Genomic DNA, 115,343 nt, shown 5'->3' on the forward strand with positions numbered 1-115,343 from the left:
CGGTCGACGACCACGAGTTCCCGCCCGTACCACGCGGTTTTGTACCCCAACATCGTTCGCATGTCGCTCCACGCCGCGTCGGAGACGGAGCGGGCGAGCTTGTGGTTCTTGACCATGTTACGGACGGTCAGGTCCTCGATCACGACCGTTTGGTTCTCACGGACGAGCCGAGTGGTCAGCTTGTGGAGGAAGTCCCGGCGCCGGTCGGCGATCCGCGCGTGGACACGGGCGGCCTTCCGGCGGGCCCTGGCCCGGTTGCTCCCCTCTCCCTTTGCCTCGCGGGACAGTTCCCGCTGGGCCCTGGCGAGCCGGGCCCGGTCCTTGCGCTCATGTTTCGGGTTGGGGATCTTCTCTCCGGTGGAGAGCGTAGCCAGGGACGTGATCCCCAGGTCGATACCGACGGCACTCGTGGTGGGCGGGGCCGGGGTGATGGTGTCCTCGCAGAGCATCGACACGAACCAGCGTCCGGCCGCGTCCTGGGACACGGTCACCGCGGACGGCCGCGTGCCCTCGGGGAGCGGCCGGGACCACACGATGTGCAGCGGCTCGGCCATCTTGGCGAGGGTCAGCCTGCCCTCGCGGAAGCGGAAACCGCTGGTGGTGTACTCGGCACTCCTGTGGGACTTCTTCCGCGACTTGAAGTGCGGGTACTTCGCGCGCTTGGCGAAGAAGTTCGTGAACGCGACCTGCAAGTGCCGCAGCGTCTGCTGGAGCGGAACCGAGGACACCTCGCCCAGGTAAGCCAGTTCTTCGGTCTTTTTCCAGGCGGTCAGCAGCGCGGAGGTCTGGTTGTAGTTGACCCGCTCCTGCCGCGTTCACGCCTGCGTACGGGCCTCGAGCGCCATGTTGTAGACCTTCCGCACGCATCCGAAGGTACGCGACAGCTCAGCCGCCTGCGCGTCCGTCGGATAGAAGGTGTACTTGAACGCCCGCTTCACATGGTTCGGGGCCATGCTCACAAACTGGCGCCACTACTGGTCAGACCCAAGCCTGCTGGTCAGAGCACTCCGATCCGCCCTCGCGGCGAAACCCAACTCCTTGCCCTGCTCCACAGGAGCCCGATTCCTCCCTGGCCTGAAGGACTCTGTCCTCAGCAGAGTCCTTCAGGCCGGGGTTTCCTCGGAGGTATCCGATGACGCAGAAGGACGCGACCGAGGGCGGCACGGTCGAGCGGATACCTCCGCACGCCAAGCCGAGCGAGGTCATCTACGGCTCCCCCTCCAAGATCGACGACCTGGTCATCAAGCTCCTTGCCTACGCGGGTGCGTTCAAGGACGGCAACGCCAAGCTCGATGACCTCTCCCTGCTGGACTGGACGGGCGCCGGCTCGGAAGGCTTCATGGACGCCACCAAGAAGCTGCCCCGTGAGCTGGACTCGGCCCACAGCTACTTCACCTCCGCCGCCAACGCCCTGGACGCCTACGCCGACAAGCTGCGCTCGGTCCACAGACGGCTCAAGCCGATCATCGAGGACGCGGACGCCGCCCGGGCGGCGTCCAAGACGTACTGGGAGGACTACACCGCCTACAGCAAGGCCGTGGACGCCAAGGCGGACCCGCTGCCCAAGCGCCCCCCGGACGACGACCCGGGCATCGCCGCACTGGAATCCTGCTACGCGCGGCTCGACAAGCTGGAGAGCGAACTCGACGGCGTCATCGAAACCTCGAAGCGCAAGCTGGAGAAGGCCGCGGAGAAGGCTCCGGACAAGCCCAAGGGCTGGAAGGGCTGGAAGCAGCACGGCAAGGACTACCTCAGCGGCGCGGGCGAGAGCCTACTGGGCATGTACGAGGGGTTCGATGACCTGGTCAACGGCGGCCCCGGCGGTGCCGGCCTCCAACTGGCGGGAACGGCCGACGGCGCCGCCTACGCCGCCGCGCACCCCAAGGAGTTCGCCAAAGCGGTCACCAACTGGGAGGAATGGCAGCGCAACCCCTCCCGCGCGGCCGGGCAGCTCACCCCCGAACTTCTCCTCGCCCTGGCCTCCGGCGGCGCCGGCGCCCTGCGCAAAGGCGCCTCCGCCGCGAAGAACGCCGCCCAGCGCCTCGCCGGACGAGAAAGGGCCCTGCGTCGCGACGGCAGCGCCCGCGACCGCGTCGACGACGGCCCGGCGAATCCCGACACCTGCAAGGGCGACAAGTGCGAGGCCGGCGACCCGGTAGACGTCACCACCGGCGAGATGCTCATGTCCGCCACCGATGCCGACCTCCCGGGCGCCCTGCCCCTCACGCTGACCCGGGACTTCGTCTCCGGCCACACCTGCGGCGGCTGGTTCGGGCCCACGTGGGCGGGCACTCTCGACCAGCGCCTCGAACTCGACGACCAGGGCGTCGTCTACGTCGCCGACGACGGCATGCTCCTCACCTACCCCGTCCCGCGGCGGGAGGAGCCCACTCTCCCGCGCTCCGGCCCGCGTTGGCCGCTGTGCTGGGACGGCAAGCCCGACGGCACGATGACGATCACCCAGCCGGAGCGGAATCGTACCCTCCACTTCGCGCCGCTGCCGATGGCCGGCCGGGAGCTTCCTCTCCGGGCGATCACCGACCGCACGGGCGAAGGCGACCGCGTCACCTTCACCTACGACGAGCAGGGCACGCCCACCCGGGTCACCCACTCCGGCGGCTACCGCATCGCCGTCGACACCGACCCCGCCCTGCACCGCGTCACCGCCCTGCGCCTCCTGCACGGCGACCAGCAGCAGCACAGCACCAAGCTCATCTCCTACGGCTACGACCAGGCTGGCGACCTCACCGAGGTCATCAACTCCACCGGCCTGCCCCTGCGCTACCGCTACGACGACCAGCACCGCATCACCTCCTGGACCGACCGCAACAACACCTCCTTCGCCTACGTCTACGACCACAGGGGCCGCGTCCTGCGCACCGTCGGCCCGGACGGGATGATGTCCGGCCGCTTCCACTACGACCAGGCAGCCCGCACCACGCGTTACACCAACTCCCTCGGCCGCACGACGGCATACGTCTACAACGAGGCCCGCAAGGTCACCGCCGAGACGGACCCCCTCGGCAACACCACTCACACGGAGTGGGACGAAACAAACCGTCTCCGAACGGCCGTCACCGACCCCCTGGGCCACACCACCCGCTACACCTACGACGACGAGGGTCGGCTCACCGCGGTGGAGGGGCCCGACGGCAGGGTGACCGAGGCCGTCTACGACGACTGGGGCCTCCCCGTGGAGGTCCACGAGGCGAACGGCGCGGTGTGGCGCCACACCTACGACGAGCGCGGGGCGCGGACCTCCACGACCGACCCGTACGAGGCCACGACGCGCTACACCTACGACGCACACGGCCACCTCGCGACGATCTGTGACCCGCTCGGTCACACCACCCAGGTCACCACGGACGCGGCGGGCCTCCCCGCCACCGTCACCGACCCGCTGGGCCACACCACGACCGTCCGCCGCGGACCGCACGGCCACGTGAGCGCCCTCACCGACGCCCTCGGCCGCACCACCCGTCACGGCTGGACCATCGAAGGCAGACCCGCCTGGCGCGAGACCCCGGACGGCGCCCGCGAGGAATGGAAGTGGGACGCCGAAGGCAACCTCGCCCAACACACCGATCAATCCGGCCACACCACCACCTACACCCACTCTCACTTCGACCTGCCCGTCACCCGCACCGACCCCGACGGCGCGAACTACGCCTTCACCTACGACACCGAGCTGCACCTCACCCGGGTCACCAACGCACAGGGCCTTGAATGGCGCTATGAGTACGACGCGGCCGGCCGTCTGACCTCGGAAACGGACTTCAACGGCGCGACCTTCGCGTATGAACGCGACGCGGTCGGCGGGCTGCTCGCCCGGACGAACGCACTGGGCGAAACGCTGCGCTACACGCGGGATGCGGCAGGCCGCATGGTCACTCAGTGTGATGAGTCGACCGGCGAAGAGACGACGTTCACCTACGACGCGGGCGGCGCCCTCGCCCACGCGGCGAACGCGACAGCTCAGTTGACGTGTGAGTACGACCTGTTGGGCCGCTTGCTGGTCGAGACGGTCAACGGCCGCACGACCACGTACGGCTACGACGCGACCGGCAACCGCACCCACCGCACCACCCCCTCCGGCCTGACCTCCACCTGGGCCTACGACCCGGCCGGTCTCCCCGCAACCCTGACCACGGCCGGCCACACCCTCACCTTCGGCCACGACGCGGCAGGCCGCGAGACCCGGCGCGCCCTCGCCGACCTCACTCTCTCCCAGCGCTGGGACGCCGCCGACCGCCTCACCGCCCAGACCCTCACCTCATCGGCCCCCGACCCCCTCCAGCACCGCACCTACACCTACCGCCCCGACGGCCACGTCACCGAGATCCGCGAACTCACCGCCGGCACCCGCCACTACGCCCTCGACCCCGTCGGCCGCGTCACCAAAGTCCAGGCCCACGGCTGGACCGAGACCTACGCCTACGACACCGCCGGCAACCAGTCCCACGCCGAAGCACCGGGCCACCCGTCGCCCGGCGAACGCGAACACCAGGGCACCCTCATCCGCCGCGCCGGCCGCACCACCTACGAACACGACACCGCCGGCCGCCTGACCCGCAAGACCCGCACCCTCCTCAACGGCCGGCTCCGCACCTGGACCTACGCCTGGAACGCCCAGGACCGCCTGACCTCCGTCACCACCCCCACCGGCCAGGCGTGGTATTACACCTACGACCCCCTGGGACGCCGCCTCACCAAGTCCGGCCCCGACGGACCCGCCCTCACCTTCGCGTGGGACGGGACACGCCTCGCCGAGCAGAGCACTCGCGACGGCACGGCGACAACGTGGGACCACGCCCCGGGAACCCACCGCCCCCTGGCCCAGACCGACCGCGAACCGGGCAGCACACGCTTCCACGCGATCCTCACCGACCTCACCGGCACCCCCACCGAACTGGTGGCGCCCTCCGGCGAGGTGGTCCGGCAGCACCGGACCACGCTCTGGGGCACCCCCCTCCCCTCCCCCTCGGGCGCCCTCGACTGCCCCCTCCGCTTCCCCGGCCAGTACGCCGACCCCGAAACCGGCCTGCACTACAACTACTTCCGCTACTACGACCCGGAAACCGCCCGGTTCCTCACCCCGGACCCCCTGGGCCTCGCACCCGCGCCGGACCACCATGCGTACGTGGCGAATCCGCACGCGGAAATCGATCCGCTCGGACTTGCCGGATGCAAGGAAAAACCCAAGCTGAGCGACCGCAATCCCATTCCCAACAAAAAGCTCCGCCACGAATATGAAGAGGTCCTCGCGGGACGGGGCACACAACGCCCCGGCGACGCACCCGACGGGCTGGACTACTATTCGGCGGACAAACTGCCGCCCAAACAGCAGGCGCAGTGGAAGGATTCGGCTATCTACGACGTACCCGGCACACCGCACCGCGTGCTGAAACGCCCGGACGGGTTGATCGGATACGTCTGGAACCACGATTATTCCAAGCCCCGGCTGTTCCCCGCGCCCTGGTACAAAGACGGAGGAGACGTACCCAAGCTTCCCAAGGAGCAGCGTTGAGCACCCAGCACGCCGCGTACGTCCTGCACTCCGAGGATCTGGAAAGCGACCTGTACGCGATCCAGGCGGTGGCGGGTTTCTTCGGGAGCGAGGACGAGCATTCCACCTTCCGCGCAACGCGCTGCGCGCGCTTGACGGAACCTCCGGTCCCCTCCGCCCACGAAGCGCTGGAACTGCGCGTCCTCGACCGGACCGGTCAGCCCGTCGCCGCTTATACCATCGGTGGCGCGGAAATCGCCGAAGAGGCGGAACACGACGGTCTGGTCGACCTCCGCGTCACGGGATATCTGTGGGACACCCCCCGCGCCGGGACGGATGAGATCTGGGCCCTGTGGCGGCAGTCCGGCGGCCTCGGGCGCGGTGCTTGGTCCGGTTTCTCCGAAGAGGGGAGAGAAGCCTGGATCGATGCGGCCAGGCTCTGCTCCGTCTGGCGATTCCCGCACCCCGTGGCGGCGGATTCAACCGGTGAGTTCGAGCTCGACGGCAGCCATGTCACCGACCCCGCGGGCCTCTACTGCGCCCTGGGCGAAGCGTTGAACGGCCCCGGAGGCTACTACGGCGCCTCGTTGGACGCCCTCAAGGACTGCCTGCGCGGTGACTTCGGCCCGGTGGCCCCCTTCACCCTCACCTGGCACCATTCCGCCACGGCCCGTACCCACGTCCCCGAGACCCTGGACAGAGTCCTGCGCGCCCTGCACGCGGCCGGGGTGACGACGCTTCTGCGCTGACCCCCGGGCTTTCCGTACGCGGGTGCCGGCCCGGGGCAAGGCTCAGGGGCGGGAGGATCCGGTTCTCCCGCCCGTGCGGCAGGTTATCGAGGACTGACGGCGTTGCCGATGCGGTCCAGGATCAGGGGGGTCGCCGTGAAGGATTCCGACGGGCCGGTCTCGATGCCGCCCTCCAGCGCCGCCTCCGCGTAGGCGAACGCCTCCGGGGTGTCCGTGTGCAGGGTCAGCAGCGGCGCCCCCGCCGTCACCTGGTCGCCGGGGCGGGCGTGGAGTTCGATGCCCGCGCCCGCCTGGACCGGGTCCTCCTTGCGGGCGCGGCCCGCGCCCAGGCGCCAGGCGGACAGGCCGACGGCGTAGGCGTCCAGGCGGGTCAGGACGCCTGTCGACGGCGCCGGGATCACGTGGCGCTCCCGCGCCCTGGGCAGCTCCGCGTCGGCGTCACCCCCTTGGGCGGTGACCATTTTGCGCCAGGCGTCCATCGCGGAGCCGTCCGCGAGGGCCTTCGCCGGGTCGGCGTCCGGCAGGCCCGCCGCGTCCAGCATTTCGCGGGCGAGGGCGACGGTCAGCTCGACGACGTCCGCCGGGCCGCCGCCCGCCAGGACCTCCACCGACTCGCGGACTTCGAGGGCGTTGCCCGCCGTCAGGCCCAGCGGGGTGTTCATGTCCGTCAGCAGGGCGACGGTCCGTACGCCGTGGTCGGTGCCCAGCTCGACCATCGTCGCCGCCAGTTCCCTGGCATCGGCCACGTTCTTCATGAACGCGCCGGAGCCCGCCTTGACGTCCAGTACGAGCGCGCCCGTGCCCTCGGCGATCTTCTTCGACATGATCGAGGAGGCGATGAGGGGGAGGGATTCCACCGTGCCCGTCACGTCGCGCAGCGCGTACAGCCGCTTGTCGGCGGGGGCCAGGCCGTCGCCCGCCGCGCAGATGACGGAGCCCACGTCGCGCAGGACGCCCATCATCTCCGCGTTGGTCAGCGAGGCGCGCCAGCCGGGGATGGACTCCAGCTTGTCGAGGGTGCCGCCGGTGTGGCCGAGGCCGCGGCCGGAGAGCTGGGGGACGGCCGCGCCGCAGGCGGCCACCAGCGGGGCCAGCGGCAGGGTGATCTTGTCGCCGACGCCGCCGGTGGAGTGCTTGTCGGCGGTGGGGCGCGGCAGCGCGGAGAAGTCCATGCGCTCACCGGAGGCGATCATCGCGGCTGTCCAGCGGGCGATCTCGGTGCGGTTCATGCCGTTGAGGTAGATCGCCATGGCCAGCGCCGACATCTGTTCGTCGGCCACCGCGCCGCGCGTGTAGGCGTCGATGATCCAGTCGATCTGCTCGCCGGTCAGCTCGCTGCGGTCCCGCTTGGCGCGGATGACGGAGATGGCGTCCATGGTGTCTTCCTTTCAGCGGTAGCGCGGGTGCCGCCCAGTGGGGCGGACGTGCGCGCCCGGCGCGACGCCGCGTCGCGTTCAGCGCGGCAGTTGTTCGGGGCCGAACGCCTCGGTGAGCAGTTCGGCCAGCGGGCGTACCCCGGAGGGCGCCTCGATGAGCAGTTCCGGCCCGCCGTGTTCCCACAGCAGCTGGCGGCAGCGCCCGCAGGGGGCGACGACCCGGCCGTCGCCGCCGACGCAGGTGAAGGCCGTCAGCCGGCCGCCGCCGGTGGCGAACAGGGCGGAGACCAGGCCGCATTCGGCGCACAGGCCGAGCCCGTAGGAGGCGTTCTCCACGTTGCAGCCGGTGACGGTGCGCCCGTCGTCGACCAGCGCGGCGGCACCGACCGGGAAGCCCGAGTAGGGCGCGTAGGCCAGGGTGAGGGCCTCTTGTGCCTGGGCCCGCAGGGCCTCCCAGTCGGGCTCGGCCATGTTCACGTTCACCTGATTTCTTCGAGGATGCCCCGTCCTTTAGTGCGGGGAGGAATCGGACTCCTGCCGAGCAGCGTAGGGGAAGCCCGGTCGCCGTCAGGGCAATCCGGCGTGTGTCCCGAGCGGTGGCGAGGCAGCCCATAACGATCGCGAGCTCTCAACTGTCAGTCCTCCCGGCTAGGTTGGTGTTCATGGCGACGCGAGCACAAATGGGCGAGGGTGCCGGGCATGCCCGGTGGACCTTCCGTCTGCGTGTGTCGTCGACCGCGCTTGCCGCGCTGATGGGCGAGTGGGACCGGTGCCGGTGGATCTGGAACGAGTGCTGCGCCAAGTCCAGGCAGACGCATCTGTGGAACAGGCAGCGGCCGGAGGGCGTCGATAAGCAGACGTGCGGCCCGGCGCAGCTGGACAGGATGCTGAGCGAGGCTCGCGCCGCGAACACCTGGCTGCGTGAGGGCAGTTCGGTTGTGCAGCAGCAGTTGATCCGCGACTTCGCCAGGTCCCGCGCCAAGGCCCAGAAGGACATCACCGACCGGCTGCCGGTGCGGCAGCGCGCCGGAATGCCGAAGTACAAGAAGAAGCGCGAAGCGCGGCCGTCCCTGAACTACACCAGGCGCGGCTTCCGTCTCAAGGGCGGCCGTCTGCACCTGGCGGGCGGCATCGTCTTGACGCCTGTGTGGTCGCGGGAGCTTCCGGCTGCCCCGTCCAGCGTGCGTGTCTATCAGGACAGCATCGGTCATTGGTACTGCTCGTTCGTCGTCCCTGCCGAGACTCAGCCGCTCCCTGAGACGGGTGCGGTGATCGGTATCGACTGGGGCGTGAAGGAGACTGCGACCACCACCAGCGAGGACCACGACCTTCCCCACACCCAGCACGGAAAGAAGGCGGCGGCGGGGCTCGCCCGCTACCAGCGGATGATGAAGCGCCGTGAGCCGAAGCGGGGGAAGCCCGGATCGAAGGGATACCGCCGGGCGAGGAAGCTGACGGCGAAGCTGTACAAGAAGACCGCCCGGCAACGCCAGGATATCGGGCGCAAGTGGGCCAAGTCCGTGGTCCGCGACCATGATGCCCTGGCTGTCGAGGACTTCAGGCCGAAATTCCTCGCGAAGTCCACCATGGCCAGGAAGACCGCTGACGCTGCCATCAGCGCGACGAAGACGGCCCTGGTCGAGATGGGCCGCAAGCACGGCAGGGCCGTGCATCTGGTCCACCCCGCGCACACCACGATGGACTGTGCGCAGTGCGGAGCGAGAACCAAGCACGCACTACCACTTTCCGAGAGAACGTATGCCTGCACCGCGTGCGGAGCCGTATCCCCCAGGGACAAGAACTCCGCCCGCGTGATGCTGGTCCGGGCTGGTCTCAACCCGGCTGGTGCTGATCGTGGAAGTCCAGGCGGGGCGCAGCCCCCTCTGGCAGCGTGAGCCAGAAATCCCCACATCAGCCCTGAAGAGTGAGGAACCCCCTCCCTTCAGGGAGGGGAGGATTCAAGTTCCTTCGCCTCTGCGGTAGGTCTTGCCGACCGCACGTGGCGTCCGCAGCCGCTGGGCCGCGAGCGAGAGGACGAGCAGCGTGGTGACGTACGGCGTCATCTCGACGAACTCCAGCGCCACGGTGTCGGTCAGCGCGTACCAGATCACCAGCACCACGGCGATCATGACACTGACGGCGGCCTGGATACGGGCGCCGCGCAGACCGCTGCGCAGCTTCCAGACGGCGAGGGCGACCAGCAACGCGGCCACCAGCAGCAGCATCGCGTGGACGGTGGTGCCGCCGCCGACGACGCGCAGCGCGTCCATGAAGCCGAACAGGCCGGCGCCCATGGCGACCCCGCCGGGCCGCCAGTTGCCGAAGATCATGGTGGCGAGGCCGATGTAGCCCCGGCCGCCGGTCTGGTTCTCCTGGTAGATGTGCACGCCGATGGCGAGGAACGCGCCGCCGAGCCCGGCCAGCGCGCCGGAGACGGTCAAGGCCGCGTACTTGTACTTGTAGACGTTCACACCCAGCGACTCGGCGGCCGTCGGGTTCTCGCCGCACGAGCGCAGCCGCAGCCCGAAGGAAGAGCGCCACAGCACGAAGAAGCTGGCGACGAAGAGGACCACGGTCAGCAGCGTCACCCAGGAGACCTCGTGCACCAGGGCGCGCAGAATGCCCGCCAGGTCGGAGACGAGGAACCAGTGGTGCTTCTCGATGGAGCCGAGCCCGTCGGCGAGCCCGGGGACGGTGAAGGTGGGCATGTCCTCCATGGGCGGGGACTGTTTGTCGTTGCCGCCCGACTGCGCCGCCTCGCTGCCGTCGGCGCCGAACCAGAGCTTGGCGAGGTAGCGGACGAGGCCCAGGGCCAGGATGTTGATGGCGACACCGGAGACGATGTGGTCGACGCCGAAGGTGACGGTGGCCAGCGCGTGCAGCAGCCCGCCGAGGGCGCCGCCCGCGATGCCGGCCAGCACGGCGGCCCACGGTCCGTGCTGCCAGCCGATCCACCCGGCGGCGAAGGTGCCGAGCATCATCATGCCTTCGAGGCCGATGTTGATGACACCGGCCCGCTCGGCCCACAGCCCGCCGAGTCCGGCCAGCCCGATGGGCACGGCGGCGCCGAGCGCGGAGGAGAACTGGTCGCTGTTGCTGAGCTGTTCGTCGCCGGTGACCAGGCGTACGAGGGAGAGCAGCAGCAGCCCGCCGGCGATCAGCAGCAGCACCACGGGGTAGGAGAGCTTGCCCTTGCGTGCGGGGCCGGGCGCGTCGCTCTTGTCGCGCGGGGACGTGGCGGACTCGGTGTCGGTGCTCATGCGGTGGCCCCCGCCTTCTCCTCGGTGCCGGGGCCGCCGGACGCCCGTGCGCTCAGTTCCTCGCCGACCTCACGCTGCTGTCTGCGCAGCACCTGGCGGCGGACGATCTCGTAGGCGATGACGACGCACAGGACGATGATCCCCTGCATGACGCCGATGATCTCCTGCGCGTACTCCTCGAATTCCAGCTGGATGCCGGTGCGCTCCAGGAAGCCCCACAACAGCGCGGCCAGGGCCATGCCGATGGGGTGGTTGCGGCCGAGGAGGGCGATGGCGATGCCGGTGAAGCCGACGCCGGTGGGGAAGTCGGTGCCGTAGCTGAAGGACTTGTTCAGCAGCGTCGGCATGCCGACCAGCCCGGCGACGGCGCCGGAGAGCAGCATGCTGGTGACGACCATCCGCCGGACGCTGACGCCGCTGGCGGCGGCTGCCGACTCGCTGCGGCCCACCGCGCGCAGGTCGAAGCCGAAGCGGGTACGGCCCAGCACGAACCAGTAGGCCAGCCCGATGACGACGGCGATGACGACGGTGCCGTAGATCGGGTCGGGGTTGGTGGGAAGGGTGAAGAAGTGGCTTCCGGCGGGGATGTTGGGCGTGTGGAAGAGGTTGCCGTCCTTGACGGCGAGCCGGTCCTCGGAGAGGAAGTAGCCGATCAGCGAGCCCGCGATGGAGTTCAGCATGATCGTGGTGATGACCTCGCTGACCCCCCGGGTCGTCTTCAGCACGCCCGCGATGCCCGCCCACAGGGCGCCGACCGCCATCGCGGTCAGGATGATCACGGGTATCTGGAGGACGCCGGGCAGCGAGAGCGCCCCGCCGACGACGGCTGCGAAGAACGCGGCGACCCGGTATTGCCCGTCCACGCCGATGTTGAACAGGTTCATGCGGAAGCCGATGGCCACGGCCGCCGCCGACAGGTAGTAGGGGATCGCCTTGTTGATGATCCAGACCTGGCTGTCGCTCTTCGAGCCGAAGTCGATCATGACGTAGAAGGCGTGGAACGGGTCCTTGCCCGTCGCCGCGATCACCGCGGACGACAGCACGAACGCCGCGACCAGTGCCAGCGCCGGCGCCGCGAGCGCCGACAGGACGGTCTGTACGCTGAACTTCCGCTTCAGGCCGCTCACTCGGCGTCCCCCCTCTCGTGGTGCTCCAGGTGACCGCTGGCCCCGCCGGTCATGGCGGTGCCCAGCTCCTCGGGGGTGACCGTCGCCGGATCCGCGTCCGCGACGAGCCGGCCCCGGTACATCACCCGCAGGGTGTCGGACAGCCCGATCAGCTCGTCCAGGTCAGCCGAGATCAGCAGCACGGCGAGGCCCTCGCGGCGCGCCTGGCGTATCTGGTCCCAGATCTGCGCCTGCGCGCCGACGTCCACGCCCCGGGTGGGATGGGCGGCGATCAGGAGCTTGGGACGGTGGCTCATCTCCCGGCCGACGATGAACTTCTGCTGGTTGCCGCCCGACAGGCTGGCGGCGGTCACCTCGATGCCGGGGGTGCGCACGTCGTACTCGTCGACGATGCGCCCGGCGTCGCGCCGGGCGCCCTTGAGGTTGAGCAGCTGCGGCAGACCGGGGATGCCCAGGACGCGGCCCTTGGCATTGGGCTCTTCCGTGGCGTGGCCGAGGATGCGGTTCTCCCACAGCGGGGCCTCCAGCAGCAGCCCGTGCCGGTGGCGGTCCTCGGGGATGTAGCCGATGCCGCTCTCGCGCCGGGTGCGGGTGGGGGCGTGCGAGATGTCCTGGCCGTCGAGGGTGACGGTGCCCCCGGTGGGGTCGCTCATGCCCATGACGGCCTCGACGAGCTCCGCCTGGCCGTTGCCCTCCACCCCGGCGATGCCCAGGACCTCGCCCTTGTGGATGGTGAAGGAGATCCCGTCCAGGACGGCGCGCAGGGCGCCGTCGGTGTCGGTGGCCGACAGGTGCAGCTCGTCCACGCGGAGCATCGGGGTGTCGGTGACGGTCGACTCGCGGGTCTCGGCCGAGGGCAGCTCGCTGCCGACCATCAGCTCGGCCAGCTGCTGTGAAGTCGTCTCCTCCGGCAGGACGGAGGCGACGGTGGTGCCGCGCCGGATGACGGTGATGGCGTCCGCGACGGACAGCACCTCGCCCAGCTTGTGCGAGATGAACAAGACCGTCAGGCCCTCGGCCTTCAGCTCGCGCAGGTTGTCGAAGAGCGCGTCGACCTCCTGCGGCACCAGCACCGCGGTCGGCTCGTCCAGGATCAGCGTGCGGGCGCCCCGGTAGAGGGCCTTGAGGATCTCCACCCGCTGCCGGTCGGCGACGCCCAGCTCCTCGACCAGCACATCGGGGCGTATCCCGAGCTGGTAGGCGTCCGACAGCTCCTTGACGCGCCCGCGGGCGCGGGAGCCGATGCCGTGCAGCTTCTCCGCGCCCAGCACCGTGTTCTCCAACACGGTCAGGTTGTCGGCCAGCATGAAGTGCTGGTGGACCATGCCGATGCCGCGCGCGATGGCGTCGGCCGGGCTGTGCAGGGTGACCTGCTCGCCGTTGATGCTGATGGTGCCCTCGTCCGGCCGCTGCATGCCGTAGAGGATCTTCATCAGCGTCGACTTGCCCGCGCCGTTCTCGCCGACGAGGGCGTGCACGGTCCCGCGCCCCACCGAGATGTCGATGTCGCGGTTGGCGACCACGCCGGGAAACCGTTTGGTGATGCCGCGCAGCTCGACCGCCGTACCGGAACCTTCACCCGGTCCCGGCGGCGCGCTGCCGCTGTCGCTGGACTCGCTGGACACGTGACTGACGTACTCCCTCGTTGAGCACAGATTCATCCCGCCGCCGGGGCGCCTCCCGCCGGCTCGGCCGGGGAGGGCCGCTGGATCGCGGGGTATGCGGAATCCGCCGGCGGCACCCACGGGGCACCGTACGTACCGCGGCGGTACGCCTCGGTACGTACGGTGCGGGCGCCGACAGGCTTACGGCTTGGCGGGAACCTTGATCTTGCCGGAGGTGATGCCCTCCGTGGCCTTGTCGACGTCGCCCTTGACGTCGTCGATGAAGCCGCCGGAGGTCGCGACCGAGACGCCCTTCTCCTTGAGCGAGAAGGTCTGGTTGCCGCTGAGCGGCTTGTCGTCCTTGACGCTCTTGATCAGCTCGTAGACCGCGACGTCGACGTTCTTGACGGCAGAGGTCAAGATCGCGTTCTTGTACTTCTCCAGGCCCTTTTGGCGGTACTGGTCCGAGTCCACGCCGATCGCCCAGGCGCCCTTGGACTTGCTGACCGCCTCGATCGAGCCGGCGCCCGACTGCCCGGCCGACGTGTAGACCACGTCGTTGCCGCGCGCGAGCATGCCCTTGGCCATGTCCTTGGCGCGCGCCGGGTCGTTGAAGCCCTTGTCCGACTCCTTGTACAGGTAGTCGGTCTCGACCTTGATCTTGGGGTTGGTGTCCTTGACGCCCTTGACGTAGCCGGCCTCGAACTTCTGGATGAGGGCGTTGTCCACACCCCCGATGAAGGAGACCTTGTTCTTCTTGGTCTTCTTGGCCGCCGCGACGCCGACGAGGTATGAGGCCTCGTTCTCGGCGAAGGTCATACCGACGACGTTCTTGCCGTGCGACGCCTCGTCCACCACGCCGAAGGTGGTGTCGGGGAACTTCTTGGCCACCTTGTTGATGGACTTGCCGTAGTTGAAGCCGACGCCTATGACGGGGTTGTAGCCGGCCTCGGCGAGCGAGGTGAGCCGCTGTTCGCGGGTCTCCTCGGTCTCGTTGTTGCCGGCGGTCATCTCCTTGGTCTTGACGCCGAGTTCCTTCTCGGCCTTGTCGGTGCCGCGCGCCGCCGCCTCGTTGAAGGAGTGGTCATCCCGGCCGCCGACGTCGAAGGCCAGCCCGACGCCCTTGTTCTTCTTCTTTCCACCGGACTCAGTTGAACTCTCACCGCACGCGGTGGCAGTCACTGCGAGTGCCGCGGTTGCGGTGACCGCGGCAACGAGCTTGGATACCCGACGCAAGAGGACGTTCCCTCCGAGTGTTGGAAGCGCCTCTTCCGGGCGCTGGCTTCGGGCACACATTAACGCGCGTAGATTTCCCGCAGAAGACGGTTCGCATGCCGTTATCGGATCGTCGCGATCGGGGGCACGCAGGCGGCGAGGGCCCGCCCGTGCGGACCGGCCCTCGCCCACGTGAACCGGCCCGTGCGACGGAAACGCCCGCCGCACGGGGACCGGCCGGACTCAGCGCCCCAGCAGGGCCATCGCGGTGAAGAGCTCGACACCCGTCGTGATCGCCGACTCGTCCGCGTCGAAGTCGCCCTGGTGCAGGTCGCGGCTGCGCCGCTCGCCCGGCGGGCGCACCCCCAGGCGGGCCATGGCGCCGGGCACGTGCTCCAGATACCAGGAGAAGTCCTCGCCGCCCAGGCTCTGTTCGGTGCTCTCCACGGCGGCGGCGCCCGCGCGGGCCGCCATCGCCTCCCGCAGCAGCGCCGTCACCGCCGGCTCGTTGACCACAGGCGGCACACCCCGCACATAGTTCAGCTCGCACTTGGCGCGGTGGAGCGCCGCCACCTCGTCGATCGCCGCGTGCACCAGGTCCGGCGCCTCCCGCCACGTCGGCAGGTCCAGGCAGCGCAGCGTCCCCGACAGCTCGGCGCGCTGCGGGATGACGTTGCAGGCGTGCCCCGACTCGATACGGCCCCACGTCAGCGCCAGCCCCGAGCGGGCGTCCACCCGCCGGGCCAGGAGCGCGGGCACCTCCGTGACCAGCTTGGCGGCGGCCGTGACCAGGTCCGTCGTCAGATGGGGGCGTGCGGTGTGCCCGCCGGCGCCCGAGAGCGCCACCTCCAGCCGGTCGCAGGCCGAGGTGATCGGCCCGGCCCGCAGCCCGATGCGGCCCGCGTCCACCTTCGGGTCGCAGTGCAGCCCGACGATCGAGCCGACGCCATCCAGCCCCCCGCAGTCCACCACGTCGGCGGCACCGCCCGGCAGCACCTCCTCGGCCGGCTGGAAGAGCAGCCGCACCGGACGCGGCAGCGCCCCGGCCCGCGCCAGCTCGGCCAGCACCAGCCCGGCGCCCAGGACGACGGTGGTGTGCACGTCGTGCCCGCACGCGTGTGCGCGGTCGGGGACCGTGGAGCGGTAGGGCACGTCCTTGGTGTCCGGGATGGGCAGCGCGTCGATGTCGGCGCGGAGTGCCAGCATGGGCGCCGTCGGTGTGGTGGGGGGTGCCGTGGTGGGCGTGCCCGGCCCTGCGGCGGCTCCGGGACCGGCGAGATCCGGGTGGATGTCGCAGATCAGCCCCGTGCCCAGGGGCAGCACCCGCGGGCGCAGCCCGGCGCGCTCCAGTCTGGCCTTGAGCGCCTTGGTCGTGCGGAACTCCTGATTGCCCAGCTCTGGGTGCATATGGAGGTCACGTCGGAAGGCGATCAGCTCGCGCCGGAGGGGCTCGGTGACACGGCCGGGCAGCTCGGGGAGTACGCCTGCGGTTCCGCGTGCGTCTACCTCCGGTGCAGGGGACAGGAGTTCGTTCATGGTCCGAAGGGTAGGCGCACAACCTCTGCAACTCACTAGAGATCGACCAAAGTTCAGCCCCCCAGGGGAAGAAAAACTAGGCTGGGCGGCGGTTATGTCCGCATGAGGCTGGGTATAAATGCGCGTCTTTCCGCGCCTCGGCTACGCCCTTCCAGGCCCCCGGGTGCCCCTGGGCCGGCACTCGAATCCGGCCCTCTCCCCCGTCTCCCCCCTCCCCCGCTGGTTGGTCAGGGCGTGATGAGGCGGCTGGTGAAGCCTGCGGTGAGGAGATCCTCGTAGGCGGCACGCACGTCCTCCGGGACGTCCTGCTCGATGGCGAATCCGAGCTTCGGATACTCGATCACCCGCTGGAGGTCACCGACGAGCATGTCCAGGACGAGTCTCTCGTCGCCGATGCTCTTGACGTAGTCGTCCAGCTCCAAGGGCTCCGAAGCACAGCGCACGTCGACCTCGGGCCACAGCTTGCGGGCGGTGGCGTAGGAACGACGTTCCATGTAGGGCTTGGAGACCAGCAACACCGAAGCCGGGGAGATCCCGGCGTCGGCGAGGACCTGACGGGAGTACGTGATGTTGTGCCCGGTGTTGCCGGCGCGAGGCTCCAAGAGGATCGCCTTGTCAGGCACGCTGAGGGTGAGAGCGTGCTCCCTGTAGTGGACGGCCTCACCACGCGGAAAGCGGGCCGCGGTGGTGGGGCTGTTGCCACCCGTGAAGACGAGGGCGGGGAAGAGCCCGGCTCGGTACAGCTCGGCGGTCGTGGTTGCCACGCCGAGGTCGTGACTGCCGAGCCCGATCGCCACGTCCGCCGGCCGAAGTTCGTGACGCATCTGGTGGTAGTCCCAGATCAGCCGGGCGTTCGCCCACTGCCCGTCCGTCACGGCCTGCCGAATGTCCGTCGGTCCCGTCACTGGCGTCTCTCCCTGGTCAGTGTCGCCCGAGGCTCGTCGCCCCACCGCTCGTGGCGTGCCTGCTCCTGATGTTCTCGATGCTGCGACGCTGGTGGCTGAGGCCGTGCTCAACGGCCGCCTTCGCTGCCTTGTCGAGAGCGTCAAGCCCATCATCCAGGGTGTCCGGGTCGGACAGCAGGATGTGACCGTGGGCGGTGTCCAGACGAACACGTTGCATGGGTGAGTCCGCGGTACCGGTCGTGCGGGCGATGTCGATGTAGTGCAAGGCGGCGGTCAGGTCACCTGCCCCTCGGTGGGCAAGGGCGAGCTTCTGATGGGCCACGGACCAGTCCTCCGGCTCGGCGAGGTCCTCGAACTCGCGCACGGCCGCCAGCATGACGCGTGCTGCGTAGTCATGGTTGCCCTCCTTGCTCAGCGCCGTACCCACCCACAGCCGAGCCCGCGCACGGTCGCGTCGGGAGAGCCGGTCGTCAACGGCGAGGGACTCGTACTGCTGTGCGGCGAAGTCCAACTGGTCGGACATCTCCGTGACGACGGCCAGGGAGAGGTCCAGTTGAGCTACGCGTCGGGGGACATCGAGCTGGGCGAAGACGGCCCGGGCGTCGTGGTAGGAACGTCGCGCCGACAGAGGGCCCAGGACGGCACCTTGGTCCCTTTGCACGTCTCCCAGCAGGGCGGTCGCACGCGCGTAGAGGTAAAGGCCCTTGTCATCCAGCCCAGCCGGCGGGTAGCGGGCCAGCCAGCGGCGCAGCAGATCCTCAGCAAAGGCAAAGTTCTGCCGGGACAAGGCGACGCCGGATCGGTCGAGATCGTCGGTCCAGGATTCGTACTCCCACGCACGGGGCCCGCTGATGGTGGCCCGCGGGACGGAGCCGGCACCAGACCTTCCCGTCTCGGAGAGGTTGGTCTCGAAGCGAAGGTGGACAGCCGCGTCCGCCCGGGCGAGCGCGGTGTCGAGGATGGCCTGGGTGTCCTGCCTCGGCTCGGTGGAGGAGAGGAGCTTCTCCCACTTCGAGATCGTCCGGACACCTACGCCGAGATGAGCCGCGAAGGTCCGGACGCTCATCCGCAGGGCGAGCCGCAGCGCCCTGGCTTCCAGGCCGGTCCAGTGGTGCACGGTCGCCACGGAGCCCTCCCTTCCTGCCGTCATGCAAGCACGCCAACCGGGGCAGGGGGACGAAAGTGCCACGGAAGTGCAACAAGCGGTCATTGGAACGGCCCGCTTCCCGCGACAAGCTCGACGGACCAACTACCGCTCCCCGGATGGTCCGCGATGGAACCCATAACCGAACTCCGCCCGGTCAACGGACCGGTCGTCTACGGCTACCTACGCCTTCCCCGTGCCTCCGGCGCCCGACGCGAGGCACTGGCCACGGCACTGGCCGAGTACTGCCGACAGCACGAACTCTCCCTCTCCGGTCTGTTCACCGAGCGCGGTGACTGGGGGAGGGCGACTCCGGCGTTCGCGGGCCTGCTTGATGTTCTCGGACTGCCGGACGTTTACGGCGTGGTCCTGCCGGCCGCCTCTCACCTCGGGCCTCGCGGCACCGCGACGGACCGCCGACGACGGATCGAGGGGGCCGGTGCGCGTCTGCTGCTGGTCCGACGTAACCGCAGCTGCCGGACGCCGATTCCCGGCTCGCAGAAGTGAGGTGTGCCATGACGGACGAGTTGCAAAAGTACTTCGCCGCCGAGCGACGTGCGGTCGGCCGGGCCCGTGAGTTCGTGATCACCTCGCTGGAGAGGTGGGGGATCACTGGTGAGCCGGCCGAGGACATCCGGCTCTGCGCCTCGGAACTGGCCTCCAACGCCCTGGTCCACGGCACTCGCGGCGGCCACGGCTTTCTGGTGCGCCTCTGCGCCGACGAGGACTCCGTGCGCCTTGAGGTCCACGACAGCCGCGACGTCTCGCCCGATCGGCTCCCCCACGTGCGGGAAGCCACCGACACGGACACCGCCGGGCGCGGGTTGAGCCTCGTCGACACGCTCGCCGACGACTGGGGCCTTGATGAGCGTTCCCCGTACGGGAAGGTCGTGTGGTCCCGCTTCAAGGCTGTGCCGACTCCCCAGCCTGCCTGCCCCCTCGAAATCGCCTGAGAAGGAGAAAGGAGGGCCGGAGCACCAGCACGTCGACTTCCGCTTCCTCTTCCGCACGGAGACCGCCGACATCGGCGCGCTCCGGACCGAGGAGGTCACGGACGCGGCGTGGCTGCGGGTCGATGCCCTCGCGTCGCGAGAGCTGGGTCGAAGGGTGTCGAGCGCGCTGCGCCGAATCGGGCACCGCGCCGTTGGGCCATGGCGGTCATGTGCCTGGCCGGGGCTCCGGAGTTCCGGGGCTCCCCGGCTCAGGCCTGGGCCTCGCGGCCCGGCGTGGACGGCAGCGCCGACGGGAGCCTGCGCACCCCCCGGGCCGACCCCGTGACCCCCGCGAGGAAACCCTCGGCGCGAGGCGACGCGGTGTGCGTCAGCCACGCCGGATCGACATCGCACACGGCCACCGTCACGGCGGTGCCGGCCAGCGCCAGCGGAAGGGTGTGGACCACGGTGGAGGGGAAGCTGAGGATCGTACGGCCGACCGGGCCGCGCCGGGCGACCAGCTCCAGCGGCAGGTCCGGGCGGACGATCTCCAGGCCGGTGGCGGCGCTCACCTGCTGGAGCTTCTCGCTGCTCTCGCGCCGGTGGGCGAAGTAGCGGGTGGCGCCGTAGGCACGGGCCAGCGAGGCGACAGCCTCCAGATAGCGCTCCGTGTCCACGACCCCGGTCTCCACGAGGGACGTGCCGACCAGGTCGGCGCCCTTGGTCAGCCGGGGCGGGCCGAACCGGGCCCGGGTCCAGGCGAACTCGTTCGCGGTCACCGTCACGTTCTCGGGGGCCTCCACCGGCATCGAGCTGAAGACCTCCATCGGACGCGAACCGTCCGGCCTGGGCGTCAGCCGGCGCCGGGCGCGGCGCGAGACCGGCGCGAAGAGCAGCCCCCGCGCCCCACCGCGCGCACCACGCCGGTGCCAGCGCACGAAGCGCTCGCCCCGGGCCAGCTGGGAGACGAACTCCATGGTGGCGGTGCCGTCGTCCACCACAGTGATACGCCGCTCCGCGCGGGCGGGCGTGAGAGCGAGCAGAAGCTGCACGTAGCGCGAGAACGGGTCACCGATCACGAGCGTGCCGGCCCGTCTGAGCCTGCGGCTGAGGGACAGCAGCCCGCCGAGCACCCCCACCATCCCGTCCCGCGCCTCCTGCCAGCGCACGGTGACGCCCTCGTCGCGGGCCAGCTCGGCCATGCGGCGCAGCTGGCCGCGGGTCATGGGGTCGGTCGGCGGCAGGACGACGAGGGTGAGGGGGGTGGCGGTGCTGGGCGCGGGGTGGTTGTGCGCCCATTCGAGGACGTTGAGGAGCTGGACGGGGCTCTCGACGAACGCGAGGGCCCCGTCCAGTGCGCTGCCGCCCTGGACGGGCGGGGCTCCGTCGGGGGCCGGTTCGGGTGAACCGGTCTCGGGAACCGGCTGCCGGGGGACTCCGTGGGCAGCCGGTCCGGCCGGTCGGCCGCCCCCGGAATCCCGGCGGCCGTCCTCGAAGTCGGGGCGGCCGTCCTCGAAGTCGGGGCGGCCGTCCTCGAAGTCGGGGAGGGGCGGGGCCCCTCCGGAGGCCGGCCCGATCATGGAATCGGGCCGGAGGGCTCCGGAGGCTCCTCGAGGGGAGCGTCTACGGGACATCGGCGCACACGCTCCGTTTCGTTCCGCTGTCCTTGCGCTGCCGTCGCCTCAGACCGCGACCGGCTCGCGGGTCTCGGCCTCCTCGGCGACAACTCCCTTGACCCGGCGCAGCTTGCGCATGGGCTGGAGCTCGCTGTCGTAGACCTTCTTCACACCGTCGCCGAGGGACTCCTCGATGGTGCGGATGTCGCGCACCAGCCGCTGGAGGCCCTGCGGCTCCACGGAGGCGGCCTGGTCGGAGCCCCACATGGCGCGGTCGAGGGTGATGTGCCGCTCGACGAAGACCGCGCCGAGGGCGACGGCGGCGAGGGTCGTCTGGAGGCCGGTCTCGTGGCCGCTGTAGCCGATCGGGACGTTGGGGAACTCCTCCTGGAGGGTGTGGATGACCCGCAGGTTCAGCTCCTCGGCCTTGGCCGGGTAGGTGGAGGTGGCGTGGCAGAGCAGGATGTTCTCGCTGCCCAGGACCTCCACCGCGTGCCGGATCTGCTTCGGGGTGGACATACCGGTGGACAGGATGACGGTGCGGCCGGTCCCGCGGAGGGCGCGCAGGAGTTCGTCGTCCGTGAGGGAGGCGGAGGCCACCTTGTGCGCGGGGACGTCGAACTTCTCCAGGAAGGCGATGGACTCCACGTCCCACGGGGAGGCGAACCAGTCGATGCCGCGCAGGGCGCAGTGGTCGCTGATGGCGCGGTAGTCGTCCTCGTCGAACTCGACGCGGTGGCGGTAGTCGATGTACGTCATCCGGCCCCAGGGAGTGTCGCGCTCCAGGTCCCACTGGTCGCGGGGGGTGCAGATCTCGGGGGTGCGCTTTTGGAACTTGACGGCGTCGCAGCCCGCTTCGGCGGCGGCGTCGATGAGCGCGAAGGCGTTGTCGAGGTCGCCGTTGTGGTTGATGCCGATCTCGCCGGTGACGTAGACGGGCTGGCCGGGGCCGGCGGTCTTGGAGCCGAGGGCGCGGAGGCGGGCGGTGCTGTTCTTCATCATTTCTGAGGGTTTCTTTCTTGAGTCGTTGCTAAGGGCGTTGCGGGTTGGGGGGGAAGGGGTCGGGTGTGTGGTGGGGGTAGGTTCTTTGCAGGTCAGGAGGCGGCGGGGGTGGGCGCCGGGCTCCGGGCGGGGGCCTCGCGGGGCGGGGCTCGGGGGCGGGCTCGCGTCTTCTTCAGAGGGTGGGCCCCACGAGCCAGCCCGCGATCTCCCGCACCGCCCCCGCCCCACCCCCCCGGGTCGTGACGGCCCGGGCCGCGGCCCGCACCACGTCGTGCGCGTCGGCGACCGCCACGGGCCAGCCCGCGAGCGCGAAGCACGGCAGGTCGTTGGCGTCGTTCCCCGCGTAGAGCACGCGTTCGGGCGCGATGCCCTGTTCCTCGCACCACTGCTTGAGTGCGAGGTCCTTCCGGTCGATGCCGTGCAGCACGGGCAGCTTCAGCTTCGCCGCGCGCTGCGCCACGACCGGGTTCCGCTCCGTGGACAGGATCAGCACCTCCAGCCCGGCGCGGCGCAGCGCCGCGATGCCGAGCCCGTCGCCGCGGTGCACGGCGACCGTCTCCCGTCCGTCGGAGTCGACGTACACCCTGTCGTCGGTCTGGGTGCCGTCGAAGTCCAGTACGACCGCGTCCACGTCCTCCCGCGTCGGCAGGGCCGAGAGGCCCTCGCGCCCCGCGTCCAGCACCGGCGCCAGCGCGCGTGCGCGCGCCAGGTCGTGCGGGTCGTCGACCTCCAGCACGCGCGAGGGGTCGGTGCGCACCAGCGCGGTACGGCCGAAGAACCGGTGACCCGCCTCACGGAATCCCATGGCGTCCATGGCGTAGGCGGCTCCGGTCTCCAGCAGGTCCTGGGGCCGGTCCTGGCGCCGGGGCCTTACGGAACGGTCGTGGTTGATGCCGTACGCGCTCCCCTTGGCGCCCCCGCTCCCGTCACGGCCGCCGGCCGCCTCGTCACGGCCCGCGCCCCCGGCACGGCCCGCGCTCTCTTCACCACCGGCGGCCAGGTCACCGCCGGCGGCCAGGCCACCGCCACTGGCCAGGCCACCACCGGCAGCGCCCTCCCCGCCCAGGGCACCACCGGCAGCGGCGTCCCCCTCCCGCCAGACGAAGCCGTGGAACGGGGCCACCGTCAGCGCGCTGTCCGCGCCGTCCTCGACGACGGCCGCCGTGACGGCTTCCACGTCCTCGCGGACGAGGAACGGGCTGGTGCACTGCACCAGCAACACCGTGTGCAGCGGCCTGCGGTGGCGTGCCTCGTACGTGTCCATGGCGTGCAGGACGGCGGCCTCGCTGGTGGCCAGGTCGCCCGCGATCTCGGCGGGCCGCTCGACCACCTCGGCGCCGGCCGAGCGGGCGGCCTCGGCGATGGCGGAGTCGTCCGTGGAGACGACGACGTCGGTCACGTTCCGCGCGGCCAGGCACTCGCGCGCCGCGCGGGCGACGAGCGGGACCCCGGCGACGGGCGCGAGGTTCTTGGCGGCCACGCCCTTCGACCCGCCCCGGGCGGGGATCACCGCGAGGACACGGGGAGTAGGGGACATGCTGACTCCTGAGTGTGGCTGTGGCTCGGGGTGGGACTCGGACTGGGAACCGGACCGGGCATCGGACCGGTGGACGAGCCGGATATCGGCCCGGGAAGCGGACCGGCGACCCGGCAGGGCATCGGGCCGGGACGCGTGGCGGGAGTCGGGCATCACAGCTCGCCCGCCTTCCGGATGAGGGGCGCGACGCGCTGTACGCCGTGCCGGTAGGCGCCCCTGGCGGCCTCGCGCACGACGCGGCGCACGACGCCGGGCTCGCTCCCCCCGCCCTCCCCCGGACCGGCGTCGGCGCCTCCCGCCGGAGAGCCGTCAGGGGTGAGGCCGTAGCGGCGCAGGATCGCCGGGAGGTAGCCGGGTGCGGTCCGCTCCGTGTAGTAGGGGGTGAGCGGCGGCAGCCCGGTCCCGGCGGAGCGCGCCGTCAGTTCCGCGACCCGCTCGCGCGCCGCGGCGAACGGCTTCCGGGCGCGCGCCCCCTGGTGGAGCACCCATTTCTCGTCGGCCTGCGGGAGCAGACCGTCGTCGAGCTGGTCCCAGGAGACGAGGCATCCGGAGCCGGTGAAGTAGTGGTTGCCGAGCGTCTCGCGGACGCCGAGGTCGGTGAGGACGGCGGTGGGCACGCCTCGGTGCAGGGACTCCAGCGCCGCGGTCGAGCTGACGGTGACGAGCAGCCCGCCGGTGAGTGCGGCGCGGTCGAGGATCTGCCCCATGTGCCCGTAGACGAGGCGGCAGTTGGCGGGCAGTCCGCCGTGCGCGCCGTCGCTGCCGGGGAGCTTGCGGACGAGCTTTTGGTAGGGCTGCTCCTCGATGTGGGTGGTGTGTTCGCCCGGCTTGCTGCGGAGCTTGATCAGCACCTCGCGCTCGGGGTGCCGCAGCGCGTGGGCCACGGCCCGGCCCAGCAGGTACGCGCGGTCCTCGCGGCTCGCGGGCACGGAGGGCTGGACGGCGAAGACGACGGTGAACCGCCCCTCGGCGCCACTCCCCCCAGCCGCCACCCCAGCAGGACCCGCCACCTCAGCACGGCCCGCCACCTCAGCGGGACCCGCCTCCTCAGCGGGACCCGACTCGTCAGCCCCTTCGGCCCCTTCAACACCGCGCGCCGGCCCGGCCCCTTCGCCGCCGTCCGCGTCCTCCAGGAACGGCAGCGCGCAGCGCACCACTCCCCCGCTCTCCGCGCCGACCCCCTCGTAGACCGCGCGGAAGCGCTCCGCGTCATGAGGGGAGTTGGCGAGGACGAGGTCGGCGCCGTGGCGCAGCAGGAGGCCGTCGGTGAGCTTCTCGTAGACGACGCCCACATATCCGGTGACGACGACGGGCCTGCGGCCGGCAGCGGGCCCTCCGCCGGGCCGGCCTTCGTCGCGGCCTTCGTCGGTCCGGCCTTCGTCGGTCCGGCCTTCGTCGAGGGCTCCGTCGGGGTGTCCCTCGTCGCGCTCGGCGACCGCCCGGTTCAGGCCGTGCAGCACGGCCTGGACGGCGCCGCCGACGCAGGCGAGGACGACCACGTCGTAGGCGTCGGGCGCGGTGGCCGCGCGGAGGAACTCGGCGGTCGTCACCTCGCGCAGGGTCTCGACGGTGACGCCGACCTCGGCGAGCTGGCGCGGGGTGGGCGTGGCCCGCCCGCGCAGCAGGAGGCCGTCGATCCGGGCCTCGGGGGCGAGCCTGCGTGCGGTGAGCGCTCCCCATTTCCACCGGGTGTCGGAATCGGCGAGCACCGCGACCCGGGCCGGGCCGGCCGGGGTGGGGGCCGCCGTGGAAGGCGGAGAAGTGTTTTCTCGTGAGGGCACGTCGCCGACGTTAGGAAGGGATGTGGGAAGACGGCCCAACGTGAATACAACAGACGGTTAACAGCACACCGACGAATGGCCAACCGGTTCGTTCCGGTGCCGCGTTCACCGTCCCGCCATGTGTCGTTCACTCCAGGGTCCGCCGCAGGTCAAGACGGGGGTTGGGCGCGGCACCTAGGGTCCCTCGGGTGGTCAAGCTCTCCGTCATCGTGCCGTTTTACAACGTGCAGTCCTATGCCCCGGAAACGCTACGGAGTCTCCGTGCGAACGCGCGAGAGGATTTCGAATTCATTCTGGTAGACGACGCCTCCTCCGACGAGACGCCGGAGATTCTGGAGCGTGCCGAACGCGAATTTCAGGGTGCCGCGCGGGTGATCCGTGTGCGGCACGCGCGCAACGGCGGTCTCGCCACGGCGCGGAACACCGGCCTGGACCGGGCGAGCGGTGAATTCGTCACCTTCCTGGACGGTGACGACTGGCTGGCGCCCGGCTACTACGAGGAGCTGGTCGCCTGTATCGAGCGGCTGGGCTGCGAGTTCGTCCGCACCGACCATGTGCAGTGCACGGCTCGCGCCCGCACCCTCGCGCGGGTGCCGCACGGCAGGCGGGGCATCGTGACCGATCCCCGGGACGCGATCTTGCCGGTGGGGCGGACCACGTCCGTGGACTACGCGTACGCGTGGGCGGGGATCTACCACCGCAGGCTGCTGGACGACGGGCTGCTGCACTTCCGGCACGGGCTGCGCACGGCCGAGGACAGGCCCTGGATCTGGCAGCTGCACCGGGAGGCGCGCTCGTTCGCGGCCGTGGGGCTGCTGGGCGTCTTCTACCGGCGCGGGGTGGCCTCGTCGCTGACGCAGATCGGGGATGTGCGGCAGCTCGACTTCATCCGCGCCTTCGACCAGGTGATCGAGGAGACCTCGCGCGACAAGGACGCCGAGGTGCTGTTGCCGAAGGCGGTGCGCACGTACTGCGCGATCATCTCGCACCATCTCACCAGCGGCAGGTTCGAGCCACAGGTGGCGCGGAAGCTGCGGTCGATGAGCTCGGCGGCACTCAAGCGGCTGCCCTCCGGTCTGCTGTCGGAGGCGCTGGACTCCATGGACGCCGAGCGCGCCTCGCGGCTGCGGCGGCTGCGCAGGCGGCCCTTCCAGGACAGCGAGACCCCGTCCGACGGGGGCGAGGGCACGCCCGGCACGGAGAACGACACGGACGGCCCCGACACCGGCACCGGCCCCGGCAGCCCCGACACCGGCGGCCCGGACACGGACACAGGACCAGACACGGACACAGCCACGGACACGGGCACGGACAGTGACCGCGGCGCAGCCGCCGCAGCGGGCAGTGACCGTCCGGGCACGGGGGTGCGGGTCTGATGCGTACGCAGATCTTCTTCGCCTCCACCCTCTACGGTGCCGCCACGCTGGCCGCGGCGCTGGACGCGGACCGGTTCGCCCCGGCGGACCGGCGCCTGCTGCTGGTCAGCAACAACTCCGCCAACCCGGAGACGGCGCCCCCGCTGGACGCCATGCCGGGCTTCGAGCGGCTGCGGGACCGCTTCGACCGGGTGCTGTCCTGGAACGAGGCGATCCGCCCGTTCCATCCGGGCGGCTGGTCCCCGCGCACGGACGACGCGCCGCTGTGGGAGCGGTATCTGCGGATGCTGTGGGGCCTGGGCGACGAGCCCGGGCACACCGGGTACACCGGCAACGACGTCGAACTCGTGCTGGAGTCGATCCAGGTGGAGCCGGCGCTGGCGGTGGCCCGGCTGTTCCCCGACGCGCCGATCGACGTGTACGCCGACGGCCTGATGAGCTACGGCCCCACCCGCAACAAACTGGATCCGCTGGTGGGTTCGCGGGTGCGGCGCCTGCTGCACCTGGAGCTGATCCCGGGGCTGACCCCGCTGCTGCTGTCGGAGTTCGGCGTCCCGGCCGAGGTGGTGCCCGCGGATGCCTTCACCGCCGTGCTGGCCGAACTCGGGCAGGACGTCCCGCCGTCCGTGACGGCCGCACCCCGAGGCGGTGCCCTGCTGCTGGGGCAGTATCTGTCCGCGCTGGACATCCTGACCGCCGAGGAGGAGGAACAGCTCCACCTGCGCATGCTGCGCGGGGCCGCCGAGCGCGGCCACCGGAAGGTGGTCTTCAAGCCGCACCCGGTGGCCCCGGCCCGCTACTCACGCGCCCTGGAGAAGGAGGCGGGCGAGCTGGGCGTCGAGCTGACGGTGCTGGGCTCGCCGGTGCTGGCCGAGGTGCTGTACGAGCGGATGCGGCCCGCGCTGGTGGTGGGCTGCTTCTCGACGGCGCTGCTGACCGCGTCCGCCTTCTACGGCCTGCCGGTGGCGCGTACGGGCACCGGACAGCTGCTGGAGCGGGTGACGCCATATCAGAACAGCAACCGGATCCCGGTGACGCTGGTGGACGCCGTCCTGCCGGACCTCGACGACGAGGCCGCTGCCTTCGAGCCGCGCGGCGGTACGGAGCTGACGGGCCTGGTGCGCGCCGTGGGCTTCTGCATGCAGCCCCAGGTGTATCCGGAGCTGCGGTCCGAGGCCGAGCGCTACCTGAGCACCCAGCTGGACGCGACGACCTGGCGCTATTTCAAGCGCCGGCGGCTGACGTCGCTGGCCCTGCCGGGTGCGGTCCCGCGCCAGTTCGCCTTCGTGCCGCGCAACAGGGCGGTGCGCAAGGTCGCCCGCCGCGCCCGCGCCCTGAAGCGCGCGGCCATGGGCTGAGCCCCACCGGATACGGCTCAGGTCGTACCCGGGAGCGCCGGCGGGTACCTCTGCGGGCTGACGGCGGCCCCGTCCACGGAGCGATGTGGCGGGTGGGCCGGGAGGGGGATTCTGAGGCGGTACGGACGCGGTGTCCGTACCGCATCCCTTCGCGAAGGAAGGGAAGTTGGGGGTTCCTCATGCGTAGAAGTCCGAGTTGGAGACGGGGGCGGGGGCGCGCCGTGCTGCTGACGGCGGCGGTGGTGCTGGCGGGGACGGTCGCCGCGAGCGCCGCGAGCGCCGCGCCCGCGCACCGGACGCCGCACGGACCGGGCCGGGCCGCCCCGCACACGGGCGCGGACGCGGACGCGGACAAGCGCGGTGCGGGCCGGGGGGACGAGGCCCGCCTGTACGGGTCGGCCAAAATGCACCGCGCTGACGGGCAGCGGGTCCGCTTCGCCTTCGACGCGCGCGGCTTCGGCGACGCGGCCACGGAGCAGGGCACCTCGCGCGGCACCTTCCGCTTCAGCCACTACACCCCCGACGGTTCGTCAGGGGCCTGGGCGAAGGGGCGGATCGACTGCCTGACAACGGGCGGCGGCAAGGTGGCCACGGCCACCGGCATCGTCACCGAGACCGACCTGGAGGGCCTCAAGGGCAAGCGGGTCGGCTTCACCGTCCAGGACGACGGCCGCCACGACCACCTCGGCTACAGCTGGGCCAGTGGCAACCCGCGGGAGATGGACGTCGCCCCCTGCCTGAGCGCGGCCCCCTACGAGACGGTGGAGAAGGGCGACTTCACCGTCCACCACAAGCTCCCGCCCGCCCCGCAGGAGTGATCCCGGACCACGGGGTGGATCCGGGCCGCGGGTGAACCCAGGACGCGGATGGACCCGGGCCGCGGGTGAACCCCGGCCGCGCCCCGGACGGGGAGGGCCCGCGACGCCCGGAGCGCCGGCACCTACTCCCCCAGGGGGCCGTAGGTGCCGGGCCACCGCTCCCACCAGCGCTGGTCCGCCTCCAGCTGGGCTGCGAGGGAGACCAGCAGGGGCTCGCTGCACGCGGGGCCCAGCAGTTGGGCGCCCAGGGGGAGGGAGTCGGCGGTGAGCCCGGCGGGGATGTTGAGGCCGGGCCAGCCCAGCACGTTCCAGGGCCAGGCGTAGGGGCAGTGGGCGATCATCGTGCGGTCGGTCTGCCAGCCGGAGAGCCCCGCCAGCGCGCCGACGCGGGGCGCCGGGGTGGCGGTGGTGGGCGTGAGGACGACGTCGTAGCGGCGGAAGATACGGCCCACATGCCGCCGCAGCGGGCCCTCGGCGGCGCGCGCGGCACGCAGTACGGGCCCGCCCAGCAGCCGCCCGGTGCGGGCGGCCGACCGGGTGCGCGGGTCCAGCAGGCTCTCGTCGGGCATGCGCAGCGTCCAGGTGCGGATGCCGGCCGTGGCGCGCGGTACGAACGTCAGCCCGATCGGGCCGTAGCGCGGGTCGGCCTCCTCCACCTCGTGGCCGAGCGCGGCGAACCGTTCGGCCATCGCGCGCACCGCCGCCTCGGCCCTCGGGTCCAGGTCCTTGGGCGTGGCGGTGAACGCCCAGCGGGTCGACAGGGCGATCCGCAGCCGCCCCGGGTCCCGGCCGACGGCCGCGCGCACCTGGACCGGCGGCGGCCGGTGCAGGTCGCCGTCGCGGTTGCCGGAGGCGGCGTCCAGCAGCAGCGCGGCGTCCTCGACGGTGCGCGCGAGCGGACCGAAGACGGTGATGCCGTTGAACGCCTCGGGATCCGGCCAGGTGGAGACGCGGCCCCGCTGCGGCTTGATGCCGATCAGATGGGTCCAGGCGGCGGGGATACGGACCGATCCCGCGCCGTCCGAGCCCAGCGCGGCGGGGACGAGTCCGGCGGCGACGGCGGCTGCGGCGCCGCCCGAGGAGCCGCCGGGGGTGTGTGCCGGGTTCCAGGGGTTGCGGGTGTCACCGAAGGCCCGGCCCTCGGTGAACGGCCACTGGCCCAGCTCGGGGCTGTTGGTCTTGCCGACGATGACCGCTCCGGCGGCCCGCAGCCTGCGGACGACCTCGGCGTCCGCGGTCTTGGGCACGAAGTCGCCCGCACAGCCGAAGGCGGTCGCCTCGCCCGCCACGTCCGTGTCGTCCTTGACCGCGAGCGGCACCCCCAGCAGCGGGCGCCGCTCGCCCGCGCGGAGCGCCTCGTCGGCGGCGTCGGCCTCGGCGAGCGCGGCCTCGGTCCGCACCCGGCGGAAGGCGTTGAGCGTGCGCTGGGTGGCGCCGATGCGCTCCAGGGCGCGCTCGGTCAGCTCCCGCGCGCTGACCTGGCCCGCCGCCAGCGACTCGGCTGCGCGGGCGAGGCCCGGCAGCGGCGCCCCCGCGCCCCCACCCCCACCCGCACTCGCTCCCGCGGCGGCCTGCGCACCCGCGGCGGTCTGTGCGCCCGCACCGTCGAGGGCCCCGCTCGCGCCGGTGGCCGCGCCGGTTCCACTGCCCGTGGCGCGCGGTTCTTCTGCGGATCCGGTCTCGGTCGACATAGGCACCTCGCACCCGCTCGTCGGTCACGGCTGCGCCTACTGTCCCCGATCCACGCCCCCTTCGAAACCCGCGAGTAACCCAGGGGCGCACGGGGCGCGCAGGTTCGCGAGGGCGGCACGGTGGGCAGTGATGGACGCGTGGATCCGTCTGGCCCGGGGGTGGGGATGGGGATGCTGGGGACACAGTCGCGGGGAACGGCGACGCGCCGGGGAGTGGCGGCGGCAGCCGCCGTGCTGCTGAGCGCGGGCACCGTCGCGGGCTGCCAGGCGCAGCCGGGTACGGGCGCCGACGGCAAATCCGTACGGATATCGAAGATTCCGCAGCAGGCCCCCACGGGCCCGCCGCGGTCCTCCTCCGCCTCGCCCCCGGCGCGTACGAGCGCGCCACCGCCGTCGTCGTACACCCCGCCGCGCCCCACGTCACCGAGCCCGGTGGCGCAGACCGTGCGCATGGCGCCGGGCTCCCGGGGCGAGCACGTACGGGAACTCCAGGCGCGGCTACGCCAGTTGGGTCACTTCGGCCGGAACCCCACGGGCTACTACGGCTCGGTGACCGCCGCCTCCGTCTCCGCGTTCCAGGCGCAGCGGGGCCTGGCGCGGACCGGCAAGGTCACCGATCCCCTGCTGAGCGCGCTGCGCTCCCGTACGCACAACCCCTCGCGCACGGAGCTGTATCCGCCGACCTCCCGCCCGGTGGGCAGGCCGGATCCGCGCTGTCTGACGGGGCGCACGCTGTGCGTCAGCAAGAAGAGCAGGACGCTGTCGTGGATGGTGGACGGGCAGGTGCGCGCCGCGATGGACGTGCGGTTCGGATCGGCCTACACGCCGACCCGGGAGGGCACCTTCAAGGTGGACTTCAAGAGCCGCCACCATCGCTCGACCATCTACGACTCCCCGATGCCGTACGCGATGTTCTTCAGCCGGGGCCAGGCGGTCCACTACTCCTCGGACTTCGCGGCCCGGGGCTACGCGGGGGCCTCGCACGGGTGCGTGAACGTGCGGGACAAGAAGAAGCTCGCCAAGGTCTTCGCACAGGTGCGGCCCGGCGACAAGGTCGTCGTCTACAAGTAGCGGCCGTCGAGCGGCGTGGCTCAAAGAGAAGCCGCACACCGCACACCGCGAGGCTCAAAAAGAAGGGGCGCGGGCGGGACCGGGGACTGCTACCCCTCGGGGGACAACCCCCGAACCCCCGGCCGGACCCTGCGCGTGACCCAAAGAAGCCGCACACCGCACACCGCGTGGCTCAAAAAGAAGGGGGCGCGGGCGGGACCGGGGGAACGTGTCCCGCCCGCGCCATCGCGCGAACCCAGAGGTACGGGGGGAACCTCGGGCTTACCGCGCCGCCGATGACCAGTCGGCTCACTATCCTCAGCGCCGGGTGCCGAGAAAGTGTCACACCCCCCGCACGCTGTCTTGATGTGGCGCCCGTCACCCGCCGCCCGCGCCGCCTGCCGCGCCCGGCGCACCGGTTTCAGCCGGGTCGGACGGTGTGCCCGCCGTACCGCCCGCCGCGCCGGAGCCACCCGTGCCGGAGCCGCCCGCGTCACCGCCGCTCGTGCCGCCACTGTCGCCGGGGTCGCCGCTGCCGCCGTCTCCCCCGCCATCACCGCCGCCGCTGCCCGAGCCGCCGCTGTGGCCGGGCTGGCCGGTCGAACCGCCGGGTGTGCCCGGCACCTGGGGGCCGCCGCTGCCGGACTGCTCACCGCCTTCGCCGCCGCCGGGCTTCGAGTAGTGGACGCAGAACTTCTGCACCACCGCGCGCCCGCCCGCCGCGCGCTCCAGCTTCCGGCGCTCCTGCGCCTCCAGCTTGCCGTCGGTGTACGCCTTGCACAGCGCGGCGGCGATGGCCCGCTTGTCGGAGTCGCTGCCCCGTCCATGGCCGGGCTTCTTGTCGCGCTCGCCGCCCTTGCCGGGTTTGCCGTGCTTGTCGGCGTCCTGGTGCTTGTGCTTCTTGCCGCTGCCACCGGAGTTGGCCAAGTCCCTGGAGTCCTTGGAGCCGTCCGGGTCCTTCGTCCGCTCCTCGCCCCCGGCGCCGTTGTGGCGGCGGTGCTTGCCGCCCGCCGTGTCCTCCTCGGCACCGGCGCCGCCCGCGGCCTCGTTCGCGCTCCGGTCGCCCTCGGGGCTCACCGCCGGGGACATCGTCACGGCCGGGACGCCGTTGCCGCCGAAGGGCGTGGGCAGTACGCCCGTACCGGCCGCCACCGCGACGCCGCCGAGCGCGCAGCCCGCCAGAGCCATGGCGAACCCGGCACGCAGAGGTCTGCCCGCCAGTACGTAGCGCGCGCGGCGGCCGGAGTGGCCGTCGCGCGCAGGTCTGTCGCCGCCGCGCGCATGTCTACTGCCGCCGTGTACCCCGCGTACGCCCTCGGGGGCGGTCTCCGGCAGCGGGGCGTCCTCGGATGCGGAACCGGAAGCGGAATCACTCGCCGGGCCGCCGGCGCTCACCGCTCCGCCGCGCAGCGCGCCGACGCGGGCGGCACGGAAGGCGTCCAGGGCCGCGGCCTCACCGGGCAGTTCGACGGCGGTCGCGCCACGTCCGGCGGCACGGGGTGCGGTGTGCTCGGCTGCCAGGTCGTCCAGGACGGAGGCGAGCTTGGCCGCCGCGCGGCGGTCGGCGTCGCGGAACCACGCGTCCGAGGGGACGTCCAGCGCGCCACCCGCTTTGCGGTCTTTGGTGCTTTTGGGGGCCTTTCCGGCCCGTTGGTCGTCTGGTTCGCCCGGCATGTCCGGCTGTTCGCTCGCCGGGTGGCCGGGCTGTCGGCCGGGGTCCGGGGTACCGGTTTCCTGGGCATCGACGGGCAGCCTGCGCAGCAGCCGCTCCGCGGTCTCTTCGTCCAGCCAGCCGTACCGGTCGTCCGCCATCACGTTTCCCTCAGCGTTCGCGTGACGGGATGCGTCACACCGCGGGCCAGGCCCCGGGCCCTGCCCTCTCCCGTGCCGCCGCCGGGCTGCGGCGGGGAAACACCCGCGCCGGAACCCCCCACGGAATCACCGGAGGCAGGTGAGGGGCCGCCGGGAGACGGCAGCCGACCCACCGCGCCGCCCGCGGACGGGGCCGGGCCGGCGGGACCGCCAGGAGCCGAATCCGGACGGGAACCCGGACGGGAACCCGGATGCGTACCCGGCGGCGAGACCGGGGCCGAGGACGGGCCGCTCCCGGAGACCCCCAGGGCCGGCCCGGCGGGACCGGCGGGCGCGGAGCCGGCCGGGCCGCCGGGTTCGCCCGCGTCAGCCGGCGCGTCCGCGCCCGCCGCCGCGTCCAACGCCGCGTCCGCGTCCGGCGTCTGGTCCTCCAGCAGTTCGGCCAGCCTGCGCAGCCCCCGGTGCGCCGCCGTCCGCACGGCGCCCGCCCGCTTGCCGAGCACCTGGGCCGCGCTCTTGGCGTCCAGCCCGACCACCACCCGCAGCACCACGGCCTCGGCCTGGTCGCGCGGGAGGCGGGAGATGAGCGCCATCGTGCGGCCCGTGCCGAGGGCCTCAAGTGCCTCGTCGGCCGTGTCGGCACCGGCCGGCAGCCCCGCCAGCTCGCTCTCGTCACCGCCGACGGCGGGCCGTCGGCCACGCATCCGCAGGTGGTCCAGCGCGCGGTTGCGCGCGATGCGCGCGGCCCAGCCGCGGAAGCTGTCGGCGTCTCCCTTGAACCGGGCCAGGTCCCGGGCTATCTGGAGCCACGCCTCTGAGGTGACGTCCTCGGCGTCCGGATCGGGCACGAGGGTGCGCACATATCCGAGCAGACGCGGGTGCACGGTCCGGTAGACGGTGCGGAAGGCGGGCTCGTCCCCCTCCTGCGCCGCGCGAACCGCAGCCGTCAGCTCCGCGTCGTCCCCCTGCACGCCCGTGTCTCGCCCCACTCCGCGAAGGTGTCTGTGCCGTGCGCCCCGCCGCAGGCCGGTCTCCCGGCGCGGATGCGAGCAGCACGCTAAAGCCAAGTGTGCACGCTCGTCCATGCCGGAGGGATGGGCAGGGGCGGGAGGTATGCGGTGGGTGAGGAGCCGTGGGCGGTGCGTGAGGAGACGGCCGTCCGCCGTCGACGGTGCGCGGGGTAACACAATGCGGGGTCGTAACGCTGAGGGAAGTACGGGCATGCCGCTGGCGTAGTGCGCCCGTGTCCGACGACGGCCGGGGTCTCTCCTGTGGGGGGTGGCGACCCCGGTCGTCTTCGCTTTCCCGGCCCGTGCCACGATGCGGCGCCATGGAGCAGCCCGCGCCCCGCACATCGTCCCCGCTCGCCTCCTGGGCCCGGCGGTTCGCCCTGCCGGACGACGGCGATGGCGACAGCCCTCAAGAGCCCGCGCCGGTGCCGGTGGACTGGCCCGCGGTCGAGACCTGGCTCGGCCTGCGCCTCCCCCGTGACTACAAGGCGCTGGTGGACGCGAGCGGCCCGCTCGACCTCGGCGAGTACCTGTGGGTGCACGCGCCCTGCGCGCAGGAGGGCAGGTTCGACTACGGCGAATGGCTGCGCGACACCCACCGGGAGACCCGCGTCGCCGCGCGCGAGGCCACCTCGTCCGGGCCGCCGTCCTTCCACCCCGCGCCCGGCGGGCTGCTGGCGTGGGCGGAGACCCGGGGCGGGGCGACGCTCTTCTGGGACACGTCGGCGGCTGCCCCGAAGGACACTTCGGCCCCGGGCGACGCCCCGGCCCCGGAGGACGGGAGCCCGGAGGGCGGGACCCAGGAGGCCGGGAGCCCGGACCGGACCCCGGAGGGCGAGAAGACCGGGGACCCGGACGCGTGGCCCGTGGTCCTCTTCGACGACAGCCACTTCCCCAGCCCGGATCCCGACGCCGAGCCCGACACCGACCCCTGGTACCCGCTGGGGCTGGACACCGCCGGGACGCTCACCGCGCTGATGACCACCGGCCTCCCGACGCGCGGCGGCGGCCGGTTCGGCCCGCTGCCCCCGACCGCCCGGCGCACGGCCTACCTGACTCGGGCCGCGCCCTGGACACCCCCGCCCACGCAAGACCCCGCCCACACCCCCGCCCGGCACGCCGCGCTGACCGAGGGCACGGGCATACCGGCGCTCACCGCGCTGGTGCCCCCGCCCCCGGCCCCGTATCTGGGCACCCCCGACGGCCGCTCTCCCGAGGACGGCTGGGAGCGCCTGTTCGACGAGCTGGGCACCCGCCTGCCGGCCGAATACCTCGCCCTCATGGAGCGGTACGGCGCGGGCTGCTGGTCGGAGTGGCTGCGCTTCTTCACGCCGCTGCGCGAGGGCGAGAACGGCTTCGTGTGGCACGTACGGACGGTCACCGACGCCTATCGCGGCAGCCGCGAGCGCTTCCCCGACATGAACCCGCTGGACGTCTGGCCGGAGCCGGGCGGCTTCCTGCCGTTCGCGAACTCCATCGACGCCGATGAGATCGGCTGGCTCACCCGGGGCGATCCCGACCACTGGCCCGTCATCGTCCGCCCCCGCCACGCCCGGCAGGGCCCCCCGCTGGAGGGCTCGCTCACCCACATCCTGCTGGAGTGGCTGCGCGGCAACCTCACCACCCCGGGCTTCGCCGGCCTCGACGAGGACGACGACCCCCTGGACTTCATCGGCTTCGAGCCCTGGCCCGATCACGCCTACTGGTGACCGTGCCCCCGGGCCGCCGACCGGGGCCCACCGGCCTCACAAGCCCCGCAGATAGACCCGCACCCGCTCCTTCCCCAGGGGCTGGGTGAAGATCTCCAGCGACTGCACCCGGGACTTCTTGTTCCCGGCGCAGGGCGGGCAGACGGATCCCTTCCGCACCTGGTCGAGGGTCTCGGGCTCGGGCAGCTTGAGGTGTCCGAAGGGAGCCGCCGACGGCTTTTCGGCGTCGATCGGCTCAAGCTTTTTCAACGGGTCCTCCAGGGCCAGCTTCTCGACGAAGGGGCCCAGTTCGTCGCGCGGAAGCTGGAAGGACAGCAGCAGGACGTCCTCTTGCGGATTCATCTGCAACCCGGCCCGCCGCTGCCTCGCACCCTCCGGGACCTCCACTCCCAGCTGCCGGCCGACGTCCCCCGCGGTGACCCCCTTCTCCCACTGGGGGCCGCCCCTGGAGGAGTCGGCCACACCCTCATCAGCCCCGCCGCCGGGAAGCGCGATCAGCACCGCGGTGAGCGCGACGAGTGCCAGCACGACGAACGCCAGCACGGGGAGTGCCACTGAGCGGAACTTCTTCCAGTTCGTCCGTGCCATCGCGAATGCCGTCCCGGGTCGGTTCGAGCTGTCCTGCCGTCGAACCCTCTTACGTCCCTGACTTCTGGGCAGTTCACCGGTCGGGCACGTACGCGGCGCTCAGTCCACCCGGTTCATGAGAGCCATGAAGCCGCTCCAGGATTCCTTCGGCTTTCGCGGGTCCCACAGTTTCTGGGCCGTCGCCGCGAGGGGGAGGCGGATCCCCTGGGCCACCTGTTCCTGCGTCTGGGCGTTCGAGATGTCGCCCCACACCGCGAACCGGCCGCCGAGAATGCGCTGGGGCCCGGCGTAGCGGGACGGCACGGGCTTGGTGCCGCGTACGACGGCCGGGGTCCACTGCTCGTAGATCCGCCGGCCCGTCGGGTACCTGAAGTCGTTCGGCTGGCCCAGGACGTAGTACAGGTACTCGTCGTTGAGGTTGACGACCTTCCAGCCCTCCTTCAGGTATTCCTCGGGCTGGCGGGCGCCCATCTCCTTGCCCGTCCAGTAGTTCACCTGGCGGTGCCGGGAGGGTTCGACGACGCCGTCGCGGTGCATGCCGTCGTTCCACAGCTGCGGGGTCTTGCCGTGCTTGCGCACGGTCTTGGCGCGGTCGTTCAGCCAGGCGGTGGCCAGGTCCTGGACGCCGGCGTCCTTGCCGTAGCGCTCGCGGGCCGCCTTGGCCAGGCCCGGGTAGGTGGCCTCGGGGTCCTTGGTCATCAGCGCCTGGTACTCGTCGCCGCCCAGGTGCAGGTATGTGCCGGGGAAGAGGTCCGCGTACTCCCCCAGCAGATCGTCGACGATCTTCGCCGCGCGCGGGTTGCTGATGTCGATGGCGCCCCGCGCCGTGCTGCCGGAGGCGCTGCGCAGCTGGAGATCGGGGTGTGCCTCGATGACCGCGCCGAGGTGGCCCGGCGAGTCGACCTCGGGGATGACGGTGATGTGCCGGGAGGCCGCCAGCTTGACGATGCTCCGCACCTGCGCCTTGGACAGCCGGGGGCTGGAGACGACTTCGGGGTGGGTGTCGCTCTCGACGCGGACCGCCTGGTCGTCGGAGAGGTGGAGCTGGAGCTGGTTGAGCTTGAGGTCCCCCATCTCGCGGATGCGGGCCTCGATCCACTCGGCGGTGAAGTGCTTGCGGGCGATGTCGAGCGAGAAGCCGCGCTGGGCGCGGTCCGGCTTGTCGTGGACGGTGCCCTCGGCGAAGCGGTGCTGGGCGCGGTAGGTCTGCATGAGGGTGCGGGTGCCGTAGAAGACCCCGGCGTCGCCCGCGCCCGTGATGGTGACCTTCCCGGCGCGGCTGGTCAGGGAGTAGCACTCGGCCCCGCCCTTGCCGCCGCGCTTGAGTTCGATGTCGCCGGTGCGGGCCGGGCCCTTGGCCGTGTCGACCTTCAGCTCGCCCGCGAGCAGCTCGGCCTCGTCGGAGAGGGAGCCGGTGTCGGTGACCACGCGGGTGTAGCGGGTGGGCTTCCAGCCGGGGCCGCGTACGGCTTTCCACTCGCGTACGGCGGGGACGGCGGAGGGGGCGGGGCCCACCCTGTCCGGGCCCTTGGGGGGCGGCGGCTGGAAGCCGCTGCCGGACTTCGAGGAGGACGAGGAGCCGGAGGGCCGGGCCCCGTCTCTGCCGGCCCCGCTGTCGCCGCAGCCGGTCAGGGCGAGCAGGCCGCTCAGCGCGAGGGCTGTCGCCGCTGCGGTGCCCCGGGGCCGGACTCGTGTCCAGCCATGTGAACCGTCCGCCGCCCGGTCCCGTGTCACCTCCTGTGCCCCAGCCCGCGCCCGGCCGTGTGCCCCATCCCGTGCCTGGCCCTGTGTCCGAGTCCGCGCCCCGTGCCCGCCGGGCCGCCCCGTCTCTTCCGTCCGTCCCGCCACGCTCGCTCGTCCCGCCCCTTCGGTCCACCCGGACCTGAACTCTCCCGGACGCCGGTCCCGTTCCGGCCGCCCAGGCATTTCTGACCAGTTTCGTCCCATACGAATACGGTATTTCCCTTTCCGAACCCTCCCCCGTCAGCTATGCGCTCCCGGATGTTCCCTTCCGGGTGAAAAACACGATTCGGACGGCCGAACACTCCAGGCACATGACTACGGTGACGAGACTCCCACACCACCTTCACACCCCTCCCCGGAGCAGATGAGCCACCCCATGCGGCAGAGCGGACAGGTGACCTCCCCGGCCGTCACGCCCCTGGACGGGCTCAACGGGTCGGCCGTCCACGCGGCCGAATCCCTCCTCCTCACCTGCTGCGGGAGCCACCGCTGGGCCCGGCGCCTCGCGGCGCACCGGCCCTACCCCGACGTGGAGGCGCTGCTCGCGGCGGCGGACGAGGCCAGCTACGACCTGACCGCCGTGGACCTGCACGAAGCGCTCGCCGGGGAGACCGCGCCGCATCCGCTGGGCGAGCCGCAGCTCGGGACCCTCGCGGCGCACACCGCGCTGCGGGCCGCTCAGGCTGCCTACGAACAGAAGTTCGGGCACGCGTTCGTCGTCTGTCTCGACGGGTGCGCGCCACAGGACCGGCTGGATCACACTCTCGCGGGGATCCGTGAGCGGCTCGGGCGCGAGCGGGAGGAGGAGTGGGTCGTCACGGCCGACGAGCTTCGCCGCTTGGCGCGGGGCCGACTCGCCCGGCTGGCGACCTCCGGCTCGATTTAAGCCCCCGGCCCCGCCCCTTCACCGTTTCTCTCAGGGGCTCCTCCCCCAGTCTCCGGCCGGGGGCCCCCACCCGAACCCCCCGGTCCTCAAACGCCGGACGGGCTATAAACAGCCCGTCCGGCGTTTGAGGACGAGCGCCCCGCGCGATGCGGTGACAGGGCGCAGAGGACGACGGGTCAGACAAAGAGCGGGCCACACGCCGTAGGCCGTACGGTGCCTGATTGATCACACCTGGCACACCCGGCACCAACGTCCCGACGCGGCGTCGCTACGATGACCGATGGCCGGAGGACCGTACCCGGCCGGGCCCGCCCGACCTACCGAAGCCGGCAGGCCCCAATATCCGCTCCCGGAGGGTTTTTCCGTGCCGGCTGGAACGCTGTACCGCGGCCGGGAAGGAATGTGGTCCTGGGTGGCTCATCGAGTCACCGGCGTCCTCATCTTCTTCTTCCTGTTCGTGCACGTCCTCGACACCGCTCTCGTGCGTGTCTCACCCGAGGCGTACGACGACACTGTCGCCATCTACAAGACTCCGCTCGTCAACCTGATGGAGTACGGCCTCGTGGCCGCCATCCTCTTCCACGCGCTGAACGGCCTGCGGGTCATCGCCGTGGACTTCTGGTCGAAGGGCGCGAGGTACCAGAAGCAGATGCTGTGGACCGTGCTGGGCGTGTGGTTCGTCCTCATGGCCGGTGCCTTCTATCCGGTGTTGCAGCACACCCTGCGCACGCTGTTCGGGAGCTGATGCGTGATGTCGACGACCGAGACGACCAAGACCGCCGGCGCCGGGGACCAGGAGCCGTCCGGCCCCCAGGACGATGTCGCGCTGTTCGACGTGGACCACCCCGCACCCGTGATCGAGCCGCCGCGCGCGCGGACCGCGAAGACGCCGAAGGCGAGCCGCGGCAACTTCGAGATGCAGGCCTGGCTGTTCATGCGGCTGTCCGGCATCGTGCTCGTGGTGCTCGTGCTGGGCCACCTGCTGATCCAGCTCGTGCTGGACGGCGGCGTCAGCAAGATCGGCTTCGCGTTCGTGGCCGGCCGCTGGGCCTCGCCGTTCTGGCAGGTGTGGGACCTGCTGATGCTGTGGCTGGCGATGCTGCACGGCGCCAACGGCCTGCGCACCGTCATCAACGACTACGCGGAGCGGGACAACACCCGCTTCTGGCTGAAGATGCTGCTCTACACGGCGACCGTCTTCACCGTCCTGCTGGGCACGCTGGTGATCTTCACCTTCGACCCGAACATCCGCTGATCCCCCCGGGACGAGAGCACCCGGCAGGACACCGCGAGGGAATCCGAGAGACCTCATGCAGATCCACAAGTACGACACCGTCATCGTCGGTGCGGGCGGCGCCGGCATGCGCGCGGCCATCGAGTCCACCAAGCGCAGCCGCACCGCCGTGCTGACGAAGCTGTACCCCACGCGCTCCCACACCGGCGCCGCGCAGGGCGGCATGGCCGCGGCCCTCGCGAACGTCGAGGAGGACAACTGGGAGTGGCACACCTTCGACACGATCAAGGGCGGCGACTACCTGGTCGACCAGGACGCCGCCGAGATCCTGGCGAAGGAGGCCATCGACTCCGTCCTCGACCTGGAGAAGATGGGCCTGCCCTTCAACCGCACCCCGCAGGGCAAGATCGACCAGCGGCGGTTCGGCGGGCACTCGCGCAACCACGGCGAGGCCCCGGTGCGCCGCTCCTGCTACGCGGCGGACCGCACGGGCCACATGATCCTCCAGACGCTGTACCAGAACTGCGTCAAGGAGGGCGTGGAGTTCTACAACGAGTTCTACGTCCTCGACCTGCTCCTCAACGAGGAGGAGGGCGTCAAGAAGACCGCCGGTGTCGTCGCCTACGAGCTGGCGACCGGCGAGATCCACGTCTTCCGGGCCAAGGCCGTCGTCTTCGCCTCGGGCGGCAACGGCAAGTTCTTCAAGGTGACCTCCAACGCGCACACCCTGACCGGTGACGGCCAGGCCGCCGCGTTCCGGCGCGGGCTGCCGCTGGAGGACATGGAGTTCTTCCAGTTCCACCCGACCGGCATCTGGAAGATGGGCATCCTGCTCACGGAGGGCGCCCGCGGCGAGGGCGGCATCCTGCGCAACAAGGACGGCGAGCGCTTCATGGAGAAGTACGCGCCCGTCATGAAGGACCTCGCGAGCCGTGACGTCGTCTCCCGCGCGATCTACACCGAGATCCGCGAGGGCCGCGGCTGCGGCGCCGACAAGGACCACGTCTACCTGGACCTGACGCACCTGCCGCCGGAGCAGCTGGACGCGAAGCTGCCGGACATCACCGAGTTCGCACGGACGTACCTGGGCATCGAGCCGTACACCGACCCGGTGCCGATCCAGCCGACCGCGCACTACGCCATGGGCGGCATGCCCACCAACGTGCAGGGCGAGGTGCTCTTCGACAACAGCACCCCCGTCCCGGGCCTGTACGCGGCCGGCGAGGTCGCCTGCGTGTCCGTGCACGGCGCGAACCGGCTGGGCACCAACTCGCTGCTGGACATCAACGTCTTCGGCCGCCGCGCGGGCATCGCCGCCGCGGAGTACAGCGCGACGGCCGGCCACGTCGAGCTGCCCGAGGACCCGGCGCGGTTCGTCCAGGACGAGATCGAGAACCTGCGGGACGCCACCGGCAACGAGCGCGTGGTCGACATCCGCAAGGCGCTCCAGGAGTGCATGGACAAGAACGTCATGGTCTTCCGCACGGAGCAGACGCTGAAGGAGGCCGTCGAGGAGATCGGCGCCCTGCGCAAGCGGTTCCGCAACATCAGCGTCCAGGACAAGGGCAAGCGGTTCAACACCGACCTGCTGGAGGCCCTGGAGCTGGGCAACCTGCTCGACCTGGCCGAGGTCACCGCCGTGTCCGCGCTCGCCCGCAAGGAGTCGCGCGGCGGCCACTACCGCGAGGACTTCCCCAGCCGCGACGACGTCAACTTCATGCGCCACACCATGGCCTACCGCGAGGTGGGCGACGACGGCACCGAGTCGATCCGGCTCGACTACAAGCCGGTCGTGACCACCCGCTACCAGCCGATGGAGCGGAAGTACTGATGCGGCCTCTCCCCGGGGGGCGACCCCCGTACCCCCGGCCGGAGCCGGTGGCGAGGCCCGTCACCGAACCCGGCCCCACCGGCATCCTCGCTCACCAGCACGGCTCCAGGAGGAACGCGTGAGCACCGCGACTCTCGACAAGAACGACTCCGCCGGTCCCGTCGACTCGGCGGAGAACAGCGCCTCGCACCTGATCACCGTCACCCTGCGCATCCGCCGGTTCAACCCGGAGGTCGCCGAGGAGTCGCAGTGGCAGGACTTCACGCTGGAGATCGACCCGAAGGAGCGCGTCCTGGACGCGCTGCACCAGATCAAGTGGGAGATGGACGGGACGCTCACGTTCCGCCGCTCCTGCGCGCACGGCATCTGCGGCTCGGACGCGATGCGGATCAACGGGCGCAACCGGCTGGCGTGCAAGACGCTGCTGAAGGACATCGGCCCGGAGAAGCCGATCACCGTCGAGCCGATCAAGGGGCTCACGGTCCTCAAGGACCTGGTGGTCGACATGGACCCGTTCTTCCAGGCGTACCGGGACGTCATGCCGTTCCTGGTCACGACCGGGAACGAGCCGACCCGCGAGCGCTACCAGTCGGCGGCGGACCGCGAGCGGTTCGACGACACCACCAAGTGCATCCTGTGCGCGGCGTGCACCTCCTCGTGCCCGGTGTTCTGGAACGACGGGCAGTACTTCGGCCCGGCGGCGATCGTCAACGCGCACCGCTTCATCTTCGACTCGCGCGACGAGGCCGGTGAGCAGCGGCTGGAGATCCTGAACGACAAGGACGGGGTGTGGCGCTGCCGCACCACGTTCAACTGCACGGACGCGTGCCCGCGCGGCATCGAGGTCACCAAGGCCATCCAGGAGGTCAAGCGCGCCCTGATCACCCGGCGCTTCTGATCTTCCGACGCCGCTCCCCTTCCCCGGCCGGGGAAGCGGGGCGGCGCGGCCCGGCGGTACCGAACTCTCGGTGCCGCCGGGTTTCTTCTGCCCCGGCCATGTCCTCCGGCCCGGTCTTCACCGGGGAATATGCGGGCGGGCGCCACTCACCCGATCGGCATTCCCGGATGGTGACGGACCGGCTACCGGACGAGATTGGTGGCGACGGTGCCTCACCTCCGTGGGGCATCCCGATCGGAGGAGTTGTGATGCGTACACGCACTTCTGTTGTCGCTGTCCTCTTGGCCGGTGCCGCCCTGCTGGGCTCCGCCGGTACCGCCGCTGCCGCCGCCGGCCCGGTTTCCGGCCATGAGAGGGCTCCCAGCGGTGGGAAGTCCCTGACCCTTCCGCTCGACCTGCTGGGGCTGCCGCCGATCACGATCACCGCCGGCCGCTGACCGGGATGTTCAGCCCCCTTCACGCGAGGCCGCGCACCGACGGTGCGCCCCTCCCGTGAAGGGGATCTCCCGTGAAGGCGCCGCTGCCGTGAAGGGGCCCCCGCCATAAGGGGGCAAGCCAGGAAGCGGCTACGCCCCCAGCGATACCCGCTCCCGCGTGCGGAGGATGTGCGTACGGTCGCGCGCATGCCTCATCCGCTCCGTCAGCGTGACTTCCGGCTCCTGTTCGCGGGGCGCACGCTCTCCCTCGTCGGCGACGCCGCCTTGCCCGCCGCGCTGGCGCTGGCCGTCCTGCGGGCGACCGGCTCCACCTCCGCGCTCGCGCTCGTCCTCGGCTGCGCGATGGTGCCCAAGCTGTTGCTGCTGCCGGTCGGCGGCGTGATAGCCGACCGGTTACGGGCCCGTACGGTCGCGCTCGGCACCGACCTCGTGCGGTGCGCGGCGCAGCTGTTCACCGGGCTCCAGCTGCTCGGCGGCGAACCGTCGCTGGTGCTGATCGGCGCCGCCGAAGCGGTGGGCGGCGCCGCGTCCGCGTTCGCCATGCCCTGCCTGTATCCGCTGGTCGCGGGCACCGTCCCGGCCGAGGGGCGGCAGCGCGCCAACGCGCTGATGGCGACGGCCGAGAGCGCCAGCAAGCTCGCCGGGCCCGCGCTGGCGGGCGTCCTCGTCCTCACCGCCGGGCCCGGGTGGGCCTTCCTGCTGGATGCCGGCACCTTCGCGGCGAGCGCGGCGCTGCTCGCGTTGGTACGGGTCGGCCATGTGCCGCTGCCCCGGCGCTCGTTCCGCGCCGACCTGGCCGAAGGGTGGTCGGAGGTGCGCACCCGCGCCTGGTACTGGCCGAGCCTGCTCGGCCACGCCGTCAGCAACCTGGCCATCAGCGTGCTGCTCGTTCTCGGGCCCGGGGTCGCCGTGCGGGAGCTGGGCGGGGAGGGCGTGTGGGTGGCCGTCGTCCAGGCGGGCGCCGTGGGGCTGCTGGTCGGCAACCTGGCGGCCTCGCGGGTGCGACCGCGGCGGCCGGTGCTGGTGGCGAACCTGCTGGCGGCGGGGTTCGCGCTGCCGCTCGCGGTGTTCGCGGCGGCCCCCGGCGCGGGGTACGCGATCGCCGCGTACGGGGTGGCGATGGTGGGGCTCGGCTTCCTCAACCCCGTGTGGCAGACGACCGTCCAGAACGCGATACCCGCCACCGCGCTGGCCCGGGTCACCTCCTACGACTGGCTCCTGTCGCTGGGTGCCATGCCGCTGGGCTACGCCCTCGCCCCGCTCACCGCCGAGACCTGGTCCCCCGCCGTGCCCCTGGTCGCCGCCGCGCTGCTGGTGGCCGCCGCCGGCCTGGCCACGGCCCTGATCCCGCCCGTCCGCCGCTTCGAGCGGCCCCCCGCCGAGGCGCCTGCCTCTCCGGCGGCTCCCGGGGCCGAGGCGGAAGCCGATTCCTGAGCCTGAAGGCGCGCTCACGCCCCCAGGCCGGCTCCGCTCCTCCCCCCGGGGGGCAAGGCGGCGGGTGGGTGGGTCGTATCGTGCGGAGGATGGGACGTTTGCGAATGGTGCGGGCCGTGGCCGTGGGGATCGTGGTGGCCGTCGGGGTGAGCGGCTGCGCCGACAGCGGCGACGGCCCGGCGAAGCCGGTCGGGAAGCACGGGGCGCGGCTGACGGCGGATCGCACCACCGCGTTGGCGGACGAGCAGGTCGAGGCGAAACTGTCGGGGCTGGGCGCGCGCACGCGCGTGAGCGTCGACGCGCGGGCGACCGACCGCGACGGCCACGCGTGGACGTCGCGGCTGGCGCGCACAGCGGACCGCAAGGGCCGGGTCGACATGACGAAGGACACGGCGCGGCTGATGTCCGGTATGCGGCCCACCGGCGGGCGCGCGGCGAAGCTGCGGGGGACGGGCACGACGTTCTCGTACCATCCGGGCCCGCCCGGCACCCAGCGCGCCTACACGGTGCGGCTCACAGCCACCGCGCGCAGCGGCAAGCACAAGGGCGAGCGCCTCGCGGCCCGTACCCTCACCCGCGAGTGGCTCACCAAGGGCACCACGCACCGCAAGCTGACCGTCGCCAAGGACAAGGTGGCGGGTGATCTGTATCTGCCCGCCAAGGGAGCGGGCCGCAAGAAGGCGCCCGTGCTGGTGTTCGGCGGCTCCGAGGGCGGCAACGCGGGCACCTACACCGCCGCGCTGCTCGCCTCGCACGGGCATCCGGCGATGTCGCTGTGCTACTTCCGCTGCGGGGCCGGTTCGGGCCGTCCGAACGCCATCGACATGATCGACCTGGACTACTTCACCCGCGCGGGCCGCCTCCTGCGCGAGCAGGACGGCGCCGATCCGTCGCGGCTGACGGTGATGGGCAACTCGCGCGGCAGCGAGGCGGCCCAGCTGCTGGGCCAGCGCCGCCCGTCGGTGTTCCGCGACGTGGTGGCGTACGCGCCGTCGTCGAAGGTCAACGGCCCCTACCTCGCGGGCAGTGTCGCCTGGGCCGATCACGGCAAGCCCGTGCCGACGGGGCCGATCCCGCTGGACAAGGTGCGCGGCACCGTGCTGGCCGTGGCGGGCGGCAACGACAAGATGTGGGGCTCGGCGGCCTCCGCGAACGACATGGCAGCGCACGGCGCGAAGAAGCTGGTCTATCCGGACGCGGGCCACCACGTGAACTGGTTCCCGCTCGGGCAGCCCGGCGAGGAGGGCGGCCAAAACGGTGCGGTGGCGCCGACCGCCGAGGCCGACCAGGCGGCCCGCGCCGACTCCTGGCCGAAGGTCCTCAAGCTGCTCGAGGGGTAGGTGCCCGGGGAAAGGCGTGGGCGCGGGAGCCGCACGGCTGCTTGGATGTGGCCCATGCATACCGACCCCCGGCTCCGTGCCGACACCCACCCCGGCGTCGCGCTGATACGCGACCGGACCGAGGGCGATCTCGACGCCTGCGCGCACCTGCTCGCCGACGTGCACGCCGACGACGGCTATCCCGTCAACTGGCCCCCGCGCCCCGCCGACTGGCTCGCGCCCGCGGGGGCGCTCGGGGCGTGGGTCGCGGAGTGGTCGGGGCAGGTCATGGGACATGTCACCCTCTGTCCCGGTACGCCCGGCGACGTGGCGGCCGGGCTGTGGAGCAGCCGGGCGGCCGGTGCGCCGGAGCGCGCGGCGGTCGTCAGCAGACTGTTCGTCCCGCCCGCCGCGCGCGGCCACGGGCTGGGGACGCTGCTGCTGACGCGCGCCGTACGGGAGGCCACGGGGCGGGGGCTGCACCCCGTGCTGGAGGTGGCGGCCTCCGACACCGCGGCGACCGCCCTGTACGAACGCCAGGGCTGGCAGCGGCTGGCCACCCTCGACCAGGACTGGGGCGCGGCGCGGCCGGTCACCGTCCACTGTTACGCGCACCCGTAGACGCCCGGCGCCCGTGCCGTCCCCGCCACCTCACTCTTGGGGTGGGGCCACCTGGAGATCCAGCCGGTAGGGGGCGTCGCTGATGAGGACGCTGCGGCTGGTGGCGCCCAGCGCGGCGGTGGTGACGACGACGATGTAGGCGCCGCTGCCGGGCGCCGGCAGCTCGTACTCGCCGGTCGCGGAGGACCGGGTGCGGGCGAGCTGGAGGCCGCCCGCTGAGACGAGCGTGAGCTGGGCGCCCGCGACAGATGCGCCGTCCACGTCGCGCACGGTGCCGCGTACCCGCGTACCGTCCTGCCGTGGGCGCGGCAGTGCGCGGCGCGGGGCGGCACCGGTGTGCGTCCCCGGCGCAGCCCGTACCAGCTCGCGGTCGTCGGCGTCGTCGGGGTCCCGCTCGGTGGGAGCCTCCGGCGAAGGTGACGGCTGCGGCCCGCTCCCCGCGCGTACGTCCTTGTCCGGCGGGTCCACCGCCAGGTGCGGCAGCCCGCGGTCCAGCCAGCCGGGCAGCCACCAGTTGGCGCGGCCGAGGAGGAACATCAGCGCGGGCACCAGCACCGTGCGCAGGATGAACGCGTCCAGCGCGACGGCGCCCGCGAGACCGACCCCGGCCATGGCGCCGGCCGGGTCGCCGCTGAGCGCGAAGGCGGCGAAGACGCAGATCATGATGAGCGCCGCCGAGTTGATGACGCGGCTGGTGTCGGCGAGCCCCGCGCGTACGGCGCGCCCGTTGTCGCGGGTGTGGGTCCACTCCTCGTGCATACGGCTCACCAGGAACACCTGGTAGTCCATGGACAGGCCGAACAGCAGCGGCAGCATGATGACCGGCAGGAAGGAGATGATCGGCCCCTCCTTCCCGAGCGCGAGCAGGTCGATGCCCCAGCCCCACTGGAAGACGGCCACCAGCAGCCCGAACGAGGCCCCCGCCGCGATCAGGTTCATCAGTGCCGCCGTCAGCGGGACGACGAGGCTGCGGAAGGCCATGAGCAGCAGCAGCGCCCCGAGCGCGACGATGACGGTGACGAACAGCGGCAGTTTGCCGGAGATCACCGAGGCGAAGTCCTTCTGGCCGGCGGTCGCTCCGCCCACGTCCACCCGCAGCGCGCTGCCCCGTTCGGCGTCGGGCACGGTGCGCTCGCGGAGGGTGTCGATGAGCCGGTCGGTCGCCTCGGACTGCGGCGAGGTGGTCGGCACGACCTGCGCCACGGCCGTCTTCCCGCCGCGCGGTACCGGCAGCGACTCGACCCGGGCGACGCCCTTCATGTCCGCCACCCGGTCGGTCAGCCGGGCGAAGGCACGGCGCTCCGCCTCGCCGCCGCCACCGGTTCCCTCACCGTCGGCACCGCTCGCGCCCGCGACGTCGCCGACCAGCAGCAGGGGCCCGTTGACGCCGGGTCCGAAGCCGTCGGCGAGCAGGTCGTATGCCTTACGGGTGGTCAGCGAAGTGGGCGCGTTGCCCTGGTCGTTGGCGCCCAGACGAAGCGACAGCGCGGGCACCGCCAGGGCGGCCAGCACGACGACGGCCACCAGCGCGAGCGCCCTCGGGCGGCGCTCCAGGACGCCGGCCCAGCGCAGGGCGAGACCGCTCGTGCGCCCGTCGGCGTCGCCCGCGTCGAGCCGTCGCCGCTCGCGGCGGCTGAGGGCGCGCGGGCCGAGGAAGCCGAGCATCGCGGGCAGCAGCGTGGTGGCGGCCAGGACGCTGAGCACCGTGGTGAGGACGGTGGCCAGCGCGATCCCGTTCAACAGGTCCAGGCGCAGGGTGAACATGGCCAACAGCGCCACGCACACGGTGCCGCCGGCGAACAGCACGGCCCGCCCGGAGGTGTCCATGGCGCGTACCGCGGCGGCGTCCGGGGCCAGTCCGGCCTTGAGGCCCCTGCGGTGCCGGGTGACGATGAACAGCGCGTAGTCGATGCCGACGCCCAGCCCGATCAGCGAGCCCAGCAGCGGCGCCGCCTCCGGCAGGTCCATGACGTTGCTGAGCAGCAGGAGTCCGGCCATGCCGGTGCCGACCGCGAAGACCGCGTTCAGCAGCGGCAGCAGCATCGCGAAGAACGACCCGAAGGCCAGCAGCAGTACGACGGCCGCCGCGAGGATGCCGACGCCCTCGGCGAGCCCGCTGGGCGGCTGCTGCGTCTGCTCGACGGCCTGTCCGCCCAGCTCCACCTGGAGGCCGTCCGCGCGGGCCCGTTCGGCGCGCTCCACGACGCTCTCGACGTTGGCCTTGTCCAGCTCGAACACCGGCTCGGTGAAGGTCACTTCGGCGTAGGCGGTCCTGCCGTCCTCGCTGACGCGCGCGGCGCCGCCCTTGCCGTAGGGGCCGGCGACGGTGCCGACCTGGTCGACGTCGGCGATGTCGGCGAGTGCGGCCGTCATCCGCCGCCGAGTCTCCGCGTCCCTGACGGTGCCGTCCGTCACCCGCCACACGACGGTGTCGGTGTCGCCGGCGAGGGCCGGGAAGGCGTCGCGCATCGACTCCTGCGCGCGGGTGGACTCGGTCCCGGGGAGGCTGAAGTTGTTCGCGTAGTCGCTGCCCAGCGCTCCGCCCGCGGCCCCGGTGCCGAAGAGCGCCACCAGCCACAGCCCGAGCACCGCCCACCGGTGCCGCAGACACCATTTCGCCAACGCGGCCATGACGCCCCCTGCTTCCCTCGCGTGTCTTTCCCGGACGGGGTCCAGCGTTCGCGGGTTGGTCACGCGGCGGGCGCCTCGGAGGCGGACTCTCAGGTGCTCCCCCGCCGACTCTCAGGAAGCTCCCAGCCTTCCCCCGGGAATCCTCCGATCCGGCGCGGATACTGGTGTCATGACGCGCCAGCCTCTCCACCCGCCCGCCTACGCACCGGCCGGCCACGTACCGGCCGGCCACGTACCGGCCGCCGACTCCGCGCCCAAGGCCGCCCGGGTCCTGGTCGTCGAGGACGAGCCGTCCATCGCCGACGTCCTGGCGATCACCCTGCGCTTCCACGGCTTCGAGGTGGTGACCGCCTCGGGAGCCCAGGCGGCCGTGACGGCGGCCCGCGAGGAGCGCCCGGACGCGGTGTTGCTGGACATAGCCCTGCCCGACGGCGACGGGCGGCAGGTGTGCCGGGTACTGCGGGCCGAACGGGGCGATCTGGCCGTGGTGTTCCTGACCGCGAAGGACGCCCCGGCCGAGGTCGTCCAGGGGCTCACGCTGGGCGGCGACGACTACATCACCAAGCCGTTCAACGTGGACGAGGTCGTGGCCAGATTGCGTGCCGTACTGCGGCGTACCGCGCGCGGCTCCGCGGCCGATGCGGGCGGAGCGCCACCAGCGCCGCGCCCGCCGGTGCTGCGCTACGGCGATCTGGAGCTGGACGAGGCGACGTACACCGTGCGGCGCGGCGGGCGCGACGCGGACCTGACGCCGACGGAGTTCGCGCTGCTGCGCCATCTGGTGCGGCACGGGGACCGGATCGTGCCCAAGGAGCAGCTCCTGAAGCAGGTGTGGCGCTACGAGCACCCGGTGGAGTCCACCGTCGTGGAGACCTACATCAGCTATCTGCGCCGGAAGCTGGCCCGGCTCGGGCCGCCGCTGATCCGCACCCGGCGCGGCGTGGGCTACGGCCTGCGCCCGCCGGAGCCGCAGTCCCCACCGGAGCCGCAACGGGAGCGGGAGCCGCATCCGGAGCCGGGGCCGGGGCCCGCGCCGGAAGGCCCGGCGTGAGGTTCCCGGTCCTGCGGCGGCCCGCCTCGCTGCGCGCCAAGATGACGCTCAACAGCATCGCCATGCTGGCCGTCGGCCTCGTCGTCGCCACCTGCATCAGCCTGATGGGCGTCAAGCACTATCTCGTCTCCTCCGTCGACAGCCGGCTGGCCTCCAGCAAGCAGGGCCTGGAGCGCTCCGGGGTCACCATGCGGGACATCTCGGCGCTGGCCCGCTTCACCGGCATGGACCGGATGCTCAACTCGGACGCCGCCCGGGCCGCCAACCACAGCAGCAACGTCTTCGTGCCCGTCGACGCCCGGGGACGCCCGCAGGAGCTGTTCGGCCAGACGCCCAGCGGGGCCCAGCGCGCGCTGGCCGAGGCCGTGCCCCGCCCCGCCCGGCAGGCCGAGGGCGGGGAGCCGGTGGACGTCGATGCCGTGCACGGCACCCCCTACCGCGCCACCGCCGTCCGGCTCTCGGACGGGCAGCTGGTGGTGATGGCGACGGAGGTGGGCGCCGCCGGGGAGATCATGCACAAGGTCATCCGGCTCGAACTCGTCGTCGGCGTCGCGCTGATGGCGGTGCTGGGCACCGCGATGTTCATCGGCTCGCGGCGGCGGCTGCGCCCCATGGAGGACATGGTGGAGGCCGCCTCCGCCATCGCCGAGGGCAGCGGGCCCGGGGAGGACGGCGGGCCGGGGCGGCTGGACCTGTCGCGGCGGGTGGCCTCCCGGGAGAAGCACCGGCACCACCAGGTGCAAGAGGTCGAGCGGCTGCGGCTGGCGCTCAACGCGATGCTGCACCAGGTCGAGGCCGCCTTCCTCACGCGCGAGCACGCGGCGGCGCACCTGCGCCGCTTCGTCGCGGACGCCTCCCACGAGCTGCGCACCCCGCTCTCGGCGATCCGCGGCTACCTCCAGCTCTACGAGCGGGGCATGCTCTCCGACGGGGAGGAGCGGGCGCGTGCCCTGGCCCGGATGACGGGCGAGACGGAGCGGATGGCACGGCTGGTGGACGAGCTGCTGGCGCTGGCCAGGCTGGATCAGCGGCCCGAGCTGCGGCCGGTGCCGGTGGATGTGGGTCGGCTCGCGGAGGAGGCCCTCGCGGACCTGACGTTGCAGCAGCCGGAGCGCCCGGTGGCGCTGGAGCTTCCCGCCGAGCCGTGTGTGGCGCTCGCGGACGAGGCGACGCTGCGGCAGGTCGTCGGCAACCTGGTGGCCAACGTCCGCGTCCACACGCCCCCTTCGGCCGCGGTGCGGGTCGAGGTCACCACCGAGGCGAGCGGTGGCGAGGCGGTCGACGGGGAGGAGGGCGGCGCGGAGAGCTGTCACCAGGTGTGTGTGCTGCGGGTCGGCGACGACGGGCCGGGGATGTCCCCCGAGGACGCCGAGCGGGTCTTCGACCGGTTCTTCCGCACGGGCGCCGCCGGGACGGAGGGCAGCGGGCTGGGCATGTCGGTGGTCAAGGCGGGCGTGGAGGCCCAGCACGGCACCGTCACCGTGACGACAGCGCCCGGCGCCGGCCTGACGGTGACCATCGCCCTCCCGGCCGCGTCCCGGCACCCCCCGCCGGTGGCCCACCTGGCCGGCTAGGGCCTGCATCGAAAGTTCGGTTCGAGTCCAGTTTCAGCGCGCCTCCACCCAGGAACCGTGGCGCACGTCACAGGAACCCGCCGGGCCGGTCGGACAATACTCCACGTGACTGATTCAACCCACTCCCGTCTCCGCGAAGGTGACCCGGCCGCGCTCGCCGAGGCGTTCCGGGAGCACGCGGACGCCGTGTACCGCCATGCTCTGTGGTCCACGGGCAACTGGGCCACGGCCGAGGACATCGTCTCCCTCACCTACCTGGAGGCGTGGTGCTCGCGCGAGCGGCTGCGCCCGGAGGAGACCGGCAGTCTGCGCCCGTGGCTGCTGGGCATCGCCACCAATGTCCTGCGCAACACGGCACGTTCGGCCCGGCGGCACCGAAAGGCCCTGGCCCGGATGCCACGCTCGGACATCGTCCCGAACTTCGCCGACGAGGTAGCCGGGCGGTTGGCGGACGCCGAACAGCTGGCGGCGGCCATGGCGGCGCTGGAGGGGCTGCGGCGCGCCGAGCGCGAGGTGTTCACCCTGTGCGTCTGGGGTGGGCTGGACTACGCGTCCGCCGCCGAGGCCCTGGGCATACCCGTCGGCACCGTGCGCTCCCGGCTGTCCCGCGCCCGCGCCAAGCTGCGCGACTCCGTGGGGCACCCGGCCACCCGGCGCGACGACACACAGCGCGCACCCGGTCGGGAACTCCCCGGAGGCAGCGGACAGATACAGCGCGTAGACCGCATTCCGGCTCGAACCACCCAGGAGAACCCCGCATGAACGCCCTGTTCCGGAACCGTTCCGGCGCCGCCACCCCGTCCTCCCGTCCGGCGGACCCCGCCCACGAGGAGGAGACCCGGGAGCGGCAGGAGGCCCGCGACCGCACCGAGCTCGCCGCACTGCGTGAGATGGTCCCGCCGCCCGCCGCCCCCCGGCTCTCGTCCACCCGTCACGCGGAGCTCGAAGCACACCTGATGAACGAGATCAACGACACGGCCGCCACATCCGACGCCGCGAAGTCCACGAAGTCCGCCAAGTCCCGCTCCGCCGCCCGCCGCTCCCCGGCCTTCGGCTGGCTGACGCCCGGCCGGTCGATGTCACTCGGGGCGGCTGCCGCCGTCGTCGCGGCGACCATGACGGGGCTCGCCGTCACCGGCAGCAGCGGCCAGACGGCCGTCGCCGCGCCCGCCCCGCTCAAGGTGGAGAGCTCCCGGGCCACCGTGCCGCTCGCCACCGTCGCGAAGCGGGCCGCCGCCCTCGCCGACTCCCCCGGCGCCGCGCACCGCGGAACCCACCGCCGGGAGTGGGCACTGGGGATGTGGGACGACGGCAAGCACAAGCCGAAGCAGATGCCGGTGGTCGAGACCCGCGCCCGCTACAACGCCGACGGCAGCGGTGAGGCGCAGGACATCAAGGACGGCCGGGTCGTCCACCGCAAGCACCTGCCCGCAGGGTCGTGGGAGAAGTTCGCCGACTTCCGGAACACGCCGCCGACCACCGTCGGCGGCCTCGACGACTACCTGGCGAAGGAGAGCCCCGACACCCGCGGCAGCGCGTACTGGACGATGGACTCCGTGGAGGCGCTGCTGCGCGAGTGGACGCCCGGCCCCGCCCAGACGGCCGCGATCGACGGCCTGCTCGCCAAGCGGTCCGGCCTGCGTGCCCTCGGTCCCGTCAAGGACCGTGCGGGGCGCCAAGGCCAGGCGTACGGCGTGGACTTCAAGGGGACGGTGCGATGGACGATCATCCTCGACGAGCACACCGGACGCATCCTGGGCACGGAGCTCTCCAGCATCAAGACCGACCCGAAGATGCAGCTCAAGCCCGGTGACGTCGAGCAGTACAACACCTACCTGGACTGAGGCCGCCCGTCTGGTCACAGCCAGAGCCGCCCCCGGGTCCCGCACGTCACACCGCGGAGCCCGGGGGCTTTCGCCGCCGGTGACGACAGCGCACGGCGCCGGCCTGACGGTGACCATCGCCCTCCCGGCCGCCCCGCACCCGGGCCCCGAAGGGGCGCGATGCTGAGTCATCCATGCGGCTCCGCCGCGTGGGCGCGACCAGCCCAGAACCCACCCGCACCCCGCACAGCACACCCAGGGGCAGCCCCCGCCGCTCGGCACCAGGAAAGAGGGCAACAGAAAGCTCCGCCCGACAGGCTGTAGGCCCGCTGCCAGGCGGCGCGGCAGCGACTCAGCTCTGCTTGCTGGCCAGGTGGACGAGGGTGACGTCGGACTCGGCCCCCACGCGCACCGGCGGGCCCCAGGCGCCCGCGCCCCGGGTGACGTAGAGCTGGGTGTCGCCGTACTTCTCCAGCCCCGCGACGGTCGGGTTGGCCAGCCCGGCGAGGTAGGGGCCCGGCCACAGCTGGCCGCCGTGGGTGTGACCGGAGAGCTGGAGGTCGACGTCGTGGTCGACGGCCTCGTGGATCATCACGGGCTGATGCGCCATCAGCACGGCGGCCCGGGAGGTGTCGCGGTCGCCGAGCGCCTTGCGGTAGTCGGGGCCCTCGCCCTGGTCCTCGCCCGCGAGGTCGTTGACCCCGGCGAGGTCGAAGCCGGGCAGCTCGCGGCGCGCGTTCTCCAGCGGGTGCACGTTCAGCTCGCGCAGGTGCTCGACCCACTCGTGCGCGTCCCCGAAGTACTCGTGGTTGCCGGTGACGAAGAACGAGCCGTGGCGGGAGCGCAGCTTCCGCAGCGGCTCGGCGGCCGGGCCCAGGTCGGCGACGCTGCCGTCGACCATGTCGCCGACGATGGTGACCAGGTCGGGCTGGGCACTGTTGATGGTGTCCACGATGCGCTGGGTGTGGGCCTTGCCGAGGACGGGGCCGAGGTGGATGTCGCTGACGACCGCGATCCGGTACCCGTGGGTACGGCGGCCCAGCTTGGCCAGCGGCACGGTGACGTTCTTGAGGGTGGGCCCGTTCAGCACGCTGTAGGCCCCGGCGGCGGTGGTGCCCAGCCCGGCGGCCCCGGCCGTGACGGCCAGGGTGCGCGCGAGGAACACCCGGCGGGTGGGCACGGGCCGGGAGAGCGGGGTGGTGCGGGCGGACGACGGTGCGGGGGCTGGCGCGGGCGCGGGCGCCGGGGCGGGGGGCGCCTCCGCTGTGACGGCACCGCCGCCACCGCCCGTGGCGGCCTCCCCCGCTGCCGGGGCCGCCTCGGTGGCCAGGGCGGCGGTCTCGCCGGCCGGTATGGAGGAGGCAAGGGCGGCCTCTGCCGCTGCCTCGATCTCCGACCCCGCTTCGGTCTCCGGCCCTGCGCCGGTCCCCGTCCCCGGCTCCGGGCCCGCCTCGGACGCGGCCTCGGACGCGGTCTTGGACGTGGCCGCCGCCCGCTCGCGCCCCCAGGCCGTGCGCCGGGTCACGAAGCGGATCAGCTCGCCCGCCAGCAGGGCCAGCGTCAGGTAGAGGACGCAGGCCAGCCACAGGAACCCGGGCCAGGCCAGCGCCTGCTTGAGAGCGAAGGGCGCCTCGGAGCGGCTGAGGATCAGGTTCGCGAAGGTGGTGACGGGCAACAGCACGGCGAGCACCGTCCCCAGGCGCCGCCACCGGCTCCCGGGCCGGGACACATCGCGCACGAAGCGCCGCCACATGTACAGGTGCGACCCCGCCAGCACACTGATCGCGACCACCGCGATCACTACGAACAGCACAGCTCCCATGGAGCGGTTCCTCCCCCTCGTTCCCGTCGGCCGGCGGTCAGTTCCCCCGGGCCGCCCGCAGCCCCCTGACGCCGATCAGGCCGATCGCCGTTCCCAGGAGGAACGAGGTGATGGCCAGCAGCAGATGGATCCAAAAGTAACCCGTCGGGTCACCGGCATCGTCGAACGCCAGCCCGCTGCTGTCCTTCCACAAGTTTTTGACAAACGTGATCCAGACGAACCAGGACCAGACCCCGAAAGCCAGGAGGAACCAGGACAGGGGCCGCGAAAGCACCAGGCCCTTGGGGCGGCGGGACGCGGTGTCAGGGGTGGCCTCTGCGGGGTCCTCAGCGGTGTCGTGCATGCCTTCAGTATGGTCCGGGCCTTTCGCCGGACAGGAGGCGGGGCTTCCGGGTGTGAGGGTGACGAAAAGGTGGCCCGGACGGCGGAGGGGCCGTTCCCCGGTAGGGAGCAAACGTTTCCCCCGACAGGCCCTGTGAAGGGCCCAAGTGGAGGGACTCCAGGTCCACATCCCGACGATGGGCCTGTACGTTCGCAGGGTGCCCAATTCTTCGCATTATTCAGACTGGTTCCGGGTCCCGCGCCGGGCCCGCACTCTTGCCGGACTCGCCTGCGCCTCCCTCACGCTCTCGCTGCTGGGCGCCTCCGGCGCGCAGGCCGACGACAAGAACCCCAGCGGCAAGGGCAAGCAGCCCCGGCCGCCCGCTCAGATGTCCACGGTCGGCGGAGCACAGCTCGGCCGCCCCGGTACACAGGTCACGCCGAAAGCGGGGGCGCCCAAGCTGCCCCCGAAGCTGTCGGCGCGCTCCTGGATCGTCTCCGACGCGGAGTCAGGCGACGTTCTGGCCTCGCACAACGCGCACTGGCGGCTGCCTCCGGCCAGCACGCTGAAGATGCTCTTCGCGGACACGGTCCTGCCCAAACTGCCCAAGACCCGCACCCACAAGGTCCGCACCTCCGACATGGCGGGCATGGGCGAGGGCAGCAGCCTGGTCGGGGTCAAGGAGGGCGAGTCGTACTCCGTGCGCGACCTGTGGCTCGGCGTCTTCCTGCGCTCGGGCAACGACGCGGTCCACGTGCTGGCGGCCATGAACGGCGGCAAGCCCAAGACGGTGTCGGAGATGAACGAGCACGCCCGCGGTATGCGCGCCAACGACACCCAGGTGGTCAGCCCCGACGGCTACGACCACAAGGGCCAGGTCTCCTCCGCCTACGACCTCTCGCTCTTCGCCCGCTCCGGGATGCAGAACGCCGACTTCCGCCGGTACGCCTCCACGGCCTCCGCGAAGTTCCCGGGCGCGACCGAGAAGAAGAAGGGCAAGAAGGGCGGCAAACGCGAGAGCTTCCAGATCCAGAACACCAACCGCCTGCTGACCGGCGACGTCGGCATCGAGCCCTACCCGGGCATCGCCGGGGTCAAGAACGGCTCGACGACCAACGCGGGCAACACCTTCACGGGCGTGGCCCAGCGCGGCAACCGCGTCCTGCTCGTCACCGTCATGCACCCGGAGGCGACCGAGCCGCACGGCGTCTACAAGGAGACGGCCAAGCTCCTGGACTGGGGCTTCGCGGCGGACGGGAAGGTCAAGCCGGTCGGCAAGCTGGTGGCGCCCGGCAGCCCGGACAGCGGTGCGGGCGCCGCGCACGGCAAGGGCCAGGCGGGCGGAGCCTCCGATGCCCACGCCGCCGGCCACTCCGACAAGCCCTCCGGCGGCGTCGGCGTAGCGGTCGGGATCACCGCCGGCGCTCTGGTGCTCCTGGCTCTGGTGGCATACGCGGTGCACCGTCGCTGGCCGCTTCCGGATCTGGCTCGTCGCCGCCGTCGATGAGCTCCTTGACCGGCTGCTCGTCCGGATCCCCGCCAGGTGCGGGGGCCGTGGCGGTCCAAGCGGCGCAGTAGAGCAGCAGCCTGGACATGAAGCTGATCCACAACAGCAGAGCGATGGGCACACCGAAGGCACCGTAGATGTTCTTGGCGGCTACCCCCTGGAGGTAGCCGCCGAGCAGCAGCTTCAGCAACTCGAAGCCGATGGCGCCCTGGAGGCAGGCGGCGAGGACGGCGCGGACGGGGGGCCGTACGCGCGGCAGGAGCGTGAGCACGTACCAGAGCATGACGAAGTCGGCGCCCACGCCGGCCCCGTAGCCCGCGATGCGCAGCAACACCGTGCCCACACCGCCCTCGTCGAGCCCCATCCGCTCGGCGACCCAGGTCACGGCGGTGGTCGCGAAGGCCGAGCCGCCGAAGGAAACCAGCCCGATGAGGCCCAGGCCGAGCAGGATGAACAGGTCGGTGGCCCCCCGGAGGAAGACGTTGCCGGGGTTCTCCTCCAGGTCCCACATCAGGCGCAGGCTCTCGCGCAGCGTCCCCACCCAGCTGGCGCCGGTGAGCAGCAGCGCGGCACCGGCGATGCCCCCGACGGTGCCGGCGTGATCGACGAGTGACTGGATCTTGAGCTGGTCCGCGATGCCCGGGACCTGCTCGACCAGCTCGTCCTGGAGCTTCTTCATCTGGTCGTTCGTCAGCAGCGTCGCCCCGACGGCGGCGCCCACGGCGATCATGGGGAACAGCGCGAGAAAACTGGAGAAGGTGATCGCGGCGGTCGGCCGCGACCACTTGCGGGCACTGAGGTGCTCGTAGATCCGCCAGAGGCGGGTGGTCGAGAACCATGTGATCCACGGCCCGACGAACGGCAGCCTGGTCAGTCTCTCCATCTATGCCACCTGCCCCGACACCGTGCTTCCAGCCCCTCGCGCACCCTACGGCGCGGAGGCGGCCCCGGCGGCGAAGGGCGCTACAGCGTGGCGGGCGGCCGGGAGACGGGGCGGCGCTGGGCCGGGGGCCGGCAGGCGGCGGGGACGGCGAGCGGGACGGGGGCGGCGGAGCCCTGGACGGCAGCGCCGGGGGCGGCGGAGCCGGGGGCAGCCGAGCCGGGGGCTGCGGTGCCCGCCGCGCCGTCGGCGTCCGCGAAGGAGAACTCCCGCTGGAGCCGCCACACCGCGTCCTCGCCCTGTTCGTAGAGCGCGAAGCCCGAGGCGGTCCACGCGCACTCGAAGTCCGCCAGCTCGGCGTAGGCCCGGTCCATCGCGGGCTCGGAGATGCCGTGGGCGACCGTCACATGCGGGTGGTACGGGAAGTGCAGCTCGCGCACCAGCGGCCCCTCGGGGTCGCGCACCCGCTCCTGGAGCCGGGAGCAGGCCGAGCCGCCCTCGGCGACCTGCACGAACACCACGGGTGACAGCGGCCGGAAGGTGCCGGTGCCCGACAGGCACACCGGGAAGGAGCGCCCGCCGAGCGCGACCCGCGCCAGATGGGCCTCGATCGCGGGGCGCGCGTCGGCGGCGACCTCGGTGGGGGGCAGCAGCGTGATGTGGGTGGGGATGCCATGGGCGGCGGTGTCGCCGAAGGAGGCCCGCCGTTCCTGGAGCAGTGTGCCGTACGGCTCCGGGACGGCGAGCGATACGCCGAGGGTGACGGTCGCTCCCGTGCCCATGTGCTCTCCCTTCCTGTGCCTGCCTGCTGTTCCTGTGCCTGCCTGCTGTCTGCCCGCGCCTGCCGGCTGCCGTCCCGGTGTCCTTCGCGCGGTGCGCCGCGTGGCGCGTGGTGCCTGGTGCGCTCAGCGCGGGCCGGGTACGAAGCCCACCTTGTCGTAGACCGTCTTCAGCGTCTCGGACGCGAGGGTCCTGGCCTTCTCCGCACCCTTGATCAGGATCGTGTCCAAGGTCGCGGGGTCGGCCAGATACTCCTGCGTCCGGGAGCGGAAAGGTGTTACCCAGTCGGTGACGATCTCGGCGAGATCGGTCTTGAGCGCACCGTAGCCCTTGCCCGCGTACTTCTCTTCCAGTTCCGTGATTCCGGTTCCGGTGAGTGTGGCGTAGATCGTCAACAGGTTGCTGACGCCGGGCTTCTTCTCGGCGTCGAAGCGGATGACGGTGTCCGTGTCGGTGACCGCGCTCTTGATCTTCTTGGCGGTGGTCTTCGGCTCGTCGAGCAGCTCGATGATGCCCTTCGGCGCGGAGGCCGACTTGCTCATCTTGACCGTCGGGTCCTGGAGGTCGAAGATCTTCGCGGTCTCCTTGAGGATGTACGCCTCGGGGACCGGGAAGGTGTCGCCGTAGCGGCTGTTGAAGCGCTCCGCGATGTTCCGCGTCAGCTCCAGGTGCTGGCGCTGGTCCTCGCCGACGGGGACCTGGTGGGCCCGGTAGACCAGGATGTCGGCGACCATCAGCGCCGGGTAGGTGAACAGGCCGACCGTGGTGTTGTCGGTGCCCTGCTTGGCCGACTTGTCCTTGAACTGCGTCATGCGCGCGGCCTCGCCGAAGCCGGTGAGGCACTCCACGACCCAGCTCAGCTGGGTGTGCTCGGGCACATGGCTCTGGAGGAAGACCGTGCAGCGCTCGGGGTCGAGGCCCGCGGCGAGCAGTTGGGCCGCGGCCAGGCGGGAGTTGTCCCGCAGCTCGGCCGGGTCCTTGGGGATCGTGATCGCGTGCAGGTCGACGACCATGTAGAAGGCGTCGTGGGTCTCCTGGAGCGCCACCCACTGGCGCACGGCGCCGAGGTAGTTGCCGAGGTGGAAAGAACCGGCGGTGGGCTGGATCCCGGACAGCACGCGAGGACGATCATTGGCCATGAGCCTTATTCTCTCAGGTCCTCCCAGCCGTCCGTCACCCGAATACGGGTGAGCTGCCGCACGGGTGTCGGGCGGGTCCTGTTTCCTGCGCACGGCCCTTATTTCCTGCGTACAACGGACGGCGGACGATAGAAAGGTGCGGCCCCAGCCGGGCAGGCACGCCGTTACGCATGAGGAACGGAGACCCCGTGATGTCCACCTCGACCGCCCCCGCAGCAGGCGCCGCGCGCGCTTCGGCCGAACTGATCGCCGCCGCCGACGCGCACAGCGCGCACAACTACCACCCGCTACCCGTCGTCGTCGCCTCCGCCGAGGGCGCGTGGGTGACCGACGCCGAGGGGCGCCGTTACCTCGACATGCTGGCCGGTTACTCGGCGTTGAACTTCGGGCACCGCAATCCGCGCCTGATCGAGGCCGCCAAGGCGCAGCTCGACCGGGTCACGCTGACCTCGCGGGCCTTCCACCACGACCGCTTCGCCGAGTTCGCCGCCCGGCTGGCGGCGCTGTGCGGCATGGAGATGGTCCTGCCGATGAACACGGGCGCCGAGGCGGTGGAGACCGCCGTCAAGACGGCCCGCAAGTGGGGATACCAGGTCAAGGGCGTTCCCGACGGCCGCGCCAAGATCGTCGTCGCCGACGGCAACTTCCACGGCCGTACGACGACGATCATCAGCTTCTCCACCGACGAGGAGGCCCGCGCCGACTTCGGCCCGTACACGCCCGGCTTCGAGATCGTGCCGTACGGCGACCTGGCGGCGCTGGCGGAGGCCGTGGACGAGGACACGGTCGCGGTGCTGCTGGAGCCGATCCAGGGCGAGGCGGGCGTGCTGGTGCCGCCGGCCGGTTATCTGGCGGGGGTGCGGGAGCTGACCCGGGAGCGCGGGGTGCTGTTCATCGCCGACGAGATCCAGTCGGGCCTGGGCCGCACCGGCGCGACCTTCGCGTGCGAGCACGAGGGCGTGGTGCCCGACATGTATGTGCTGGGCAAGGCGCTGGGCGGCGGTGTGGTGCCGGTGTCGGCCATCGTCTCCTCGCGCGAGGTGCTCGGCGTCTACCGGCCCGGCGAGCACGGCTCCACCTTCGGCGGCAACCCGCTGGCCTGCGCCGTCGCGCTGGAGGTCATCGACATGCTGGAGACCGGTGAGTACCAGCAGCGCGCCCGCGACCTGGGCACCCACCTCCGCCACGAGCTGAGCCTGCTGCCGTCCGGCGCGGTGCGCGAGGTGCGCGGCCGGGGCCTGTGGGCGGGCGTCGACATCGACCCGTCGCTGGGCACCGGCCGGGAGATCTCCGAGTCCCTGATGGCCCGCGGCGTCCTCGTCAAGGACACCCACGGCTCCACGATCCGCATCGCTCCGCCGCTGGTCATCTCCAAGGAGGACCTGGACTGGGGGCTGGCGCAGCTCCGCGGCGTCCTGACGGACTGAGCGCCCTCCGGGGCTCACCGTGGGGGCGGCCGGGGCGCCCCCACGGGGACGACGGCCGGATGCTGTCGCCGACCGTGGCCGCGGCCCCTTGTCGCGGACCGCGAGTTGTCGCGGACCGCGAGTTGTCGCGGACCGCGAGCGGTGCTTCTTCGAGGCCCGGTGGTCAGTGGCACTGCCAGGTGAAGCGCGCCCGGTCGAAGCGGTGGGCGGCGAGGTCCTCGGCGGTGATCAGCCAGTAGAGGGCACCCGCGTCGCCCCACATCATGCCGGCGTCCTCGTCGCCGGCGACCTGGAAGAGGAGCTGCCACCGCGACACTTCGCTGAGAACGTCGTCCAGGTGGGGGTTGTCGGGGTCGAACGACGTCGTGTCCCAGTCCTCGGAGAAGTCGGCGACCTCGTATTCGACCTCGCCCTGGATGCCGAGGGGATCACCGCCCACCTGATGGCGGGCACGGCGCAGGTCCCACATGGCCTCCTGGAAGCCGGCGTACACCGGGTCGGCGGAGACGGTCTCGTATTCCAGGCCGAGCGGTTCGTGGATGTCGGGGTCCTCCAGCTCCGGCATGTCCACGGCGCTGTCGGCGCGCAGAAGCACCGCCCGGTACGGCTTCAGGGGGCTCGGCGTCGGGCGCGGACGGACCGTGGACCCGGCGGGAATGTGCAGGACACGGGTGCCGGGACGGGATTCGGGCACCGAGGGATGGACCCACGCCTCGTGGTCGTCGACCTGCCCGTCGAAGTAGAAGAACAGCAGGGTGCCGGCCGCGGGCAGGGGCAGCGCGCCCCCGCCGGCCGACAGCGGACCGCAGTCGAGCGAGGCGACGAAGGACAGTGGACCGTGGCCCTCCCACACCGGCCAGTCCACCGTCCCGGGGAGATGCGGCTCCCCGCCCAGGACACCGACGTGGGCGTCCCCGGGCCGGGCGGGCGAGAGGATCCGCCCCCGGGGCTCCAGCAGGGAACAGAAGGTCGCCGCGAGATCGGAGGGGAGGCGTTCGTGGGCCAGGCCGCGGAGGAGGGGGAGGCTGATCACGCGGCCGATGATCTCAAACAGCACGTCCCTTGAGGCACACTTCGCCGAACTCACGTTCCCGCGACCGGTGTTCTTCCGTGCGCCGTCGCGGGCGCGCCCCCGCTGGGACGATGCCCTCATGCTGTCGCTGACGATGAACGACGCCGCCGCGCGGAACGCCACGAACGCGACCTTCCGCTTCCACCGGCTGCGCCCCGGAGAGTCCTGGACAGCTCCCGACCTCGACGCCTGCCGCCACGAGCTCCTGGCCACCGTCGACTTCGTCCCGCGGTGCGGGGTGCCCCGCGAGCGCCCCTGAGAGCCCGGCCCTGACGCTCCGCCCCCAGCGGGCGGGCTGAAGACCGGCTACGCGTCGTCGGGGTCGAGCAGCCCGAGCCGCTGCCCCCTGCTCTCCGCGACCCGGATGACGCCCCCGAGCACGCGGACGGCCGCGCCGAGCGCGAGCCGCAGCGCGAGGGCCCCGGCGGCGGGGTTCGCCAGAATGCTCTCGGCTTCCGCCAACACCGCCTGTGCGTCGGCCACTTGCTCACCCTCGACAGCATCCGCGATGGCCGACACGGGGCCGCCTTCCGCCGTCAGCGGCACATAGCAGGGTTTCCCCGTATCGGACGCCCACGGCAGCAGCCGCATGTCGCCCTGGTACCTGGCCTCTTTGCCCATGGTCACGGTGCACTCCTTCCAGCGGGGACGCGAGGCTCAGAGTGTACTAGGTCACAATAGTGGTGAACTAGGTTACGGCACACGCTCCTTGGCAGCACCGCATGCCGTGTCGGCGAACCAGGTCTCCGCCATCAGCCTTTTGCGAACTAGGTCACTGAGCTACCGTTCGGGCATGGCAGAACAACGGTTCATGAGCATCGCGGCCGAACTGCGGGACCAGGTCTTGGCCGGCACGCTCGTCCCGGGCGACAAGCTCCCGACCATCAAGGAGTTGGCGGCTTCGTATCGTTGCGCTGGAGCGACCGCGCAGCGGGCTCTCGGACAGCTGGTGGTCGAAGGCGTGGTCCGGACTTCGCCGCGTGGGTCCTTCGTTGCCGATGAGGCCCCGGTCAGCCTGTCCCCGGCCGAACGGGCCGTGCTGGCGCGGCGGACCGGGAGCATACTGGCCGAAGGCGAGACGGCCGTGGTCACGGCAGCCGAGCTGGTGGTGCCGCCCCTGTACGTCTCCGAGATCTTCGACCTGGACCACGGCGACCAAGTGGTCAGGCGTGAGTACGTGGTCGGCCGCAGCAGGACGCGTTCCATGCTCGCCGTCGACTGGTTTCCCGCACACTTCGCCGCCCAGGTGCCGGACCTGTTGAGCACCGCACCCGGAAAAGTGCGGGGCCTCCTCTCCAAAGTCCTGGAAACCGTCGGGCGCACTCCCACGTCCGCCCGGGACGACATGCACGCGCGCGAGGCGGACCAGCGCGAGGCCCATCACCTCGGCATCCCGCCCGGAGCACCCACACTTGCCGGGGCACACAGGTGGAGCGACGCGGACGGCATGATCCTCTACGGCGAGTGGTGCCTGCCACCCAGGATGACCCTCTCCTACGAGACGGCCCCGGCCCCCGCCCAGGAGTGAGCCGCCTGCTGAGGTGGGGGCCCGGCAACGGAGGGGGTGGCCCTACAGGTGCTCGGGGGCGGGGTGATGTGGGTGATCGCGATGAGTTCGAGCCGGGGCAGGGGCAGTGTGGGCAGCCACCCGCCGGTGGGCAGGTCGATGCGGCGTACTCCGCCGGCGCCGCCGTGGTCGGGCCCGTGACCCACGTCCGTGACGTCGACGCCCACCTCGGCCAGCTCGACGAGGTCCTGCGCGATGCGCTCGGCCGCAGCGATCACGTGGGCGGGCACCCGGTGGTAACCGCCGCGGTGTCGGGCGTGTACTCCCAGTGCCAGGTCACGCGGAGGCGGCCTCGTTCTGCGCGGCCTGCTGGAGCGCGGACAGCTCTGCTGCCAGGGCCAGCGCCGTCTCCGCCGTGTCTGTGGCCTCAGACTGCCGGGCGAGGTCCTCCATCCGTCGCGCGATGCCCAACCGCTCGGCGGCCACGCGCTCGGCCCACTGGCCCAGTACCTGCCGCATCGGCGCCGGGGACAGGAGGTCGCGGGCGCGGGCCTTCGCCACGGTCACCTCCCGGTCGAACTGGCTCAGGGCCTGTGGACAGAGCTGGACCAAGGCCTCGCGCAGCGGGCCGATCGCGCAGGCGGGCTGAGGGATGCCGCGCGGGTTGCCGTGCTCGGCGGCTGCCTCGCGCATGATCCCCTCCTGGTGGCCGGCCGACTCCGTTCAGCGTGGCCGCCCGGCCGCACGGGGCGGGAGAGAACGGTGTACCGCCAGGGCAAGCCGCGAGCGATGAAGCCCGGGAGGCTGGGGGCGTCGGCACACACCGGGCCACCGTCGGCCTCGGCCCACCACCCGCGAGCGCCCATGAGGGTCCGGCCCGGAGCGCCCACGCTTGCCGGGGCACACAGGTGGAGCGACGAGGGGCTCCGCCGGGCGGACGGACCAGCGCTCGGATGACCCGGAGGAAGCGTCCTAGTCCGGGAGGACGAAGCCCTCGGGGGGTGAGCCCTCGACGAACAGCATGCTCACCGGGACCTTGCCCTCGCGTATCTCCCGGGCCCTCCGGTACTCGGGGGAGTCGTACCACTCCCGGATCCGGTCCATGTCGGGAAACTCGATCACGAGGAACCGGGAGGAGTCCCAGGCGCCTTCGACGGGCTCGGGCGTGGGGCCCGCGACCAGGTAGCGGCCACCGTGGCCGAGGATGGACTGCTGGGCCACGGGCGCATAGGCCAACCCTGCCTCCTCGTCGTGCACATCGGCGTTGACGATGACGTAAGCGGGCATGGGGTTCCCCGTCTCTTTGGACACGGCGTGCACTTATGACACGGCAGAGACTATGGCACCTCTGGCACCCCTCAACTGAGCGTCGGCGAGGGCGAGTCCGGCTCACGGCAGGCGGCGGACCGGGGAGCCCAGGCGCCAGGCCTGGATGGCCTCGACCGCCTGGGTGTAGTACGTGCGGTAGTTGTCCTGGGTGACGTAGCCGAGGTGGGGGGTGGCCAGGAGGTTGGGGGCCGTGCGGAAGGGGTGGGCGGCGGGCAGGGGCTCGGTGTCGAAGACGTCGACCGCCGCGCCCGCGATCGTGCCCGCGCGCAGTGCCGTCAGGAGGGCGTCCTGGTCGACGATGGCGGCGCGGGAGGTGTTGACCAGGTACGCCGTCGGCTTCATCGCGGCCAGTTCCTCCACGCCCAGCAGGCCGCGGGTGCGGTCGCTCAGGGCGAGGTGGACGGAGACGAAGTCGGCGGTCTCCAGCAGCTCTTGGAGGGAGGCGGCACGCCGGGCACCGACCTCCTCGGCGCGCTCCTGGGTGAGGTTCTGGCTCCAGGCCAGCACCTCCATGCCGAAGGCGGGGGCGATGCGGGCCATGCGCCCGCCGAGCTTGCCGAGGCCGAGCAGGCCGAGGCGGCGGCCGTTCAGGTCGGTGCCGACGGTGCTCTGCCAGGGGCCGCCCTCGCGCAGCGCGCGGCTCTCCGTCACGAGGCCCCGGGCCAGCCCCAGCAGCAGGGCCCAGGTCAGCTCGACCGGCGGGGTCTGGGTGCTGGCCGTGCCGCACACGGTCACGCCGTGTGCCTCGGCGGCGGCGTAGTCGATCACCGTGTTGCGCATGCCGGAGGCGACCAGCAGCTTGAGCCTCGGCAGGCGGGCGAAGAGCGAGGCGGGAAAGGCGAGGCGTTCCCTGAGCGTCACGGCGATGTCGAAGCCCGTGAGCAGCGCGGCGAGTTCGCCCTCGGAGGCGGGGTGCTCGGGGAAGCTGACGACCTCGACCTCGCCCGCGAGCGGGGACCAGTCGGCCATCGTGGTCGCCACGGACTGGAAGTCGTCCAGGACGGCGCAGCGCAGTGTCATGTCGGGGCTCTCCGTTCGTTCGTCGGCGCGGCTCCGGCGCACCGCGCGGCTCGTGCCGGGTACGTCGATCCTGCCGTACGTCCTACGGGGAGCCCTCGGCGTCGTCAGGTCCCGCTGAGCCCTCGACGCCGTCGGACCCCACCGGCGTGCGCTCCTGTGCGCGCACGCGTCCCCGCTGGCCCAGCGCCGTCACGGCGAAGCCGAGGGCGAGCGCGGCGAGGATGCCGAGGTTGGCGCCGGCCCAGGTGCCGGTACGGCCGCCGAGGCCGAGGGGGCCCAGCAGGTAGCCCTGCCAGGACAGCCAGTCGGCGCCGGAGTTGGTGACCAGGCCCCAGCCGAGCGCCGTGGCGCCCGCCAGCAGCGCGACCGGCGCCCACCGGACATCCCCGTAGCGCCCGCCGGGGCGGAAGAGGTCGGCGTCGTCGTAGGGGCGGGAGCGCAGCGCGAGGTCGGCCAGCACGATGCCGCACCAGGCGGCGATGGGCACGCCGAGCGTGGTGAGGAAGCCGGTGAAGGTGCCGAGGAAGTCGTCGGCGAAGAAGACGAGGGCGACCGTGCCCGCCGTCATCAAGGCGCCGTCGATCGCGGCGGCGGCGTAGCGCGGGACGCGGAGTCCGGCGGCCAGCAGCGCCAGCCCCGAGGAGTAGATGTCGAGCACGGCTCCGCCCACCAGCCCGAGCACCGCCACCACCGCGAACGGCACGAGGAACCACAGCGGCAGCAGCGTCGTCAGCGCGCCGATGGGGTCGTCGGCGACGGCCTTGTTCAGGCCGGGCGAGGACCCGGCGAGCAGCAGCCCGAAGGCGAACAGGGCGACGGGCGCCGCCGAGGCGCCGAACGTGGTCCAGCCTGCGACGGCCGCTCCCCGGGTGCGGCGCGGCAGATAGCGCGAGTAGTCGGCCGCCGCGTTGACCCAGCCGAGGCCGAAGCCGGTCATCAGGAACACCAGCGCGCCGAGCACCTGCTGTACGGAGCCGCCCGGCGCGGAGGTGACCGCGTCCCAGCGGATCTCGTCCGCGACGAGGACGACGTAGCCGACGGTCAGCACTCCCGTCACCACGGTGATCGCGGTCTGCAACCGCATGATCAGGTCGAACCCGAAGATCCCCGCGACCATGGTGAGCGCGGAGACGACGACCAGCGCCGTCACCTTCGTCCCCGTGCCGCCGCCCCAGCCCAGCCGGTCGAAGACCGTGGCCGTCGCCAGCGTGGCCAAGGTCACCAGCACCGTCTCCCAGCCGACGGTCAGCACCCAGGAGACGGCGGACGGCAGCCGGTTGCCGCGTACGCCGAACGCGGCCCGGCTGAGCACCATCGTCGGCGCCGACCCGCGCTTCCCGGCCACGGCGATCAGCCCGCACAGCAGGAAGGAGAAGACGATCCCGACGGCACCGGCGGCCAGCGCCTGCCAGAAGGAGAGCCCGAACCCGAGCGTGAAGGAGCCGTAACTCAGGCCCAGGACGGAGACGTTGGAGCCGAACCACGGCCAGAACAGCTGCGCGGGCCGCCCCTTGCGCTCGGCCTCGGTGATGACGTCGAGGCCGTTCTCCTCCACCGCCATGGCGCTCCCCCCACTCCCCCGCTCCCGGCTCCGCGAGGCCTCGACGACGGCCCCGCGCCCCGTCAAGATCGGCCCGACGGGGGCCGGCCGTCAAGGTGATTGTCGGCGACGGCGGTGGCTGTGACGGCGGCGGTCGGCGACCGGGCTTCACCCCGCTCCCGCGCCGCCGTCCGCCAGCGCGCCGCACAGCGCTTCCAGGGCCGCCGGGTACGCGTGTTCGGCCGGGGCGCCGTAGCCGACGACCAGCGCGGGGCGCGGCACGGGGAGGGGCGGTGCCTGGGGGTGGCGGAAGTCGCTGAGGGCGTCCAGGGCCACGCCGCGCCGGCGCGCGGCGCTCAGCACGGCCGCCTCCTCGGCGCCGGGCGGGAGTTCGAGCACGGCGTGCAGTCCGGCGGCGATCCCGGTGGCCCGCACTCCGGGGGCGCGGGCGGCCAGCGTCGAGACCAGCCGGTCGCGGCGCTCCCGGTAGCGGGTCCGCATCGCGCGGACGTGCCGGTCGTAGGCGCCGCGCTCCAGGAAGTCGGCGAGGGTGAGCTGGTCGAGGGCGCCGGTCGTCCACTCGGCGGGCGTCTTGGCCGCGAGCAACGCGTCCACGAGGTGGTCGGGCAGCACCATCCAGGCCAGTCGCAGCGCGGGGGCCAGGGCCTTGCTGGAGGTGCCGAGGTAGACGACCCGGTCCGGGTCGAGCCCCTGGAGGGCGCCGACGGGCTGGCGGTCGTAGCGGAACTCGCCGTCGTAGTCGTCCTCCAGGACGAGCCCGCCGGTGCGCGAGGCCCAGGTGACGACGGCCGCCCTGCGGTCGGGGTGCAGCGGGACGCCGGTGGGGTACTGGTGGCCGGGCGTCAGCAGGACGGCGCGTACGTCCGCGAGGTGCGCGGCGGCGGCGGGGACGGTGCCGTCCGAGACGTCCGGGTCGGTGGCGTCCGGGCCGGTGGCCTCCGGGCCGGTGGCCTCCAGGCAGGTGGTGCGGGCGCCGTGGCCGTCGAGCGGGAGGGGGTGGGTGCGCACCCCGGGCGCCTCCAACAGGTCACGGTGGAAGGAGAGGCCGTACTCCTCGACAGCCACGTCCCCGCCCAGTACCCGTGCCAGCAGGGCGAGGCCCTGGGAGAACCCCGCGCAGATCACGATGCGTTCCGGATCGGCCCGCACGCCGCGCGCCCGCGCGAGGTAATCGGCCAGGGCACGGCGCAGCTCGGTGGTGCCCCGGTGGTCGCCGTGCGCGAAGGCACGGGCCGGCGCGGTCGTCAGCGCGCGGCGGGCGGAGGTGAGCCACGCGGAGCGGGGGAAGGCGGACACGTCGGGCGCGCCGGTGCGCAGATCGTGGGCGGGACGCTGCTTCCAGCGCGCCTGGCCGGGGAGCTGGGGATGCGTATGGGGCCGGAGCCCGGGGCCGCGGGGCGGTGCGGGCTCCGCGCGGTGCGCGACGCGCGTCCCCGACCCCTGCTGGGCGGCCAGCCACCCCTCGGCGACGAGTTCGGCGTAGGCCCCGGCGACGGTGTTACGGGCCAGCCCGAGGTCGGCGGCGAGCGAGCGGGAGGAGGGCAGGCGCGTGCCCGGGGTGAGCCTGCCGGTGCGGATGGCGTCCCGTACAGCGTCCATGAGCGCGGTACGCGTCCCGTACGCCGCGCGCCCGCCCGCGCCGTCGGAGTCGCCCTCGCGCCCGGGGCCGCCGCCGCGCGCCCCGAGGTCGAGGTGGAGGTCGGCGCCGAAAGTGGCCCAAGAATCCGACATGGAAATGGACCATACCCGTGCGCCAGTGCGCCGTAGAGTCGAGGGCATGACGACGACACCCCGTATGGAGATCTGGAAGATCGCGCCCGCCGTGGCCAAGGGCATGTACGCCTTCCAGAAGGCAGCCACCGAGCAGGGGCTGGACCCTGTCATCCAGGAGCTGGTCAAGATCCGCGCCTCGCAGCTCAACAAGTGCGCGTACTGCCTGGACATGCACCTCACCGACGCCCGCAAGAACGGCGAGGACCAGCTCAGGCTGGACCTGATCACCGCGTGGGAAGAGGCCGGGGACCTGTTCACCGAGCGGGAGCAGGCCGCGCTGGCGCTGACCGAGGCGGTCACCGTGCTGACGGACGGCCATGTGCCCGACGGGGTCTACCAGCGGGCCGCCACGCACTTCGACGAGAACGAGCTGGCCGCGCTCATCGCGCAGATCACCGCGATCAACGCCTGGAACCGCTTCGCGGTGACCACGCGCGCCCTGCCGCAGACCTTGGTCGACCGCGAGAGCGGCGGCGAGGGCGGGACGGCCCGGTGACACGCGCCGCACGACTGCGGGAGCTGCACGCGGGCCGGGGGCCGGGCAACGCGCTCGTGCTGCCCGGCCCCTGGGACCCGGGCAGCGCGCTGATCTTCGCCGACGCGGGCTTCAGCGCGCTGGCCACCCCCAGCCACGGCGTCTCGGCCTGGCTGGGGTACGCCGACGGAGAGTGCCCGGCGGTGGAGATGTTCGCCGCCGTCACCCGGATCGTCCGGGCGGCCGACGCGCGCGAGGTGCCGGTGACGGCCGACATCGAGCGCGGCTACGGGCTGCCGCCGGTGGAGATCGCCGAGCGCCTGCTGGCCACCGGCGCGGTGGGCTGCAACCTGGAGGACACGGCGGACGGCGCCCTGGTGGAGCCCGCCCGCCAGGCGGACTTCCTCGCGGAGGTCCGCGCGGCGCTGGGGCCCGAGCCGTTCCTCAACGCGCGGGTGGACACGTATCTGCGGGGCGCCGCCGACCCGCTGGCCGAGGCGCTGGCCCGGGGCCGGGCCTACGTCGAGGCCGGCGCCGACGGGATCTACCCGTTCGGCGCCCCGGTGGCCGACCTGCCGGTGCTGGCCCGCGAGTTGGGCGTCCCGGTCAACGCGATCGCCCTCCCCGACGGCCCGGCCCCGGCCGCCCTCTCGGCTGCGGGCGCCACCCGCATCACCTACGGCGGCGGCCTCGCCGCCCAGGCCCAAAGCGCGCTCCGGGCCCTCGCCCAGGAGATCCCGAAGCGGTAGCGCGCGGTCCGGGCTCACGCCCGGATTACGGAGGTGGTAGCGCCGCGCGTTCAGCGTGCGTCCCGGTCAGGGTGTGGCCCGTTCACAGTGCGTCCCGGTCGGGGTGAACGGGGCGGGGGACGAGTCGGGCGAGGGCGGCGGCGCTCGGGCTGCCCGGTTCCGCCGTATAGATCACCAGCCGCACATCGGTGCCGGGCAGCAGCAGGGTCTGGCAGTCCAGGTCCAGCTCGCCCAGCTCGGGGTGGCGCAGGTGCTTGCGCAGCGTCGGTACGGGGCGTACGTCGTGGTCGCGCCAGCCGGCGGCGAAGTCCGGGCTGTGCGCGGCGAACTCGTTGACCAGCTCACCGAGCACGCGTTCGGCCGGGTAGCGGGCGCCGGCCGCGCGCAGCTCGGCGGCGGACTGCCGGGCGAACTCGCCCTCAGCCCCGGCCGGTGCGGAGCAGAGGGTGCCGCCCAGCCGGATGGACAGCCGCACGGTGTTGCGCTCCTCGGCGGACAGCAGCCCGAAGTCGGTGATCAACGCGGCTGCCGCGCCGTTCCACGCCACGATGTCCTGTCGCTCGTCGACCAGGTAGCCAGGTATCGGCCCGAGCCGGTCCAGCAGCCGGCGCGCTTCGGCGGGCACCGGCGTCCGATCGGCGTCCGTGCCGGGCAAGGCCTGCCCGGCCAGCCGCGCCAGGTGCTCGCGCTCCGCGACGGTGAGCCGCAGCGCCCTGCTCAGCGCGGCCAGCACCTGCGGGGACGGGCGCGGGGCGCGGGCCTGCTCCAGCCGTTCGTAGTAGCTGGTCGACACCCCGGCCAGTGCGGCCACCTCTTCCCGGCGCAGTCCGGGAGTGCGCCGGGCGCGCCGTCCTGGCGGGTGGACGGCCGTGGCCGGCATCTGGTCCGGACGCAGTGCCTCCCGTCGGCGGCGCAGGAAGTCGGCCAGTTCGCCTCTGCTCACCCGGTCAGGTTGGCACAGTGACGCCTGGCTTGACCACGGACCGGTGGTCCGGGGCTCAGCTGTCCGTTCCCCGGCGGCGGGCCCGCGTCCAGCCTGGCACGGTCACACCCCGCTGGACGCTGGAGGACGACCGTGCCACGCACCCCCGAGGAGACGTTCCGTCGGCTGCTGGACCTGCTGCTGGCCAAGGACATGGCTGCCATCGCCGACTTGTGGGCGGAGGACGGCAGCGCCGAGTTCCCCTTCGCCGCGGGGGACTCGCCGCGGCGGCTGACCGGGCGGGACGCGGTCCGCGGCTACCTGGCCGGCTACCCGGAGCTGATGGACGTGCGTGCGGTACCAGCGGTCACCGTGCACCACACGGAACGGCCGGGCACCATCGTGGTCGAGTTCACCGCGCACGGCCGCACGGTGCGCACCGGCGAGCCCTACCGGCTGGACTACATCACGGTGATCACCGTCCAGGACGGTCTGATCACCCACTACCGGGACTACTGGAGCCCGCTGGCCGCCGCTTCGGCTGCCGGGACGCTGCCCGAGCTGCTCGGCTCGCCCCGCCCGGGGGCCGCCCGATGACCGGCGTGCTGGTCACCGGCGGCACCGGGAAGACCGGGAGCGCGCTGACGGAACTGCTGCGCGGCGACGGCGTGCCGGTCCGGGTGGCCAGCCGCAATCCGGCCGCCGGTGATCCTGACGCGGTCCGGTTCGACTGGGCCGACCCGGCCACCCATCGGGAGGCGCTGCGCGGGATGGACCGGGTCTATCTGGTGCCTCCGGTGAACACTGTGGATCCGATGCCGCTGGTCGGGCCGTTCCTGGCCGAGGCGGAACGGCTCGGGGTGCGCCGGGTGGTACTCCTCGGCTCCGCCGTCGTGCTGCCGAACGCCCCCGGCGCACTGGAGCTGGCCGCGCGGGTGCGGGCCCGGCCCGGGTGGGTCGTGCTGCGGGCTTCCGGGTTCATGCAGAACTTCCTGGGACCGCACCCGCTGGGCGAGCGGATCCGGCGGCACGGTGAGATCCGCACCGCCGCCGGTGCCGGCCGGCTGGGCTGGATCGACGCGCGGGACATCGCGGCTGCCGCCTCGGCACTGCTGAGCGCCCCCGTAGCCGAGCCCGGCACCGAGCCCGCCGTCGAGCCCGGCGGCCCGCGTGACTACCTGCTCACCGGGCCGAAGGCGTTGAGCTACCCGGACGCGGCGGCGATCATCACGGCCCGCACCGGCCGGCCGGTGCGGGTACTGGACGTCGGGGCCGACGAGTTGGAGAGCGGCTACCGGGCCGCAGCCATGCCGGCCGAGTTCGCCGCCGCCCTCGCCGCCGTGGACACCGGCATCAAGAGCGGCCGGGAAGATCTGGTCAGCACCGCGGTGCTGGACCTGACCGGCCGACCGCCCCGCCCCTTCGCCGAGTTCGTCCAGGACCACGCGACCGAGTGGGCGAGCGTCGCGGAGCAGCCGGGGTCTCGCTGAAGGCCGCTGATTACCGGGCCACTGCCGGGCGCCGGTACCAGGCCGTCCCGGGCCCTGTCCGACGCCCGTCCGGCGGGCCGTTGAACGCGACGAGGGCGGCACCCCCCGTGTTGTGCCGCCCTCGTGCGTCGAACGGGCAGCGGGCCGGACACAGTTGACCCGCCGCGGATCAGAGGCGGCAGATCAGACGCGGTCGACCCGCAGCGGGCGGATCAGACGCAATTGACCCACTTGTTGGACTTGATGGAGCGGGGGACGGAGGTGGAGAGCTTGTCGCCTCGCTTGATGATTCCGCTCTCGCCCTTGAAGTTCTTCTCCGCGTACCACTTGAAGTCGCAGGACTTGCCGTGCTGATACCGCGACTTGAAGCTCTGGAAGACCGTGTACGGGGTCAGGTCCGCGTTGTCCCCCTCGACCTTCTGCATTCTGCCGGAGTGGTTCTGCCCGGCCCAGACGCAGTACCAGCCCGGCGGACAGTCCGACGCCGCCTTCGGCGCGACCTTCGGCGTGGCCTCCGCCGCACCCGCGGCGCTCGCGCTTCCGGCGAGCAGACCACCGGTCAGCGCGATACCACTGGCCATGGCGGCGAACTTCCTGGTCATGCGCATGCTGCTTCCCCCTTCATCCGGGCCGCGCCCCTCGCCCCGGCATTCCCCCCGGGCCGGCGACCCGTTGTCGTGGAACCACGATGACACCGGCCCGCACACACCCGGCAGGACATTCGACACCGCTCCAAAAAGGAACAACGTCGAACCGGCCGCAGAAACGGCGGATTCCGGCTCATGCCGTTCGGCCGCGCCGGTCGTGGCGCTGGAACAAGGGCCGGTGTGGCACGCCCCTCGCCGTCGGCGGGACGAGGAAGGTCGCTTACGCGCCGCCCTCCATCAGGTCTTCGGGGGAAGGGGGGCCACCGTCAGCAGTGCGGAGAGGGTCAGGACGGCGCCCAGCGCCGCGAGTTCCCACGCGGTGGGGCGCAGCACCTGCGCGTAGGTGAGGTCCGCGCGGTCGCGCGTGAGGACGCGGCGGGCGAACAGGGCGCAGAGCGCGACGAGGGCGACAACCACCAGCTTCACCAGCAGGGTGCGCCCGTACGCGGAGGAGAGGGCCGCGTCCAGCGGGAGCCGCCGCAGGGTGCTGAGGGTGCCGGTGACGCAGATCGCGGCGAACAGCCAGAACGCCCGCTTCGCGTACGCCGCGAGCAGCGCGCGGGCCGCGCCCGGCTCGCCGTGCCAGGCCCGCATGGTGCGCAGCACCTGGATGAGGCCGCCCGTCCACAAGACGGTGGAGGCGAGGTGGACGAGGGTGAGGGCGACGCCGATGTCAGGGGTGTCGGCCTCGGGGTGCGCCCGCAGCGCCTCGCCGAGGATGACGCCGGTGAGGGGCAGGGTCGCCCACACGGGGCGGCCGAGGAAGACGCAGAGCGCGGCGACCAGGAAGCCGTTGGCTTCCAGGAAGGCCAGCAGCCCGGCGCGGGTCGCGTAGATCTCGGAGAGTTCGGGCAGCCCGGCGGTGAGGGTGCCGTCGCCGGCCGCCGCCATGGAGGCGAGTCCGAGCGCGGCGGTCATTCCGGCGAACGCCGCGCCCGCCGCCCACTCGCGCGGCTGCCGGGGCCCGTCCTCGGGGGTGCCGGGGAGGGTGCGGGCGACATCGCGGGCCAGCCGTCTGCCCCCGACCTCGCCGAGTTGGACGCACAGCGCGACGAAGAGCGCGGAGCGCAGCAGCGCCGTGGTGCCGCCCCCGGGGATGTGGATGTCGCGGGTGCTGTCGGTGGCCAGGTCGGTGCCGGTCAGCGCGAGGGCGGCGAGGAGGGCGGCGCAGCCCAGCACGAGCAGCGCGGGCAGCAGGGGCCGCCCGGACGGGCGGGACGGGCGGGAGGGGCCGGATTGTCCGGGCCGCCCGGACTTCCCGGGCCGGGGTACCTGGTGCCGCCCGTCCCCGCCTTCAGCCTCGCTCCCGCTTCCGGCTCCGGACCCGCGCCCGCGCCCGTCCCCGGCTCCGCCGCCGCTTCCGTGCGGCCCGCCCGCCAGGGCGCCCCCGCTCCGCGGACAAGGGGCCGGGTGGACATGCGGGGACGGATCGGGCCGGGTCACAGCGCAATTCTGCCCGAGTCGCCGGGCGGGAGTCAGCCGTCCACCTGGGCGGGAGCCGGACGTCCCGGTGAGCAGGAATCAGGCGTCCCGCCCGGCAGAGATCCCGCGCCTGCCGGGCAGGGATCACGCGTCCTGCCCGGCGGGAATCAGGCGCCCCTTCCGGGCAGGGATCACTCGTCCTTCAGCCCCCAGAGCCAGACCTTCCAGACGTCCGGATTCGCCTTGACCCACTTCTTCGCCGCCGCGTCGGGCGAGAGCCCGTCCTCGGCGATCATCTTGGCGACCTCGTCCTGGTCGCCCTCGCTCCACTGGAAGTTCTTGAGGAACTTCGCGGCCTTGCCGCCCTTCTTGGAGAAGTCGGCGGACAGGTATTTCTTCAGCGGGGTCTCGGGGTAGCCGCAGTTCACCGTCTTGAGGTTGTCGTCGCAGCCGGCGTAGTGCGCGGGCAGCTGGACCTCCTTCAACCGGGCCTCGGAGCTCAGCCAGTGCGGGCGCCACCAGTAGGTGATGAAGGGCTTACGCTTACGGGCCAGTTCCTTGATCCGGGCGATCTGGGCCTTTTCCGAACCGGCGTACACCGTCTTGTAGTTGAGCTTCAGATTCCGGATGATCGCGTTGTCGTGCGTGAGGAAATCCGGTGAGCCTTCGAGGAGTTGGCCGCGCGTCCCGCTCTTGGCGGTGCGGAACAGCGGCGCGAAGTCGTTGAGTTTCTTCCAGTTGGTGATCTGCGGGTGCTTGTCCGCCAGGTACTCGGGGACGTACCAGCCGATCTTTCCGGTGACGCCGATGCCTCCGGCACTCACGACGCTCTTCTTCTTGAAGACGTACTTCTTCTCCAGGCCCGGGTGGCCCCAGTCCTCCAGGATCGCGTCGGCCTTGCCCGTGCCGACGGCACGCCAGGTGGCCTTCTCGTCCCCCTTCTTGGTGGTGACGTCGTAGCCGAGTTCGGTTTCGAGCAGGTATTTGGCGACGGCGACGTTCGCCTGTCCGCCCGTCCACGTGGGGGTGGTGAGGACGACGGAACCGGCCTTGTCGGACGCGTCGCCGGAGCACGCCGCGAGCCCGAGGGGTGCGAGCAGGGCGAAGACGACGGCGATCGCATTGCGACGGGATATCAAGGACATAGTGCGCGCAGGTCCTGGGGGTGAGGATGCCGGTACATGACCGCCAAGATCCTAACTGCCCCCGGAACAACCGAGGTTCCGGGGGCAGTTGAATGTTCAGATGTGAGACGGATGATCACCCGCAGCGTGCGCCCGCGCGCGACACGTCACCTTTGATTGCAGGGTGCAATCATCTGGTCACACCCGCAGATCCATGCCACGCGTCACTTCTTCTTCGGGATCCACTTCTCCCAGGTGGACTTGTTGTCCTTGATCCATGCCTCGGCCGCGTCCTCCGGCTCCATCTTCTTACCGGCGATCATTCCCGCGACCTTGTTCTGGTCCTTGGTGGTCCACTTGAAGTTCTTGATGAACTTCGCCGCGTCGCTGTCGCCCTCGGCGAAGTCCTTGTTCATGAACTTCTCGAGCTGGTTGGTCTCGTAGCCGCACTTGGCCTTGGACGCGGGGATCTCGCAGCCCGGGGTGTGCTTGGGCAGCTTCACCTCGGTCATCTCGATCTGCTCGTTCATCCACTGCGGCTGCCACCAGTAGGTGAGGAACGGCTTCTTGGCGTCGTACAGCCGCTTCAGCTCCTTGAGCTGGGCCGCCTCGGCGCCGGAGGGGATGTGCTTGAACTTCATCCCCAGGTTCTTGATGAGTTCCTTGTCGTGCTGCGAGTAGGAGGGCGCGGCGCCGATGAACTGGCCCTTGTCCCCGCTCTCGGAGGTCTTGAAGTCCTTGTAGTGCTTGTTGAGGTTCTTGTAGTCCTTGACGATGTCCGGGTGCTTGTCGGCGTAGTACTTCGGCACGAACCAGCCGATGTGGCCGACGACACCGAGGTCGCCGCCGGAGACGACGGTCTTCTTGTCCTCGACGTACTTCTTCTGCTTCTTCGGGACGCCGTGCCAGTCCTCCAGAATGGCGTCGGCCTTGCCGCTGTTGAGCGCGTCGAAGGCGACGGGCTCATCCATCTGCTTGGCCTCGACCTTCACGTCCAGCTCGTCCTCGAGGAGCTTCTTGACGACGGCCGCGTTGGCGGTGGCACCCACCCAGGAGGGCTCGGCGAGGACGACCTTCTTGTCGTCGCCGCCCGCGTTCGTGTCGGCGGCGCAGCCGGTGCCGGCGGCCAGGACGCCGAGAATGCCGACTCCGGCGAAGGCGGTGGTGCGTATGCGCTTGGTATTCATCTGTGGGTCTCTTTTCGTGAGGGACGGACCCGGGGGAGGAGATCCGTCGGAACAATCCATTCCTGGAGGCGGGCCGGGGCTCAGTCCCCGTTGCGCCCCTTGGAGGGCTGGGAGAGACGGTCGAGCATGATGCCGAGGCAGACGATGGCCACGCCGGCCGGGAAGCCCTGGGACAGGTCACCCTTGGAAAGGCCCTGCACGACCATGAAGCCGGTCGCGCCGCCGCCGATCAGACCGGCGATGACGACCATGGACAGCACCAGGACCACACCCTGGTTGAGCGCCACCAGCATCGACTTGCGGGCCAGCGGGAGCTGGACCCCGAGGAGCTGCTGCCGGCTGGTGGCACCCAGCGAGGTGGACGCCTCCATCGCGGCCGGGTCGACGTGGCGCAGCCCCTGCGTGGTGATGCGGATGACGGCGGGTGCCGCGTAGATGATGGCGGCGAGGATGCCGCCGGTGCGGTTCTGGCCCACCAGCGCGATCACCGGGATCAGATACACGAACTGCGGCATCGTCTGCATGGTGTCCAGCACCGGCCGCATGATCCGCTCCGCCCGTTCCACCCGGGCGCACAGGATGCCGACCAGCACGCCGAGGACGAGGGTGAGGACCAGCCCCGCGAGCACCTGCGAGAGGGTGTCCATCGCGACGTCCCACAGCCGCATCCAGCCGATCAGCGCCAGGCAGATCACGCCGGTCAGCGCCGCGCGCCAGGTGCCGACGATCCAGCCGACGACCGCGACGAGCAGCGCCAGCGCCCACCAGGGCGTGGCCAGCAGGCCGTCGCGCAGCGGGTTGAGGACGTACTCGGTGAAGCCCTCGGCCCAGGTGATGGTGCCGCCCAGGACGGGGATGCCGGAGCCGAGGTGGTCGGTGATCCAGTTGATCTTGGTGTCCAGGGAGTTGGCGATGTCGACGGTCCAGCCCTCGGGCCACTCGTCCCCGCCCAGCGACGAGCCGATCGCGGCGAAGACCCCGAACAGCACGACGATCAGGCCCCACACGGCGAGCCGCAGCCGGGCCATGGTGCGGGAGAGCCCGGCCTTGACGACATCGTCGAGCCGCTCGCCCGCCGCCGCCGTCGTACGGTCCAGCAGCATGGCGATCAGGACGACGGCGACGCCCGCGATCAGCGCCTTGCCGATCTTCAGTCCGCCGAGGGCCTGGTAGATCTCGTCACCGAGACCGCCGCCGCCGATGAGGGAGGCGAGGACGACCATGGACAGACACATCATGATCGTCTGGTTGAGGCCGAGCATCATCTGCCGTCGGGCCAGCGGCAGCCGCGCGGTGACCAGCCGCTGCCAGGGGCTGGCGCCCAGCGAGATGGACGCCTCCAGCGCGGCGGGGTCCGCGGTGCGCAGCCCGAGCGCGGTGAGCCGGGCGATGGGCGGCGCCGCGTAGATGACGGTGGCGATCAGCGCCGAGGGCACGCCGACGCCGAACATCAGCAGCAGCGGCAGCAGGAACGCGAACGCCGGCATGACCTGCATGGTGTCGAACACCGGGCGCAGGAGCCGCTCGCAGCGGTCGGACAGGCCCGAGGCCAGGCCGAGCAGGAGGCCGAGCACCGCGGCGCTGAGGACAGCGACCACCATCAGCGACAGCGTCTCCATCGTCGGCTCCCACATGCCCAGCACGCCGCAGACCGCGAAGACGGCCAGCGCGGTCGCGCCGGTGCGCAGGGCGCGCTTGGAGAGGTCGGATCCGCCGGCCGCCCAGGCGATCAGCGTGCCGAGGACGGTGACGCCGACGTAGCCCATGGAGTCGAGCAGGCTGGTGATGCCGTCGACCGAGAACTCCGCCGCGTTGGAGAAGTGCAGCAGGAAGTACAGGAAGAGCCAGTGCGACTCACGGTTGTCGACCAGCCAGTTGTCCAGGTCGTTCAGCGGGGTCTTCACATCCGCTGTGAGCCCGTGCGGCCAGATGCCGGAGCCGGTCACCAGGGCGCTGATGACGACGACCAAGGCGGCGACGGCCAGGGCGACGGCCTTCGGGTTGCCCACGAGGCGGGAGAGCGCCGAGGGCGGGCCGGCCGGGGGTTCGGGGGCGGGCTCGGGGCCGGGGGCTGCCGGCTGGACCGGCTCGTCCTTGGTGAGGGTCGAGGAACTCATATCCGCCTCCCCCCGGTGCGGGCCGCCGCCGCGGCGGTGTGCGGGCGTGCGCTCATACCGCGGCCACCTCCCGCTCCTTGCCGCCGTCCCCGTCGCGGGGGCCGCCGTCCCCACCGTCGTCGGACTCCTTGTCGAGACCGGCGACGACACTCAGGAGGCTCGCGTGGTCGACGACGCCGAGGGTGCGGCCGTCCTCCACGACGCGGCAGAGCGCGCCGCTGCGCGCGACGGTCTCGATGGCGTCGGCCACCAGGGTGTCGGGCGGGATCTCGGTGCCGGACCCCGCCTCGGCGGAGGCGGCCGGGCGCATGGCGCGCCGTACGGAGATGACCTGCTCGCGCGGCACGTCGCGGACGAAGTCGCGCACGTAGTCGTCGGCCGGGTTGGCGACGATCTCCTCGGGGGTGCCCAGCTGCACGATGGCGCCGTCGCGCATCAGCGCGATGCGGTCGCCCAGGCGCAGGGCCTCCGACAGGTCGTGGGTGATGAAGATCATCGTGCGGCCCTCCTCGCGGTGGAGCCGGATGACCTCCTCCTGCATGTCGCGGCGGATCAGCGGGTCCAGCGCGCTGAACGGCTCGTCGAACAGGAGGACCTGCGGGTCGACGGCGAGCGCGCGGGCCAGCCCGACGCGCTGCTGCTGGCCGCCGGACAGCTGCCCGGGGCGGCGCTCGCCCAGGCCCTCCAGGCCGACCTTGGCGACCATCTCGGCGGCGCGGGCGCGGCGCTCGGCCTTGCCCTGGCCCTGGATCTCCAGTCCGTAGGCGACGTTGTCGGTCACGGAGCGGTGGGGCAGCAGGCCGAAGTTCTGGAAGACCATGGCGGCGCGGTGCCTGCGCACCTCGCGCAGCTGCTCCTTGTCCATGCCGACGACGTCCTCGCCGTCGAGGAGGACCTCGCCCGCCGTGGGCTCGATCAGCCGGGTCAGGCAGCGGACGAGCGTGGACTTGCCTGAGCCTGACAGGCCCATGACCACAAATACCTCGCCCTTCCGGACGTCGAAGGAGACGTCGCGCACGGCGGCCGTGCAGCCCGTCTTCTCCCGCAGCTCGGTCTGGGACAGACCGGTCAGCGAGGCGTCGTCCGGAATCCTGGCCGCCTTGGGGCCGAAGACCTTCCACAGGTTCCGGACGGAGAACACGGAGGAAGCGGAACCTCCTCCGCCGTCTCGCGGGTTCTCTGCGGCGTCTTCGACTGTGGCTGTGGCCTCAGGGGACTCGGACATCACGCAACACCTCCCGGTGCCGTTGTCTCTCGGTTGTCGGTCGCAGTGGGTCGGATGAGATCGACCGCCTTCTCGCCCAGCATCAGCACGCCGATCATCGGGTTGACGGCGGGCAGGGTCGGGAAGACGGAGGCGTCCGCGATGCGAATGCCCTCCAGGCCGCGGATGCGCAACTCGGGGTCGACGACGGCGAGTTCGTCGTTCGCCGCGCCCATCCGGCAGGTGCCCGCCGGGTGGTAGACGGTGTGCGCGACCTTGCGGGCGTACTCGCTCAGGTCCTCGTCGGAGGTCACCTCGGGGCCGGGGCAGACCTCGCGCTTGAGCCACTTGGCGAACGGCTCGGCCTTCGCCACCTCGCGGGCCAGCTTGATGCCGTCGACCAGGGTGCGGCCGTCGTAATCGTTTTCGTCCTCGAAGTACTTGAAGTCGAGGGCCGGCTTGACCCCGGGGTCGGCCGAGGTGAGGTAGACCCGGCCCCGGCTGCGGGACTTGGGGATGTTCGGCGTCATCGCCACCCCGTGCTCGGGACGTTCGTAGCCCAGCCGCTCGGGGTTGTCGGTGAACGGTATTTGGTAGAAGTGGAACATCAGGTCCGGGCCGTCGTGGTCCGGGTCCCGGCGGACGAAAAGGCCCGCGTCGGAGTCCATCGCGGAGTTGCCCGGCAGGGGCCCGTGGGTCTCCCACACGATCACCGACTCAGGGTGGTCGGTCAGGTTCTCGCCCACGCCCTGGAGGTCGTGGACGACGGGGATGCCGAGGGCCTCCAGGTCCTGCCTGCGGCCGATGCCGGAGTGGTTGAGCAGCCGCGGTGTGTCGATGGCGCCCGCGCTGACGATGACCTCGCGCCCGGCGGTGAGCAGCTTCTCCTCACCGTCCTTGGTGCGGATGTGCACCCCGGTCGCGCGCGTGCCCTCCAGCTCCAGCTTGCAGGCCCAGGTCTCCAGCAGGATGTGCAGGTTGGGGCGGTCGCCGGCCTCGATGTGGGGGTGGAGGTAGGCGACGGAGGCGGAGGAGCGCTTGTTGTTCCCGGGGTGGTAGGAGAGGTCGAAGAAGCCGACGCCCTCGTAGAAGGGCCGGTCGTTGAAGCCGACGACCTCGGGGATGCCCAGCGCGTCCTTCGCGGCGTCGATCCAGTCCTGCGCGATGGGGTTCTGGTCCCTCTTGGCCACGCGCACCACGTTGTTGCGCAGCTTGCCGAAGTAGGGGTCCATGGCCTTGGCGCCCCAGCCCTCGGCCCCGGCCCGCTCCCACTCGTCCCAGTCGGAGGGCAGGGGCTTGAAGGAGATGAGGGTGTTGTGCGAGGAGCAGCCGCCGAGCACCTTGGCGCGGCTGTGCAGGATGTGGGAGTTGCCGCGCGGCTGTTCCGTCGTCGTGTACTCGTAGTCGAGTTCGCCGCCGAGCAGGCCCAGCCATTTGCGCAGGGTGAGTACCTCGGGCCGGTCGATGTCGGTGGGACCGCCCTCGATGAGGGCGACGGTGGTGTCCGGGTCTTCGGCGAGCCGTGAGGCGATCACCGATCCGGCCGTACCGCCGCCGACGATCACGTAGTCGTAGTCGGACATAGGGGACTTGCTCCTTGGGGTTCCACACGCTCACGGCGGGCCGCGATTGTTCAAGAGTGTTACTCAAGGGGTGTTGCTCAACGCGTGGTGCTCAACGGGTGTGCCAGGGGTACTGCTGAGTGCTCTGGATACTGCTGAGTACTGGGGGTACTCGGGGTACTCGTATGCCGGGAGTCCCGGACTGAGGGGGCCGGATGATGCGGGGATGCGGGGATACGGGGATACCGGAAACACGCCGTCGCGGCCGGTAGGCGCGTGGGGTGGTCGCACCGGCCGGGTCCGCTTCAGCCGGCGAACCAGCGGACCGGGCCCGGGCGCAGGTTCTCGTACACGTGCTTGGTCTCGCGGTACTCGGCGAGACCGTGCGGGCCCAGTTCACGGCCGACGCCGGACTTGCCGAATCCTCCCCACTCGGCCTGCGGCAGGTACGGATGGAAGTCGTTGATCCACACCGTGCCGTGGCGCAGCCGCGCGGCGACCCTGCGCGCCCGGGCCGTGTCGCTGGAGAAGACGGCGCCCGCGAGGCCGTACTCAGTGTCATTCGCAAGCGTTACAGCTTCGTCCTCCGTGCTGAAGCTCTCTACTGTCAAGATTGGGCCAAAGGTCTCCTCCCGGATGACCCGCATCCCGCGGTGGCAGTTGTCCAGCACCGTCGGGGAGTAGAAATAGCCCTCGGCGGGCCGGACCTCGGAGGGCTTGGGCCGCTCTCCGCCGCAGCGCGCCACGGCACCTTCGGCGAGCGCGGAGGCGACGTAGTCCTCGGTCTTCGCCCGCTGCTGCTCGGAGACCAGCGGCCCGCACTCGACGCCGTCCTCGGTACCGCGGCCCAGGCGGATGCGCTGGGCACGGGCTGCGAGCTCGGCCACGAAGCGTTCCTTGACGGACTCCTCGATGATCAGCCGGGCACCGGCCGAGCAGACCTGGCCGCTGTGGATGAACGCCGCGTTGAGTGCCTGGTCGACAGTGGCGTCGAAGCCCTCTTCGGTGGCGCAGGCATCCGCGAACACGACGTTGGGGTTCTTGCCGCCGAGTTCGAGCGCGACCTTCTTGACGGTGGGCGCGGCGGCCTGGGCGACCTTGGTTCCGCTGGCCAGTCCGCCCGTGAAGGAGACCAGGTCGACGTCGGGGTGCTCGGACAGCCGGGCTCCGACGGGGTCGCCCGCGCCGGTGACCAGGTTGGCCACACCGGCCGGAAGCCCGGCCTCCACCAGCAGCTTCACCAGGTGGACCGTGGACATCGGGGTGATCTCGCTGGGCTTGATGACGAAGGTGTCGCCGGCCGCCAGCGCCGGGGCCACCTTCCAGCTCGCCTGGAGGAGGGGGTAGTTCCAGGGAGTGATCATGGCGCAGACGCCCACGGGTTCGTGGACGACGACGCTGTGCACATCGGCGCTGCCCGCGTCGACGACACGGCCGCCGGACTCGTTCATGACGAGGTCGGCGAAGTACCGGAAGGCGTTCGTCACATCGTCCACGTCGACCCGGCCCTCTTCGAGGGTCTTTCCGGTGTCGCGGGACTCGATGAGCGCGATCTCCTCGCGGTCACGCTGGAGCAGATCCGCCACGCGCCGCAGCAGCGCGGCCCGTTCCGCGGTCGGGGTGTGCGGCCATTCGCCCTGGTCGAAGGCGCGACGGGCCGCGGCGATCGCGGCATCGGTGTCCGCTGCGTCGCCCTCGGCGACGACGGCGAGCGTGGTGGCGTCGGCGGGGTCGAGAACCTCCCGCGTTCCGCCGGCCGTGGCCGTCCGCCACTCGCCATCAATGTGCATGCTCTCCACTACGGACACCTTGGGTACTGCCTTCCATAACCGCTGCTTTCTTCCGGGTGGTGGCCCGGTGCCCTCGTTGAGGGCTTTTGCCACGCCCTAGGGCAGTTGGCAAGTCGGAACCCTGCCCCGTCCTTCCGATCTCATGTCCTGAATTCGCTAACAAGTGGGCTTCATCACTGGCCGAAGTGCGGCGGGCGGGCGACGCTCGTAGGGTAAATGGGTCTATGTCCGCACAAAACAGGTCAGGAACGGGCCCCGTACTGGCCTGTGCACCTACGGCGGATCGGAGCCGGACACATGCGAAAGCAGCACCGCACAGCACTGGTCGTGGCCGTTTGCGCTGCGACGACGGCGGGAGGCGGGCTACTGACGCCGGCGAACGCGACCTCGCAGAGCGAGAACGCCACGGAAAGTGACCGACCGGACCTCTCAGAACTTTCCGGGGAAGAAATAGCCGAAAAGGCATCGAAGCAGCTGAATTCTTCGAGGTCGCTGCGGCTGAAAATGGAGGCTCCCGACCTCCGGCTGAATCTCGCGCTCGACGAGAAAGCGAATTGCTCCGGAAAGGTGGAGATTCCCGGAAAGGGATCCGTCAAGCTGATCAAGCATGGCGGCACGATCTGGCTCAAGCCCAGCTCAGCCTTCTGGAAGGCCCAGCTCGGCCCCGAGCGCGGCGCCTCCGCGGCCCACGAGTTCAAGGGCCGCTACATCAAGGGCACGGCGCGGGACGAGGCGCTGGGCGGCAAGGGCCTGGCCAAGGCGTGTGACCTCGACGCCTTCCGCGCCGCCTCGGGCGCGCTCTCGGCGCCCGGCCCCCGCTGGAAGCGGGGCCACACCTCGACGGTGGGCGGACACCGGTCCGTGCCGGTGACCCGCACCCAGGGCGACATCAGCGTCCGGATGCACGTCTCGGCCGACGGCAAGCCCTACCCCCTGCGCCTGGAGCGCAAGGCGGGCGGCGACCACGACAAGATCAACCTCAGCCGCTTCAACGACCGCGTGCCCTCGGGCACGCCTCCTGGCGACCGCACCGTCTCCGTGCAGGAGCTGAAGCGGCACTTCAAGAAGCAGCAGGAGCCGCCGTCCGAGTCGGTGTGAGACGGAGGCGGCCTCTCCCGGGGCGGCTGTCTCCGCTCCAGCCGGGGTGAGTCCTGGCCAGGACCCTAGGAGAGGCCTTGGCCAGGCACCCGGCCCGGCCCGGCGACGGGTTCCGGAGCGGCGCCGCCGGGCAGAGCCGCGGCGATCTCCCGGACGCAGCCACGCAGCCAGGCGTGCGCTGGATCCTTCTCCTGGCGCGGGTGCCACGCCTGCACGACGGGGAGGGACGGAAGGTCGAACGGGAACGCGAACGTGGCCGGATTCAACCGTTCCACCTGTCCCACCGCCAGCCTCAGCCCCGACCGCCCCACCAGGTCACTCTGTGCCACCACCAGCAGCGCCGCGTTCATCGTCGGCACGGAGGTCACCACCCGCCGCCGCAGGCCCCGTTCGGCCAGGAGTTCGTCGATGGGGCCGCGCGGCTTCCCGCGCCGCGAGGCGGTCACATGCTCGAAGGCGGCGAACCGCTCGGGCGTGATCTCCCCGTCCAGCAGCGGGTGTCCCCGGCGCACCACACCCACGTTGACGTCGATGAACAGGTGCTCCACTCGCGTCTCCGGCGCGGGGCGCTGCACCACGCCCAGCTCCCGCGGTGCCCGGAGCGGGCGTACGCTTCGGCCGCCCCGAGGGCGGATTCGTACCGCGCCCCGGCCCCCGGCACCATCTGTTCGTCGGCGACGAGACCGCCTCGGCCGCGTTCGGCCCCATGGCCCGCGCGCTGCACACCCAGGGGGCCGAGGTGCGGGCCGTGATCGAGACCGACACACCGGCCGAACGCCTCCCCCTCCACGGGGACATCACCTGGCACTGCCGCGAGGGCGCCTCCGCCGCACCGTCCGCCGGACTCCTGGCCGCCCTGCGCGAAGCGCGGTTGCCGGAGCCCGGGGACGCCCTGGCCTATGTCGCCGGCGAGGCCCGCACCATCCAGTCGGTGCGCCGCCACCTGGTCCACGACCGGGGCCGGCTCCGCCGCGCGGTGGTGACCAAGCCGTTCTGGACCCGGGGCAAGCGCGGCCTGGACTGAACGCGCGCGCCCCTGCCGGGGGGGCGGAGCCGGGAGCCGGGGGGCCGGGCGCACCATGCGGGTCGCTCGACGGGGGCCCGGCGGCGGAGGGAGGCGACGGCCCGGTCAGTCGTCCGGGGTGCAGGCCGCCGCCACGGCGAGGCTGTCCTCGACGAGGTGATAGCGGGTCAGCTGCCCCCGCGTCACGGTCAGGCGCAGGGCGAAGGGAGCGGCGAACTCCTTGCCGGTGGCCCGCATCCGCCCCGTCAGCGTGCCGGTGATCACCGCCTCCCGTCCCTCCACCACGACCGCGTCCACAGGCGGCCCTCCACTTTCCACCGGCTCGACACCGGCGGCCAGTTCGGCGAAGTGCGCGGCCACCTCTTCCCTCGTGGAACGGGGCCGGATCCACGGCACAACGGGGTTGTCCGCGATCATCCAGTCGACCTTCTCCGCGAACAACGCCGCGATCCGCCCGGGGTCCCCCTCACCCGTCCGCCGCAGAAACTCTTCCACCACAGTGCGTGTCTCGCTCATGGGGAAACTCTGCCGCGCACGCCGCCGGTTGGCGATTACCTCCAAGGTCATCGACAACCGCCCGGCTGCCGCTCCCCCGACGGCGAAGCTCCTGCCGAGCCCTCGGCTTCACCGACCGCCCCGACCCGTCGCCGTACTGGCGCCCATGAGGCGGCGGCCCGAGCCAGGCCGGGCCCCGGCCTGGACCTGAGCCCCGTCCCGCTCCCGCTCCCGCTCCCGCTCCCGGACTCGGCCTCGGCCTCGGCCTGGGCCTCGGCCTGGGCCTGGGCCTGGGCCTCGGCCTGGACCTGGGCCCTGACCAAGGTGTCACCCACCGCGGTGCGGTAATAGAGCACCGAGCGGCCCGCGCGGCGGCGGCGCAGCAGGCGGGCGTCCAGAAGGACCCGGAGGTGGCGGCCCACCGAGCCGAGGCCCTGGCCGGTGAGGGCGACCAGTTGGCTGGTGCTCTTGGGGGTGTCGAGGAGCACGAGGACGGCCGCACGCGCGCCCCCGAGCAACGCCCCCAGCGCCTCCGGCACCGGCACCCGCTCCTCGGCGGCCTCCACCAGGACCCCCGAACACGGGTACGTCACGGCGTACCGGGGCAGCGCCCGCGAGGAAGCGGGCCGGCCGCCGTCCGACCGACCGACGACCCCGCCCCCGGCCGCCGCCCCCTCCCGCGAGCCGGGGGCCGGGGCGGGGGCGGCGGGGGCGCGCGCCGTCCCAGGGAGGGGGCCCTCTTCCCAGGAGACCCAGCCGTGCCGTGGAGTCACGGGCACGAACATCAGCCGCGCTCCGGACAGATCGCGCGGCGGGTAGTACCGGGCGTTGATCTGGAGCCTGCTCTCCCCCAGCCAGCGCATCCCCGGCCGCATGTCATCGAGCGCCGCCGCCCAGCCGCCCTGGCTCAACTGCGCGGTGCGCGCCACCACATCGGCCTCGATCACCTGACGGCGGCGTGGCCAGTACGGCAGCACCGTCTCCCGCCACACCCACTCCAGGGTGTCCGCCGCGCGCTGCGGCAGGTCGTCGCGGTGGAGCAGCGGCGGCAGCGGGCCGCCCAGCGAGACGGTCAGGTCCTGGCGCGCCATGCCGGGCGCGGCCTCCCTCACCCGGGCCACCTCGTCCTCGAACGTGGCCGCCTCGTCGGGCTCGGGTGTCGGCGTGAGGAAGTCCGCGTTCCACGTGGGGCCCAGCGCCGCGCGGATCAGCAGCGCGCCGACCGGGTCCGCCGCCTGCCGGGCACGGTAGGCGGACAGGTGGGCGGCCAGCCAGGCGCGCTCTCCCGGGTGCCCGGCTGTGCCGCGCTCCAGCACCTTGAGGCCGGCGATGGTCTCGGCCAGCTGAGACACCACGAACCGGCTGCCCGCGAGCGTGTCCGCGTTGACCTGCCACCACCCCATGGCGCCCCCGCGCTCCCCTCGTTTCGCCCCCTCGCGAAACAGTAACGCTCCCCCTCGCCCGCTCCCGAGACTCCCCGCCATGCGCACCTACAACGAGCTGTTCAAAACGCCCGAGTTCACCCCGCTCTTTCTGACCAGCACCCTGCACGTCGCCGGCCAGACGGTGAGCGGTCTGGCGCTGGGCACGCTCATCTTCGACGCGACGGGATCTCCCCTGCTGTCCTCCCTCGCGATGTTCGGACCCTCGCTCGCCCAGCTCATCGGGGCGACGACACTGCTGTCGGCCGCCGACCGGCTGCCGCCGCGCGCCACGATGAGCGTGCTGCTGCTGGCCTTCGGCCTGGGCACCGCGTTCCAGGCGGTACCGGGTCTGCCCGTGTGGGCCTCCTTCTGTGTACTGCTGACGCTGGGCGTGCTGGCCTCGCTCGGCGGCGGCGTGCGCTACGGCCTCCTCAACGAGATTCTGTCCAGGGAGGGCTACCTCCTCGGCCGCTCCGTGCTCAACATGTCCTCCGGCCTCATGCAGATCTGCGGCTACGCCCTCGGCGGTGTGCTGGTCGCCCTCCTCTCGCCACGCGGCACGCTGCTGGCGGGCGCCGCGATCTACCTGGCGGGAGCGGCCGTCGCCCGGCTGGGGCTGGGCCGTCGGCCGCCGCGCCTGGCAGGCCGCCCGTCCGTGGCCGACACCTGGCGCGACAACTCTCTGCTGTGGTCCGCCCCTGCACGCCGTTACGTCTACCTCGCCCTGTGGGTGCCCAACGGGCTGGTCGTCGGGTGCGAGTCCCTCTACGTGCCCTACGCCCCCCGGGAGGCCGGACTGCTGTTCGCCTGCGGTGCGGTGGGCATGCTCGCCGGGGACACCGCCGTCGGCCGCTTCGTGCCCCGGTGGTGGCGGGAGCGGCTGGCCGTGCCCCTGCTTCTGCTGCTCGCCTTCCCCTTCCTGGGCTTCGCGCTGCGGCCCGCGCTGCCGCTCGCGGGCGTGCTGGTGATGCTCGCCACGGTCGGCTTCGCGGCCGGCCTTCTGCTCCAGGAGCGGCTGATGGAGCTGACGCCGGAGAAGCTGAGCGGACACGCGCTGGGGCTGCACGCCTCCGGCATGCTGGCGATGCAGGGGGTGGGTGCCGCGCTGGCGGGTGCGCTGGCCGAGCGCACCTCCCCCTCGACCGCCATGACAGTCGTCGCCGCGCTCTCCCTCACCGTCACCCTCACCCTCGCCCCCGGCCTGCGCCCCGAACGGGCCGGACGGGGCGGCCGGGGCGGACGGGCCGAAGGGGGCAGAGGGGCCGGACGAGGCGGACGGACCGGGAAGAAGGCTCCGGGCCGCCCCTGTGCCGACAAGCGCGGCGACACCCCCTGAAGGCTCGGGGGAAGCCGTGGCCCGGTGGAGCGCCGTCGTGCGGCTGCCACGTACGGAGGCCCCGCGAACCACCGTGATCCCGGGAGACATGGTGGATGCTCCCGGCCACGATGGTTCGCGGGGCCGACACGGCGTGGAACGGCCGTACGGGGCCGGTCGTACGGGGCCGGTCGTACGGGGCCGGTCGTACGGGGCCGGTCGTACGGAGGTCAGTCCTTCGAGACGACGAAGACCGTGTCGCTGTCGAGCAGGGCCGACTCGATGGGCTGGTAGGTGCTGACCTCGTCCTCGTCCCGGCCTTCGGGCGAGCCGCTGACCATGCCCTGAGCGATGACGTGGTCACCCGATTCGGGGTCCATCTGGTAGACGGGGCCGCCACTGTCGCCGTGGTCGGTGGCAAGCCTGGCCTGGGACATGCCCTCCAACGTGGTCCCGTCGGCGTAGGTGACGGTGACGTCGTGGGCGGTGATGGGGCCACAGGTCTGGCCCGTCGTCCTGCCGGACTTGCATATCTCGGTGCCGACGGGGGCCTTGCTGAAGCCGGATATCTTCGCGGTCGCGTCGTCGTGCTTGAGGTCGACCTTGGTGGTGACGTTCGGCGGGGGCATGGGGGGGAAGCGCGGGTTGAGGGGGGGCACTGGCTCAACGCGGATAGTGCCCCAGTCCATCGGGCCGAACTTGGCGGCGTCCTTCCTGCCGATTGGCTCGTTCCCCTCGTGCGTCCAGATCCCGTCGCCGTCGACCAGGCAGTGGCCCGCCGTCATGACCTGGTCCTCGCCGTCCTTCTTGACCCACCAGCCCATCGAGCAGGTGGAGACGGTGTCGCCGTCGTCGGTGGAGATCTCGTCGCCGTCCTGCATGTTGGTGGTGGGGGCGACCTGCTTGTCGACGGTCTTGACCTCGACGGCCGGGCCCAGCTTCCGGGCCGCGTCCACGAACTCCCCCGTACGGCCCTTGTCGAGCATCGTTCGGGCGACCTCGACGGTGACGACGTTCTTGCGTACGTCGATGTAGTAGGTGACGCCACTGGGAGTGAAGCGTTCCACCAGCTTGTCGACTGACACCTTGACGGCGTTGAGGTCGGTGGTGGAGCGGCTGACGACGCGGGGGGTGACGTTCGGGGCGTCGACGTCCTCGGCACGCCGCTTGCTGGTGACGTTGACGGTGAGCGTGCCGTCCTTGGGGTCGACGTAATCCCCCGCACTCCAGCCCGGCTTGAGGTCCTTGCGCACCTTCTTGGCAGTGGCGACGACCTTGCCCTGCCGGGCGAGGCGCTTTCTCGCCTCGTCCTCGCTGAGGTGTTCGGTATCCCCGAAGGCGGCGGAGACCATGCTCGGGGTCTCCTTGGCCTTGGCCTTCGCCTTCTGATGCTCGGCGCCACCGGCGTTGGCGAACTGGAGCCCGCCCACGGTCAGCGCGATCCCGCTGGTGACGGCGAGGGAGACGGACAACTTCTTCCGGAAGGTCATGTGACGGGAACTCAACACTTCTCCAGGGGGGGTTCAGGAGCGCCACTTTCCAACACGGCGCTGCATCTGACTGAGTTGGAACCTCAGCCAGATGAAACGTGGGAAAAGCGCTTTCAGTTCAACCTCTGGAGATTTATGGGTCAGTTAAGAAACGGATCATCGTGCGTTAAGCCCCGCCGCGTCCTCCACCGGTTCGGTGCCTGCTGAATGTCCTGGCCACCAGGGCCATGCACCCAGGCCCATAGCCCCATTGGGATCGGGCAAGACCAGAATTCTCGACGGGGGCGACAGGTCGATTGGCAGCGCGGACGGCATCAACGCGGCATCTCAGCCGCACAACGAGGCACGTCCACCAGGCGAACTCCGAGCGCGCCGCTCATACCGCAACTGGTCTCGACCTCTCCGCCCGGTCGGGGAAGATTTTCGTCACGAAGAAGGGCGCATCGCCCATCAGCCCATTCCAGCCGACGGTGGCGGCGGATATCGGCCTGGCGGCTGCGCCCCGAACCGCGAACAGGTGCAGATCCCCGCGCGCTCCCACGCGAAGCGGGCGCCACACGGCGGAGGGCCCGCAGGGATCACACGATCCGTACGGGCCCTCCGGAGCGGGCTCAAACACCCACAAGCTCGGACGTCCACAAGCTCAAACGCCACAGGCGCGGACGTCCACAAGCTCGGACGCCGACAGGCTCAGATCAGGCCGAGGCCCCGCACCGCGTCGCGCTCTTCCGAGAGCTCCTTGACGGAGGCGTCGATGCGCGTGCGCGAGAACTCGTTGATCTCCAGGCCCTGGACGATCTCGTACTTGCCGTCCTTCGTGGTGACCGGGAAGGAGGAAATGATGCCCTCGGGCACGCCGTAGGAGCCGTCCGAGGGGATGCCCATGGAGGCCCAGTTGTCGTCGGCGGTGCCGTTGACCCAGGTGTGGACGTGGTCGATCGCCGCGTTCGCGGCGGAGGCCGCGGAGGAGGCGCCGCGCGCCTCGATGATCGCGGCGCCGCGCTTGGCGACGGTCGGGATGAAGTCCTCGGCCAGCCACTTCTCGTCGTTCACGACCTGCGCGGCGTTCTTGCCCGCGATCTCCGCGTTGAAGATGTCGGGGTACTGCGTCGCGGAGTGGTTGCCCCAGATCGTCAGCTTCTTGATGTCGGAGACCGAGGAGCCGGTCTTCTTCGCGAGCTGGGTGAGCGCGCGGTTGTGGTCGAGGCGGGTCATGGCGGTGAACCGCTCGGCCGGCACGTCAGGGGCCGACGCCTGCGCGATCAGCGCGTTGGTGTTGGCCGGGTTGCCGACGACGAGAACCTTGATGTCGTCCGCGGCGTGGTCGTTGATGGCCTTGCCCTGCGGCTTGAAGATGCCGCCGTTGGCCTCCAGCAGGTCGCCGCGCTCCATGCCCTTGGTGCGGGGACGGGCGCCGACGAGGAGGGCGACGTTCGCACCGTCGAAGGCGACGTTCGGGTCGTCGCTGATGTCGATGCCCTGGAGCAGCGGGAAGGCACAGTCGTCCAGCTCCATCGCGGTGCCCTCGGCGGCCTTCAGCGCCGGAGTGATCTCCAGCAGGCGCAGCCGGACCGGCACATCGGCGCCCAGCAGCTGGCCGGAGGCGATCCGGAAGAGCAGCGCGTAGCCGATCTGGCCGGCGGCGCCGGTGACAGTGACGTTGACGGGAGTGCGGGTCATGGCGTTCTCCGTAGTACCTGACGTGGCTGGCGGGTGGCCGGAAGTCTCTCTACGTCAAGAGACCCATCCGCCAGGCTATCCGACCCCCGCCCCGCCTCACCCCCGGGTCCGTCCGGAGCGTTGGGCCGGGGGCGGGGCGGGGACGGGGGAGCTGGTCAGGCCCTGCGGAGAGGGGGCGGAGGCGGGTGGAGGACCTAGCGGGCGGTCTTTCCGGGGACGGTGCAGCCCTTGCCGCCGGCCACGAGCGTGGCGCACGCGCGGGCGTCCGCGGCCTTCCCCACGGAGACCATCTCGGTGTAGGCGTCGTTCGTCGTGCCCACCTTGTCGCTCTCCTTCTGGCTGCCCGGCCCCAGGACGCGCAGCGCGTCGTCCGTGGTCGCGCTGGTGATGCGGGCCCAGGACGCCTTGCACACCTTGCTGTAGCGCACCTCGACGAAGCTGGGGCCCACCCACGCCGAGCTGCTGGTCTTGGCGTACTGCCCGCCACAGCCCATGGTCTCGGGGTCCTTGCCCGAGCAGCTCTTGCCCGAGCACTTCACTCCGGAGGGGAGATTTTCGCTCTTCTTGGCTTGCGAGGGCTTCGGGTCGGCGGAGTCCTCGCTCCCGCCGCTCAGGTCGAAGAAGAGCACCGCAGCCGCTATCACCACGAGCGCGCCCACGATGCCCGCCAGGAACATCGTCACCCGGCGCCGCCCCGCTCCCTCCTTCGGCTTGCCCCTGCCGCCCGTCCTGCCGCCTCCCGTGGCCGCCCCGGACCCGCCGGACTCGCCGGGGTCTTGGGGACCGCCTGGGACGGGAGCACCCGCCATGCCGGGTGCGCCGCCCGCCGGGACCGGTGGCAGCACGCTGGTCGCGGGCCCGCCATCGTCGCCGCCGCCCGCTCCGGGACCCCTTCCTCCGGTGCCCGGGATTCCTCCGGTTCCTCTGATTCCTCCGGTTCCTCCCGGGACAGGTGACGTGGGGGACGCAGGGGAGGCGGGAGTCCCCGGGGAGGCGGGGCGCGTGCCCGTCGCCGCCGCGCCCCACGACGTCACATCGACGCGCGGCTGGGGCGTGGCGTACCCGGAGGGCCGCCCCTGTGGTCCGGACGCCCCGCGCTCGCGCGTACCGGCCGCACTTCCCGCCGCCCTGATCGCGTCCTTGCGCAGCACGGCCGTGCCGTTGTCCGGTGCGCCGGACGGCGTTGTGTCCTCGATGGGCAGCGCGCGTGTGCCGTCCTCGGGTCCGCTCGTCTCCCGGCTGGGAGCGTGCGAGGCCGACGACGGTCCCGAGGCGGGCGCCACGGGACCCGCGGGGGCCACCGGGCCCGCCGGCACGGCGGAATCGCGGGCCGCGCCCGAGGAGGACGAGGCCGCCCGCGCGCCCCCCGCGGCGGACCCCCCGCCCTTGCTCTTGCGCCGACGGCGCCCCTTCCCGGGCTCTTCGTCGAACTCACCCAGCGCGGCCCGCGCCTGCGCGACCTGTATGGCCTCCATGGTGACGTCGTGCCGCATCTCGCTGCGGCTCCACGCCCGTTCGGCCAGCTCCCACATGGTGCCGAGGTGGCGCACATCCGTGCCCGTCACCTCGGCGAGTGCCTGGGTCGCGCCGCGCGGCGGCAGCAGCCGCCCGTTCAGATAGCGCTCCCACGAAGACTTGCTGTACCCGGTGCGGTCAGCAATGGTGGCGACGCTCAAATCACTGCGGTCGACGAGTCGCCGCAGCTGGCTCGCGAATTCCCGGATCTGCGGATCCAGTTCCTCCGGTAGCGCCCTCCAACGAGGCATTGCCTCCCCCTTGTCCCCCCGACTGTGCTGTCTTCCCCCGTGCCGGCGCTCGCCCCGGGCTCGTACTGGCTACCCAGGGGGATGCAGACAGCCAGGATCTCAGTTCCGGGAATGGGGGCGCACGGGAGCATTACGGGCCAATGCCCATACCCGCGCACACCCCGGTTCGGTAACGCGCGCGCCCTAGTGTGCCAGCCTCCGGGGCGGCCAGTTCCGGTCGGGCACCGGCCATATGGCGAGAAACCAGCCTGAAAGAGCCCCCGCTCGGGCACTCGGACGGGGGTCACGAAGCACGTGCCGCTCACCCTCGCGGGTCACCAGCCACCCCGCACCCGGTCCACGTCGCACACTTGTACAGGCACCATCGGCGTGGAGCACCACTGCCCTGTCTCATATCCGCCGTCGATGGTCCAGGCCTGCGGAGGGGGTCCGGGTACGCGCACCTCGACGCGGTCGCCGTCCGGATGCCCCACGAAAACGACCCGGTATCCGAGCGCGCCGCCCAGAGCGCGCCGTCCAGGACGACGGTGGCCCGTCCCTCCACGGGGAGGGACGGGCCACCGTCTCGGTCATCCGGCCGCCGGCCACGGCATGGGCCGGCCGCGAGGCCGCTCAGCGGATGGAGAAGCGCACCACCGGCTCCAGGAAGGGCAGCGAGAGCGGGGGGTCGGGCTGGGCCATCAGCGCCAGCAGCACGATCGCCAGGCCCAGCACGCCATAGGTGATCAGGTCGGTGAAGCGCGAGCGCACCGCGAGCATGCCGACCGAGGGCCGCAACCAGCGCAGCGCGGCCCCGCCCAGCATCGAGAACCCCACGATCAGGGTGCCCACCCGGAACTCCAGGACCGTCACCAGGAGTCCGATGAAGACCCCCGCGCACACGGCGAGCAGGGGCCACTGCCGGTAGGGCGCCGGATGCTCGCCCCCTATGGCGCGTCCGCCGCCCTCCGGCCGCGCGGTATCCCGCGTCAGCGCCGGAAAGCGCCGCGACTTCTTCCGCGGCTCAGCCGCCTTCTCCGCACCCATCGCACGGATCCCTTTCACGTCGTCGGCCATGACACGAACGCCCGGTGCCGCCAGAGCCGCTAGGCCAGGGACCGCTCGGCCGCCTCGACCACGTTCACCAGCAACTGGGCCCGCGTCATCGGTCCGACGCCGCCCGGGTTCGGCGAGATCCAGCCCGCCACGTCGTACGCGCCGGGGTGCACATCGCCGACGATCTTGCCGTTCTCGTCCCGGCTGACGCCCACGTCCAGGACGGCGGCGCCGGGCTTCACATCCTCCGGCTTGACCAGGTGCGGCACGCCCGCCGCCGCGACGATGATGTCGGCCTGACGCAGCAGGGCGGGCAGGTCGCGGGTGCCGGTGTGGCACTGGGTCACGGTCGCGTTCTCGCTGCGCCGGGTGAGCAGCAGCGGCAGCGGGCGCCCGGCGGTGACGCCCCGGCCGACCACGACGACGTGGGCGCCGTTCAGTTCGACGCCGTAGCGCCGCAGCAGCACGACGATGCCTTCGGGGGTGCAGGGCAGCGGGCCGGGCTGGTTCAGGACGAGGCGGCCGAGGTTCGTCGGGTGGAGCCCGTCGGCGTCCTTGTCCGGGTCCATCAGCTCCAGCACCCGGTTGGTGTCCACGCCCTTGGGCAGCGGGAGCTGGACGATGTAGCCGGTGCAGGCCGGGTCCTCGTTCAGCTCGCGGACGACCGCCTCGATCTCCTCCTGGGTGGCGGTCGCCGGCAGCTCGCGCTGGATGGAGTTGATGCCGATCTGGCCGCTGTCGCGGTGCTTGCCGGCGACGTACTTCTGGGAACCGACGTCCTCACCGACGAGCACCGTGCCCAGCCCGGGGGTGATGCCCCGGGCCTTGAGCGCCTCGACGCGCACGGTGAGATCGGACTTGATCGCGGCTGCGGTGGCCTTGCCATCGAGAATCTGGGCGGTCATGTGTCCATCCTCGCGGATGCGGTGCCGAGGTCTCCAATCAGGTGGCACTCGGGACGCGGCAGCGAGCTCTCAAGGACACGTTCCGGGGGCCGAGGACACATTCCGGAGGGCCGGTGTCACTCTCCCGGAGCCGCTCCGGCAACGGGATGGCAAAGGACCGTTCATGTGCGTCCCTGCTACCCCTACGCTCCGTTGTGAGCAGCCACCGAGAGTCAATAGGCTGCCGGACGTGTTCAGCGTGATCATCGTCCCGGACGGGTGCCGGGGCCCCGAGGAGCAGCACCGGCTGGAGCCCGGCCAGACGCTGCGCTTCGGCCGGACGGCACCGGCAGGCAGCGGCCTGACCCTCTCCCATCCCGCGGTCCCCTGCGCGGCGGGAGAGATCACAGCCACGGGCGCCTTCTGGATACTCACCAACTTCAGCCGCGATCAGACCTACGTCGTGGCGAATCCCGAGGGCGTGGGGGAGCACATCAGGGTCGCGCCGGGCAGGGCGGACGCGCCGGTCCCGTTCGAGTTCGCGCGCGTGATGCTCTGCGCCGACGCCGACGCCAACAGCGACAGCGCCGGACCGAGGCCCGGCTGCTGCTTCGACGTCATGGCGCCGCGCCATGACTACCTGACGGCGGGAGGCGGGCTCCCCGGCATCACGGGCGCGACGGTCGGAGGGGACGGAGGGGACGGGGCGGGCGATACCGAGGACTGGCTCTTCGACCCCTTCCCGTGCCCCTACCCGCTGGATCACTCGTGCCGCTACTTCCTCGTCCTGGCCGCGCTGTGCGAGGCGGGCCTGCGTACCGGGGACGCCGCGGCTCCGGTGCCCACGGCGGAGGAGCTGACGGAGCGTCTGCGCCCGGTGTGGCCCGAGGTCTCACCGGCCGCCGTCTCCTGGAACATCGACTATCTGCGGCTGAAGCTGCGGCTGCGCACGCCGGACGGCGACGCGGCCACACACGAGGCCCTGGCCAGGTTCGCACTCCGGTTCGACCTTGTGCACGAGGGGCATCTGGACGTACTGGCGGGGCAGTTGGTGTGAAGCTCCGTACCGGACGGGCGTCGGATCAGGGCTGACCTGGCATTGCGGATTCGCCACAGTCGGGAATTCCGGCTGGACAGTGCGACATTCCCACCATCACCATTGGGCGAGGCGTCGGGCAGTTCCAGGGAGGGCCGGCGGTGCGACGCCGACACCGGGGGAGGCGGCGATGTCGCTGAGAGCAGGCCGTGATTCTCCGGAGTCACTCGGCCCCATCCGCTCCCTCAACCCCGTCGGAGGAAACAGCTCGTGAGCTACCCCCCGCCTCCTGGCCAGAACCCGAACAATCCGTACGCGGCTCCCCAGCAGGGCGCCCCCTACGGATACCCGCAGCAGAGCCCCCCGCCCCAGTACGGCTATCCGCAGCAGGGCGGCATGCCCGCCTACCCGGGCGCCGCCTACCCGGGCGGCCCCATGGCACGGTCCGTCAGCATGCCGGGGCAGCTCATCACGGCGCGCGTGCTGCTCTTCTTCGCGGGGTCGCTGTGGGGGCTCTTCTCGCTCTTCCCGCTCATCGGCGGTCTGGCGGCCGGCAGCATGCTGAACGACCTGCCCGGCGTGGGCTCGGCGGACGGCGCCGCGGTCGGCATCGGCCTCCTCTTCTTCCTCCTGCTCGGTGGCCTGGCCGCGCTGCACATCGTGCCCGCCGCGATGTTCGGCAAGGGCGGCATCGGCACCCGCGTCACCGCGATCATCGCCGCCTCGATCAACGCCCTGTGCCCGCTGCTGGGCGTCCTGGGCGCGCTGGGAAGCGGCGACGCCGCGGTCGGCCAGGTCTTCGCGGGCCTGCTGTGGCTGGCAACCGCCGTGCTCACGATCGTCTTCTGCTCGCTGAACACCGCGAGCCAGTGGTTCAACAGGCCGCGCCACTGAGCCTCCGGGACGCACAGCCCACGACAACGGGAACGGGCCACTCGCCGCGGCGAGTGGCCCGTTCCCGTTGTGCTCGGAGGGACTCCCCCTCGTGCCGGAGGGACTCGGAAAGAGACCCGCCCGGTGTCAGTGGAAGAAGTGCCGGGTGCCGGTGAAGTACATCGTCACCCCGGCGGCGTTCGCGGCCTCGACGACCTGCTCGTCGCGCACCGATCCCCCCGGCTGGACGACCGCGCGGACCCCGGCCTCGGCCAGCACCTCGAAACCGTCGGGGAAGGGGAAGAACGCGTCGGACGCCGCGTAGGAGCCCTGTGCGCGCTCCTCACCGGCGCGCTGCACGGCCAGTCGTGCCGAGTCGACGCGGTTGACCTGGCCCATGCCGACGCCCACGGTCGCGCGGTCCTTGGCGAGCAGGATGGCGTTGGACTTCACCGCGCGGCTCGCCCGCCACGCGAAGACCAGTTCGTCCAGCTCGTCCGCCGCCAGCGCCGGGCCGGCCGCCAGCTGCCAGTTGGCCGGGTCGTCGCCCTCGGCCTGGAAGACGTCCTTGACCTGCGCGAGGCCGCCGCCGTCGATGGGGCGGAACTCGGCGGGCGCCTGCGGCGCCTCGGGGCAGCGCAGCACGCGGATGTTCTTCTTGCGGGAGAGGACCTCCACGGCGCCGTCCTCGTAGGCGGGCGCGACGATGACCTCGGTGAAGATCTCCGCGACCTGCTCCGCCATCGCGGCCGAGACCGGCTGGTTGACGGCGATCACGCCGCCGTAGGCCGACAGCGGGTCGCAGGCGTGCGCCTTGCGGTGCGCCTCGGCGACGTCGGCGCCCACGGCGATACCGCACGGGTTGGTGTGCTTGATGACCGCGACGCACGGCTCGGCGTGGTCGTAGGCCGCACGGCGCGCCGCCTCGGTGTCGACGTAGTTGTTGTACGACATCTCCTTGCCGTGCAGCTGCTCCGCCTCCGCCAGACCGCCGCAGCCACCCGTGTAGAGGGCGGCGGGCTGGTGCGGGTTCTCGCCGTAGCGCAGCACGTTCTTGCGCTCGTAGGTCACACCGAGGAAGCCGGGGAACGCCGAGGAGCCGGCACCCTCCTCGGTGTAGTCCCCCGCGAACCAGCCCGCGACCGCCACGTCGTAGGCCGCGGTGTGGCGGAACGCCTCGCCCGCCAGCCGCTTGCGGGCCGCCAGGTCGAAGCCGCCGTCCTCGGCGGCCTTGAGGACCTCGCCGTAGTGGCCGGGGTTGACGACGACCGCGACCGAGGGGTGGTTCTTGGCGGCGGCGCGCACCATCGAGGGGCCGCCGATGTCGATCTGCTCCACGCACTCGTCGGGGGAGGCACCGGAGGCGACCGTCTCCTCGAACGGGTAGAGATTGACGACGACCAGCTCGAACGGTTCGACACCCAGCTCCGCCAGCTGCTCGCGGTGTGCGTCCAGCCGCTGGTCGGCGAGGATCCCGGCGTGCACGCGCGGGTGCAGGGTCTTGACCCGCCCGTCCAGACACTCCGGGAAGCCGGTCACATCCTCGACCGGCGTGACCGGGACACCGGCCGCGGCGATCTTCTTCGCGGTCGAGCCGGTGGACACGAGCTGGACCCCGGCGGCGTGCAGCCCCTGTGCCAGCTCCTCCAGGCCGCTCTTGTCGTACACGCTGATCAGCGCGCGGCGGATCGGTCGCTTGGCGCTCATCGCAGCACTCTCACTCATGACCCAGTCGTACCCTTCTCATATTCGGCCCCTCGATCGTGTAGCCGTCGCGGGCGAGACGCTCCACGACCTCGACGAGCAGCCGTCGCTCGACTTCCTTGATCCGCTCATGCAGTGCGGCACCGTTGTCGGTGTAGTCCTCTTCCAGGACCTCGACGGCGCGCTGCGCGATCACGGGCCCGGTGTCGACGCCGTCGTCGACGAAGTGGACGGTGCACCCGGTCACCTTCGCGCCGTACGTGAGCGCGTCACGTACGCCGTGGGCACCGGGGAAGCTGGGGAGCAGCGCGGGGTGGGTGTTGAGGACCCGCCCGCCGAAAAGCGCCAGGAACCGGGGGCCGACGATCTTCATGAACCCGGCCGAGACCACCAGGTCCGGCGTGTGCGCCGCTGTCTCCTCCGCCAGGGCGGCGTCCCACTCCTCGCGGGTGACGAAGTCCTTGACGCGGCACACGTAGGTGGGAATTCCGGCCCGCTCGGCACGCTCCAGACCGGCGATACCGCCACGGTCGGCTCCCACGGCCACGATCTCGTAGGGCGGCGCGGGATCCTGGGCCGCCGCGTCGAGCAGCGCCTGGAGATTCGTGCCCGAACCGGACACCAGGACCACCAGGCGCGCCGGGCGGGCGGGGCGGAAGGACTGCGCGGCCACGACTGGGCTCTCTCTCACGGGGGAGACGGGATTGTGTGGTCGTACAAGGACGAGGACCGGAGATTTCCGGGGAACTCTACGAAGCGTCCGACCGTCGGCAACGATACCGGCACTCCGGGCGGCCCCCACGGGACGGGGGCGCATGCGGAAGGTAGCGTCAGGGACACGGTCCTGGTACGGGCCCTGTGCATGTCCGGTGCGGGCTCCGCAGCGGGGTCCGCGGGCCGCAGTGCCGTGGCAGCGACGCGGAAGCGATGAGGGAAGACACACACCAGATGACCGACCGACGCCGCCGTGCGGCAGCATCCGACAGCACCTCCCGCGAGGACAACCCCTTCGCGCCACCGCCGGAGGGGCAGCCGGACCAGCCGTGGGAGCCGCGCCGGGTCTCGTCGGATTCCGGTTCGGGGTCCGGCTCAGGTTCCGGCTCGGGTTCCGGCTCGGGCTCGGGCTCGGCGCAGGGGAAGGGTGAGGGCGAAGGGGGTTCCGGTTCGGGGTCCGGGACCGGTTCGGGGTCCGAGGGGGACAAGGAACGTTCGGCGTGGGGCAGCCAGTGGAGCAGCCGCCAGCCCGGACGGCAGAGCGGCGGCTTCGGCGGCGGTCCCGGAAGCACCGGCAGCGGCGACAACGGGAACGGCAGCGGCGGCGGCAATGGGGACAAGGGGCCGGGCACCCAGAAGGGCATGCGCTGGGACCCGACCGACCCGCTCCAGCGGCACGCCCGCTACGCGTTGCACGCCGGTATCTGGGGGCTGTTCTTCTCGCTCCTGAGCCTGCCGGAGGTCGCCCTGCTGCTCGGAGTGCTCTCGGTCTACTGGGGCATCAGCGCGCTGCGCGGCAAGCAGCCCAAGTCCGCCAGGGAGGCGGGCGGCAGGGCAGGCGCCAAGGGCGGAGCCAAGCGGAGCCGTGGGGTGAGGGCCACAGCCGAGGACGTCGCGGGCACCGCCCGCCCCCCTGAGAGCGGCGACGGTGCCGACAGCGGCGGCAACGATGACCGCGAGGGCGGCGGCCGGGCGGACGGCAAGCCGCCGGTCCCGCTGGCCGTGACCCCCGCGCAGGCGGCGAAGGCCAAGCGGACGGCGGCCATCAGCGGGCTGGTCACCGCGAGCCTGACGCTGGCGATCGTGGCCGCGACGTTCACGTTCCAGTCCGTCTACCAGGACTACTACACCTGCCAGCAGGACGCCCTCACCCAGTCCTCGCGCGACGACTGCAAACAGCACCTGCCGGAGCGGCTGCGCCCCCTGCTGGAGAACAGCCCCTGACGCACTCGGTGGCTAGTCCGGCCGGGAGAAGTCCTTCTCGGGGTCGTCGGAGTGCTCGTCGACCTCGGGGTTCTCCTGGTGTTTCGGGTGCTCCAGGTGCTTGGGGTGCTCGTCGTCCTCGTCGCCCCCGCCGTTCTCGCCGTCCTCGTCGTCCTCGTCGTCCTCGTCGTTCTCGGAATCCGGGGGTGCCGGGTGGCGCGTCGAGTCCGCGGCGTTCGGCTCAGTGGCAGACGACGGGGCGTCGTCGCCGGGCTCGCTCGGAGTGCCGTAGTCACTTGAGGCGCCGGGGTCACCTGGGCTGCCGGCCTCGTCCGGGGTGCTGGAGTCCTGGGGAGTGCCGGCGTCCTGCGGAGTGCCGGCGTCGCCCAGGGGGTCGGCGTCTTCCGGGGCGCTGGGGTCACCCGGAGTGCCGGCGCCGCCCGGGGCGCCGGGCTCGCTGAGGGGGTCCTGGCCGACGGGTTCCCCGGCCGCCGCGTGATCGTCGTATCCGCCGAGGTGCCCGAAGCCGTCGTCCTGCGCGAAGAAGCCGCAATCCCTCGGGTCCCCCGGCTCGAAGCCGGGCATCAGCCCGCCGGATGCCTTCTTCATCGCCGACCAGCGCGCCCGCCGTGCCTCGTCCGTGTGCCAGTCCTCGTCGGGGCCGTGCAGCGGGGCGAGGGCGGCGAGCTCCGCCTCGTGCCGTGCCGCCGCTGCCGCGCGGCGGGTGCTCAGTACGGTCCACCACCGCGCCCAGAGCCCGGTGGGAAGACCGACAACGAGCATCCAGGCGCAGGCTGCGCCCCCGGTCTGCCACCAGTGCGGTCCGAGGTGGGCCAGGTTCCCGCTGCCGAGCGCGCCACCCGCGCACGCGGTGAGCAGCGCCACGGCCGCGCCGCACAGCACGGCGGCGAGGGGCACCATCACCATGACGGACCGCCACCCCGCCCCGTCGTGGCCGGTGTTCACGCCGGAGGGGCCGTACGGAGAACTCCCGGCATCCGGTGCGGGGGAAGAACTCGCACCATCCGGTGCGCCGAAAAGCGACGCGGCATCCGGTGCGCGGAAACGCGACGCGGCATCCGGTGCGAGGGAGGCGAGGGGGCCGACAGCCGCCTTCGAGCGGCCCGCCCACCAGCCGCACATCAGCCCGCCCAGCAGCGGTACCGCTCCCGCCAGACACCACTCCAAGGCACCGCCCGTTCCCTCTTCCGGCACGGCGGCGAGCAGCGGAAACGGGGGCAGGTGCGGGTATCCGGAAGCGACGGCCGGCCCGGCCACGCTTCCGGCGCCGAGGGAGAATCCCGGCCCGAGACCGTAGGCCATGGCCCACAAGACGGCGTTCGGCAGCAGCGCCACCGCGAGCACCAGCAGCGCGAACTGCCCCGAGGCGCTGGCGGTGAGCTGCGGGAAGGCGTCCAATACGGCGCTCGTGTGCCACAGCACGGCGCCCGTCAGCAGCAGCGCTCCCCCGCCGCACAGCACCACCGTCGCGGCGGTGGCGGCCTGCGCCGCAACGGCGACGCGTTCGCGCGTCAGGACGCGCGGGGCGACGCGCGGCAGGAGCGCGCCCGGCAGCCGGGCGGAGAGCGCCACCCGGATCGAGTGCGCCGAGCGGCGCTGCCCGAAGGCCACGCACCCGCAGGCGACGGAAGCGACGCTCAGGGGCAGGCGCCACACCACGCTGAACGCGTCCACCTGGAGCGGGCCGCCCGAGGTGTAGGCGGCAGCGGCGGCCCCGACCAACAGATAGCCGCCGCAGACCCATCCGGCGGCGGTCAGCGCGGTGTGCCCGGTGCTCGCCTCCAGCCGGGCGTCCAGCCCCTCCCGGGTGGCCCGCCACAGCAGCCAGACGGGTACGACCGTCAGCATCAGCGGTGTCACCCCCACGGGTGCGGGCACGCCCGACAGGGTCTCCTGACGTACGAGTTGCACGCCGTGCGCCAGCAGCCACAGGTCGGCGGCCGTCTGCAACGCGCCGTCAGCCCCGCTGTCGGGATACGGCGAGACGGTCCACAGCAGCAGGACGACCACGGCGAACCCGCCGAGGCCGAGCACGGCGGCAACAGCGCCGCCCAGCAGCCAGCCGCTGGTGAGGGGCACGGGCCGGTGGTGGCTGCGGCCCGAGGACAACGATGGGCCGCGGTGCGTCAATTGGCTCACGCCGTCATGCTGCCAAGAACACCCGTTTTGCCCTAGTAGCGGGCAATTCATCGCTGTGTCGCACAAGCTATACGTTATGCACCTTTCTTCCGACCCCACTGGCGCGGCAACGGGCGCCTCTCCGAATAAGTCTGACGCCCCGTCCGCCCCCGATGCCGCCTCCCCGGCGAGGAAGAAGCGCAGCTCAGCGCGGAAGCGGTCGGCGAAGAGGCCGGACGCCTCGACGCCGGTCCCCGTGAAGGGGGGCGCGGGGGCGCCCCAGCGGAAGCCCGCCCCCAAGAAACACTCCACCAAAAAGCACTCCACCCTGAAGAAGACGGCTCCCCCGCCTGAGATGGGACCGCGGCCCAAGGCAGCACTGAAGCGCGAGGCGGGCGCCGGGCCCCAGGCAGAGGCCGGGCCCAAGGAAGAGCCTCAGCCCGAAGCAGGCCCGGAGCCCGAGGAGGGGCCGGAGCCCCAGTCGGCGCCGGAGACCAAGCCGGTACCAGAGCCCACGGGGGCGACGGAGACCACGGGGGCGGCGGAGCTCATGGGGGCGGCGGAAACCCTGGGGGCCGCGGAGGCCACACCAGCGCCGCCGGAGTCCATGGGGGCGGCGCGGGATTCCCCCGCTGGGGGCGAGCAGCCGGCGGCGGAGGCCGAGCCGCAGGCCCCCGTTGAGGCTGCGCCCGAGGCCGACACCGGGGCCTCGGACGCAACCGTGACCGAAGGCGAGGCCGGGACCGGGGCCGTGACCAAAGGCGAGGCCGAAGGCACGACGGAGGAGGCGGAGGAGTCGGAAGAGTCGGAGGCGGAGGAGACAGGAGAGACGGGAGAAACTTCTGGCAAGACCACCCGCCCGGCCCCTCCCGATACCCCCGACCCGGGCCTGGACACGGCCCCGACCCCGACCCCGGACCCAGCCCCAGCCCCGGACACGGACGTCGGCAACCGACCGTCCACCCCATCGGCCCCGGCGCCCCGTTCCGAGGTGCGGGTGGTGTCGGTGCGGGTGCCCGTCCCCGTACCCGTACCGCAGGCGGCGCCCGCGCCGCGCGCCGCGCCGCAGCCGCACAACGCGGAGCCCCCCGTGCGGGGGCCGGAGGACGACTTCGCCCGGACGGCTGTGCCGGAGCCGCTGGAGGGTGGCCCCGTCGAAGCGTTCGATCAGCTGTACGTGCGGCAGGCGCGGGCCCTGACCCGGCAGGCGTTCCTGCTGTGCGGGCACCGCCGGGTGGCCCGGCGGGCGGTGGCCTGGGCGTTTCACCAGGCGTGGCAGCGCTGGCCCGAGGTCATGGCGAGCAGCGACCCCGCAGGCTGGGTGCGGGCGACCGCGTACGAGTACGCGCTCTCCCCCTGGCACCAGCTGCACCCCGGCCACCGGCGGCCCGAGGCGTACCCGGGCCCGCCCGAGGACAAGGCGATGCTGGAGGCGTTCTTGCGGCTGCCGCGCCTCTACCGCGCGGCGCTCCTGCTGTTCGACGGCCTCGGGCTGACTCTGCCGGACACCGCGGCCGAGACGGAGGCCAGCACCCGGGCGACCGCAGCCAGGGTCAACCACGCACGGGCCGCGCTCGCGCTCGGCTGGCCGGAGCTGCGCGAGACGCCGGATGAGGAACGTGCCGCGCTCGTCGGGCGCAGACTGCGGGAGCTGGCCGCCGCCCAGCCGGTGCGTCCCGTACCGTCCCGCCTCGTACGGCGCGGCAGCGAGTTCACTACGCGGCGCTGGACGCGGGCCTCCGTCGGCCTGACCGCGACCGTGACGGCGGCGACGGTCTTCACCCTGCTCACCGTCGACAGCGACGGCGCTTCCCGGGAGCCGGCGAAGTGGCCGTACTCGCGCAGCGTCTTCCTCCCGGAGACGGCCCCGGCCGGCACCGGCCCCGCCGTGCCCCTCCCGGACGGCTCCGCCTCCGTGTCCGCCTCCGTCCGGCCGGGCGGCCCGGCGTCGGCCGCCTCCGCTCCCGCGACACCGCGCTCCGGGCGCCCGCTGCCAGGGCCCGCCGAACCGGCCACCCACGCCTACCTGCCGCAGCTGCGCTCCACCAATGAGCGCGTCCAGCTGGAGGACTTCATGGAGAGCGACGAGGGGCGGGAGGACGGATCCATGAGGGCGCCGGGCAGGGCCGCGCAAGCTGACGGGCCCGCACCCCAGAGGGGTACGGGCCCGTCAGCACGTTCGGCGCGCCCCTCACTCGGGGGCCCGCCGACGCTCAGCCGTTGAGGCGCTCGCGTGCCAGGCGCGCGGTCTCGGACGGGGTCTTGCCGACCTTCACGCCCGCGGCCTCCAGGGCCTCCTTCTTCGCCTGCGCGGTGCCGGAGGAGCCGGAGACGATGGCGCCGGCGTGGCCCATGGTCTTGCCCTCGGGCGCCGTGAAGCCCGCGACGTAGCCGACGACCGGCTTGGTCACGTTCTCCTTGATGAAGTCGGCCGCACGCTCCTCGGCGTCGCCGCCGATCTCACCGATCATCACGATCAGGTCGGTGTCGGGGTCGGCCTCGAACGCCTTGAGGGCGTCGATGTGCGTGGTGCCGATGACCGGGTCACCGCCGATGCCGACGCAGGTCGAGAAGCCGATGTCGCGCAGCTCGTACATCATCTGGTACGTCAGCGTGCCGGACTTCGAGACCAGGCCGATGCGGCCCGGCTTGGTGATGTCGGCCGGGATGATGCCCGCGTTGGACTGGCCGGGGGTGATCAGACCCGGGCAGTTCGGGCCGACGATCCGCGTCTTGTTGCCCTTCTGGGAGGCGTAGTCCCAGAAGTACGCGGTGTCGTGGACGGCGATGCCCTCGGTGATCACGACGGCCAGGCCGATGCCCGCGTCGATCGCCTCGACGACGGCGTCCTTGCTGAACTTCGGGGGTACGAAGATCACGGTGACGTCGGCGCCGGTGGCCTCGATGGCCTCCTTGACGCCGCCGAAGACGGGCACCTCGGTGCCGTCGAAGTCAACGGTCGTGCCCGCCTTGCGCGGGTTCACACCGCCGACGATGTTGGTGCCGGAGGCCAGCATCCGCTTGGTGTGCTTCTGGCCCTCCGAGCCGGTCATCCCCTGGACGATGACCTTGCTCTCCTTGTTGAGGAAGATAGCCATGGTGTGTCGGTGTCCTCGTTCGGTCTCGTCCGGGCTTACTTGGCAGCCAGCTCGGCAGCCTTGTCGGCCGCCCCGTCCATCGTGTCCACCTGCTGCACCAGCGGGTGGTCGGCGTCGGTCAGGATCTTGCGGCCCAGCTCGGCGTTGTTGCCGTCGAGGCGCACGACCAGCGGCTTGTTGACGTCCTCGCCCTTGGACTTGAGCAGCTCGAGCGCCTGCACGATGCCGTTGGCGACCGCGTCACAGGCGGTGATGCCGCCGAAGACGTTCACGAAGACGGACTTGACGTCCGGGTCACCGAGAATGATCTCCAGGCCGTTGGCCATCACCTCGGCGGAGGCGCCGCCGCCGATGTCGAGGAAGTTGGCGGGCTTGACGCCGCTGTGCTTCTCGCCGGCGTAGGCCACCACGTCGAGGGTGGACATGACCAGGCCCGCGCCGTTGCCGATGATGCCGACCTGGCCGTCGAGCTTGACGTAGTTGAGGCCCTTGGCCTTGGCCGCCGCCTCCAGCGGGTTGGCCGCGGCCTTGTCCTCAAGGGCCTCGTGGTCGGGCTGGCGGAAGTCGGCGTTGGCGTCCAGCGACACCTTGCCGTCCAGCGCGATGACCTTGCCGTCACCGGTCTTGACCAGCGGGTTCACCTCGACGAGCAGGGCGTCTTCCTTGATGAAGACGTCCCACAGCTTGATGAGGACGTTGGCGACCTGGTCGATCAGCTCGGCCGGGAACTTCGCGGCCTCGGCGATCTCGCGGGCCTTCGCGTCGGTGACGCCCTCGATGGCGTCCACCGGGATCTTGGCCAGCGCCTCGGGCTTGGTGGCCGCGACCTCCTCGATCTCGACACCGCCCTCGACGGAGGCCATGGCCAGGAAGGTGCGGTTGGTGCGGTCGAGGAGGAAGGAGACGTAGTACTCCTCCGCGATGTCGGCGGTCTGGGCCAGCATCACCTTGTGGACCGTGTGGCCCTTGATGTCCATGCCCAGAATCTGGCCGGCCTTCTCGACCGCGTCCGCCGGGTCGGAGGCCAGCTTCACGCCACCGGCCTTGCCACGGCCGCCGGTCTTGACCTGCGCCTTGACGACCGCCCGGCCGCCGAGCCGCTCGGTCACCTCGCGCGCCGACTCAGGCGTCTCGATGACTTCACCGGCCAGCACCGGTACGTCATGCTTGGCGAAGATGTCCCTCGCCTGGTACTCGAACAGGTCCACGCGCGTCCGTCCCCTTAATCAGTGGTCTCGCGGTCGATGTCAGCGTGGGCGTGCCGCAGGGCCGCGGCGTCCACGGATCGCGCGGCATGTCCGCCTTGCAGGTTAGCTCTGCGTACGTGTGCTGCCTAAATCGCAGGTCACACCTGAGCGGTGACAACGGTCACAGGACGTATCCGTGCGGGGGCGGCTCCCTGCGTCTGTCAGCCACCTTTCGCCCGCCGTCCCGGCGGGAAGTGACCGTGCTGCGGGGATGGTTCGTGCACGTGGTCGTACGTTGTCGTGGTCGTGCACGTGGTCGTACGTCGTCGCGCTCGTAGTCGTACGTCGCGCTCGTGGTCGTGGTCGCGCTAGGCCGGGATCGGGAGAGGGCGCTTCTCCAAGGCCGCTGCCATCACCTCGGGGAACAGGTCGGGGGTGCAGGCGAAGGCGGGAGCGCCCAGCGCGGCGAGCGCCGCCGCGTGCTCGCGGTCGTAGGACGGGGCCCCCTCGTCGGAGAGGGCGAGCAGAGTGACGAACCGCACGCCGGCGGCCTTCATGGCCGCGACCCGCTTGAGCATCTCCTCGCGTATCCCTCCCTCGTACAGATCACTGATCAGGACGACGACGGTCTCCGCCGGGCGGCTGATGCGCGACTGGCAGTAGGCCAGCGCGCGGTTGATGTCGGTGCCGCCGCCCAGCTGGGTGCCGAAGAGGACATCGACCGGGTCGTCCAGGTCCTCGGTCAGATCCACCACATTGGTGTCGAAGACGACCAGCCGGGTGTCCAGCGTCCGCATGGAGGCGAGGACGGCGCCGAACACCGAGGCGTAGACGACGGAGGACGCCATCGATCCCGACTGGTCGACGCACAGGATGACGTCCTTCTTGACGGACCGCGCGGCCCGGCCGTAGCCGATCAGCCGCTCCGGCACGATCGTGCCGTGCTCGGGCAGGTAGTTCTTGAGGTTGGCCCGGATGGTGCGGTTCCAGTCGATGTCGCGGTGGCGAGGGCGGCTGACCTTCGCGGACCGGTCGAGCGCCCCCGTGAGCGTCGAACGGGTCCGCGCGGCCAGCCGCTTCTCCAGCTCGGCGACGACCTTGCGCACCACCGCGCGCGCCGTCTCCCTGCTGGTCTCGGGCATCGCTTTGTTCAGCGACAACAAGGTGCCGACGAGGTGGACGTCCGGCTCGACGGCCTCCAGCATCTCCGGCTCCAGCAGCAGCGAGGCGAGCCCGAGCCGGTCGATGGCGTCCCGCTGCATGACCTGTACGACGGAGCTGGGGAAGTAGGTACGGATATCGCCCAGCCACCGGGACACGTGCGGCGCGGAGGCGCCGAGTCCGCCGCCGCCCCGGGCTCCGGTGCCCGTACCTGTGCCGGTTCCGGTTCCGGTTCCGGTTCCGGTGCCGCCTGCGCCGTAGACAACTTCGAGCGTGCGGTCCATACCGCTGTCGGTTGACCCGAGGGCGCAGCCCGTGCCGTCCGCCTCGCCGCCACCGAGCACCATCCGCCAGCGCCTGATCCGCTCCTGCTCCGGATCCAGCTCGCGCCCGGGTTCGGGGGCGGGGGCCGGCTCGGGAGCGGACCGGGGTTCGGGAGCGGGCTCGGGCTCGGGGGTCCGCTCCCGCTGGGGGGCCGGCTCGCGTTCGGGGGCCGGTCCTCGTCGCTGCTCCGGGGCTTGTCCCCGCTGCTGGTCCGGGTCGAGAGCTGTCTCGGGTGGCTGCGGCCCCTCCCCCGCAGCGTTCCGCACGCTCCCCCTGTGGTCCTCACCCGTCCTCATACGCCCGCGCCCTCCCTTCGCCTCGCGTCTTCGGGACTCGCCACCCCGCCCGGCTCTGTCGTGCCACCCGGCTCTGTCGTGCCCCCTGGGCTGGTGGGGCTGGTGGGGTCGGCGCCCAGCAGCAGGCGCACCGTCGCCAGCACCGCGTCGGCCCGGTCCGTCTCCAGGCCGGAACCGAAACCGGGCAGGGCCACCCCCGCGCCGTTGTCCGCCCCCGCACCGGACCCGCCGCCCGCCGTGGCCTGCGGGCCGCGCCGTACCAACTCGCCCAGGGTGCGGCGCACCCCCGCCTCGTACTCCGCGAACGTCCGCCGCAGCAGCGGCAGTACGTCCGTGAACGCACCCCCTGGCACCCCCGTCAGCCAGCGGTCCACCAGCGTCAGCAGTCGTTCGTCGTGGACGAGCAGCATTCCGCCGCCCGCGAGGAAGCCCTCGATCCACACCGCCGCCTCGGCTGGTGGCGTGCCGGGCGAGAGGACAAGGCTCATCAGCCGCGCCGCCTCCTCGTCCGCCAACTGGCCGTCGTCCAGCAGCAATCGGGTGCAGCGGCCCCGGATCAGGCCCGGGAGGCGGTCACGCTCGGCGAGCGTCCGCAGCACGCCCCGCCAGCTGTCCAGCAGCGCGGCACCGTCCACCCTGGCCGCCGCCCCCGCCTCCCCCGTGGCCTCCACAGCCGCGAGCTCCGTCCCCGTGACCTCCGGCGCCGCGTGTTCGTCCCGGGCGAGGAGGCTCACCGCGTGGTGTGCGGCGTCCAGGTGTCCGCGCATGTCGCGGGCGCCCTCGGCGTCGAGCCCCGCGCAGGCGGGCGGGAGGCCCACACACACCCGCTCGGCCATGCCCCCGGCCACCTCGGCGAGCGCACCCGCGTCGGTGCCGCGCACATCGCCGTAGCGCAGCGTGCGCACCAGCGCGGGCAGGGCCTGTGCGAGGTGGCCCACGTCGGACTCCAGCGCGGCGCGGTCGGCGAGCACCCGCATCACCACCGGCAGCGCGTCCGGCAGTTCGGCGAGCAGGCACCGTTCGGCCAGGGCCGTGACCTCGGCGAGCGACGCGCCGCTCGCCTCCGCCGCCTCGCCGCGCGCCTTGGCCGTCGCCGCCTCGTACACGGTCGTGCCCCATATCCCCGCCTCGGCGACGCGCACCGACAGCTCCGGCTCCCAGCGCAGCCGCCAGCTCTCCCGGAACGTGCCCGTGCTGCCCGTCCGCCCCGCCGTCGGCTCACCCCAGCCGATGCCGAGCAGCCGCAGCCGGTGCAGCAGTCTGCTGCGTGCGGCGTCGGTCTCCTTACGCAGGTCCAGGCCCAACTCCCGCTCTTCCGCAGCCGGTTTGAGCCGCACCGCGCGCTGTCGGCGCACCAGGTCCCGTTGGAGGGGCACGGCCGGCGCTGCCTCCGGCACCTCGCCCAGCACGTCCCCGACCACCAACTGGTCGTGTATCAGCCCCATCGGCACGTCCGAGCCTTCGCACAGCACGGCCCGTGCGGCGTCGGTCGTCTCCGTGAGCCCGGCCAGCGGGCGGCCCCGCATCACCGCCAGGGTCTCCGCCAGCCGTACGGCCTCGATGACGTGCGCCGAGGAGACGGGATGGTCCTGCTCGCGCAGCAGTCCGGCGGCCTTGATCAGCCATCGCTCCACGGGTTTGTCCGGCACGGAGAACAGGTGTCCGTACCACCCGGGCGAGGCGATGCCCGCGCCGTATCCGGACTGGCGCGCCAGCCTGCGGTGGGTCCACGGCACCCACGTGACCTCGGCCTTCACCCGGGGCAGGCCCTTGAGCATCCGGCGGTCGGCCGTCGCCGTCGTGGGCACGGTGAGCGCGGGCACGTGCCAGGCGCCGCAGACCACCGCCGTCGCCGCGTCACCGAACTCCTTGCGCGCCTCCCGCAGGCGCAGCCGCATGTGGGCCTCGCGGATCAGATCTCTTCGGTGGCCGCCGTCGCCGTGCCGGGCCCGCAGCTCGGCCATGGCCTCACCGAGCGCGGCGAACGGCTCGTACGGGTCGGCCCCTTGGGTGCCCTCGCTGCCCCCGCTGCCGCCTCGGTGCTCGACGGCGTCCTCCCACCAGCGCTCCGGATCGTCGTACCCGGCCGCCTCGGCGAGCGCCGCCAACGGGTCGAGCCGTATGCCGTCCCCGCCTCCGCCCCTGTCCCCGCCTCCGCCCCTGTCGTCGTCGGCGGCTTCGGCTTCGGCTTCGGCTTCGGCTTCGGCTTCGGCTTCGGCTTCGGCTTCGGCTTCGGCTTCGGCTTCGGTACCAATACCGGTGCCGGTGCCGGTGTCTGTACCGGTGGTCGCCCCTTCGTCCGTATCGGCCGACCCGCCGTCCCCACCCCTGTCCCCCTCCGTGTGGGTGTCCCCGACGGCACCACCCCCGTCGGTGCCGTCGGGGACCGTCTGCTCCCCCTCCTCACCCGGCTCGGGCTCGGGCTCCCCCTCAGCCCTCTTCGCCCTGTCTGCCGGGCCGGTCTCTCCTCCCCTTTCGTCCTCCTCGGACAGCGCCAGGGAGTGCGCAGCGGGCAGGTCGATGAAGCGGACCGGAACGCCACGCTCCGCCGCCCAGCGGATCGCCACCCACTCCGGCGAGAACTCCGCGAGGGGCCAGAACGCCGCCCTCCCCGGGTCGTTCACCGCGTGCGCCAACAGTGCCACCGGCGGGACCATGCCCTCGTCCGCCGCGAGCCCCGCCACCGCGTCGGCCTCCGGCGGGCCCTCGATCAGCACGACCCGGGGTGCGTAGGACTCCAGCGTGGCGCGGACCGCGCGGGCCGAGCCCGGGCCGTGGTGCCGCACCCCCATCAACAGCGGCCCGGTCACCACGGCACCGGCCCCCGCCGTCGCCCTCGCCGCCGTCATACCGACACCTCTCGGCAGGCCCGGTAGAAGTCCTTCCATCCGTCGCGCTCGCGCACGACGGCCTCCAGATACTCCTGCCAGACCACCCCGTCCGAGGACGGGTCACGGACGACGGCGCCGAGGATCCCCGCCGCGACGTCGCTCGCGCGCAGCACCCCGTCCCCGAAGTGCGCCGCCAGCGCGAGCCCTCCCGTGACGACGGAGATGGCCTCGGCCGTGGAGAGCGTGCCCGAGGGGGACTTGATCTTCGTACGGCCGTCCTCGGTGACGCCGTCGCGCAGCTCGCGGAAGACGGTGACCACCCGGCGGATCTCGTCGTACCCCTCGGGGGCCGGCGGCAGATCGAGCGAGCGGCCGAGCTGCCCGACGCGGCGTGCCACGATCTCGACTTCGGCCTCCGCCGTCTCGGGCAGCGGCAGCACCACGGTGTTGAACCGGCGGCGCAGGGCACTCGACAGCTCATTGACCCCGCGGTCGCGGTCGTTGGCCGTCGCGATCAGGTTGAAGCCGCGGACGGCCTGCACCTCCTCGCCCAGCTCGGGGAGGGGCAGCGTCTTCTCCGACAGGACGGTGATCAGCGTGTCCTGTACATCGGCGGGGATACGGGTCAGCTCCTCGACCCGCGCCGTCATCCCCTCCGCCATCGCACGCATCACCGGGCTGGGCACCAGCGCCGCCCGGCTGGGGCCGTGGGTGAGCAACTCCGCGTAGTTCCACCCATATCTGATGGACTCTTCGGACGTGCCTGCCGTGCCCTGGACCAGCAGCGTCGAGTCACCGCTGATGGCCGCGGCCAGGTGCTCGGACACCCAGGTCTTTGCCGTGCCCGGCACCCCGAGCAGCAGAAGCGCGCGGTCGGTGGCCAGCGTGCTGACGGCGACCTCGACAATGCGGCGCGGCCCGACGTACTTGGGCGAGACGACCCGGCCCCCGGGCAGCTCGCCGCCCAGGAGATACGTCGCCACCGCCCAGGGCGACAGCCGCCAGCGCTCGGGCCGGGGCCGGTCGTCCACCTCGGCCAGAAGTGTCAGCTCGTCGGCGAAGGCGTCCTCGGCGTGCGGTCGCAGTGCGGCGGCCGGGCCGGTGGCTGGGCTCTCGGTCACAACTCCCCCTTCGCGCAGGACTGATGACAGAAAAAGGCAAGCGAACGGCCAAGGAATTGCCCCCACGCCGCAGCGCCTCGGCCGATCCGTCATCCACCATGCACCCCGCCACTGACAATCGCCCTGACCTGCGGAAATGAGCAGGCCAGTGGGCAGTGTCAGTGGCGCCGCCTACCGTCTTTCGCATGGGTGGACAGGCGGTCCGCTGGACGGCGGAGCAGGTAATGGCGCTGGCGCCTGACGACACGTCACGCCGTGCGGGGAGCAAGCTGTCGGCACCCGGACCCTGGAGGGAGGCCGGGTCGGACGGGGGCGCGGTGTGGGGGCTGTGCAACGGCAGCGGCAGCACGCCGTATCGGACGGTGGTGGAGCTGAACGGCGGTCAGGGCCCTGCGTACAAGTGCAGTTGTCCGAGCAGAAAGTTCCCCTGCAA

The 115,343-nt window shown here is 72.1% G+C and carries 94 protein-coding genes and 2 pseudogenes (2 of these 96 running past the window's edge); 39 read left to right on the forward strand and 57 right to left on the reverse strand.

Annotation, left to right across the window (positions count from 1 at the left end):
• Nucleotides 1-953: pseudogene (locus OHB04_RS16175) on the reverse strand (RNA-guided endonuclease InsQ/TnpB family protein) (it extends 244 nt beyond the left edge of the window).
• 179 nt (nt 954-1,132) lie between these two features.
• Here OHB04_RS16175 and OHB04_RS16180 point away from each other — a divergent pair.
• Both OHB04_RS16180 and OHB04_RS16185 read left to right on the forward strand, forming a co-directional pair.
• Nucleotides 1,133-5,527: a putative T7SS-secreted protein gene (locus tag OHB04_RS16180; RefSeq protein ID WP_326807692.1), complete on the forward strand. Its 4,395-nt coding sequence runs from the start codon at nt 1,133-1,135 to the stop codon at nt 5,525-5,527.
• Nucleotides 5,524-6,255 (forward strand): barstar family protein, encoded by a 732-nt coding sequence (locus OHB04_RS16185; protein WP_326688397.1) that lies wholly within the window; start codon nt 5,524-5,526, stop codon nt 6,253-6,255. Before OHB04_RS16180 ends, OHB04_RS16185 begins: the two co-directional genes overlap by 4 nt.
• A gap of 83 nt (nt 6,256-6,338) precedes the next feature.
• Here the strand turns inward: OHB04_RS16185 and OHB04_RS16190 are convergent, their stop codons facing one another.
• Nucleotides 6,339-7,631, reverse strand: coding sequence for a thymidine phosphorylase (locus OHB04_RS16190; protein ID WP_326688398.1), 1,293 nt, complete (start codon nt 7,629-7,631; stop codon nt 6,339-6,341).
• A gap of 78 nt (nt 7,632-7,709) precedes the next feature.
• Nucleotides 7,710-8,102, reverse strand: coding sequence for a cytidine deaminase (locus OHB04_RS16195; RefSeq protein ID WP_326688399.1), 393 nt, complete (start codon nt 8,100-8,102; stop codon nt 7,710-7,712).
• A gap of 191 nt (nt 8,103-8,293) precedes the next feature.
• On the opposite strand from OHB04_RS16195, the gene OHB04_RS16200 reads away from it, so the two are divergent.
• Nucleotides 8,294-9,526 (forward strand): RNA-guided endonuclease InsQ/TnpB family protein, encoded by a 1,233-nt coding sequence (locus OHB04_RS16200; protein WP_326688400.1) that lies wholly within the window; start codon nt 8,294-8,296, stop codon nt 9,524-9,526.
• Nucleotides 9,527-9,589: 63 nt separating this feature from the next.
• Here the strand turns inward: OHB04_RS16200 and OHB04_RS16205 are convergent, their stop codons facing one another.
• From OHB04_RS16205 to OHB04_RS16235, 7 genes are all read right to left on the reverse strand, one after another.
• Entirely contained in the window at nt 9,590-10,891 is a 1,302-nt protein-coding gene (locus OHB04_RS16205; protein WP_326688401.1) for an ABC transporter permease, read from the reverse strand.
• Complete coding sequence (locus tag OHB04_RS16210) at nt 10,888-12,018, reverse strand: ABC transporter permease (RefSeq protein WP_326688402.1); 1,131 nt, start codon at nt 12,016-12,018, stop codon at nt 10,888-10,890. The genes OHB04_RS16205 and OHB04_RS16210 overlap by 4 nt, the downstream gene beginning before the upstream one ends.
• Entirely contained in the window at nt 12,015-13,679 is a 1,665-nt protein-coding gene (locus tag OHB04_RS16215; protein WP_442814861.1) for an ABC transporter ATP-binding protein, read from the reverse strand. Before OHB04_RS16215 ends, OHB04_RS16210 begins: the two co-directional genes overlap by 4 nt.
• Nucleotides 13,680-13,823: 144 nt before the next feature.
• Nucleotides 13,824-14,858, reverse strand: a complete 1,035-nt coding sequence (locus tag OHB04_RS16220; protein ID WP_326688403.1) for a BMP family lipoprotein — start codon at nt 14,856-14,858, stop codon at nt 13,824-13,826.
• 222 nt (nt 14,859-15,080) lie between these two features.
• Entirely contained in the window at nt 15,081-16,373 is a 1,293-nt protein-coding gene (locus OHB04_RS16225) for an amidohydrolase (RefSeq protein ID WP_326688404.1), read from the reverse strand.
• 227 nt (nt 16,374-16,600) lie between these two features.
• A complete protein-coding gene (locus OHB04_RS16230) occupies nt 16,601-17,278 on the reverse strand; it encodes a YdcF family protein (protein ID WP_326807693.1) in 678 nt (225 codons plus the stop codon).
• A gap of 16 nt (nt 17,279-17,294) precedes the next feature.
• Entirely contained in the window at nt 17,295-18,404 is a 1,110-nt protein-coding gene (locus OHB04_RS16235; protein ID WP_326688406.1) for a helix-turn-helix domain-containing protein, read from the reverse strand.
• A 147-nt stretch (nt 18,405-18,551) separates the two neighbouring features.
• Between OHB04_RS16235 and OHB04_RS16240 the strand changes: the two genes are divergently transcribed.
• On the forward strand, nt 18,552-18,929 hold the full coding sequence (locus OHB04_RS16240) for a hypothetical protein (protein ID WP_326688407.1): 378 nt from the start codon (nt 18,552-18,554) through the stop codon (nt 18,927-18,929).
• Between the two features lie 8 nt (nt 18,930-18,937).
• Nucleotides 18,938-19,375, forward strand: a complete 438-nt coding sequence (locus OHB04_RS16245) for an ATP-binding protein (protein WP_326688408.1) — start codon at nt 18,938-18,940, stop codon at nt 19,373-19,375.
• 248 nt (nt 19,376-19,623) lie between these two features.
• Here OHB04_RS16245 and OHB04_RS16250 read toward each other — a convergent pair whose 3' ends face one another.
• From OHB04_RS16250 to OHB04_RS16265, 4 genes are all read right to left on the reverse strand, one after another.
• Nucleotides 19,624-20,934 carry a hypothetical protein gene (locus tag OHB04_RS16250; protein ID WP_326807694.1) on the reverse strand — a complete coding sequence of 437 codons (1,311 nt, stop codon included), beginning with the start codon at nt 20,932-20,934 and terminating at the stop codon, nt 19,624-19,626.
• Nucleotides 20,935-21,036: 102 nt separating this feature from the next.
• On the reverse strand, nt 21,037-21,969 hold the full coding sequence (locus tag OHB04_RS16255) for an N-acetylneuraminate synthase family protein (RefSeq protein ID WP_326692766.1): 933 nt from the start codon (nt 21,967-21,969) through the stop codon (nt 21,037-21,039).
• Nucleotides 21,970-22,144: 175 nt separating this feature from the next.
• The gene (locus tag OHB04_RS16260; protein ID WP_326807695.1) at nt 22,145-23,509 is read right to left on the reverse strand and encodes an acylneuraminate cytidylyltransferase; all 1,365 of its coding nucleotides are present in this window, start codon (nt 23,507-23,509) and stop codon (nt 22,145-22,147) included.
• Nucleotides 23,510-23,661: 152 nt separating this feature from the next.
• Entirely contained in the window at nt 23,662-25,218 is a 1,557-nt protein-coding gene (locus OHB04_RS16265) for a DUF6716 putative glycosyltransferase (protein ID WP_326809460.1), read from the reverse strand.
• Between the two features lie 260 nt (nt 25,219-25,478).
• Between OHB04_RS16265 and OHB04_RS16270 the strand changes: the two genes are divergently transcribed.
• The 3 genes from OHB04_RS16270 to OHB04_RS16280 all read left to right on the forward strand — a co-directional run bounded on the left by OHB04_RS16270 (nt 25,479) and on the right by OHB04_RS16280 (nt 28,842).
• On the forward strand, nt 25,479-26,666 hold the full coding sequence (locus tag OHB04_RS16270; RefSeq protein ID WP_326688411.1) for a glycosyltransferase family 2 protein: 1,188 nt from the start codon (nt 25,479-25,481) through the stop codon (nt 26,664-26,666).
• On the forward strand, nt 26,666-28,024 hold the full coding sequence (locus tag OHB04_RS16275) for a polysialyltransferase family glycosyltransferase (RefSeq protein ID WP_326688412.1): 1,359 nt from the start codon (nt 26,666-26,668) through the stop codon (nt 28,022-28,024). The genes OHB04_RS16270 and OHB04_RS16275 overlap by 1 nt, the downstream gene beginning before the upstream one ends.
• 221 nt (nt 28,025-28,245) lie before the next feature.
• Complete coding sequence (locus tag OHB04_RS16280) at nt 28,246-28,842, forward strand: hypothetical protein (protein ID WP_326807696.1); 597 nt, start codon at nt 28,246-28,248, stop codon at nt 28,840-28,842.
• Nucleotides 28,843-28,964: 122 nt separating this feature from the next.
• Here OHB04_RS16280 and OHB04_RS16285 read toward each other — a convergent pair whose 3' ends face one another.
• The gene (locus tag OHB04_RS16285; RefSeq protein ID WP_326807697.1) at nt 28,965-30,533 is read right to left on the reverse strand and encodes an amidase; all 1,569 of its coding nucleotides are present in this window, start codon (nt 30,531-30,533) and stop codon (nt 28,965-28,967) included.
• A gap of 165 nt (nt 30,534-30,698) precedes the next feature.
• Here OHB04_RS16285 and OHB04_RS16290 point away from each other — a divergent pair, with 165 nt between their 5' ends.
• Nucleotides 30,699-31,604, forward strand: coding sequence for a L,D-transpeptidase family protein (locus OHB04_RS16290; RefSeq protein ID WP_326688415.1), 906 nt, complete (start codon nt 30,699-30,701; stop codon nt 31,602-31,604).
• A 357-nt stretch (nt 31,605-31,961) separates the two neighbouring features.
• On the opposite strand, the gene OHB04_RS16295 is transcribed toward OHB04_RS16290, so the two are convergent.
• Nucleotides 31,962-33,395 (reverse strand): hypothetical protein, encoded by a 1,434-nt coding sequence (locus tag OHB04_RS16295; RefSeq protein WP_326807698.1) that lies wholly within the window; start codon nt 33,393-33,395, stop codon nt 31,962-31,964.
• A gap of 365 nt (nt 33,396-33,760) precedes the next feature.
• Nucleotides 33,761-34,366 (reverse strand): annotated as a pseudogene (locus OHB04_RS41830) (RNA polymerase sigma factor); the annotation flags it as partial.
• A 359-nt stretch (nt 34,367-34,725) separates the two neighbouring features.
• Between OHB04_RS41830 and OHB04_RS16305 the strand changes: the two are divergent.
• Complete coding sequence (locus tag OHB04_RS16305; RefSeq protein ID WP_326807699.1) at nt 34,726-36,114, forward strand: hypothetical protein; 1,389 nt, start codon at nt 34,726-34,728, stop codon at nt 36,112-36,114.
• Between the two features lie 36 nt (nt 36,115-36,150).
• On the opposite strand, the gene OHB04_RS16310 is transcribed toward OHB04_RS16305, so the two are convergent.
• Nucleotides 36,151-36,702, reverse strand: coding sequence for a hypothetical protein (locus OHB04_RS16310; protein WP_326688418.1), 552 nt, complete (start codon nt 36,700-36,702; stop codon nt 36,151-36,153).
• Nucleotides 36,703-36,801: 99 nt separating this feature from the next.
• Nucleotides 36,802-38,436: a beta-N-acetylhexosaminidase gene (locus tag OHB04_RS16315; protein ID WP_326688419.1), complete on the reverse strand. Its 1,635-nt coding sequence runs from the start codon at nt 38,434-38,436 to the stop codon at nt 36,802-36,804.
• Between the two features lie 385 nt (nt 38,437-38,821).
• Between OHB04_RS16315 and OHB04_RS16320 the strand changes: the two genes are divergently transcribed.
• The 9 genes from OHB04_RS16320 to OHB04_RS16360 all read left to right on the forward strand — a co-directional run bounded on the left by OHB04_RS16320 (nt 38,822) and on the right by OHB04_RS16360 (nt 47,105).
• Entirely contained in the window at nt 38,822-39,331 is a 510-nt protein-coding gene (locus OHB04_RS16320; RefSeq protein ID WP_326807700.1) for a 2-oxo-4-hydroxy-4-carboxy-5-ureidoimidazoline decarboxylase, read from the forward strand.
• Nucleotides 39,332-39,695: 364 nt separating this feature from the next.
• Nucleotides 39,696-40,076: a succinate dehydrogenase, cytochrome b556 subunit gene (gene sdhC / locus OHB04_RS16325; protein WP_326688421.1), complete on the forward strand. Its 381-nt coding sequence runs from the start codon at nt 39,696-39,698 to the stop codon at nt 40,074-40,076.
• Nucleotides 40,077-40,082: 6 nt separating this feature from the next.
• Nucleotides 40,083-40,586, forward strand: coding sequence for a succinate dehydrogenase hydrophobic membrane anchor subunit (locus OHB04_RS16330; RefSeq protein WP_326688422.1), 504 nt, complete (start codon nt 40,083-40,085; stop codon nt 40,584-40,586).
• Nucleotides 40,587-40,641: 55 nt separating this feature from the next.
• Nucleotides 40,642-42,396: a succinate dehydrogenase flavoprotein subunit gene (gene sdhA / locus OHB04_RS16335; protein ID WP_326807701.1), complete on the forward strand. Its 1,755-nt coding sequence runs from the start codon at nt 40,642-40,644 to the stop codon at nt 42,394-42,396.
• Nucleotides 42,397-42,514: 118 nt separating this feature from the next.
• Nucleotides 42,515-43,294 (forward strand): succinate dehydrogenase iron-sulfur subunit, encoded by a 780-nt coding sequence (locus OHB04_RS16340; protein WP_326688424.1) that lies wholly within the window; start codon nt 42,515-42,517, stop codon nt 43,292-43,294.
• A gap of 248 nt (nt 43,295-43,542) precedes the next feature.
• A complete protein-coding gene (locus tag OHB04_RS16345; RefSeq protein ID WP_326688425.1) occupies nt 43,543-43,731 on the forward strand; it encodes a hypothetical protein in 189 nt (62 codons plus the stop codon).
• A gap of 186 nt (nt 43,732-43,917) precedes the next feature.
• The gene (locus tag OHB04_RS16350) at nt 43,918-45,165 is read left to right on the forward strand and encodes an MFS transporter (protein WP_326807702.1); all 1,248 of its coding nucleotides are present in this window, start codon (nt 43,918-43,920) and stop codon (nt 45,163-45,165) included.
• A gap of 89 nt (nt 45,166-45,254) precedes the next feature.
• The gene (locus tag OHB04_RS16355) at nt 45,255-46,505 is read left to right on the forward strand and encodes an acyl-CoA thioesterase/bile acid-CoA:amino acid N-acyltransferase family protein (RefSeq protein ID WP_326688427.1); all 1,251 of its coding nucleotides are present in this window, start codon (nt 45,255-45,257) and stop codon (nt 46,503-46,505) included.
• Nucleotides 46,506-46,559: 54 nt separating this feature from the next.
• Nucleotides 46,560-47,105, forward strand: a complete 546-nt coding sequence (locus OHB04_RS16360; RefSeq protein WP_326688428.1) for a GNAT family N-acetyltransferase — start codon at nt 46,560-46,562, stop codon at nt 47,103-47,105.
• A 30-nt stretch (nt 47,106-47,135) separates the two neighbouring features.
• On the opposite strand, the gene OHB04_RS16365 is transcribed toward OHB04_RS16360, so the two are convergent.
• Nucleotides 47,136-49,736 carry an MMPL family transporter gene (locus tag OHB04_RS16365; protein WP_326807703.1) on the reverse strand — a complete coding sequence of 867 codons (2,601 nt, stop codon included), beginning with the start codon at nt 49,734-49,736 and terminating at the stop codon, nt 47,136-47,138.
• Nucleotides 49,737-49,905: 169 nt separating this feature from the next.
• Between OHB04_RS16365 and OHB04_RS16370 the strand changes: the two genes are divergently transcribed.
• From OHB04_RS16370 to OHB04_RS16385, 4 genes are all read left to right on the forward strand, one after another.
• Nucleotides 49,906-50,787: a response regulator transcription factor gene (locus tag OHB04_RS16370; protein ID WP_326688430.1), complete on the forward strand. Its 882-nt coding sequence runs from the start codon at nt 49,906-49,908 to the stop codon at nt 50,785-50,787.
• Nucleotides 50,784-52,361, forward strand: coding sequence for a sensor histidine kinase (locus tag OHB04_RS16375; protein WP_326688431.1), 1,578 nt, complete (start codon nt 50,784-50,786; stop codon nt 52,359-52,361). Before OHB04_RS16370 ends, OHB04_RS16375 begins: the two co-directional genes overlap by 4 nt.
• 105 nt (nt 52,362-52,466) lie before the next feature.
• Nucleotides 52,467-53,123, forward strand: coding sequence for an RNA polymerase sigma factor (locus OHB04_RS16380; protein WP_326688432.1), 657 nt, complete (start codon nt 52,467-52,469; stop codon nt 53,121-53,123).
• Nucleotides 53,120-54,205 carry a CU044_5270 family protein gene (locus OHB04_RS16385; protein WP_326807704.1) on the forward strand — a complete coding sequence of 362 codons (1,086 nt, stop codon included), beginning with the start codon at nt 53,120-53,122 and terminating at the stop codon, nt 54,203-54,205. The genes OHB04_RS16380 and OHB04_RS16385 overlap by 4 nt, the downstream gene beginning before the upstream one ends.
• A 331-nt stretch (nt 54,206-54,536) precedes the next feature.
• On the opposite strand, the gene OHB04_RS16390 is transcribed toward OHB04_RS16385, so the two are convergent.
• Nucleotides 54,537-56,006 (reverse strand): metallophosphoesterase, encoded by a 1,470-nt coding sequence (locus OHB04_RS16390; RefSeq protein WP_326688434.1) that lies wholly within the window; start codon nt 56,004-56,006, stop codon nt 54,537-54,539.
• A gap of 37 nt (nt 56,007-56,043) precedes the next feature.
• Nucleotides 56,044-56,283 (reverse strand): SCO4848 family membrane protein, encoded by a 240-nt coding sequence (locus OHB04_RS16395; RefSeq protein ID WP_326692769.1) that lies wholly within the window; start codon nt 56,281-56,283, stop codon nt 56,044-56,046.
• A 262-nt stretch (nt 56,284-56,545) separates the two neighbouring features.
• On the opposite strand from OHB04_RS16395, the gene OHB04_RS16400 reads away from it, so the two are divergent.
• Nucleotides 56,546-57,835, forward strand: a complete 1,290-nt coding sequence (locus OHB04_RS16400; RefSeq protein ID WP_326688435.1) for a D-alanyl-D-alanine carboxypeptidase family protein — start codon at nt 56,546-56,548, stop codon at nt 57,833-57,835.
• Here OHB04_RS16400 and OHB04_RS16405 read toward each other — a convergent pair.
• The 3 genes from OHB04_RS16405 to trpS all read right to left on the reverse strand — a co-directional run bounded on the left by OHB04_RS16405 (nt 57,741) and on the right by trpS (nt 60,634).
• The gene (locus OHB04_RS16405) at nt 57,741-58,718 is read right to left on the reverse strand and encodes a YihY/virulence factor BrkB family protein (RefSeq protein ID WP_326807705.1); all 978 of its coding nucleotides are present in this window, start codon (nt 58,716-58,718) and stop codon (nt 57,741-57,743) included. The two genes, OHB04_RS16400 and OHB04_RS16405, sit on opposite strands and share 95 nt — an antisense overlap.
• Before the next feature lie 80 nt (nt 58,719-58,798).
• Entirely contained in the window at nt 58,799-59,497 is a 699-nt protein-coding gene (locus OHB04_RS16410) for a 2'-5' RNA ligase family protein (protein ID WP_326688437.1), read from the reverse strand.
• A 123-nt stretch (nt 59,498-59,620) separates the two neighbouring features.
• The gene (gene trpS / locus OHB04_RS16415; RefSeq protein ID WP_326688438.1) at nt 59,621-60,634 is read right to left on the reverse strand and encodes a tryptophan--tRNA ligase; all 1,014 of its coding nucleotides are present in this window, start codon (nt 60,632-60,634) and stop codon (nt 59,621-59,623) included.
• Nucleotides 60,635-60,825: 191 nt separating this feature from the next.
• Here trpS and rocD point away from each other — a divergent pair, with 191 nt between their 5' ends.
• Nucleotides 60,826-62,061, forward strand: a complete 1,236-nt coding sequence (gene rocD / locus OHB04_RS16420) for an ornithine--oxo-acid transaminase (protein ID WP_326688439.1) — start codon at nt 60,826-60,828, stop codon at nt 62,059-62,061.
• A 163-nt stretch (nt 62,062-62,224) separates the two neighbouring features.
• On the opposite strand, the gene OHB04_RS16425 is transcribed toward rocD, so the two are convergent.
• Entirely contained in the window at nt 62,225-63,094 is an 870-nt protein-coding gene (locus OHB04_RS16425; protein ID WP_326807706.1) for a YwqG family protein, read from the reverse strand.
• A 7-nt stretch (nt 63,095-63,101) separates the two neighbouring features.
• On the opposite strand from OHB04_RS16425, the gene OHB04_RS16430 reads away from it, so the two are divergent.
• Nucleotides 63,102-63,392, forward strand: coding sequence for a hypothetical protein (locus tag OHB04_RS16430; RefSeq protein WP_326688441.1), 291 nt, complete (start codon nt 63,102-63,104; stop codon nt 63,390-63,392).
• 47 nt (nt 63,393-63,439) lie between these two features.
• Here the strand turns inward: OHB04_RS16430 and OHB04_RS16435 are convergent, their stop codons facing one another.
• Nucleotides 63,440-63,754 (reverse strand): hypothetical protein, encoded by a 315-nt coding sequence (locus OHB04_RS16435; RefSeq protein ID WP_326692770.1) that lies wholly within the window; start codon nt 63,752-63,754, stop codon nt 63,440-63,442.
• A gap of 172 nt (nt 63,755-63,926) precedes the next feature.
• Between OHB04_RS16435 and OHB04_RS16440 the strand changes: the two genes are divergently transcribed.
• A complete protein-coding gene (locus OHB04_RS16440; RefSeq protein ID WP_326688442.1) occupies nt 63,927-64,661 on the forward strand; it encodes a GntR family transcriptional regulator in 735 nt (244 codons plus the stop codon).
• Between the two features lie 315 nt (nt 64,662-64,976).
• Here OHB04_RS16440 and OHB04_RS16445 read toward each other — a convergent pair whose 3' ends face one another.
• The 5 genes from OHB04_RS16445 to pdxR all read right to left on the reverse strand — a co-directional run bounded on the left by OHB04_RS16445 (nt 64,977) and on the right by pdxR (nt 70,281).
• Entirely contained in the window at nt 64,977-65,333 is a 357-nt protein-coding gene (locus OHB04_RS16445) for a hypothetical protein (protein ID WP_326688443.1), read from the reverse strand.
• 279 nt (nt 65,334-65,612) lie between these two features.
• Nucleotides 65,613-65,927, reverse strand: a complete 315-nt coding sequence (locus OHB04_RS16450; RefSeq protein WP_326688444.1) for a DUF1330 domain-containing protein — start codon at nt 65,925-65,927, stop codon at nt 65,613-65,615.
• Between the two features lie 102 nt (nt 65,928-66,029).
• Nucleotides 66,030-66,989, reverse strand: a complete 960-nt coding sequence (locus OHB04_RS16455) for a D-2-hydroxyacid dehydrogenase family protein (protein ID WP_326807707.1) — start codon at nt 66,987-66,989, stop codon at nt 66,030-66,032.
• Between the two features lie 82 nt (nt 66,990-67,071).
• Nucleotides 67,072-68,550 (reverse strand): purine-cytosine permease family protein, encoded by a 1,479-nt coding sequence (locus tag OHB04_RS16460; protein ID WP_326688446.1) that lies wholly within the window; start codon nt 68,548-68,550, stop codon nt 67,072-67,074.
• A gap of 147 nt (nt 68,551-68,697) precedes the next feature.
• Complete coding sequence (pdxR, locus tag OHB04_RS16465; protein WP_326807708.1) at nt 68,698-70,281, reverse strand: MocR-like pyridoxine biosynthesis transcription factor PdxR; 1,584 nt, start codon at nt 70,279-70,281, stop codon at nt 68,698-68,700.
• Nucleotides 70,282-70,327: 46 nt separating this feature from the next.
• Here pdxR and OHB04_RS16470 point away from each other — a divergent pair, with 46 nt between their 5' ends.
• Nucleotides 70,328-70,819 carry a carboxymuconolactone decarboxylase family protein gene (locus OHB04_RS16470; RefSeq protein ID WP_326688448.1) on the forward strand — a complete coding sequence of 164 codons (492 nt, stop codon included), beginning with the start codon at nt 70,328-70,330 and terminating at the stop codon, nt 70,817-70,819.
• Complete coding sequence (locus tag OHB04_RS16475) at nt 70,816-71,547, forward strand: isocitrate lyase/PEP mutase family protein (RefSeq protein ID WP_326688449.1); 732 nt, start codon at nt 70,816-70,818, stop codon at nt 71,545-71,547. Before OHB04_RS16470 ends, OHB04_RS16475 begins: the two co-directional genes overlap by 4 nt.
• An 82-nt stretch (nt 71,548-71,629) precedes the next feature.
• Here the strand turns inward: OHB04_RS16475 and OHB04_RS16480 are convergent, their stop codons facing one another.
• On the reverse strand, nt 71,630-72,490 hold the full coding sequence (locus tag OHB04_RS16480; RefSeq protein ID WP_326807709.1) for a helix-turn-helix transcriptional regulator: 861 nt from the start codon (nt 72,488-72,490) through the stop codon (nt 71,630-71,632).
• A 132-nt stretch (nt 72,491-72,622) separates the two neighbouring features.
• On the opposite strand from OHB04_RS16480, the gene OHB04_RS16485 reads away from it, so the two are divergent.
• Nucleotides 72,623-73,066, forward strand: a complete 444-nt coding sequence (locus tag OHB04_RS16485) for a nuclear transport factor 2 family protein (RefSeq protein ID WP_326688451.1) — start codon at nt 72,623-72,625, stop codon at nt 73,064-73,066.
• On the forward strand, nt 73,063-73,959 hold the full coding sequence (locus tag OHB04_RS16490) for an NAD(P)H-binding protein (protein WP_326688452.1): 897 nt from the start codon (nt 73,063-73,065) through the stop codon (nt 73,957-73,959). Before OHB04_RS16485 ends, OHB04_RS16490 begins: the two co-directional genes overlap by 4 nt.
• A 212-nt stretch (nt 73,960-74,171) precedes the next feature.
• On the opposite strand, the gene OHB04_RS16495 is transcribed toward OHB04_RS16490, so the two are convergent.
• From OHB04_RS16495 to OHB04_RS16530, 8 genes are all read right to left on the reverse strand, one after another.
• On the reverse strand, nt 74,172-74,561 hold the full coding sequence (locus tag OHB04_RS16495) for a peptidase inhibitor family I36 protein (RefSeq protein WP_326807710.1): 390 nt from the start codon (nt 74,559-74,561) through the stop codon (nt 74,172-74,174).
• Between the two features lie 282 nt (nt 74,562-74,843).
• Nucleotides 74,844-76,049, reverse strand: coding sequence for a CopD family protein (locus OHB04_RS16500; protein ID WP_326807711.1), 1,206 nt, complete (start codon nt 76,047-76,049; stop codon nt 74,844-74,846).
• Between the two features lie 170 nt (nt 76,050-76,219).
• Nucleotides 76,220-77,173 carry an ABC transporter substrate-binding protein gene (locus OHB04_RS16505; protein ID WP_326688455.1) on the reverse strand — a complete coding sequence of 318 codons (954 nt, stop codon included), beginning with the start codon at nt 77,171-77,173 and terminating at the stop codon, nt 76,220-76,222.
• Nucleotides 77,174-77,376: 203 nt separating this feature from the next.
• On the reverse strand, nt 77,377-78,339 hold the full coding sequence (locus OHB04_RS16510; protein ID WP_326688456.1) for a glycine betaine ABC transporter substrate-binding protein: 963 nt from the start codon (nt 78,337-78,339) through the stop codon (nt 77,377-77,379).
• Between the two features lie 80 nt (nt 78,340-78,419).
• Nucleotides 78,420-80,456, reverse strand: a complete 2,037-nt coding sequence (locus OHB04_RS16515; RefSeq protein ID WP_326688457.1) for an ABC transporter permease — start codon at nt 80,454-80,456, stop codon at nt 78,420-78,422.
• Nucleotides 80,457-80,508: 52 nt separating this feature from the next.
• Nucleotides 80,509-81,681 (reverse strand): quaternary amine ABC transporter ATP-binding protein, encoded by a 1,173-nt coding sequence (locus tag OHB04_RS16520; RefSeq protein ID WP_326688458.1) that lies wholly within the window; start codon nt 81,679-81,681, stop codon nt 80,509-80,511.
• Complete coding sequence (locus tag OHB04_RS16525; RefSeq protein ID WP_326688459.1) at nt 81,681-83,243, reverse strand: GMC family oxidoreductase; 1,563 nt, start codon at nt 83,241-83,243, stop codon at nt 81,681-81,683. Before OHB04_RS16525 ends, OHB04_RS16520 begins: the two co-directional genes overlap by 1 nt.
• Before the next feature lie 284 nt (nt 83,244-83,527).
• Nucleotides 83,528-85,012, reverse strand: coding sequence for an aldehyde dehydrogenase family protein (locus OHB04_RS16530; RefSeq protein WP_442815093.1), 1,485 nt, complete (start codon nt 85,010-85,012; stop codon nt 83,528-83,530).
• 504 nt (nt 85,013-85,516) lie between these two features.
• On the opposite strand from OHB04_RS16530, the gene OHB04_RS16535 reads away from it, so the two are divergent.
• Nucleotides 85,517-86,110: a hypothetical protein gene (locus OHB04_RS16535; protein WP_326688461.1), complete on the forward strand. Its 594-nt coding sequence runs from the start codon at nt 85,517-85,519 to the stop codon at nt 86,108-86,110.
• Nucleotides 86,111-86,175: 65 nt separating this feature from the next.
• Here the strand turns inward: OHB04_RS16535 and OHB04_RS16540 are convergent, their stop codons facing one another.
• Complete coding sequence (locus OHB04_RS16540; protein ID WP_326688462.1) at nt 86,176-86,688, reverse strand: LysR substrate-binding domain-containing protein; 513 nt, start codon at nt 86,686-86,688, stop codon at nt 86,176-86,178.
• Nucleotides 86,689-86,702: 14 nt separating this feature from the next.
• Here OHB04_RS16540 and OHB04_RS16545 point away from each other — a divergent pair, with 14 nt between their 5' ends.
• On the forward strand, nt 86,703-87,134 hold the full coding sequence (locus OHB04_RS16545; protein ID WP_326688463.1) for a siderophore-interacting protein: 432 nt from the start codon (nt 86,703-86,705) through the stop codon (nt 87,132-87,134).
• Between the two features lie 105 nt (nt 87,135-87,239).
• Here the strand turns inward: OHB04_RS16545 and OHB04_RS16550 are convergent, their stop codons facing one another.
• Entirely contained in the window at nt 87,240-87,650 is a 411-nt protein-coding gene (locus tag OHB04_RS16550) for a nuclear transport factor 2 family protein (RefSeq protein WP_326688464.1), read from the reverse strand.
• A gap of 47 nt (nt 87,651-87,697) precedes the next feature.
• Nucleotides 87,698-89,032, reverse strand: coding sequence for a transcriptional regulator (locus OHB04_RS16555; RefSeq protein WP_326807712.1), 1,335 nt, complete (start codon nt 89,030-89,032; stop codon nt 87,698-87,700).
• A 79-nt stretch (nt 89,033-89,111) separates the two neighbouring features.
• Between OHB04_RS16555 and OHB04_RS16560 the strand changes: the two genes are divergently transcribed.
• A complete protein-coding gene (locus tag OHB04_RS16560; protein ID WP_326688466.1) occupies nt 89,112-90,389 on the forward strand; it encodes an MFS transporter in 1,278 nt (425 codons plus the stop codon).
• A 209-nt stretch (nt 90,390-90,598) separates the two neighbouring features.
• Here the strand turns inward: OHB04_RS16560 and OHB04_RS16565 are convergent, their stop codons facing one another.
• From OHB04_RS16565 to OHB04_RS16585, 5 genes are all read right to left on the reverse strand, one after another.
• On the reverse strand, nt 90,599-91,873 hold the full coding sequence (locus OHB04_RS16565; protein ID WP_326807713.1) for a S1 family peptidase: 1,275 nt from the start codon (nt 91,871-91,873) through the stop codon (nt 90,599-90,601).
• A 675-nt stretch (nt 91,874-92,548) separates the two neighbouring features.
• Nucleotides 92,549-93,538, reverse strand: coding sequence for a malate dehydrogenase (locus OHB04_RS16570; protein ID WP_326688468.1), 990 nt, complete (start codon nt 93,536-93,538; stop codon nt 92,549-92,551).
• Nucleotides 93,539-93,732: 194 nt separating this feature from the next.
• On the reverse strand, nt 93,733-95,304 hold the full coding sequence (locus OHB04_RS16575) for a helix-turn-helix domain-containing protein (protein ID WP_326807714.1): 1,572 nt from the start codon (nt 95,302-95,304) through the stop codon (nt 93,733-93,735).
• A 612-nt stretch (nt 95,305-95,916) separates the two neighbouring features.
• Entirely contained in the window at nt 95,917-96,330 is a 414-nt protein-coding gene (locus OHB04_RS16580; protein WP_326688470.1) for a DUF3017 domain-containing protein, read from the reverse strand.
• A 59-nt stretch (nt 96,331-96,389) separates the two neighbouring features.
• The gene (locus tag OHB04_RS16585; RefSeq protein WP_326807715.1) at nt 96,390-97,244 is read right to left on the reverse strand and encodes a bifunctional methylenetetrahydrofolate dehydrogenase/methenyltetrahydrofolate cyclohydrolase; all 855 of its coding nucleotides are present in this window, start codon (nt 97,242-97,244) and stop codon (nt 96,390-96,392) included.
• 229 nt (nt 97,245-97,473) lie between these two features.
• On the opposite strand from OHB04_RS16585, the gene OHB04_RS16590 reads away from it, so the two are divergent.
• Nucleotides 97,474-98,280, forward strand: coding sequence for a hypothetical protein (locus OHB04_RS16590; RefSeq protein WP_326688472.1), 807 nt, complete (start codon nt 97,474-97,476; stop codon nt 98,278-98,280).
• A gap of 249 nt (nt 98,281-98,529) precedes the next feature.
• Nucleotides 98,530-99,153, forward strand: a complete 624-nt coding sequence (locus OHB04_RS16595) for a hypothetical protein (RefSeq protein ID WP_326688473.1) — start codon at nt 98,530-98,532, stop codon at nt 99,151-99,153.
• Between the two features lie 126 nt (nt 99,154-99,279).
• On the opposite strand, the gene purH is transcribed toward OHB04_RS16595, so the two are convergent.
• Both purH and purN read right to left on the reverse strand, forming a co-directional pair.
• The gene (purH, locus tag OHB04_RS16600) at nt 99,280-100,857 is read right to left on the reverse strand and encodes a bifunctional phosphoribosylaminoimidazolecarboxamide formyltransferase/IMP cyclohydrolase (RefSeq protein WP_326807716.1); all 1,578 of its coding nucleotides are present in this window, start codon (nt 100,855-100,857) and stop codon (nt 99,280-99,282) included.
• Nucleotides 100,850-101,509 (reverse strand): phosphoribosylglycinamide formyltransferase, encoded by a 660-nt coding sequence (gene purN, locus OHB04_RS16605; protein ID WP_326809461.1) that lies wholly within the window; start codon nt 101,507-101,509, stop codon nt 100,850-100,852. Before purN ends, purH begins: the two co-directional genes overlap by 8 nt.
• A 275-nt stretch (nt 101,510-101,784) precedes the next feature.
• Between purN and OHB04_RS16610 the strand changes: the two genes are divergently transcribed.
• On the forward strand, nt 101,785-102,774 hold the full coding sequence (locus OHB04_RS16610; RefSeq protein WP_326807717.1) for a hypothetical protein: 990 nt from the start codon (nt 101,785-101,787) through the stop codon (nt 102,772-102,774).
• A gap of 12 nt (nt 102,775-102,786) precedes the next feature.
• Here OHB04_RS16610 and OHB04_RS16615 read toward each other — a convergent pair whose 3' ends face one another.
• Nucleotides 102,787-104,913 carry a cell division protein PerM gene (locus OHB04_RS16615; RefSeq protein ID WP_326807718.1) on the reverse strand — a complete coding sequence of 709 codons (2,127 nt, stop codon included), beginning with the start codon at nt 104,911-104,913 and terminating at the stop codon, nt 102,787-102,789.
• Nucleotides 104,914-105,247: 334 nt separating this feature from the next.
• Between OHB04_RS16615 and OHB04_RS16620 the strand changes: the two genes are divergently transcribed.
• Nucleotides 105,248-107,116, forward strand: a complete 1,869-nt coding sequence (locus OHB04_RS16620; RefSeq protein ID WP_326807719.1) for a hypothetical protein — start codon at nt 105,248-105,250, stop codon at nt 107,114-107,116.
• Here the strand turns inward: OHB04_RS16620 and sucD are convergent.
• From sucD to OHB04_RS16645, 5 genes are all read right to left on the reverse strand, one after another.
• Nucleotides 107,106-107,990, reverse strand: coding sequence for a succinate--CoA ligase subunit alpha (gene sucD / locus OHB04_RS16625; RefSeq protein ID WP_326688478.1), 885 nt, complete (start codon nt 107,988-107,990; stop codon nt 107,106-107,108). The genes OHB04_RS16620 and sucD overlap by 11 nt on opposite strands.
• A 35-nt stretch (nt 107,991-108,025) precedes the next feature.
• Nucleotides 108,026-109,198 (reverse strand): ADP-forming succinate--CoA ligase subunit beta, encoded by a 1,173-nt coding sequence (sucC, locus tag OHB04_RS16630; RefSeq protein WP_326688479.1) that lies wholly within the window; start codon nt 109,196-109,198, stop codon nt 108,026-108,028.
• A gap of 347 nt (nt 109,199-109,545) precedes the next feature.
• Nucleotides 109,546-110,685 carry a VWA domain-containing protein gene (locus OHB04_RS16635; protein ID WP_326809462.1) on the reverse strand — a complete coding sequence of 380 codons (1,140 nt, stop codon included), beginning with the start codon at nt 110,683-110,685 and terminating at the stop codon, nt 109,546-109,548.
• A gap of 269 nt (nt 110,686-110,954) precedes the next feature.
• Nucleotides 110,955-113,807, reverse strand: a complete 2,853-nt coding sequence (locus tag OHB04_RS16640; protein WP_326807720.1) for a DUF5682 family protein — start codon at nt 113,805-113,807, stop codon at nt 110,955-110,957.
• Entirely contained in the window at nt 113,804-114,910 is a 1,107-nt protein-coding gene (locus OHB04_RS16645) for an ATP-binding protein (RefSeq protein WP_326807721.1), read from the reverse strand. Before OHB04_RS16645 ends, OHB04_RS16640 begins: the two co-directional genes overlap by 4 nt.
• Nucleotides 114,911-115,095: 185 nt before the next feature.
• Here OHB04_RS16645 and OHB04_RS16650 point away from each other — a divergent pair, with 185 nt between their 5' ends.
• Nucleotides 115,096-115,343, forward strand: partial view of an SWIM zinc finger family protein gene (locus OHB04_RS16650; RefSeq protein WP_326807722.1) — the 5' end (the start) only. It continues 1,372 nt past the right edge of the window; the window shows 248 of its 1,620 coding nt (coding positions 1-248); the start codon lies at nt 115,096-115,098; its stop codon lies beyond the right edge, outside the window.

This window comes from Streptomyces sp. NBC_01775 (genome assembly GCF_035917675.1).
Classification (GTDB): domain Bacteria; phylum Actinomycetota; class Actinomycetes; order Streptomycetales; family Streptomycetaceae; genus Streptomyces.

What these genes read in the sequence shown, in the direction of transcription:
- OHB04_RS16295 (WP_326807698.1), bottom strand. Translation starts at nt 33,395, where the DNA reads ATGGCGGACGACCGGTACGGCTGGCTGGACGAAGAGACCGCGGAGCGG.
- OHB04_RS16455 (WP_326807707.1), bottom strand. Translation starts at nt 66,989, where the DNA reads ATGACACTGCGCTGCGCCGTCCTGGACGACTTCCAGTCCGTGGCGACC.
- OHB04_RS16435 (WP_326692770.1), bottom strand. Translation starts at nt 63,754, where the DNA reads ATGGGCAAAGAGGCCAGGTACCAGGGCGACATGCGGCTGCTGCCGTGG.
- OHB04_RS16610 (WP_326807717.1), top strand. Translation starts at nt 101,785, where the DNA reads ATGACCGACCGACGCCGCCGTGCGGCAGCATCCGACAGCACCTCCCGC.
- OHB04_RS16570 (WP_326688468.1), bottom strand. Translation starts at nt 93,538, where the DNA reads ATGACCCGCACTCCCGTCAACGTCACTGTCACCGGCGCCGCCGGCCAG.
- OHB04_RS16560 (WP_326688466.1), top strand. Translation starts at nt 89,112, where the DNA reads ATGCGCACCTACAACGAGCTGTTCAAAACGCCCGAGTTCACCCCGCTC.
- OHB04_RS16285 (WP_326807697.1), bottom strand. Translation starts at nt 30,533, where the DNA reads ATGTCGACCGAGACCGGATCCGCAGAAGAACCGCGCGCCACGGGCAGT.
- OHB04_RS16470 (WP_326688448.1), top strand. Translation starts at nt 70,328, where the DNA reads ATGACGACGACACCCCGTATGGAGATCTGGAAGATCGCGCCCGCCGTG.
- OHB04_RS16460 (WP_326688446.1), bottom strand. Translation starts at nt 68,550, where the DNA reads ATGGCGGTGGAGGAGAACGGCCTCGACGTCATCACCGAGGCCGAGCGC.
- OHB04_RS16225 (WP_326688404.1), bottom strand. Translation starts at nt 16,373, where the DNA reads ATGAACGAACTCCTGTCCCCTGCACCGGAGGTAGACGCACGCGGAACC.
- OHB04_RS16385 (WP_326807704.1), top strand. Translation starts at nt 53,120, where the DNA reads ATGAACGCCCTGTTCCGGAACCGTTCCGGCGCCGCCACCCCGTCCTCC.
- OHB04_RS16350 (WP_326807702.1), top strand. Translation starts at nt 43,918, where the DNA reads ATGCCTCATCCGCTCCGTCAGCGTGACTTCCGGCTCCTGTTCGCGGGG.
- OHB04_RS16620 (WP_326807719.1), top strand. Translation starts at nt 105,248, where the DNA reads ATGGGACCGCGGCCCAAGGCAGCACTGAAGCGCGAGGCGGGCGCCGGG.
- OHB04_RS16345 (WP_326688425.1), top strand. Translation starts at nt 43,543, where the DNA reads ATGCGTACACGCACTTCTGTTGTCGCTGTCCTCTTGGCCGGTGCCGCC.
- OHB04_RS16535 (WP_326688461.1), top strand. Translation starts at nt 85,517, where the DNA reads ATGGAGGCTCCCGACCTCCGGCTGAATCTCGCGCTCGACGAGAAAGCG.
- OHB04_RS16260 (WP_326807695.1), bottom strand. Translation starts at nt 23,509, where the DNA reads ATGTCCCCTACTCCCCGTGTCCTCGCGGTGATCCCCGCCCGGGGCGGG.
- OHB04_RS16360 (WP_326688428.1), top strand. Translation starts at nt 46,560, where the DNA reads ATGCATACCGACCCCCGGCTCCGTGCCGACACCCACCCCGGCGTCGCG.
- rocD (WP_326688439.1), top strand. Translation starts at nt 60,826, where the DNA reads ATGTCCACCTCGACCGCCCCCGCAGCAGGCGCCGCGCGCGCTTCGGCC.
- OHB04_RS16550 (WP_326688464.1), bottom strand. Translation starts at nt 87,650, where the DNA reads ATGAGCGAGACACGCACTGTGGTGGAAGAGTTTCTGCGGCGGACGGGT.
- OHB04_RS16365 (WP_326807703.1), bottom strand. Translation starts at nt 49,736, where the DNA reads ATGGCCGCGTTGGCGAAATGGTGTCTGCGGCACCGGTGGGCGGTGCTC.
- OHB04_RS16530 (WP_442815093.1), bottom strand. Translation starts at nt 85,012, where the DNA reads ATGCACATTGATGGCGAGTGGCGGACGGCCACGGCCGGCGGAACGCGG.
- OHB04_RS16640 (WP_326807720.1), bottom strand. Translation starts at nt 113,807, where the DNA reads ATGACGGCGGCGAGGGCGACGGCGGGGGCCGGTGCCGTGGTGACCGGG.
- OHB04_RS16195 (WP_326688399.1), bottom strand. Translation starts at nt 8,102, where the DNA reads ATGGCCGAGCCCGACTGGGAGGCCCTGCGGGCCCAGGCACAAGAGGCC.
- OHB04_RS16410 (WP_326688437.1), bottom strand. Translation starts at nt 59,497, where the DNA reads ATGGGCACGGGAGCGACCGTCACCCTCGGCGTATCGCTCGCCGTCCCG.
- pdxR (WP_326807708.1), bottom strand. Translation starts at nt 70,281, where the DNA reads ATGTCGGATTCTTGGGCCACTTTCGGCGCCGACCTCCACCTCGACCTC.
- OHB04_RS16445 (WP_326688443.1), bottom strand. Translation starts at nt 65,333, where the DNA reads ATGCGCGAGGCAGCCGCCGAGCACGGCAACCCGCGCGGCATCCCTCAG.
- OHB04_RS16635 (WP_326809462.1), bottom strand. Translation starts at nt 110,685, where the DNA reads ATGGTGCTCGGTGGCGGCGAGGCGGACGGCACGGGCTGCGCCCTCGGG.
- OHB04_RS16585 (WP_326807715.1), bottom strand. Translation starts at nt 97,244, where the DNA reads ATGACCGCCCAGATTCTCGATGGCAAGGCCACCGCAGCCGCGATCAAG.
- OHB04_RS16215 (WP_442814861.1), bottom strand. Translation starts at nt 13,679, where the DNA reads ATGAATCTGTGCTCAACGAGGGAGTACGTCAGTCACGTGTCCAGCGAG.
- OHB04_RS16310 (WP_326688418.1), bottom strand. Translation starts at nt 36,702, where the DNA reads ATGGCACGGACGAACTGGAAGAAGTTCCGCTCAGTGGCACTCCCCGTG.
- OHB04_RS16525 (WP_326688459.1), bottom strand. Translation starts at nt 83,243, where the DNA reads ATGTCCGACTACGACTACGTGATCGTCGGCGGCGGTACGGCCGGATCG.
- sdhA (WP_326807701.1), top strand. Translation starts at nt 40,642, where the DNA reads ATGCAGATCCACAAGTACGACACCGTCATCGTCGGTGCGGGCGGCGCC.
- OHB04_RS16290 (WP_326688415.1), top strand. Translation starts at nt 30,699, where the DNA reads ATGGGGATGCTGGGGACACAGTCGCGGGGAACGGCGACGCGCCGGGGA.
- OHB04_RS16250 (WP_326807694.1), bottom strand. Translation starts at nt 20,934, where the DNA reads ATGATCGGGCCGGCCTCCGGAGGGGCCCCGCCCCTCCCCGACTTCGAG.
- OHB04_RS16515 (WP_326688457.1), bottom strand. Translation starts at nt 80,456, where the DNA reads ATGAGTTCCTCGACCCTCACCAAGGACGAGCCGGTCCAGCCGGCAGCC.
- OHB04_RS16555 (WP_326807712.1), bottom strand. Translation starts at nt 89,032, where the DNA reads ATGGGGTGGTGGCAGGTCAACGCGGACACGCTCGCGGGCAGCCGGTTC.
- OHB04_RS16495 (WP_326807710.1), bottom strand. Translation starts at nt 74,561, where the DNA reads ATGACCAGGAAGTTCGCCGCCATGGCCAGTGGTATCGCGCTGACCGGT.
- trpS (WP_326688438.1), bottom strand. Translation starts at nt 60,634, where the DNA reads ATGGCCAATGATCGTCCTCGCGTGCTGTCCGGGATCCAGCCCACCGCC.
- OHB04_RS16355 (WP_326688427.1), top strand. Translation starts at nt 45,255, where the DNA reads ATGGGACGTTTGCGAATGGTGCGGGCCGTGGCCGTGGGGATCGTGGTG.
- OHB04_RS16430 (WP_326688441.1), top strand. Translation starts at nt 63,102, where the DNA reads ATGATCTCAAACAGCACGTCCCTTGAGGCACACTTCGCCGAACTCACG.
- OHB04_RS16275 (WP_326688412.1), top strand. Translation starts at nt 26,666, where the DNA reads ATGCGTACGCAGATCTTCTTCGCCTCCACCCTCTACGGTGCCGCCACG.
- OHB04_RS16440 (WP_326688442.1), top strand. Translation starts at nt 63,927, where the DNA reads ATGGCAGAACAACGGTTCATGAGCATCGCGGCCGAACTGCGGGACCAG.
- OHB04_RS16580 (WP_326688470.1), bottom strand. Translation starts at nt 96,330, where the DNA reads ATGGGTGCGGAGAAGGCGGCTGAGCCGCGGAAGAAGTCGCGGCGCTTT.
- OHB04_RS16245 (WP_326688408.1), top strand. Translation starts at nt 18,938, where the DNA reads ATGACGGACGAGTTGCAAAAGTACTTCGCCGCCGAGCGACGTGCGGTC.
- OHB04_RS16240 (WP_326688407.1), top strand. Translation starts at nt 18,552, where the DNA reads ATGGAACCCATAACCGAACTCCGCCCGGTCAACGGACCGGTCGTCTAC.
- OHB04_RS16520 (WP_326688458.1), bottom strand. Translation starts at nt 81,681, where the DNA reads ATGTCCGAGTCCCCTGAGGCCACAGCCACAGTCGAAGACGCCGCAGAG.
- OHB04_RS16205 (WP_326688401.1), bottom strand. Translation starts at nt 10,891, where the DNA reads ATGAGCACCGACACCGAGTCCGCCACGTCCCCGCGCGACAAGAGCGAC.
- OHB04_RS16180 (WP_326807692.1), top strand. Translation starts at nt 1,133, where the DNA reads ATGACGCAGAAGGACGCGACCGAGGGCGGCACGGTCGAGCGGATACCT.
- OHB04_RS16450 (WP_326688444.1), bottom strand. Translation starts at nt 65,927, where the DNA reads ATGCCCGCTTACGTCATCGTCAACGCCGATGTGCACGACGAGGAGGCA.
- sucD (WP_326688478.1), bottom strand. Translation starts at nt 107,990, where the DNA reads ATGGCTATCTTCCTCAACAAGGAGAGCAAGGTCATCGTCCAGGGGATG.
- OHB04_RS16390 (WP_326688434.1), bottom strand. Translation starts at nt 56,006, where the DNA reads ATGGGAGCTGTGCTGTTCGTAGTGATCGCGGTGGTCGCGATCAGTGTG.
- OHB04_RS16510 (WP_326688456.1), bottom strand. Translation starts at nt 78,339, where the DNA reads ATGAATACCAAGCGCATACGCACCACCGCCTTCGCCGGAGTCGGCATT.
- OHB04_RS16320 (WP_326807700.1), top strand. Translation starts at nt 38,822, where the DNA reads ATGCGGCAGAGCGGACAGGTGACCTCCCCGGCCGTCACGCCCCTGGAC.
- OHB04_RS16255 (WP_326692766.1), bottom strand. Translation starts at nt 21,969, where the DNA reads ATGAAGAACAGCACCGCCCGCCTCCGCGCCCTCGGCTCCAAGACCGCC.
- OHB04_RS16490 (WP_326688452.1), top strand. Translation starts at nt 73,063, where the DNA reads ATGACCGGCGTGCTGGTCACCGGCGGCACCGGGAAGACCGGGAGCGCG.
- OHB04_RS16305 (WP_326807699.1), top strand. Translation starts at nt 34,726, where the DNA reads ATGGAGCAGCCCGCGCCCCGCACATCGTCCCCGCTCGCCTCCTGGGCC.
- purH (WP_326807716.1), bottom strand. Translation starts at nt 100,857, where the DNA reads ATGAGTGAGAGTGCTGCGATGAGCGCCAAGCGACCGATCCGCCGCGCG.
- OHB04_RS16200 (WP_326688400.1), top strand. Translation starts at nt 8,294, where the DNA reads ATGGCGACGCGAGCACAAATGGGCGAGGGTGCCGGGCATGCCCGGTGG.
- OHB04_RS16370 (WP_326688430.1), top strand. Translation starts at nt 49,906, where the DNA reads ATGACGCGCCAGCCTCTCCACCCGCCCGCCTACGCACCGGCCGGCCAC.
- OHB04_RS16190 (WP_326688398.1), bottom strand. Translation starts at nt 7,631, where the DNA reads ATGGACGCCATCTCCGTCATCCGCGCCAAGCGGGACCGCAGCGAGCTG.
- OHB04_RS16575 (WP_326807714.1), bottom strand. Translation starts at nt 95,304, where the DNA reads ATGCCTCGTTGGAGGGCGCTACCGGAGGAACTGGATCCGCAGATCCGG.
- OHB04_RS16330 (WP_326688422.1), top strand. Translation starts at nt 40,083, where the DNA reads ATGTCGACGACCGAGACGACCAAGACCGCCGGCGCCGGGGACCAGGAG.
- OHB04_RS16405 (WP_326807705.1), bottom strand. Translation starts at nt 58,718, where the DNA reads ATGGAGAGACTGACCAGGCTGCCGTTCGTCGGGCCGTGGATCACATGG.
- OHB04_RS16505 (WP_326688455.1), bottom strand. Translation starts at nt 77,173, where the DNA reads ATGTCCTTGATATCCCGTCGCAATGCGATCGCCGTCGTCTTCGCCCTG.